This window comes from Vibrio pelagius, assembly GCF_024347575.1.
Classification (GTDB): domain Bacteria; phylum Pseudomonadota; class Gammaproteobacteria; order Enterobacterales; family Vibrionaceae; genus Vibrio; species Vibrio pelagius.
In genome coordinates, this window is sequence record NZ_AP025503.1 from 1,038,088 (window position 1) to 1,153,430 (window position 115,343).

The following is a 115,343-nucleotide window of genomic DNA, read 5'->3' on the forward strand; positions in this document are numbered from 1 at the left end:
TCTTTTGCCGATGAAGGTGCTTCAAAAGTTGTCGCTGCAAACGACATTGAGTGGGGTTATCTGAACCCGCTGCGCGGCGTACTTAGCCCAGGAGCAGCCGACCTTTGGGGTGACCGTACAACCGATACCGCAACAGGTATGTTAGTACGCTTTAAGAAAGGCTTTGAATCACCACCGCACATTCATAACATCACGTATCGCGGTATCGTGATTGAAGGTCAGATGCATAACGACGACCCAACATCAGAAAAAATGTGGATGCCACCCGGTTCATTCTGGACGCAGCCAGCAGGTGAAGACCACACAACGGCAGCGAACGGCGAAACTAACCTAATCTATCTTGAGATTGATGCGGGGCCATATCTAGTTAAACCGTCTGCGGAAAAATTCGATAATGGCGAACGCCCTCTGAACCTGCATAAAGACAACATTGTGTGGCTAAACAGCAGCGATCTTCACGACATCAGTGCAGAAGGTGTTCAATCCACATACGTTTGGGGTAGTACCTCTGATATGGGTGGCTCAATGATTAAACTGCCTGCCGGTTTTGAAGGCAAAATCACTACAGACTCAAGTGAGTTCCGCGCCGTTGTTATTGCAGGCTCGATTGAGTACAACTCAAAAGAACAAAGCAGCAATCTTACTTTAAACCCGGGAAGCTACGTGGAATCTGAGGGCAAGTTCTCTCATAACATCACCAACACGGGGGACTCTGAGGCAACAATCTACATCCGTACTAACAGCAAGTACCAAGTGAAATAAGCCCTAGCTCGCTTTGTCCCTCGCCATCGGCTTAATCCCCCTTAAACCGGTGGCAATTTCCATCGACGCGCAAATCTGTGCAGCACAAGGGTTATGTACAATACAAAGGTTAATATATGAAACACATATTATTCATCGCTTCTTTAATCATGGTGACATTCAGCTCTGCCTCTTTTGCAGCAAACCAAGTGCGCGATGAAAATACGGTAGAAATTGAGTGGCTTGATCTGATCCCAGAAAGCGAACGTGCACGCGTCAGCGATGAAACCCTCGCTGCCCTTGACCATAGTGCGAATGTTGCTCAGCAGGCTCTAGTGGGAAGTGTTCGTCCAGAACTGAATGGCAGCAACGTCAAAATACCGGGTTTCGTGATTCCATTAGAAGGGGACTCAGAGTCAATCTCTGAGTTTCTTTTGGTTCCCTTTTATGGTGCGTGTATTCACGTTCCACCACCACCTCCAAACCAGATTATTTACGTCAAGTTTGAAGAAGGAACTCCAACTAAAGACCTTTGGGATATCGTTTACATCACAGGAACCTTGAAAACAGAAACAGTAATTTCTGATGACATAGGGGTCGAGTCAGGCTATTCCATTGAAGGTGCGAGCTTAGAGATATATAACAAAGCGTGATCTAGTAAAACTAGAGACTCTACAGGGCTGCGGGTGACCCAAACCAATGATCTGGTAGTGAACAATTAAGGAAAGATCCATTTGGTTAGCCCGCACTTCACTAAACACTGCACTGGTTAGAAAATGTAGGCCAAATGGCTAGCCTTGAAGTGTGACAGACATGCATCTCGAATTGGAATGGGGCAGAATTTTCTTAGCTCTTTCGCATCATAGTTGTGATAACCAAGCGATTCTGTCGTATTTTGAATGAGTTCATAGGCATTTTTTCAAAATATGTTGGCCTCTATGGTTGCAATGCATGAAATATCTCCGATACTAAAACTTAGAAATTCTAAGTTTTAGTGGTGGCATGTGAAAACGGACATTCAACTTTACCCTAACGAATCGCTCGAAAGCTTCTTGTTGCGCTTATCGCAAGAGCAAGGTTACGAGCGATTTTCTCATTTCGCCGAAGATATCTGGTTCGACACCATGGATCAGCATGAGGCGATTGCTGGTGCTTTCCCCTTAGATCTCAACCTAGTTAATATCTACCACGCTCAAACCACAAGCCAAATGCGGGTGCGGGTTCTTATCCACCTTGAGAACCAAGTAAAGCTCAATAACTTTGGTGTACTACGCCTAGCGTTATCGCATTCAAAAGCCCAATTTTCTCCGCAATACAAAGCTGTTCATAGATTTGGCGTTGACTACCCTTATGCTTTTCTTCGCAAACGCTTCACGCCTATATGCTCTCTGTGTATTGACGAAGCTCCCTACATTCGCCAGCAGTGGCAATTTATCTCTCACCAAGCTTGTGAACATCATGGCTGTAAGCTGATTCATCACTGTCCTGAGTGTAAGTCGAGGCTTGAATACCAAAGTACCGAGAGTATTAGCCAATGTGAATGTGGTTTCGAACTCCGAAACTCGCCAGTCGAAGATGCTCCAGAGGCTGAGACCTTGGTTGCCCGATGGTTGTCAGGAAATGATTCAAAACCCTTGGGATTGCTGAAGGCAGAAATGACCCTCTCTGAGCGCTATGGTTTTTTACTGTGGTATGTAAATCGCTATGGTGATATCGATGACCTCAGTTTCGAATCATTCATTGAATATTGTGGCGCTTGGCCAACGTCATTGTGGCAAGACCTCGATGCCTTTAGAGATAAGGCAGAACTTGTTCGAGTAAAAGACTGGAAGAAGATGTTTTTCAATGAGGCCTTTGATGCTCTGCTTAAAGATTGTCGTCAGTTACCCAGTCGGCAGTTGAGTCACAATATCGTGCTTGCACTGGTGTTAGCTTACTTTACACAGCTGATGGCAACAGTACCTTCAAGCGCGAAAGGAAATATCGGTGATGTACTGCTCAGCCCTCTAGAAGCTTCTACATTGCTCTCTTGCACAACGGATGAAGTGTATCGACTGTATGAGTTTGGTGAGATCAAAGCCGCTATTAGGCCGCGAATGCATACAAAGATAGCGAGTCATGAATCGGCGTTTACTTTAAGAAGTGTCATCGAAACAAAGCTGACTCGAATGAGCTCTGAAAGTGATGGTTTAAGTGTATATCTGCCTGAGTGGTAATTATGACGAAATTAAGTGACTTATTAGCAATTGAAGACGAAGCAGTAAAGCAGTCTGCTTTAAAGAAGATGTTCATGCCCTATACGGAAGATGTCTGTGTTGAAGGGTATGAAAAAGAAGCATTAACGATCTTGCTTAATCTCAGTTCAAGCCATCAAGCGGATAGATGCTCTGATTGGTTGGATGTTGCTCGTGCTAAAAGGCATTTAAATGCGACTGAGAACCTAGAGGCATCTCTTGATGAAATCAAATGGTTCCATACTCATAATCTCAAATTTCCAGACTGCCGAGTTAAAGATCAGCGAATAATTGCACAGCCTCTTGTGACGACCGAGGCATTTATTTCAAGCGCAGTATTAGAGCAACGCTTGGGGTGGGCGCATAACTCTGCAGTGTATCGCCATACATTGTGGTTATTGAATCCTTTCCGCTGGCAATCACAGTCCGTGAGTCTTCTTTCACTTGTTCAGCAAGAAACCTCTGTTTGGGTTGAGCTGCTCAAAGAATTTGGTTTAGGCATTAAGTCACTTGCTCGCTTAAAGCATACAATTGAAGAACAACTTCCTGAAAATAGTTTTCCTGACAGTGTCAGCACTTACAGCAAGCAACTGCGGTTTCCATGGGGGGATGATTATGTTTCGGTGACCCCAGTGGTCAGTCATGCCATCCAAAGAGAGTTAGAAGTGAGATCGAGAAGTCGAGAAAGTAAGCTTAGCTTTGTGTCTTCGTCACTGCCGAACCCTCCGAGTATCGGGAACTTGTGTGGCAGTTTAGCTGGGCATATGAAAGCTCTTAACTACCCGCTAGACGTTAAATCAGCGCAGGTTGGGACGTTACCTGAAAGCCGCAAAAAGAGTGGTCACTACTTTGATGAATATCAGGTAACTAACACCAAAATCTGTCAGGTGCTAAATCATCTAATTGGTTCAGAGCCGTCAAAAACACGAAAGCAAAGGGAGAGCGCTCGTAAGGTTAGAAGTAAGATATTGCGAAAGCAGATAGCCCTGTGGATGCTTCCATTAATTGAGTTAAGAGATATCGTTGACGCCGACCCCAACCAACAGCAATTGGAACATGATGACACTTTAGCTCAAGCCTTTTTGACCCAACCAGAATCGGATCTGGGCTCTTTAGCTAGTGAGTTTAACCGTTGCTTACATCTCGCGTTTCAGAATAACAAGTATGCCGCCAAGTTTGCCTATCATCCTAAGCTAATGCAGGTCGTCAAAGCCCAAATCGTATGGATACTTGAGCAGCTCAGTAAACCAAATGGCAATGAAGGTAAGGTAACGGGTGAGCAGTATATCTATTTGTCATCAATGAGAGTGCAAGATGCGGTCGCAATGAGTAGCCCATACCTGTGTGGTGCTCCTTCTTTGACGGCTATTTGGGGGTTCATGCACCATTATCAAAGAGAGTTTAATAAGCTAGTTAATTGTGATTCCCCGTTTGAGTTTCCGAGTTTCTCTTTTTATGTTCGAAGCGAGAACATTCAACCGACAGCGAAGCTTACCGAACCCAACTCAGTCGCTAAAGCGCGAACGGTTTCTAACGCGAAGCGACCAACTATTCGTAGTGAACGATTGACGGACCTAGAAATAGACTTAGTTATCAGAGTCCACAGTGACAGCCGAATTTCAGATTTTAAGTCCGCGCTTAAAACGGCACTTCCCGTCGCTTTTGCCGGAGGGGCATTATACCAGCCAAAGCTATCGACCCAGATTGAGTGGCTAAGGACGTTTACCAGTAGGGGCGAGCTTTTCAATGTCATAAGAGGGTTGCCAGCATACGGACGATGGTTATATCCAAGTGAGAACCAGCCGAGTGACTTTGATGATCTAGAGCGTTTTATTACTAAAGACGCTGATAATTTGCCAGTTTCTATTGGCTACCATTTGTTAGAACAACCAACTAAACGGGGCAACTCGATCACCGATTGTCACGCTTATGCAGAGAATGCGATTGGGCTTGCTCAGCGAGTAAACCCGATAGAAGTACGTTTTAGTGGAAGAGATCACTTTTTAAACCATGCCTTTTGGTCGATAGAATGCAGTAGCGAAACTATTCTTATAAAAAACTATAGGGATTAATCGTTTATGGAACTTTGTACTCAGCTGAACTACGTACGCTCTCTTTCCGCTGGCAAAGCATATTTCTACCATTTTTCGAAAAGTGGTGAGATGTGTCCCCTTGAAATTGATAGAACTAGGCTGCGAGCACCAAAAGGTAGTTATGCAGAAGCATATAAAGGGAGCAAGTTTGTAAAAAAGAATGTTGCTCCACAAGATTTAGCTCATTCCAATCCTCAGTTCATCGAAGAGTGTTATGTCAAACCTGGGATTGATGATATCTACTGTGCATTCCCGCTTCGAATTCGAGCCAATTCTCTAACCCCAGATATCTGTAGTGACGATGAAGTACGCAGTAAGCTTTCGTTACTGGCTAATACTTATAAAGAGCTCAATGGGTATCAGGAGCTCGCTCATCGATACGCGAAGAATATACTGCTTGGTACTTGGCTTTGGCGCAACAGAGAGTGTCGAAACCTGTCGATAGAAGTGACCACCAGTGATTCGCAAACCTTGATTATAGAAAACGCAACAAGGCTTTCTTGGTATGGTCATTGGGATGAGGCTTCAGCAGAATGCCTAGAAAAGCTCACAGCCTATTTGATGCGAGCTCTGGCTGACCCAACCGAATATTTCTATATGGATGTCAAAGCAAAAATTGGAGTTGGTTGGGGAGATGAGGTTTACCCAAGGCAAGAGTTTTTAGATAGCCGAGAAGATGGTGCTCCTACTAAGCAGTTAGCTACCGTAGAATTCTTGAACGGAAAGGAAACTGTTGCATTTCATGGTCAAAAAATTGGTGCAGCGTTGCAATCGATTGACGATTGGTGGCATGAAAACGCAGATAAACCATTAAGAGTGAACGAATATGGGGCAGACCGAGAATACGTTATAGCAAGGCGACACACAGCACATGGAAATGATTTCTATCAATTGCTCAGAAATACAGAGAGCTGGATTGAAAGTATGACAGCTTCTCAAGTCATCACAAATGATGTGCACTTCATCATGTCTGTCTTGATCAAAGGCGGCCTCTTCAATTGCTCAAGTTCAAAGTCTAAAACCAAGGCTAAGTAAGGTAGAGCTATGACTAAGCGTTACTATTTCTTAATACGATACACGCCTGCACAAGCTGACTATGAGCTGTTAGCAGGACGTTGTATCTCTCAAATGCACCTGTTTATGGTGAATAACCGACAAGCGATGAATAGGATTGGTGTGAGTTTCCCTGATTGGAATGAATCTACAGTTGGCCAAACCATTGCCTTTGTTGCTGAAGATAAAGATATGATGATTGGGCTCTCTTTTCAGCCCTATTTTTCTTTGATGGTAAATGAAGGTTTATTTGAGATCTCTAGCGTTTGTGAGGTACCAGACACTGCGGCAGAGGTGAGGTTTGTTCGTAACCAAACGATTGGGAAAAGCTTTTTAGGCTCTAAGAAACGCCGAATCAAACGAAGCATGGCGAGAGCCGAACTACTTGGTGCTGGAACATCATTACCAGTCACTAATGAAGAGCGGTTCATCGATAGTTTTCATCGAATACCAATCTCCAGCGCTTCATCTGGGGAAGACTATATTTTGTTTGTACAAAAGGAGTTTGTTAGTGAGCGCGTTGCAGCAAACTTCAATAGCTATGGTTTCGCCACCAACCAAGAAAGAAAAGGCACAGTACCAGAGTTACGTGTTTGACCCTTTTTCTAAAGCTATTTTTTAGAGATTCAAAAATAAAGAGTTACAGATGCAAGAAGAAAAAGGGTATTTTGGTGAATTGTGACGTTAAGCATACAGAATCAGATGGTTAGGGGCTATATTTAACAGTGTCCTGCCGTGTAGGCAGCTAAGAAATTCTCAATTTCGCTATTAGTGATAAACACCATGTGTCCTGCCGTGTAGGCAGCTAAGAGTAGGTCTGGAAGAAAGCAACCTACCTGCTGAACAAGCAGTTAATAATCAAAACCATCATGAGATTTATTTGTGAAACAAGCTGTTTCCTAATTGTCCAACAGGTTGTTGGACAAACTCTAGCAACCAATTTTGCAAGAGGGTCTTGCAAAATTGCGAAACAGGTTATTTCGCAAATCACCTCTGCTCCAACCCGGTTCTGATCTCGTCGCTTCAGCAGTAGAACTAATTAATGTGCAAAATATGCACATTGCTTATCAAGCAACTATCGAGATTCCTCGGTAGTAGTTGAACTGTTGCAATTTTTGCAATAGTTGCCCGAGCAACGAGAAAGCTCAGTGATTGCAGATTTTGCAACAACTCATATCTGCCCCGGAACGTGTTTAGAGCATAAGAAACTATCAATAGACTAATTTTTGTATGAACCTGCTGCACCAATTTTTTAGTCCCAGATACGACAAAGCCACAGGCAATGCCTATGGCTTTGTAAACAGCTACAGAAGGTTTGTCATTCGAATCGAAGTGGGAACACATTCTGTGTGCAGCGTCGGGTGTTTTATCACCAAAGTATATGGGAGGGAAAGCACCTAGACTTATCGTATGTCCTCGGTGGTCTGCTTTGCAATTAAGCCAAGTTCAATTCGATACAATTACTTCTGGCCAGACAGTGAATAGTAACTCCAAGAAAAAGCAGGGATACCCGAGGCTCTCAAGGTTAGTTTAAAGCTAAGAACCGTATGTGGCAAGCTTACTTCTGTCGGGTGGACGGCACTTGTTACCAAGTGCCGTCTCCCTTAGAACCCAGCGTGCAACTTTCACTGCACTAGGCTCAAGCCTCTACAAAGGCATCAAATGATACCCAGCAACTTATAAAGCAGTGAGAGCAGGTTCAATCCAAGAATTACGAGCTAGCCTTTTGTGTTTCCTCTTTCCCAAGTATTCTTGGTATTGAGGGTCGAAAGGTGTCGCTGCGCTTCGGATCTTCACATGTCTTTCTATCGGCACTTTAGCTATTTGGAAAAGATTAAACTGGCAATCCATATCCTTTATCTTCTGCCAACCGTGAAACTGCCATTGGCCTTTTCGGTTGATGAAGTATTTTAGGGCGATCCAAGTTTTAGATTTTGTTGGATGTCGCCTTTTAGCCCAATGCCATAGCGCTTGAAATAGTTTGTGACTAACATAACTGAAAGCCTGCTTAGCAACGCAGTGGCGATAATAGTTCGACCACCCTCTAAGCTTTGGGTTAATCAGTTTGATAAGGTCGTTCACCGGTAAGGTAACGTGCTTTTTGATGAGTCCGCGCAAGTTACTTAGGAACGTCAACGTGTTAGCCTTGCTCGGTTTAATGAGCAGCTTTCCTTTGTACTTCCTATGGTTGAACCCAAGGAAGTCAAAACCGTCGTTGATGTGAGTAATGTGCGTTTTCTCTTCGGATAGCGTTAAGCCTCGAACCGCTAAGAAGTCAGCAATCAATGGTTTGATATCGTTCTCCAACACCTCCTTTGAGGCGCAGGTGACGACGAAATCGTCGGCATATCCAACAAAGTTGGCTCTAGCTCCTTTCTTAAGCGCGGTAGACTTAATGCGCTGTTCGAGACCCGATAACGTCATCAACATCAAGGTGGGGGATATAATCCCGCCTTGAGGCGTGCCTTCGTCGGTGTCGTAAAACAGCCCTTTGTCTACAAAGCCTGACTTTAGCCATTGCTCCAACATCCGTTTATCGATGGCGATGTTATCCATCAGCCACTGATGCCCGATTTTGTCGAAGCAAGCTTTGATATCTCCTTCAAGAACCCATTTAGCTGATCGCTTTAGGGCCAAACACTTGAAACACTGGCTGACAGCGTCAGCTGTGCTGCGATTTGGTCTAAAACCATAGCTGTTAGGATCGGCAAGCGTTTCGGACACAGGTTCTAATGCTAGAAGATGGAGAGCTTGTTGGGCTCTATCAATCATGCATGGAATACCCAGAGGCCTGAGTTTACCGTTCTTTTTGGGGATGTAGATACGCTTGAGTGGTTTTGCTTGATAAGCTTTCCGACTCAGTTGATTTACTGCTTTCATACGACGCGTGTCTGTGTTCCAGACAACGCCGTCTATTCCTGGCGTTTTACTGCCTTTATTTTGAGAGACTCGCTTAACGGCAAGAAGTTTTGCTGAGCGAGAGTGAGTCAGTATCCACTGCAATGCTTTTGCTTTGCCGTGCTTACCGTCTCTAGTTGCCTTTGCGATACGCATTTGAAGCTTTAAGACGTTCGCCTCTACGGCCTTCCAGTTAATGGACTGCCACAGTGCACTGTCAGAAGATGCACTAATCTCATTCGAAATCATCATTTGCTTTTCTTCCTTAATAAAGTTCTTCAAACTCTCTCGCAACGAGAGACCAGTTGGAAGTGGGCTCACTTTCGTGACCAGACACAAGTCTGTATCTGCATCGTTACAATGCAGCCTTTGCTTTTTCCAACCTCCTCTACCTGCATCACTATCGGCCACAGAGGCTTTCCCAGAGGGAGTGATACAGGCTTACCATGTTCCGTATACAACGCAATGGTAGGTTAGATGCCCGCTATAATGCGAAGAGCGTGTCGATCACGAAAGAGCATGGGGTAATCTCTTTCCTACTCTTAGTGCCTTTTGGCGACAGCGTAAAAACCACTTCCGCTGCTTATGATATAACGCATCTTATGCGGATTCACGTTTGTTCACCATACTACCTGCCTAGCACTCACCCGATTTATGTGGTTATCAGGAGGAGCCTTCTCTCACGATTTAGCTCCCGACAAGATAGTTTCTTGTCTTCGTTACATTGTCAGAGCCGCTACTTAATTCAGGCTCCTAGGCTTATCTGGTGATACAGATGGTCCATTCTTAACGCGATGGACAGCGCTGCATACGACCTCATGTCGCACGCCCCAAAATCACTTAGATTAAATACTCTGCACAATTCAGAGGGCGTGCGTTTGCCCTACGAATCCTAATATCAAGTTTTGGATAATTTACTCATCATCTTTACTTTCTTTTCTGTGTATCTATACAGTTTATTTAGTTTTAATCTGGTTTGAGTATGAATAATGGCTTGTTTTGTTGAGTGCTTAGTCTCGTTTTGTCAATGGGATTTTTGATAAGTTATTGTTTGTTAATATGTTTGTGAGAATCATGCCTTAGATAACAGGCACTGTTAAAAAGTGATAACATGCTGGCGCGTTTCTATATGATGACAGAATACATAGCTCGATGTATTTGCTTTAATTTTTAGTGGTTTATGATAAATTTTTGATAAACAGGCAGACAGAAAAACGAGACTGCCTGTTATTAAGAATGTTATGCGTCACTTTAAATCGCTGTCTTTAAAACGGTTTTTACTTCAAGTCTTTCCTTCAAATCAGCTTTTAGGTACAGTGGTGCAATCAAGTTTTAAGTTGGTCTTGGCTTTTCGTTTTTCAATTTAAGCTGTGACCAGAATCATCATTTACCAGTCTATCGCTTCTTTGCAATTTTTAGTTTGGTGAGTGTTTTTAAATTGATAGTTTGGCTTATTGGTGCAGGCGCAAGCGCTTCTAAATTTGAGTGTCAACGCATAACAAGGTCGTCAACGCGGACAAAAAACTGTTGGCTGTTACGCTTCGCTTCACATTTTAGCCAACAATTTTTAGCCGGTTACAACGGCGTTATGTTCTATGCTGAAAGTTGTTGAGTATTGGCAAAGGGCTTACGTATGACATTTTATGATTGGTTAGGTACTACTAAGTTAGCGCCTTCTACAGTTGAAGATTACTTTTACTGTATTAAATCAAAAATCAGTGAATGGGCAAATGAGCATAAAGTTACCGATAAAAACCTATTACAAGTTACTGATTGGAATGAGTGGATTGATATTGAAAAAGGAATAAATTCAATACCCATTTATAAGGCATGGAATGAATCAGCTCACAACAAATATAGTAGCGCTCTCAAATGGTATAAAAGCTATTTGTATGAACTAAAGCAAGCTAATTCTATATCAGGTGATATTAAGAAAGTGTATGAGTCTAGTAGGGATAGTACAGTCAAAGCACGTTTAGTCGATGCTCGGCTTGGACAGGGGGAATTTAGAAATGCGCTAATATCATTGTGGGGCTCGTGTAGTGTTAGTAATTACGGTTTAAGCAATATGCTTGTAGCATCCCACATTAAACCGTGGCGTGTGGCAACAGATCTTGAGAGACTAGACCCTTACAATGGATTGTTATTGATACCTAACTTAGACAAGGCTTTTGATAGTGGCTTAATAAGTTTCGATGACAAAGGAAAAATTCTTATCTCCAATGCTTTAAGTGACCCTGAAAAACTTGGCATCAATACTGAGTTAAAGGTCTCCCTACATTCAGAAAATAAAGAGTATCTCTCTTATCATCGTGAGAACGTGTTTAAACGAACATAACAATAAATTTAATCAGATTCGCAACGCTTGGCACTTTCGGTTTGAATCAGCTTTAGTGTTTACGGCACAATGCTTTAGGTAGGTGGCAGCGTTGCTCACTACTTAATTTGGCGTTATGTTGCAGTGGTCAAATTCGAGCACTGCAACACTTATTATCCTAATAAAGGTATCCCTTTTTCTAATAGGTATGTTGCTGCACCAGTTGCAGCCGCAGCAACTGTTACGACATTAGCAAGATCCGATAGCGTATCTCTAATCTTGTTTCCTGCTGGTGTTTTAACCAAATTGTCTCTAAATTCTGGGTCTAATACAGCGTGCCCTAGAGTTGCTTCTAGTGCGTCTAAAATAGGAATCGCTCCGGAAACAAAATAATCTTCAATAGCATTTCTAATTTTTCTCAGATAATGAGTAATGAATTTTTTGAATTCAGCAGGGAGATCAGTATCCATTACTTCATTTAGTAATGAACTGATTTTTTCTTTTAGTTCGTCTAACTTGTCATCTTCGATGAGTTTTGTATTCAAGGAGTGATCGAGAAGAGCTGATGTCATGCTTAATGTTGACATGGTATGAGAGTCAATTTTGCCTATGAATGTTTGCCACTTATCACTTAGATTTTGATGAGTTAATGCGTGTTGGATTTGAGTAACAGCATGGTTAATGTCATTACTTTGAGCTGGATAATATTGCTCAACTAGCTGCTTTGTTTCATAAGGTAGAACCATGAACTGCCCAAGCTTTGCCATTAAGACTGCTTCGCTTTGCGGCGAGTTTGGATTTGGTACTTTAAGGATTTCTTTCCAAGTTGATTTAGCCGCTGTTTGCGAGTTGATTTTTTTGCCTTCATTTAAGATGGCTAGTAGTCTTGCTGCAGGGTTATCATTAGTCATCGAAATTTATTCCAACATATTGAAAATAAGCTAATTATACTTGGACAAAACAACATAACAAACGTTTAAGGCTTCAAGATACTTTTCTAATCCAAATCTCATACGTTAGAGCCTGTACTCTAACGTGCTGTTGTCCAAAAGTGTGTTTCATATATGCTCACTATGCTTGTGATCACCAAGCGATTCTGTCGTACCTTAATTATTAAGTTCTACTCATAGCGAATTGTAGCTGTTCTTAGTATTGTGTAACTTTCTTACATTTAACTTTAGTGTTTTCGTTGAAACTTATAGAAAAGACATCTTATGGTTTTAAATTTGGACGTGTTATGGTTTTGGTTTTTATGTAAATTATTGAAATTTAATTGATTGGTTGGACGCCTTATGGTTTCAGCGACATTAAAAAAGCCGTTACTGATGTAACGGCTTTTTGCTTTCTGGGACTTTTTAAATTCATTAATTTAACAGATTCACTGCTATTAGGCGCTATTCGTAGATGCTGTACGAGAAATACTTGCTGGCGATCTTGGCATGTTGACCGTTATCGATCAGTTTTTGAATTCCATCGTTAATCAGTAGTTTTAAATCGTCGTCTTGTTTACGAACGGCAACACCGATGCCACGTCCAAACCACTTCTCTTCTGTGAATTTTGGTCCGGTGAAATGGTAGTCTTTACCTTGTTCTGTCTGTAAGAATCCATTGTTTAGGCCCATAGAGCCACCAAATACGGTATCAAGGCGTCCATTTAATAAATCGGTGAATGCCTCGTCAAAGCTACCGTAGCGGCGGATATCCACGTTAGGGTAGATTTCAGAGAGGTACTTATCTCCGATAGTTGCGCGCTGCACTCCAATCGTTAGATCGTTTAAGCTGCCATCTTCCATGTTGATCTCACGGTCGTTCTTCATCACGAAACGAGTTGGCACCTTAGCGTATGGGATAGTGAAATTAACTTTCTTTTCTCGCTCTTCTGTAATGGTCATTGCAGCGATAATTGCGTCGTTCTTGCGACTAAGCAGAGAGGGAATAATGCCATCCCAGTCGGTTTTAGATATTACACACTTTACCTTGAGTTCATCACACAGTGCGTTAGCAAGGTCAACTTCGAAGCCTTCCAATTTACCGTCTTGAGTAGTCCAACTAAAAGGCGGGTAAGCGCCCTCTACAGTAAAGCGTATTTGCTTCCACTCTTTTGCGTAAGTGAACGCAGAAAACAGACTAACCAACGCAACCAATATCCACTTCATTTCATTATGTCCTTATATTAGATATAGATGCTCATCATTAACGATTCGTTAACAACTATCAATGTAAATGCATATCCTTGTGAACTAAGGCATAAATTTTAATCAATGGCTCTTTTCTATCTTTGCGATTTGGTCGAGTGTATCGATGGTTAAAAAGATCAATTTGCAGGCAAAATTACGGCTGAGTCGTCACTTTCGGTCTGTTCGTCACTGTTATCGGCTTGTTGGGCTAGCCAGTTGAGAGCTTGAGTTAGATAGAGCTTGTTAGCTTCGGTGTCACACCAACTCTTAGACAGACCTCTACGGTTGAATTCAGCACCAATCGCGGCCAGCGTTTGGTTACTTGGTCGGCCATAATAGAGGGTGTCGCACAACTGCATGTTCGACATTGATTGCGCATAAACGTTGACTGATGAGGTGTTAGCATTCAGCGCTTTTGATTGGTTATGAGTACAGCCCGTTAAAAGAACAAGAAGAGAAATAGAAATAACGGTTTTCATTCATTTGTCCGATGTTTGTTGGTTTTCATGAATTATGTCTACATTTTCTCGATTAATTGTCAATTTTGTTCAAAGCTATTCAACAATAAGGTATTTGTACACGTTTTATAATTTGGATCCTTGTAGAGATGGTAAATTTGATAGCACTTGAAATGTTATAACGTTATAAATTATTGATTTGTATGGGTTTAATTCTGTTTTCTGTTTGATCTTATGCGCTCTGTCACATAAATAATTTCCGATGAATGATAATTATTATCATGTGTTTTTTTGAAATGGAGAATCATATGAAAGCGGCGGTCGTCAGTGAATTTAAAGGGCCTTTAGAAATTAAAGACATTCCTCTACCAAACATCAAACCAAGAGATGTGCTTGTGAAGGTGCACGCTTGCGGTGTGTGCCATACCGATTTACATGCTTGTCATGGTGACTGGCCTGTAAAACCTAAAATGCCACTGGTACCTGGGCATGAAGGTGTCGGTGAGATTGTTGAAGTTGGCAGTGAAATTAAGCATTTGAACGTCGGCGATCGTGTTGGCGTGCCTTGGTTGTACAGCGCTTGTGGGCATTGTGATTATTGTTTAGATGGGAAAGAGACACTCTGTCTCGATCAGCACAATGCTGGCTACTCTGTCGATGGTGGTTACGCTGAGTATTGTCTCGCACACGGCGAGTATGTGGTGAAGTTGCCAGATGAGCTTAACTATGTGGATGCCGCACCTCTTTTCTGCGCGGGAGTCACCACCTATAAAGCCCTAAAAGTGACAGAGGTTAAACCAGGCCAATGGGTTGCCATTGTTGGCGCAGGTGGTCTAGGGCATTTGGCGATTCAGTACGCAGTGGCCATGGGAATGAATGTAATTGCGGTTGATACAGGCGACGAGAAGCTGGCTCTTGCTAAAGAGTTGGGTGCAGTTCACTGTATCGACTTTATGAAAGACAAGCCTTCGCAAGTGATCGCTGAACTGACTCAAGGCGGGGTGCATGGTGTGGTATGTACTGCGGTATCTAAGCCAGCCTTTGAAGAAGCTTACCGTTCCATACGCCGTGGAGGTGCTTGTGTGCTCGTGGGCTTGCCTCCCGAAGAGATGCCAATCCCAATCTTCGATACAGTACTCAATGGTGTGAAGATTATTGGTTCCATTGTCGGAACAAGAAAAGACCTGCAAGAGTGCCTTCAATTTGCCGCCGAGGGTAAGGTAAAAGCGATCACCGAAACCAAGAAGCTCGAAGATATTAATGACATCTTCGCTGATATGGAGAAAGGTGAAATTACCGGCCGTATTGTGATGGAACTGGCTTAGAAAAGTTCTGTTTATTGTGCATCTTACTTCTAAAGTGAGGTGCACAATCTATTAGTTGTGCTTAGTAGTTTGATTGGCTAGAGCGCTTCGATAATCCCGGTATTTTCTACCTGTTGTACTATCACAGATTGTGCGGTTAATGGAGGCAGAGGTTTGTAGAAGTAGTAACCTTGGATCTCGTGACACCCCAGTTGAGCAATGGTTTTGAACTGAGATAGGGTTTCAACGCCTTCGGCAACAATATTGAGGTTAAGTTGATCTGCAATGAACTTGGTGCCCTTGATGATAGCTTGGTTCTTTTTGTTATCAATGGCATCTGAAACAAAAGAGCGGTCGATCTTCACTGTATCAATAGGGTAAAGATTTATGCAGCTTAAAGATGAATAACCAGTTCCGAAATCATCTAACGCGATACTAACACCATACTCTTTGAAGCCGGTTAGTACTTCCAGTGCAACGTCCTCGTTATCGATAAGTGCGTTTTCGGTGATCTCTAGTTGAATGTTGCGTGGGTTGATTTTATATTTCTCCATAATGTGGATGTATTTAGTTAAGACGGCATTGCTGCGCAATTGAATGGCTGAGAGGTTAATGGAAAGTCGAATATCGTTGATACCCTGACTTTTCCAAATATCATATTGCGCGCAAGCATTCTCGAATACCCACTCGTCAATTTGTCCAATTAAACCAAGCTCTTCCGCGAGTGGGATAAAGTTGTTCGGAGGGACAATACCCAGCTCTCTGTTTTGGATTCTGACTAACACCTCAAAGCCGATGACTTTACCACTTTGGACAGATACTTGGGGTTGGTAGTGAAGCACAAAGCTGTGTGTGGCGATTGCTTCCCGAAGAATCACTTCATGGGTGTTTCTGCGTATACTTTTCTGTTCAATTTGTTTGTTGTAAAAGGCGTAGCCGTTTCTCCCTTGTGACTTGGCTTGATACATCGCGCTGTCACCTCGCTTTAGTAGCGTCTGAGCATCGCGTCCATCATTTGGAAAGATGCTGATCCCCAAACTCAGCGTAACGAAAATAGGCTTATCGCACACGATTACTTCCGTTTTAAAGCTCTCAAATATTCTCTGTGCAATGTCTATGACATCCTGTTCTGTGTGGATATCAGGAAGGATAATGACGAACTCATCACCGCCTAATCTTGCTAATACGTCTCTAGAGCGCAGTGATTGATTGAGACGCTCAGATAGCTTAATGAGAAGTTGGTCGCCTGCCGCATGTCCCATTGAATCATTGATGTACTTGAAATGATCTAAGTCGAGGAACATGATCGCAAACTTCTTCTTGTCCTGAGAAGAGAAGCGAATCGTTTCATCTAGCTTGTCCTGAAATAACGTTCTATTGGGCAGCCCTGTCAATACGTCTGAGTAGGCGAGGTTTTTAATCTTCTCTTCCTGTAGGCGCTTTTCAGTAATGTCTTCAAACACGCCACGATAACCGCTGAAAGCTCCGTTCTTGGTGATGGGTTTTGCGGATACAAGTAAGCAGACGATGCGCCCGTCCTGATGTTTGAACCAACATTCAACGTCGACCAGATTTTGTTGCCCTTGCATTGCGTTCAGGTAGCTATTGCTTTCTTGAATATTGAACTGGTTAATCCGTTTTCCAATAAGATCACTTGGTTGATAGCCGATGATCTCGCTTGAAGAGTGTGAGCAATAGGTGAAGCGATGGTCGACGTTGGTTTCCCAAAGCCAATTTGAAGTGCTGTGGGCGATATCGCTGAATCTTTCTTCCGCTTTCTTTAGATCCTGAATCAGCATTTCATTTTTCAGTGCGGAACTGATGATGGCACGCAAGTTTTCAAATGCTGTGCCTTTTCGACTACTGAGGTTGACGGTCATAAAGCCAATCGGTTTGTTGGCAAACGACAGCGGGAACACCATCAAAGAGTAGCGTTGCTGGTAAGCGTGGACATTATTGGGAATCAGATGGTTGGCGTTAAACACCTTTTTATCTGATGGAACGGGCTGATTGTTACGAACCGAAATGATATTGGTTGCGGTGAGTGTCTCGGCGTGGATATCGTTGAAAATAGATATGTACATTTCCGAGAGCTTTAAGATGTCGATGGCGTACTTTTTGATAGTCCCAAGGTCGAAAGAAGCGTTGAGATTATTGACGATAGCCCGAAAATAGTTGAGATAGTACTCAGTTTCAAAGCTCTGAAACTTAATCGCTGTCTGTTCTATCCTGTTTTTGAGTGTCGTCAGATCCGCTATGAATTTGGTTAACTTTGCGGGTTGGGTACTCAGCTCAAGATACTTTAATGCATTTATTTGAAATTTCGACGCAACTTCTAGCCAAAACAGAACATCATCAGACTCCAATGACTCGTCCAAAGTTTGTTTTAGAAGCTTCAACACATCTGTGTAGTCATTGTTTTCCAAAGCCCGATGAAAAGTATCCAGAACGCACTGAACCCGCTCGCTGCTGATTGCGCCCTTATGTTGTGCGATCACGTGAACAATGTGTTCATGGGTATCATCGAAGATAGCTTGTTTGTCGGTATTTAGAAGTCCGTTATTGTGTGCTTGGTTGTGGTTAAACTCTCTCGTGTTACAGCCGCATGATTCACGAATAACTAACGATGTAGGGATCTTAACTTCATCGACAGGAGGCTGTCCTTCGATCTGTGCAATTACTTCTATGGCTGCGGCTCGGCCTAATTCGAACAGAGGCTCTCTGATGCTGGTTAGCGGTGGCTCAGAAAATGCGCCTTCCAATGTGTCCATTGAACCAACAACGGCTAAATCTTGAGGTACCTTAATTCCTAACTCTTGGCAGGCTTCAACTACTCCTAATGCTTGGTTGTCGTTTATGGTAACTACGGCATCGATAGGTTTATTTTTGTCAGACAAAAAACATTCAAATTCCTGTTTGGCAGAACGCTTTTTTAGGTCAGAATAGAGCACGAGATCAGGATCGAAAGGGATGTCGTATTTTTCTAGTTGGGCTCTGTAGATGTGCATTCTCTGCTCAGAAGAAGCGTGATGCTCAGGGCCGCGGATCAAGAGAATGTTACGGTAATGATGAACGTTGATAAAATGATCAAAAAGATCTGAAAAGCCGGTTTCGTAATCGGTTGAGATACTGGTGTAGGGGCTGATTTTACTGCCGATATTGACGATAGGCACATTAGAGAACTGCCCGATGAAATTAGCACTTTCTCTTTCATTAACAAAGCGCATATGAGAGCTGAATGGACTGATGACGCCGGAAATTAGCCCCATATTGACGAGATCAAATACCTTATCCCGTGCCAGCGTTAGATGGTCTGTCGATTTAATGACTCCGCCACAAAAGCCGATGATGTTGTAATTACGCTGCTCTGCTACGTGGGCGGCACCTCGCATGATGCCTTCGTGGTAGTGAGAGGTCATAGAGCCCACTAAAACCGCTATCGTAGGACGTCCATTTTGTAAGCCCACCATCGATTTTTGTAGAGAGTCACTCATAATACTAACTGCCTTGCTATTTTTATTTGTATTATTTATCTACGTAAGGAAAAGGCAAACTCTCAACTCTGGGAGCGTGATCTCGTTAGCTATCCATACACAGTTCGAATAGATAGTTATGAAGTGAGTCATGTTTTGCTTATGGCAGCTTTTGACGGTGTTTTGATTTCTTTTTAAGTCGCATGAAGAGTAAAACGATGAATATTTGAAACGTAAAAACGCAATTTTGTACAAAAGCTTCGTGAACTTATAGAGTAGAGTGATGAATTGAGAGGATGTCGATACCTAAGGAACGGCGTAATGAAGAAAGCGAAAAAGGAAAAGGCGGATTATAAAATCACAGAAGAGCTTGGTGGCCTTGAGATCCTGAACGCAGAATATGAGAAGCAGAATTTCTCTCGCCATAGCCATGAAGGGTACACGCTAGGAGTGATTGAGCAGGGCGCACAACGCTTTTATCGCACAGGCGGGCATCACATTGCTCCTCAAGATGCCATTATTTTGGTCAATGCCGATGAAGTGCATAGTGGGCATTCTGCTACAGAAGGTGGCTGGGCGTATCGTGCTATGTACCCGTTGCCAGAACAACTTGCGAAAATAACCCAGGAGCTTAACTTACCCAATTATGGTGCGCCTTATTTTCCGCGTGCGGTGGTTGAAGATCCTGAACTCGCCAATCAGCTACGTCTGGTCTTCAATACTATTGATGAATCGGACAATCGTTTACTGCGTGAGACTTTGATGTACGGCATGTTAGTCAAGCTTATCAGTCGCCATGGTAAAAGCCCGCTCAAACCTCAACTCGACAGCAAAACGCAGCGACAACTTGTGTTGGTTAAAGAGTTTCTCGATGACTTTCCACAGGCCGATGTCTCTTTGGAAGAGTTGTCAAAGCTAGCGGCTCTGAGTCCATACCACTTAGTTCGTTCATTCCAAAAAGAGTTTGGTTTACCGCCTCATGCCTATCAAATCCAGTCTCGTTTGCGCCTTGCGAGAACGCTGCTCAAACGTGGTCACTCTATATCGGATACGGCTCAAGAGTGCGGCTTTCACGATCAGAGTCATTTTCATCGACACTTTAAAAAGGCTAATGGTTACACGCCCGGGCAATACATTAAGATGTTATAACGCTTAATATTGAGCAAGTTTGTACAATCGCGAATAACATAGGTTACCTAAATTGTTCCCTAAGATTAAAAATGGAAGTTTCAATATGACGAGAAAATCTCAGCTTTGGAAAGGGGCAGTAGCCGGGATACCGTTGAGTATTGCGGTGATTCCTTGGGGAATATTGGCGGGCTCATATGCCATAGATGCAGGGCTCGACCCTCTTCAAGCACAAGCGATGTCTGCGATTCTCTTTGCCGGTTCAGCGCAGCTGGTTGCGGCGGGTATGTTTAAGGCTGGAATTGGCTTAGGCGCCATGTTACTGACCACGCTGTTCATTACGTCACGCCACTTTTTATACAGCGTCTCTATGCGCGATAAAATCAGTGATTTACCGACACGATGGCGTTTACTGTTGGGTTTCTGGCTGACAGATGAACTGTTTGCGATCTGCAGCGGTCAATCCAAACAAGAGTTCAATCGTTGGTATGCGGCAGGCGTTGGAGGTGTGTTCTATCTCTTCTGGAATCTGGCGAGTTTGGTCGGCATTGTCGCAGGTAGCCAAATTCCATCTCTGAATGAAATTGGTTTGGATTTCGCCGTGGCAGCAACCTTCATTGCGCTAGTCTTCCCGCTGATTAATACCATGCCAGTTATTGTGTGCGTACTTGTTTCATTGCTGGTGTCTGTGGTGCTGACGGTTAACCAAATCGAAGGCGCGTTAATGGTGGCTGCAATTGCGGGTATGCTTTCTGGCTTCCTTTGTGAAAGTTATAAAGATGGCAATATTTCAAGTCATTCGATCACAGAAGGAGAGTCATCATGATCTGGTTAACCATACTGTTAATGACGGCGATTGTGTTTGTGAGTCGTTATCTGTTTCTTGAGCCTGCAGTGCCACTTCGTTTAAACGCTTCTGCACGTAGACTACTGCGCTACTCTGGCCCAGCGGTATTGACGGCGATCTGGGGGCCCATTGTATTTGCTCCAGAGAAAGAGCTATGGGTGAGTGCAGAAAACCCTTACTTAATCGCAGCGCTAGTGACTTTTTTGTTGATCTGGAAAACAGGTAATGTGCTCGTCACCATTCTGCTCAGTATGGGAGTCTTTCTTTTGTATAACTTGGTGTTAGTCGATTATCTTTTTCACTAATAAAAACAGGGCCCATTTGAGCCCTGTTTTTTTGTGTTCTCAGCTTACTTGTAGAAAGCTTCAACTGTGCCTTTCAATGTGATTAGCATTGGACGACCGAAACGATCTAGCGCTTTAGGTGAAGGGATTTTTACCCAACCTTCGCTGATGCAGTACTCTTCAACGTCAGTACGCTCTTTGCCGTTTAGACGAATGCCGATGTGGTGTTCGAAACACTCCGCTACATGGTGTGGGCTGCGTGGGTTACCTGCTAGACGATCTGGTAGAGCTGGCTTTGCTGTGTTATCTGTCATGATGCTTACTTACAGTAAATAAAAAGTGCGTCATTGTAGACAAAATAAGACCTGAGCATCAAGAAAAGTTGTCATTATTCTAGGGTTATTTGTCAGGTTGGAGCGAACCGTGAATAAGCCCGTCGGGTTATTAGGCAATTCCACTCGCTATGCATAGACAGAGCGTTTACCATGTAGCATAAATTTGTATTTGGAAGTAACTACTATGTCTTTTCCTCCTTGTCCGAGCTGCAGCTCTGAATTTGTTTATCAAGATCAAAACCACCTCATTTGCCCTGAATGCGCTTATGAGTGGAACCCTGAAGAAGTCGCGAAAGAGAACGAGCTCAACATCAAAGATGCGAACGGAAGCTTGTTGGCGGAAGGGGATAAGATCACTTTGGCTAAAGACCTAAAAGTCAAAGGCAGTTCTCTGGTGTTAAAGATTGGCACCAAAGGGGTTATCAAACGAATGAACGACGGCAAAGACCACCAGTTAGACTGCAAGCTTGATGGTGCTGGTGAAATGATGGTGACTGCTAAGTATGTGAAAAAGGCGTAGCATGTCGCTTTGGAGAGTTGGGTGAGACTGTGTATTACCCCTCAAAATCAAGATTTGTTTTGTTCGAAACTGCTAAGTATGCAAAAAGTCGACGTGAATACATGATATATACTGAAGTCACTGCTTTGTAACCATGAAGGTGACGAAATGTCGAAAACCACTAAGCTACAAAACGAAGACAAACTGTTTAAAAAGGCGATGGAAGTTGGAACTAAGCTAGCCGAAATGCAAGGCTTTAAGCTCAATGACCCGAGCATGTCACAGTCGGTAAAAGCAAAGGCTATCTATTTATTTTTAGTCGATGCAAAGCAAATTACGCCTCTCCCTGCTGACAAGCAAGAAGGTAAGGATATTAAAAAGCGCCTTGCCGTTTGGATTCACAGTGCCTTGCCAGAGGGTGATCCTCTTAAATAAGCAAATGAATATAAAAATCCCCAATCAGTCTAGCCTCTGATTGGGGATTTTTTGCATGTCAAACGTCTTGGGCTGCGTTTTAGTTCTGATTACGCTTTGCAGTAAACACGCGCGTCACGCGGAGTGTAGATGCCAAATGTTACTGTGCGCAGTAGACCGTTAACGAACGTCTCTTGAACTTCGACTTTTGCTACTTTATCTGCACTGCCACAAACTTTCGCAGCATCGATCTCTTTTTCTTGAGCCAGACCGTTAATAAAGAAGTGTTGTGGCGCTTCTGATGTTACTTCTGCTTCGTCTGGTGCCATAACAAATGTTTGTTGAGCACAGCCTGTTGCTACCATAGATAGTGCCGCGATAAGAATTAGCTTTTTCATAGTGTTCTCCATTGAGTAATCATGTTTCGGTTAACCAACGCTCAGCGGTGCTGGATAACGGTTGATGGAGTCAATTATTCCAAAGTTCTTATTTTGTTACTGTATAGGTTTGTCAGGTTCAGAATTACATTTAGGAAAGTGCAGTGTAAATTGTGCACCGCCCAAGAGTTTACTGCGACGAACAGTGATGTAACCATCGTGCTGCTCACACACTTTCTGAACAATAGATAGCCCTAAACCGTGCCCACTCTTGCCCTTGTTCCGTGCTTCATTGCCGACATAGAAAGGGTCAAACAGGTGCGCTATATGCTTGTCATCGACACCAGGGCCATCATCATGAATGTGAATCGCAAGGTAATTCCGATCGCCGGATGCATTTTCTTCCTCTGATAGCTCAATGAATACTTGCGCATCGGCAAACTTAAAGGCATTACGAATCACGTTGTCTAATGCTCTTTTGAGTAGGTTTTCATCAGCGTTAATCTTCTCTTGAGTCAGTGTTGTGTCGACAGACAGAAGCACAAGATTGAGCGATGTTTCTCGATGCCAGCGCGGTAAGGTGACTTTGAGATAGTCACTTAAAACTAATTCTTCGCACTCTGGCTCTACTCTTTGACTGTCGAGCCTAGAAAAGTAAAGAAGTTCGTCTACCATGCTTTCCATCTCTTCAGTGTCTTCGACAATGCTCTCAATGGTCGTAAGTTGTTCGTCACTCAGCGTCGTGTCTTTAAGCAGTTCGGCCTGCCATTGGATTCTAAAAACGGGTGTGCGCAGTTCATGGGCGATGGCGTTGGTGAGTGAACGATTGGTACTAATCAGGTGTTCTATATGGTCAGCCATAACATTGAACGATTGGTTTAATGTACCGATGGCACTACCACTGGAGGTAGTAACTCGAGTCGAAAAGTCACCAGAAGCAAAGCTCAATGTCGCCTTTTCAAGTTTTTTGACACGACAGAAAATGATAAATAAGTGACCCAGTGTGTAGACAACAAAGCTGGCAATAAAAAATAGCCACAGTAGGTCATCTTCCAACTCAATCTTTTGACGGACTAGCGTCTTTTCATCGGGAGCATAACGATATAGCGCATCTGAACCCGCGAAGTGAAACCAAAGATCGCGCTCATCATCAAACAAGATAGATTTTTCTGGGTGGCGTTTAAAAAAGTCACTGATGGCAACGGGAGCCGGGTCATCGATTGAATAACGGCTAAGCGTATGACGAGTCGTCTTTGCAAACTGCTCAATGGCTTTTTCCGCTTCGGTCACGCCTTGATTTAAAGCGATATTCTCAACTAATTGTTGGTGGGCGCTTGCTTCATAATCTTCTAGAACAAACTCGTAATCTGTGGTCCATTGGTAGACTGAAAACTCGTAAGCAACCAAACCCGCCATAAAGCAGGCGAATAGGCCTAAAATGGATTCCAGATAGATGCGTTTCATGACTCTCTCGCTATTAAAGTGGCTGTGTGAACTAACCCCAAGCGGTGGAAACAAATAGGTAACCTTTGCCTCTTAGCGTCTGTATTTTGTCTGCTGGGGAGCCGTGGTCACCAAGCAGCTTTCTAAGGCGAACTACTTTGTTATCTACGGTGCGGTCAAATCCGTCATACTCAATCCCTCTGAGTTCTTGTGTGAGCAGATCTCTTGAAAGGGCAGTGTCCGGTTTGTTAGCCAGTATCCACAGTAAGTCGAATTCACTATCCGTCAGAGGAATCGCAGTTTGCTCAAGTTCGCAGCGTTTATATTTGTTGTTTAACATCAGCTGACCAAACTGCAGCACATCTTCATCGTGCTCAATTGTTTGGCTCTCGCTTTGGCGACGCAGAAGACTCCGAACTCTCGCCAATAAAACTCGAGGTTTCGTCGGTTTGATAACATAGTCGTCGGCTCCGGTCTCTAGCCCCGCGACATGATCAAAATCATCATCACTTGCGGTCAGCATTAGAATCTTACCTTTGAAGTGTGCATGTGTCTGTCGGCAGATTGTAAGGCCATCCATGACAGGCAGCATCAGGTCGAGTAGAACAATATCGGGTTGGTGCTCTAGCATGTGGTCAATCGCTTCACTGCCATCATCTAATGTCGTCACATCAAAACCTTGGGTAACAAAGTAACTCTTTAATAGCTGTTGAAGCTTCAAGTCGTCTTCTACGATGAGCATGGAATGTTGTGTCATAAGTTTATGGCCGTATTGTATAAAAGGTTAAGATTAAGAACGCTAGTCACAGTGTAAATCATGGGTGCAAAGTCTATCGTTCCATCCCATTAGCGTGCTGTATTATAAAGCATGGAAATGTATTGTAGTGATGTGGTACGACATTTCCATACATCACTCAGACAGCTAATGACAAAAAGATTCCTTAGAATTTTCTTCAAACCAACATTGGAGAAAATTATGAAGCAATATCGAAATCTATTATTAGCCCTGCCTCTGATTGCTTTAGCTGGATGTAATTCGACTTCGAACGGTACTCATAAAGCTAAAGTCGCTAAGCCTGCGGCGGATTACAAGTTTACTGAAAGTGCGTTGGACGAAATCATCGAAGATAGAGAGGATTACTTTGAAGGCATGAGCTTAACTTATGATGGAAAATCATACCATAAAGTTCAGTTTGCAGAGGGTTTCGGTAACGTTTTACTTATAGCAAGATTGGCAGACGATCACGGTCAGACCCTTGACGTTGCTATCTACAACGACAGACCGGGTTGTTATATTTATTCTCCAAAAACACGGTTAAAAACGTTTGATTGTCGCGCCAATAAGCGTTCGGTAGGTGAAGATAAAACGCTGATACAGTCGGAAGTTGAGGGTTCACGCCAATCAGTAATGGTTGAGTACTATAATGAGGCGTTTGAAGCGTTAGGTAGCATGGGATCTACCATCTTAACGGCCTCAGAAGTCGACGGTAAGGTGAATATTGTCACTTCATTTGCGTTTGATGATATCTATCGAGAAATTAAACCGGTAGATGACCCTCGAAATCGATCGACATTAGGTGTGACGACGTTTCTACAACTAAAAGGTCTTGTGGAAAAGTATGTTGGAGAAGATATGACGATGAAGTTTGATAATCATATCGGTGGCAGTGGCGATGATGATATCAACATGTACACGGGCTTGTTGATCAATAAAACTAAGATGCACACGGTAGTCACACCTAACGGTTCGGTTTTTTCTGGCGGCACCGATCTATTCGCAGCAGGTCAAACGCGTACGCTTCAGCGCGCGAAGAAGATTGATAACTTTGAAACGCTTGAGCAAATCGGTGTTCACAGTTGGGGGAGTGAGGGTAAAACTGCGAAGGATTTCCCTTATACGGATGAAAGTCACCGTAAACAAGCCACTTATTTCAATACGGTAATGGGTGATAAAGGTGTCGACTTCTATCTGTTTACCTTAGATTCTGCTCCATTTAATGGAGAGCATTGGATAACCAAAGCGGATTCAGATAAGTATCAATTTATCACTCATATTGAGTAGTGGTACTTGACGGCAGTGACGTCATTTGGCGTCACTGTTAATTTTACAGCTTTTGTTATCACAACGCGCAACGCCTGTTAGCCAATACGATATTTTGTAGCGGTTGTTAGCGAAGCGTAAGTAGCACCAGTCGGCCAAAGGTTTAATGAGTGGCCAGCGTAGTGGTGCATATAACCATCCTTTACCTACCAAGTCCCAAGCCTTATGGGTTACGTCTAACCCGAGTATTAATTCCCCTTTGTCATTCAATGCATGCAAGACCGTGTTGGCCGCGTTAGCGTCAATGTTTGGGTATTGAGCAAATTCATCGCTGTAAATGTCGACTGTCTTTATGCTGTTGTTGATGTCTTGCTTGGTGAGGGCATTCATCTCCTTTGAGCACAGAGGGCAGGTTCCATCATAAAATATCGTCAGTTGAGGCATTGCTTTTCCATTGGTTGCATTGTTTTTTCTGTTATAGACATACGCAAAGTGACTCTCGTTTGATCATAATAATCGGTTGTTTTTCAGTTAGATTAGACGCCGTTCTATGAAAAACTATACTTGTTCAAAGTGAGCCTAACATTGCTGTTTTGCATCTTCTAGGTAAACTCACGTCCCCAGTCATCATCTAGAGTGGATACTCATGATAAAAAGAGTCTCACAATTTTCCCTTCTTGCCGCCGCTTTTTCGATTCTAGCAGGCTGCGCTAGTTACAGTATCTCAGAGAAAGATATGACCCGGTATTTGCAAGATTCCATCAATATCAATCAATCCGTTGGTGTGGAGAGCATGATGTACGCTCAAGTCGCAGTCGAAGACTTACAAGTTAAGATTGGACGTGCAGATGCGGATCGCGTGTCTGTGTTTGCAAACACGAATGCTCAAGTGCAAGTATTCAATATGCCTAATATCGGACTGGATCTCGATATTGAATTTAGCGCGATTCCAGAGTACGACAAAGAGAATGGTGAAGTGTATTTGAAATCGTTGCGCTTAGAGAGCATTGATGAAAAAGGTAAGCAGCTACCTGAGAATATCGCTAATCTACTGCGACCTGCAGTGTCTATGATTGGGTTGGCGCTGTCTCAACAGCCAGTTTATAAGCTAAGTGCGACAAAGGTTCAGGAGGCACTATTAAAATCGGCCGATCCGAACTTGGTTATCAAGAACAATGCACTCGTTATTAAGCTGTTCGATTAACCATAACTTAGAGAAAAGTTGATTTTGCAACTCTCTATTCAAAGGTATAACGGGAGCATTTGACGCCAATAACGCCCTCTGTGCGCTCGGCCTTCCCATTCATACATTCGGTGCTGAATCCCTTTTTGGTTCAGAATCTGACTGAGCTGGTGGTTGTTTTGCAGAAATGGATCTTCCTTACCTATCGCAAACACAATGTCGCTATTTTTGATTTGGGTGAGTTGGTCAGAGGGAGGTAAACCAGGTAGAAAGTGAGTCGGGGTGTGGTAATAAATTTCGTCATTGTACAAGCCATCGAACAGGTCTTTAAATGACTCAGTACTCCAAGTGAGGTCGTAGCGACCAGAAAACGCGACCAATTTCTGAAATAAGTGAGGATGTCTAAAAAATAGAGTCGCGGCATGGTAAGCACCCAGTGAACAGCCGTGCGAAATCGTACAAGGATGGCTGTTCTTACTCGCCATCAATGGCAGCACTTCTCTGAGAATATACTCTTCATACTGACAATGGCGGTGCATTCGGCCAAAAGGGTGCGCCCAGAAACAGTACATACTTTCGGTATCGACACTATCCACGCAGTAGAGTTGTAACTGCCCCGCATCGATCTTGTCGGCAATTGAATCGACTAACCCAAGGTTCTCATATTCGAAGAAACGGCCTGTACGAGTGGGGAAGACCAGAACTTTTGCACCCGCATGACCGAATATCAGTAGTTCCATGTTGCGATTGAGGTTGGGGCTCCACCATTTGTGATACTCACGTCTCATCACAGTCCCCCAAGGTTTTAAAGAACAACTCAACACTTTTACGTAGCTCACGACGCTGTTTGCCTTCGCCTCGGTAAATAAAGTGTCCTGCTTCTAATACAAACAGCTCTTTTTGACCTTTGCAGGCGTTGTAGGCGCTGAATTGCCCAGGAGGTGCGACATAAGGGTCGAACAGTGCTAAACCCCAGTGAGAAGGTTGAGAGATAAACTTGGCGGCGCATGAAGTATCAAAATAGGGGAGGTTACGAGCAAGCAGGGCTTGATTACCAAAATCGATAAGGGCTTGTGTACTGCCAATGGTCGGCATAGCTAAGCGTAGCGATACATTACCAAAAGTAGGCACATGAAAGTGACAGCGCTTGATGCGCCTATCAAAGGCTGTAGCAAAGATCGCAAGACCGCCCCCTAAGCTATTACCAATCATGCCAATTTTGTATTTGAGGTTGGGGTATAGAGTGAGCACCGCGGAAATCCCACACCACAAGTCTTGAACGCACCCACCTAAGATGTAGTGCTCTCTGTCTTGTACGTTATGCAGTACATGCCAGTACGGGTCGTCTGAGATGGGATGATGGTGGCTGCGACTGATACCACGCACACATGGGACTAATATCGCTGTATGTTTTAGCTTCCAAGTTGTATCTGGTTCATCAAGTCCGCCGTAGCCGTGAGCCCAAACGACTGCGCATTGAATTTCTTCTTTCTCAGGCAGTAATAGCCAACCACCGATTCGCACGCCGTCGGTCGAGTTGTAATAGCAATCGAACACGCGCCAGTGATTTACAATACGTCCAGTATCTTGCAAGCTGACATAGGGCGTCACCTGCAGTGCTCGCTCATACTTCTGTTGCCAAAAATAGGCGAAGTCAGCTGGTGTAACGCTCGCTTCAACGTGCAAGAGCTGGTCTAGGTCATATCCGTAGGTCGGATCGAAGTCGTAATTGTGTTTAAAAGTCACTGGCGTCTCGCTACTGGTTTGAGCGTGGAAAGAAAAACCTTATTGATCTCATGTTACATGCTTATTGCGAACACCGTGTTTGAGCTAACCCACAAACTTGTTTAAATATCCGTCAATGAGATCTAGATGAAACGACGATGCTTCTTTATTTATAGACCGACAGACAGCACTGTATCCAGTTGAAATATAAGAAATGATAAACAAAAAGCCGCCACAGGGACGACTTTGTACATTGAGGGGATAAGACTGAATTGCCTATGCAATCTTTTTAAACGGTTTGAGCAACTGTTTTCCAAATACGTTGATAAGCGCGCCTGTCACAATCAAGCCACCACCTAGGTAAGTCCAAACAGATGGTATTTCGTTGAATAGCCAAACGCCAAGCAGCGCCGAAAAAACAATCTGTACGTAGGAATAAGCCGAAGCTTTACCGGCAGCTTGAGTTTGCATCGCTTTGGTTAAGCCATATTGTCCGATCTGGGTGAACACTCCGACCAATACCAACATGATGGTGATGAACAAGCTTGGCCAAACAAAGTCATTCCAAATCAGGGCTATCGAGACTGGTAGCGCAACCATTGGGAAGTAAAGGATAATCACTGAGCTGTCCTCGGTTTGGCTGAGCTTTCGTACAATCACATAAGCAATCGAGCTACCAAATGCACCGATCAATGCCACCAAGATGCTGAATAGAGGCAGTTCATTGGTGATATCGCTGTTCATATTTGGTTGAACCATCACAAATAGACCAGCTAGGCAGAAGGCAATGCAGATCATGGTTGAGGTTTGAACTCGCTCTTTGAGAAAGAGAACACCAAGTAGAGCCGTAAACACAGGATGTACGTATTGAAGGATGGTCGCTTCAGCCAGAGGTAGTGTCGTTACTGCATAGTAAACACACATCAACGCTGCAGTACCGACGGCACCCCGTACAAATAATAACGGTTTGTTGTTCCCCCAAACCGAGATTCCCTTACGCTTCACATCAACATAGCTGATGATAAGAGACACCAAGGCCCTAGCAGCGACAATTTCAAAGACAGGAATGCCATAGTTGCTCACGTACTTTACGGATGCTGACATCAGCGCAAACCCTAATGCGGATAGCAACATAAAGCGAACCCCAACGGGGATGAACGAGAAAGAGAGTGAAGACATAGGGTTTCTTTGTGAGTTGAGTTAGAACTGAATGTGAATCATACATCAATTGCGAACATCGAACGTAAGCGAATTGAAAATTATTCCACTTTACGTTTACATAGTCTTAGCGTTACTTGAGCGTCGTTTTTCTCTCAATGAACTTAACCGGAACCATCAGTTTAACTAGGCTTGTGTCTTGCTCTTGGATTTGGTTTACCACGATTTTCACGGACTCACGAGCTAGGCGTTTGAAATCCTGCTTGAATGTCGAGAGTTGATAGTTAAGCCACTGTGTTTGCGGGATATCATCAAAGCCAATCACCTGTAGGTCTTCAGGGATTCTGAGATTGAACTCCAAACGAGCCACATCCATCACCGCCATTGCGAGGTTATCCGTCGCACAAAAGATTGCTTCTGGTTTAGAAGATTCTGAAAACAGAGATCTGATCGTTTCTAGCGCATCAAGATAGTCATAATCCGCTTCAATCACGCGCGCTGGCTTACCGGTTAAGTCTTCGAACTCAGAACAAAAACCGGCCTCGCGTTCGTCATTGGTATACGTTGGGACGTTACCAGTTAGGTAAACTGCAGACGTGACGCCGCTGCTGTGAAACTGCTGTGCTGCAAGCTGCCCGGCAGCATAGTTATCGCTGACTACATGGCTGCTCTTCGTGCCTTCAACTACGCGAGCATACTGAACAATAGGGATATCGAACTCTTCACACTCTTCATAGAGCGATTTATTAAAGGTTGCAGATGCAGCAATGACACCATCAACTCGATATTGGAAGATATTAGGGATCGAGTGGTTGTCGTTTGCATCAACCTGCCACGGAATAAGTACGGCTGAGTATCCCTGTTTTTGCAGCTCTGTGGAAATGAGTTGTAGGGTTTTCATGTGGATAGGGTAATCGGCATCTGGGAAAACCAATCCAATCAATTTAGACTCGTTGGTAGTCAGGCTCCGCGCAAAAGCGTTTGGGCGATAGTTAAGAGCTTTCGCCGCTTCAAATACTTTTTGCTTGGTCTTTTCTGATACCGAACTGCCCGGTACAAATACACGAGAAACAGTAGATTGAGAAACGCCAGCAAGCTTAGCAACATCTTTTGAGGTTACGGTTGCTTTCGGTAAAGATGAGTGTTTTGGAGAGTTCATAGACCATGCATTATAAGCAGAATTGATGTCATATAGAGTACCATAAGTAGGTACGTATTCAAAAAATCAATTCGGTAAAGTCCTATGAAAATAAGGCTTAGATGGTGAGGTTGGGTTGTAGGCTGGGTATAACCCAAAAAGCTCTGCTTAGTTAGTGATTAACGTGGCAGAGCTTTTTTAGATCATCGTTATATCGTTTGATTGAGAATCCAAAGATTAGAAGTAGTATCGAATACCTGCAGCGAATTGGTCATCGCTATTTTCGTATTTCGCACCGTTGTATGAATCGTTACCATTATCGAATTGGTACTCGGTCCATACTAAGAATTTGTTTTTCTTAAAGTGGTATTCAAGACCAGGGATAATCAACTGACGCTCGTAACCATTGGCATTGTTATCTGTATCCGTTAAGTAGTTAACGTTAAGGGTTGGGCGAAGGCCATTCTCAAAGTGGTAGTAAGTAAAGAATTCAGCACCACGGTGATCGTAGAACTCTGACTGGCTGGTGGTTTCCCAGTTTGAGCCTTGGCTGTAAGTGAAGCCAATAAACAATCCGTTGTTGGTGTAGTTCACACCTAATAAACCGATGCGTTGAGTATCGCCATTTTTGATGTTCTGAACACCCGCATCAACATCGTCAAACTCATTCTGATGGTAGGCTAAACCGATAGTTAGGCCATCCATAATTGTGTATAGCGTTGACGCGCCGATACCATTTTTCAACGTCACAGTATCTGAGTCAGTTTGGTTGTATCTTTTAGAAACAGACACATCTTCGCGAGTGGTTTGGTAAGTGAAGCCGTACTTCCAGTTGTCATTGATGTTGTTGCGGTAGGTGATTGAGTTTTCCGCTCGGCCTGTACCCGAAGCGATGCCCCAGTCAGACATGTTGTAGTAGCCAGAACCACGTGAACCAAATACACGCCCCATATCGGTAAACCAAGCCACATCGTAGAAGGTAGACCACTGCTTAGTACCTGCTGCAATCTTGCCGTACTTATCGTGCTCTACGCCAGCGTATAGAAGTCGGTCATAAATATTGTCGCCGTTAGCACCAGAGTTGTAACCCCATTCGGCATGGCCAAAGCCAGTCCAACCGTTGTCTAAGCCCATTTGACCTTTTAGGCCAAAGCGAGAGCTACCGCTGTTCCATTCGCCATTATGATCGCCGCCCTTATCATGGTAACGAACGTCAAAACGACCATCTAGTGTTAGGCTATCGCCCGCGTCATTGGTAAAAGTGTGTGCAGCAAAAGCTGAACCTGAAGTCAGTGCTGTCAGGATCACTGCAGAAAGAATCGACTTTTTCATTGTAATTCTCTTTATTCAGGCCGCAGAAAGCCACCGTGCTTTCAAGCCCGTTAAATGTAGTGGTTCAGAGGGTGCACTCATCCGTGAGGCACAGGTTGGTTATTTTGAGTGGAGCAAGTTGCCGAGGGCGAGAAGGAGCCCTCGGCAGTCATGTCGACCTAGTGTAGGTATGGACTAAGTAGACAATAGGGCAGAGTTACAGCGTTGGGTTCATGATAGTAGAAGTGCGTTCGAACACGTCTAGACCTTGCTGTTTCAACCAGTAAGGAAGGTCGATCAGTACCCAGTTCTCAGATAGCTTGTCGCCGTCACGGTAGTAAACATCAACCACTTGCATGTCTGCGCGAACTTCGCCACCAGTCATACCTAGGAAGCCACCGATTGGTGTGTTAGATAGGTTTGGCCAACCGAAGAAGCAAGAGAAGCTGCCTTCAGCGAAGCGACAAACGTGACCATTAAACTTCTTGTCTTTCAGGTTATTACGGAAAGGAAGTTGGTGTTGCTTCTGGTAACGTGGAATGGTGTAAGATGCACCGATACCACAAGGGCCGTACCAGATCATATCTTTAGACCAGCTCTTCTCAAGAACCTCTGGTGGACAACCCATTGCGCCGCTGTCGTTAAGGGCAGATAGGTCATCAACCATCTTGTTCACTAGAGCAAGCGTAGCAACACCTTCTTCTGGCGCTGCATCTTCAAACAGTAGACCGTCGTGGTTGCGTGGGCCAGGGTATACGAAGTGTTTGCCTGTTGATGGTGGTAGTGGGTAGCAACCCGCTTGGTCCATCATACCTAGTAGGTCTAGGAATAGACCTGTCTTAGTGATTTTTCCGTCAACAACACAGTTAAATTCCGCGTAGCGAACGTTCATGATTTTTCCGGTAGGGCGCATGCCTAGGTATTCAGCGTCGAATAGACCCATGAAGTGACCCATGCTCATTACCCAAATTTCATCTGGGTTGATTTCGTTGTTACCGCCGATGAAGATGTCTTGACGGCGTTGCATGCGAGTCATTGATTTCATCATTGGAGCCCAGAATACGTCAGCTGCTGCTTGAGCGCCTTCTTGCTCACGGAATGGGTAAACACCGCGCCACAAGTAATCTTCAGAAGTGTGTGCTTTTAGTACTTCAGCAACGTTCTCGTGAGTTGCATTTTCCATCGCATCAAAATATTCGCGAACAATGCGTTTAGCTTCTTGATATTTAGACATAATTCATTCTCTTTATGTTGTCGAGTCAACATTCGGAACAGGACTCGATTTGGATTTTGTTACCGGCTGACTGCTCAGCCGGATCAATGTTTATTTCTTGTCTTGAGAGACTTTCAGCTGAAGGGGATCAAGCTTTTGCCGCTTCCGCTTTTTTGCTCTTGTCGAAGATGCCGCCTTTCAATGTTTCTGGTAGAGATAGCCACAGTAGACCTGCCACAATCCATACAATCGGTGAGCCCCACATTGCTGTTGCAAGGTCGCTGCGCTCTTGGATGAATACCAACACCATTGGTGCCCACATACCGATGATACGACCACCGTGGAATAGAGCTGCGCCGAAGCTACGTAGGTGAGCTGGGAAAAGTTCTGAGAAGTAACCACCCCATACTGCTGAAGCTGATAGGCCGAAGTTGTAGATAAGACCTAGGATAGCCAGCATGTTTAGGCTGCCGATCATCACGTCGCTTGGAGCTACGAAGAATACTGAAGCCATAACACCTGCAAGGATGAAACCGAATGCGTTAACCTTACGACCGTATTTATCCGCGATTGCACCCCATACCCAAGCACCGAATAGAGAACCGAATGCCGAGATAGAGAAGATGATGCCGATGGTCGCGCCGTCGAATTGACGAACTTCTTTTAGGTACGTTGTCACGAAGCCAGAGAAGAACTGATAGCCGTAGAAGTTAAGACCCGCTAGCAATAGACAAGTGATGGTTAGCTTACGGTATGGTGCGCTAAGCATTTCGCCCCAAGAACCTTTCTTCGCAGGTGCATTTGATGCTTCAGCTTCTGCTTGATCTTCTTCACCGTAAGCGATCACTTTTTTGTCGCTCGGAAGGATAAAGATCATCACTACCGCAGCGGCTAGAGGAGGAATACCACCTACCCACATTAGGCTCTGCCACGGCGCGTCAATGCTAGAGATAAACGCTGCGTAAGCACCCATCGCCATTAGAGCTACCGAGAACATAGAAGAAGCGAATGCCGTTAATTTACCGCGAACCGTTGGCGTGAATAGGCCGATCATTAGGCTTACTGCTACTGTGAAGTAACCACCTAAAGAAATACCGATGATAAAACGCATGGCTGCCCACATTGCGTAGTCAGTAAACATCATGTTGATGATGGTTGCGCCGCCGTTCAGTGCTGTGATGACAATAAGAGTCGATTTCTTACCAAAGTTTGATGCCACCCATGCACAGCTTAGGGCACCAATAAGCGCACCAACTGACTGCCATGTATAGAATTGAGCGGTATCCGCTAAGTTAATGCCATCATACGCATCAACGATGTATGGGCGTACGTAGTCAATAATTACAAAGTTATAACAATAGAAAAAGTAGCCCACTAGAATTGCAAGATAAGCAGCTACCCTTTGAATCATAGGAACTTCGCTCATGTGTTTTTTCGTAGTCATGACCGATAAACCTTTATTTTATATAGGGTGTTATGAGTTTTGATTCCAGTGTAGTAGTTATTGGTGTTTACTACGCTGTCTTCGTTTCGGGAGAGATAATAGAGTTTTTGTGGTTACTCGATCCGTGATCAAAGTCAATTTTAAAATGAGTGCGTACCCATTTTATCTGTTTTGGTGATCTTGATCCCATTAGATCGCGTTTTTGGCACTTTATGCATATTTTGAGTGATTATTCATCTATCTTAGTGACAACACTCACACTTACAGGGGGTTTTTGAGGGAAGTTAGCCAATTTTAAGTAATATTGGCTGCGAATGATTTGCGAAATACAATAAACGGAATCTCAAAATGGTTACGTACTCAAGTTTTATGGTGATTGCTCTCTATGTGCTAACCACACTATTTATCAGCTACTTAGTGAATAAGCGCTATAGCGTTGGTGGCGATTTTTCAACTGGTGGGAAACAATTTGGTTGGTTTACGGCAGGTGTGTCGATCCTAGCAACCTACATCAGTGCAATGACGTTCGTGGGTATGCCGGGCTGGGTTTATAGCTCAGGTATGGAAGCGATGAGTGTTCACTTAAACTATCCGGTCGTCATCTTTTTCGCTGTCGTTTTCTTTGTTCCCGTGTTTTACAAGCTAGGTCTGACTTCGATCTATGAATACCTAGAGCACCGCTTTGGCGTTGTTGCCCGTACTATCAACTCGATTGTGTTTATTGTCGTGCAGTGTATTTCGGCGGGTGTGATCTTGTATGCCGTTGCTTTGATTGTGGTGCAAGTACTACCGATTGGTATTTCCGAAGCGATTATTTACATCAGTTTGTTCACCGCGCTCTATACCTATGCAGGTGGTATCTCAACCGTAATATGGACCGACATGCTGCAGTCTGCGGTACTGATTATCGGTAGCGTTGCGATTTTTGGTTTGCTTCTAATGAAAATTGAAGCTGGCGAGATGCCGTCACCAGAACAACTTAACATCATTAACCTAGATTTCGACTTGGGCGTTGATACCACTTTATGGGCGGGTTTGGTCGCAGTGAGTTTTTTGCATCTTAGCGTTTACGGCACTAACCAACTGATTATTCAAAGAACGCTGGCGACAAAAGATGTGAAAACAGCACAGAAATCCATGCTGCTATGTGGTTACGGTGCGTTTTTCATCTACCTATTCTTTGCGGTGATGGGCGTACTGCTAAGCGTCTTCTATCAAGATAATAGTTTTGAAAACAGCAATGAAGTGATTCTCGACTTTGTGTTTAATCATACCAACCCAATCATTGTCGGTTTGGTGATTGCTGCGTTATCGGCAGCGGCTATGTCGACTCTGGACTCGACTTATAACTCGATGGCAACCGTCGCAACGTTCGACTTTTATAAGCGATTTTTCCGTAAATCAGCTTCCGACGCACACTATGAATCGGTGGCCAGAAAGATGAGTCTTGTTGCCGCTGCGTCGGTGGTGGTGCCTGCTTTGCTCGCTGTTTCAAATGAATCTGTACTAAAAACCATTGCTAGCCTGACTTCAATTTTTGTTGGTATTCGTCTTGGGTCTTTCATTCTTGGGTTGTTTTTCAACAAAGCGAATGAGCAAGGTGTAATTGCCGGCAGCATAGGCAGTGTAGTTGTCGTTTTTGTGGCTAAGTACAGCGGTGTTTCTTGGCCTTGGTTTGCACTGATTGGCACCGTCGTTTTTCTCATTCTTGGCGTTGCCGTGAGTCGTTTCTTTGGTGAAGTCACTCAACAACAAAATGAATTTATTGCTAAGCAAAAACACTTGTTTGCTAAGCCGACGACAAGTCATTACGGCTTGTTGGTATTTGCCGTAGTCACCGTCGCTGCTTGTACCGTTATTCCTGACTGGCTTTATGCCGTTCTTTCTTAATTGACCGAATTTTTACTGGTAGTTCTATGTTATCGATCTTTGATATCTACAAAATTGGTGTAGGACCTTCGAGTTCACACACCAACGGCCCAATGATTGCGGGCTTTCATTTCACTCAGTTAGTTGCCGATAAAATCACAGAGGTGGTTCGTGTTCAGGTCGATCTTTATGGTTCGCTGTCACTTACTGGAATCGGGCATCACACCGACAGAGCAACTATTTTGGGATTGCTCGGCAACAAACCAGACACCATCAAAATCACCAGTGCTAATGAAGCGATGCGTCGAGCAATGGATAGTGGTGAGATGCAGCTAAGTGGAAGCCACACTATCGGTTTCAACTACAAAACTGACATGCTATTCCATGAAGACAACTTACCACTTCATGAGAACGGTATGATGATCACCGCCTTTGACCAAGATGGAAATACCATTGTTGAGGAGACCTATTACTCGATTGGCGGTGGCTTCATTGCAACCGCTGATGAACTACAGAACGGCACTCAAACTAAGTCTGTTGAAGTGACGTACCCGTTTAGTAATGCTGAAGAGATGCTGGAGCAGGCAGAAAAAAATGGTATGAGTCTAGGTGGCATGATTCTGAAAAATGAGTCCGCTTTCCAAGATGCTGATGCGATTGCAGAAAAGGCAGACCAGATTTGGCGCGTGATGTCGCGTTGTATGGAGCGCGGTTTTGAAACCGAAGGTATTCTTGATGGCGGTTTGAACGTCACTCGCCGAGCGCCAAACTTACTGAAGAAGTTGGAAGTGAATGCTGCGGTTGAGAGCGACCCAATGGAAATCATGGACTGGATTAACTTGTTTGCCTTTGCCGTGAGTGAAGAAAACGCAGCTGGTGGTCAGGTAGTCACATCTCCAACCAATGGTGCTGCTGGCGTGATTCCGGCTGTGTTGATGTATTACCATCGCTTCATTAAAGAGTTGGATACCAAGCAATTAAAAGATTTCTTAGCGGTATCGGGCGCGATTGGCATTTTGTACAAAACCAATGCTTCCATTTCAGGTGCCGAAGTTGGGTGCCAAGGTGAAGTCGGTGTATCGTCTTCTATGGCTGCAGCGGGTTTAACGGCGTTGCGCGGTGGCAGTAACGAGCAGATTTGCATTGCTGCAGAAATCGCAATGGAGCATTCGCTGGGCATGACCTGTGACCCAATTGGTGGCTTGGTACAAGTGCCGTGTATTGAGCGAAATGCGATGGGTGCAATGAAGGCGATTAACGCATCTCGCATGGCACTGAAGCGAAATAGTAAATCTCTGATCTCGCTTGATAAGGTTATCGCGACCATGTACCAAACGGGTAAAGACATGAATAAGAAGTACCGTGAAACCTCATTGGGCGGTTTAGCGCTAATTCATCTCGCACACCCTTGTGAATAGAGGCCAACCCAGTCTCAAGCCTTTGTGAGACCGATACTCTTATAAGAACGACAACAAAAAGCCCAGTCGCATTATCGCTGATTGGGCTTTCTTATTTTTAAATCCACTAATCTTGCAGTGGCAGTTGGTAGCTGTTTTTAAGCTCTTTGACTGAAATGTTAGATTGGATTGCGCTGACGCCTTTCACTCGTCGAATTGAGCTGATTCGCTCAAAATACTCTTCCAGATCTCTTGCCAACACTTGAATCATGTAATCGGCACCGCCTGCAATACAGTGACACATGGTTATCCAGTCTGTTACTGCAACAAACTCTTCAAAAGGCTCGGTGTTTTCGACCTCATGGTTGCCAAGTGTCACTAAGGTGAAACCTGCCACATGCAGCCCCAGCTTTTTGCGGTTCAGTTGCGCAGTATAGCCATCGATATAGCCTGTCTCTTCCATGCGCTTCCAACGACGCCAACAAGGTGTCTCACTTAGGTTGACCTTTTCGGCAAGCTTGCTGTTACTCATGCGCCCATCTTTTTGGATATGTCCAAGAATGGCAATATCTGTATCATCTAGTACTTCATTGGTGGATTCTTTCACTTTCATGGTTTTTTTAGAAAAATTCTGCTCAAATTTGATTTTATACTAGCGCATATAGCAATTTAATTCCTAATCAAATCGGTAAACTCTTCTCCCAATAACGTTTTATTTACTAGGAGAGAAAGAATGAGCGCTCAACTAATGCTGGCGTTCTTGTTGTTTTCAATATCGATTGGAATTACACCGGGAGCAGGAAACATCGCATTGCTTGGGATATCAAGCCGATATGGATTTGCGGCAACATTGCCTTTTGTCTCTGGTAACGCTTTTGGCATCATCATCATACTTGCGGGTTCCAGTGCTGGCTTGGTGAGCTTGTTTACCCTTTACCCAGAGATCTACACGGTAATGAAATACCTTGGGGCGGCTTATTTACTGTTTATGGCGTGGTCGATTGCCAACATGGAGATTGAGCAAGAGGATTCTGTGAATCGCTCAGGATTTATGTCTGGTGTTTTGATTCAAGTTCTAAACCCGAAAGGGTGGATTGCTTCGCTGACCGTATTTTCTCAGTTCATCACTACTCAGGCAGATTACCTGATTCAAGTAGTGACGATTACCACCATCATGGTGGTGACCGGTGTGTTGTGTATGTTGGTTTGGGCGTATTGTGGCACCATGCTGCAGCGTCTATTGCAATCACCAAAACAGATGGTGATGGTTAACCGTTGTTTAGGGGGAAGCTTAGCGATGGTAGTGGCATTTATGTTGTATCAGCCTGCTTAAGTTAGCCTAAGTAATAGCGAGTTTTGGAGGATTGGTTGAGATACCAATCCTTTTTTTGTGCTTGTAGATTGTCAGTTTTTAATACCTTGTTAAATTTATCCTTCCACAGATAAATTCTTTCGAAATGATGACGGAATTCGCTGTCGTTTGTGAAAATATGTCAAACTCTAACAAGTGGTGGCTTGGGCTGGGAAGTCACTATAATTAACAATCAAATTAACAACACCGAAACAGTACCCAAAGTATGAAAAATTTACGTGCTCTCTTGACCGCTCTTACTCTCATTATCCTTGTCGGATGCACCTCTACGTCAGCGGCTGGCAGCTCGAAAACAAAGGAATATGCCCAATCACATACGTTGGTTGGCCAAGCTTCTTGGTACGGCAATAAATTCCATGGAAAGCTCACTGCCAGTGGTGAAATTTATGATAAGAATGCTTACACTGCAGCTCATAAAACTCTGCCATTTGGAACAATCGTTAGGGTGACAAATACCAGCACTAACAAATCGGTCGACGTTAAAATTAACGACAGAGGCCCTTCCGTTAAAGGCCGAGTTATCGACCTCTCTTACAAGTCATTTGCACAAATTGGCAACGTAAAGAAGGGCACTGTTCCTGTCAAAATTGAAATTGTCGATGACAGTAAGATCTTTAGATATAAGCACTAATTTGTAGTTACTTCTTGATTTATGATTGGAGAGGAAAGCTCATCACGCTATGGTTTGGCATGCTACTCGAGTTGAATAAGCTACTTACTTGTGGATTTGGTGGTGCTTGTCATCTTGATTTCAGAAATTGTGGTTTCAAAGATTTACTTCGTACTGGATGACAGCAACCAGAAACAAGCCGAACCATCACAAGCTTCATAACAGATGACTTAGAGTAGAAAGAGCCAGCGTCGATGCTGGCTCTTTTGGTATGTGTGATTCCAAAAACTTATTCAGATTCGTAATACCAATCACAGTAAATAAGTGGTCAAAAATAGCGCAGGGAAAAGGCTTAAGAACAAGGCAGAATTTTTTGGTAAGTAGTTATTCTACAATCAAAAATTCTAACGCAGTTATCAAGCGTTTTAACAAGCTAGGATGATCAGTTATTTACTACGATTGGTATAAACCACATCTCCACGAAGAACCGTCATCAGGACTTTGGTTTTGGCTATCTGTCTTGCTGTCAGCGTCGTGATATCTTTATCGAGAATGGCAAAGTCTGCTGATTTACCCACTTCAATTGTGCCAGTGATGTCATCAATACCGAGGCTTTTGGCTGGATAAAGCGTATAGGCATCGATGGCTGTATAGATATCAGTGAGCCCTGTTTTACCCATGATCAAACTGTTTGAAATCCCGACGAGAGGATTAATGTCGTGCACATTCCAATCGCTGCTTAGAGTAATGTTAGCTTCGGTTCTGAGAATGGCATTGAGGTTCATCATAGCCTTCGCTCTTTTTGCTCCTAAGAATGCAATCGCCCACTCATGGTTATGTTGTGCAATGTAATCTGAGCCGACCTGAAAATCGGCGGAGACGCCCAATTGGCGAAAACGCGGAATGTCTTGTTGGTCGATCAGCTCAACATGAGTCAGGGTGTATGGTTTGTCTGAGCCCAGTTTTCGCACATGTTCTACGGCATCGAGGGACTCGCGCACCGCACCATCACCAATGGCATGGATATGAGCACTAAAACCGATCTTATTTAGCGCCACAAGCCAATCTTTCATCTGCTCTGGTGGAATGTAGTTAATGCCATAAGGAGAATCGGTTAGATAGGTGTTCAGATAAGGGGCGAGTGTTTTCGCTGTACCATTAATTACGATGCCATCACTGTACATTTTGACTTGGTCGACCAAAAGCAATCGAGACTTATCGCTGGAATACATCTTCTCGAATACCTCAAGCTGAGAAGGCATCGCCATTTCAGGATAAACCCAAGGGCGAAGGGAAACTCGTGCCGTTAAATCCTTGTTCTCTTCAGCTTCTTGCCAAACCTCATACCAACCGCGTTTCCAATACATGCGCCCATCACCAATCGTGGTAATACCGTGCGCTGCGGCTTCTTCCAATCCTGCCATCAAGCCTTCATAGCTTTGTTCAAACAGTGCGTTCTGGCTGTTCCAAGCGATTTCCATGACTTGGTCTCCGGTATTGTCGAGCAAGATGCCATTGAGCTTTCCTGTCTGTTCATTTTTGAGGTAATAACCACCTTGAGGATTGGGTGACTGCTCGCTGATACCAGCGATTTTTAACGCTTTAGAGTTGACCCACATAGAGTGCGAAGTTTGCTCCATGATCACGACCGGGCGATCGGGAAAGATAGAGTCGATTATCTCGAGTGGAGTGTAATCAGATGGGTGGTTCATGATCGCATTGAGTGAGAAGCCGTAGCCCATAAGCCAACCTTTAGAGTCGTCATCGGCGCATACTTCAAGATAAGGTATCTGCTCTTCTAGCGTTGCTTCTGAGTCGAGTTCACACACGCCACCCATCTCAGATGCAGCTTCAAATACATGATTATGGTTATCAATGAAGCCCGGCATAACAAAAGCTTGTTCCAGGTCGATTTCAGGAGCGTTAGGGCCTGCAAAAGACAGAGCCTTGTCTCGATTACCTATAAAGGTGATGACGCCACCTTCAGTAACTAAGGTGTCTGATTCGTAATGTCCATAAATGATGGCATTGGAGAACACTTGTAGATCACTGGCTTTGCTCGGGATGGAAACCAACAGAACGGAAAGCAGTAGGCCGAAACGAGTAATAACCGATGAAGATAGGCTCATAATGATTCGCTTATTTAATCCATTTTTCTAATTATAGAAACACCCTGAATGGGATGAGCGAGATTCTACGTTTTATAAAATAAAATGTGTGACTTCAATGAGATAATTGTTAGTTAACTCACTGATTAAATGGGTGAACGCTGAACCTTTTTCTATTATTAACGTATTAGGGTGTGTTGATCTTTCGAGCTGGTTTTTGCAGCGAGTTGCTGGGTATTTATACAAGGCAGAGGCTTTGATGTGTAGCTAGCCTACATGAGAAGCCGATAACGCAGTAGAAATGACCAGCAAACGCTGCCCGAAGGGTTCGAGCTGGGCGCCCCCGCAAAAAGCGTTTTACTCTTTGTTGAGGGAGATTTGCTTAGAATGACTAGGCTACTTCTCCCTCGCCGCGATTAAAACGCTTTTGACTAGGCGTCCCCATCCGAACAAAATTCAACCACGAAAGGTCAACACACCCTAGTTGCTTGTCGTTGATGCATTTAAAAAGGATTAAGAATGAAAAGATTTTTGTTGCTGATGTCGGTGGTGTTTTTGGGAGGCTGTCTGGGTATGCCTCAGTCGGTGAAACCGGTGAATGAATTCCAATTAGATAGTTATCTAGGTACATGGTACGAGGTTGCCCGTTTGGATCATTCGTTTGAAAGAGGACTGAGCAATATCAGCGCTCAATACTCATTGCGTGACGATGGTGGCGTGAAAGTGATTAATCGTGGCTACTCAATAGAGAAGGGCGAGTGGAAAGAAGCGGAAGGCAAAGCGTATTTCGTGGAAGGGAGTGACCAAGGTTATCTGAAAGTATCGTTTTTTGGTCCGTTTTACGGCTCTTATGTGGTGTTTGAGTTAGATAAACAGGGTTACCAATATGCGTTTGTCTCTGGTCCTGACACGGATTACTTATGGTTGCTGTCTAGAACGCCACAAGTCGCTCCCGAGGTATTAGAGAAGTTTAAGCAGATGTCGAAAGAGCGTGGTTTTAATACCGATGAACTGATTTACGTCACCCATGACGCGATTAACTAAAGAGCGCAGGGGCACTCCATCTAAAGGTTACAAAGGTGTCCCTGAAAGCAGTATGCAGGGGGCTGATTAGCATTACCTTAGCGGTTCTGATTACCATTCAAGAACAGGGCAACACATTCGCGAGTGTAGTTCAGCCTTTCTTCCTTAGATTCGCCGCTGTCGTGCCCGAAGAATGACCAGTACGCGGACTTGCCATGAAACATCAGCAGTAACTGACGAGCAGCAATGATGGCTGAGCTAGAGGTCGACAACGTTAGATCTGCAGAGTCGATTTTCGCCTGTAGATAATCAGCCAGTAGCTTGGTGGTCTTTTGAGGCCCCGTTTCCAGATAGATTGAGGCGATCTCTGGGTGGGTGCTGGATTGACTGACAGCGTTCTGAAAGGTTTGTCGTGACTGCTCATCTAACAGCAAATCTTGAAACTTCACCCCAAACTTTACTAATTCATCTTCCAACGTGGCATTCATATCAAAAGCATCGGGGCTGAGTTCTCGCTCGGCGCATTTGGTCTGCATACATGTTTCAAAAAGTACGTCTTTGTTCTTGAAATGAGAGTAAACAGTCTGCTTCGATACATTAGCGGCTTTGGCTATCTGATCCATATTGATCTTGTAGCCGTACTCAGAGAAAAGCTCACTTGCTGCAGTTAAAATTTGCGATCTCTTCTGTTCACTTTTAATGATTTTAGTCACGTCTGTCTTCTCGTTGGTTCGATATTAGCCAGTCTTTGGCGTGCAAAATGCGGCGTCATTTGTCACAGGGTAAGCATTATGCTTTTTGTGACACTTTTATCAATCAATAACGATGAAACCTATTTTTAACACAATCAAACTAGACAGTCTAGTTTGGTTTGGTTAGTCTAAAAATAGGACAACGACATACTGCACAGGAACAGTATTATGTATAAATTGATGAAGAGCAGCGCAGTCGCTGTCGCGCTTTCTACTCTTCTTGTAGGATGCGGTGAAACAACGCAAGCACAGCCAGCCGCTGAGCCAACTATTCTTACGGTTGAAACACTCGTCTTGGCGCAGTCGGACGCTTACGCGGTGCAACGTGAATATGTCGGTGTGGTAAGAGCGGGTCAGCAAGCCAATCTTGGCTTCGAATTGGCGGGCAAGGTAGAAGAGATCATGGTTGATGTTGGTGACAGAGTCACAAAAGGCCAGCCTCTGATTCGTTTAGATACCCAGTTGCTAGAAACAGAACTTAGCCAACTCAAAGCACAAGCTGAAGAAGTCAAAGCTCAGTTGAATTTAGTGGCCGCGAACCTAAAGCGTCAGCGTTCATTGAAAGCAAAGGGCTTTAGTGCGGAGGCCGAAATAGACTCGCTAACCAGTGAGCAGCGCGTTCTTCAAGCCAACCTGTTACGCATTGATGCTTCATTGAAAGCCAACGATCTGCGACTGATTAAGTCGACAATTCTCGCCCCGTACTCTGGAACTATAGCCACCCGTTTTGTTTCTCTGGGTGATGTGGTCAATGTAGGTAACCCGACACTGACGTTACTCGCTTCTGAGGGCAAAGAGGCTTTTATTGGCATTCCTGCGCATCAAGTGCAGAAAGTGACGTCATTGTCACAACCTCATATACGTGTCGGTGGTGAGTCTTACGATGTGCGCCTCCTTAATCCGGGTGCGATGGTTGATACTCAATCTCGAAGCGTTGGGCTGCGTTATCTTTTTCCTGAACAAGCCTCTGTGCTAGAAGGTCAATTGGCTTACCTTCAATTTGAAGAGAGTATTGATGACCAAGGTTTTTGGATTCCATTAACGGGTTTGATTGATGGCTTGCGCGGAGTGTGGAATGTATTCGTGATTGGTGAGGATAACCAAGTCGAGCGACGCAGCGTACAAGTGTTGTTTGCCAATAACCAACAAGCTTACGTAACGGGTGCCATTAGTGAAGGTGAACAGGTTATCGCAAGTGGTCTTCATCGTTTGGTTCCGGGACAGACCGTGAGTCCTCTCCAACTGGCGTCTAAGTAGGTTGCCCATGAAGATCATTGAGACGATTTCCAATACGCGACTGCTTATCTTAATGACGGCGTTGTTGATGGTGAGTGGTATCTCCGCTTTCATGACTCTGCCGCGCGCAGAAGATCCAGTCATCATCAACCGCTACGCTAACATCACCACTAGCTTCCCAGGAGCGAGCGCAGAGAGAGTCGAAACCTTAGTGACTGAGGTTATCGAGAACAAACTGCGTGAGTTAAGTGAGGTGAAGCTAGTCAGCTCAACCTCTCGCCCTAGTGTGTCGATTGTGACACTTGAGCTGGACGATACCATCACAGAGCCTGAACCAGTTTGGTCACAAGCGCGAGACAAGTTGTCCGACGTTGAACCGCTTCTTCCTGCTGGTGCACAGTCACCGGATTTAGATAGTGACCACACTTACGCGTTTACCACTATTACCGCGTTAACCTGGGCAGGAGCAGGAGAGCCTGATCGCTTAACTCTAGGGCGTTATGCCAAAGAGCTTGCCAAACGTTTGAGAACCTTGTCGGGTACTGAGTTCGTTGATGAATACGGTATGCCACAAGAAGAGATTCAAATTAACTTGCGTACTGCCGATGCTGCTGCGCTCGGTCGTTCAAGTGTCAATATTGCTGAATCTCTAGAAGGGGCTGATGCTAAGAACTCGGCTGGCGAGTTAGTGAGTTCGTACTCTCGTTTTGGGTTGGAGATTGAGTCGGAGTTAGATTCTATTGAGCGCATCAAGCAAGTGCCAATTGCAACCGATGCCAATGGCCACATCGTTCGCCTTGAAGATATCGCATCGGTATCGCGAGGTGAAAAAACGCCACAAGACCAGATCGCGATTATCGATGGCGAGCCGGGTGTAATTGTTGCTGCGCGCATGCACCCAGACCTACGTGTCGATAATTGGACATCACGCGCCAATGCGGTGATTGAGAAGTTTGAGCAAGAGCTACCGAGCAATGTTCACGTTAACGTGCTCTTTAATCAGCAAGGTTATACAGAGACACGTCTAAACGATCTCGGCGAAAGCTTGTTGATCGGTTTTGTTCTTATCTTGATTGTTCTGTTTGTCACCCTTGGTGTTCGTGCCGCAATCTTGGTCGCTATCTCGCTGCCTTTAACGTCTTTGCTCACGCTTTCCATCATGAAAATGACTGGTGTACCTATCAACCAGATGTCGGTGACGGGCTTGATTGTGGCACTCGGGATTATGGTAGATAACGCGGTAGTGATGGTGGATACCATTCAAGCGTATCGACTTAAAGGTCAACATCGAGCTGAAGCGACCATGAATGCATTGAAGCATTTATGGGTGCCGCTATTGGGTTCAACACTAACCACAGTATTGGCATTCGCGCCGATCATTCTGATGCCGGGTGCTTCTGGTGAATTTGTGGGCGGCATTGCGATTACGGTGTCGTTCTCACTGATCGGCTCATATGTGATTTCTCATACTCTGATCGCTGGTCTCGCAACTCGATTACTGCCGAAGCAGTTAAGCGATGTTGATAAGCGAGGAGAACATCATTGGTACATGACGGGGCTTCGTATTCCTGCATTAACTCGTTGGTTCTCGTCATCGGTGCGTTTTGGTGCTACCCATCCCATCATCACTATTGCCCTAGTTCTTTTGGTGCCGTTTACCGGCTACTGGAGTATGTCTCAGCTTACTGAGCAGTTCTTCCCACCATCAGACCGAGATATGTTTGAGATTCAGGTTTACATGCCGCCTCAAGCAAGTGTTTACGCGACTAAGCAAACCTCGGAACGAATTGATGAAATCATCCATCGCTACTCTGAGGTTGAACGTATCGATTGGTTGGTGGGTGCGAACTTCCCATCGTTCTACTACAACCTTCAAGCAAGGCAAAATAATGCGCCTTACTTCTCTCAAGCAATGGTGAAAACGGGAGATTTTGTCCAAGCCAATGCCCTGATCCCTGAGTTGCAGAAGGTGTTAGATAAAGAGGTGCCTGAAGCTCAAATTCTGGTGCGTAAATTGAATCAAGGTCCTCCGTTCACGGCTCCCGTAGAACTGCGTGTATACGGTGAGAACCTAGATACATTGAAAGCGATTGGTGAAGATGTTCGTCTTATCTTAGCGGGTGTTCCGCATGTGACGCACACTCGTGAAACACTGCAGCCGGGCACGCCAAAAGTGTGGCTCAAAGTGGATGAAGATACTGCCAAGCTAAATGGCATTTCATTGAATCAGTTTGCTGGGCTACTGCAAACCACGCTAACTGGACGCGAGAGTGGTTCGGTTATTGAGGGAAGCGAATCGGTACCAATTCGTGTTCGCGTGGCTGATGATGCACGTGAAGATTTGACGCACCTAAGCAATATCCGTTTGCCGATTAACTCAGAGGTTTATTCGACGGGGATTAATGTCTCGACTTTGGCTGAGCTGGAGTTAACAACCAGTCGCGGCGCAATTACTCGCCGTAACGGTCAGCGAGTGAATACGATTGAAGGCTACATTGAAGCGGGTGTTTTGCCACAAACTGTGCTCAACGAGTTCCAAAAGCGTTTAGAGAGCTACGAGATTCCATCAGGCTACACCATTGATTTTGGTGGTGAATCTGCCGAGCGTGACCACTCAGTGAATAGCTTGATCTCTAATGTAGCAGTCGTTGTTGTCTTGATGGTGTTGGTGGTCGTGATGTCCTTCAACTCATTCAGGCTAAGTACCATTATCTTCATGGTAGCAGCCTTGGCTGGTGGACTCGGTTTACTGTCGGTTTGGATATTTGGCTATCCGTTTGGTTTTACAGTGATCATAGCAATGCTGGGTATCGCAGGCCTTGCTATCAATGCTGCAATCGTGATTCTGACGGAATTGAAGCTAGACAAAGAGGCATCGTCGGGCAGTGTGGATGCAGTGGTGAACGCAGTCATGTCTTGTACTCGTCATATTAGCTCAACCACAATCACCACAGTCGGAGGCTTTATGCCGTTGATCATCGCTGGTGGCGGCTTCTGGCCTCCGTTTGCGGTCGCGATTGTTGGCGGTACTGTACTGACTACTTTAATCTCTTTCTACTTCGTGCCAGTGGTGTTCCACCTAATGACGCGTAAGAAGGGGTTACATACCGCAGCCGTATTAGCGCATTAGTTTCCCAAATAATTCAGAAAACCGAGTAAAGAAAAGGTGAGGCCAAAAGAGCCTCACCTTTTTTGTCTCTAATTGTTCACTCATTTACGATAACAAAAAATTATTAGGTTGATAGCTAATGATAATTTCACGTCTTTAGGTTCATTTCGTAACATTCACCTTAAGAAATGGCGAGTGCCAATGATTTTTTCTGCGATTACGCAGAGCCCAATAAGGTGAAATTATGAAGTTCCTACATACTATGATTCGCGTCGCTGACCTAGATAAGTCGATTGAGTTCTACACAAAAGTGTTGGGCATGAAAGAGTTAGAGCGTCACGAAAATCAGGAATATCGCTACACACTTGTGTTTGTTGGTTATGAGCAGGGCGGTACAACCATCGAGCTGACTTGTAACTGGGATACCAACGAGTACGAGATGGGCAATGCCTTTGGTCACCTAGCACTAGGCGTTGAAGATATCTATTCGGCATGCGCTGACATTAAAGCTCTGGGTGGCAATGTTTCCCGTGAGCCAGGTCCAGTTCTTGGTGGCACAACGCATATCGCGTTTGTTAAAGATCCTGATGGCTACGCTATCGAACTTATCCAACTAGAAAAATAATAAGGGCAGAAAAATGAAAGACGCACTATTTCAACCAATTCAATTAGGTTCATTGACTCTAGCAAACCGTATTGTGATGCCTCCGATGACTCGCTCTCGTGCAACACAGCCGGGTAACATTGCGAACGATATGATGGCTGAATATTACGCGCAGCGTGCTTCTGCGGGTCTTATTATTGCTGAAGGTACTCAGATTTCTGCAATGGGCCAAGGCTACGCTTGGACTCCGGGTATTTATACTCAAGAGCAAATCGCTGGCTGGAAAAAGGTGACTGATGCAGTACACCAGAAAGGCGGTAAGATTTTCGCACAGTTATGGCACGTAGGCCGTGTAACGCACCCAGACAACATTGGCGGTGAACAACCAATTTCATCATCGGCACTGAAAGCGGAAAACGTGAAAGTATTTATTGATAATGGTACCGACGAGCCGGGTTTTGTTGACGTGGTTGAACCGCGCGAAATGACCAAAGATGACATTAAAATAGTGATCGAACAGTACCGCCAAGCAGCGCTGAATGCGATTGAAGCCGGTTTTGATGGTATTGAACTTCATGCGGCGAACGGTTACCTAGTAAACCAGTTCATTGATTCTGAAGCGAATAACCGTACAGATGAATACGGTGGTTCTATTGAAAACCGTCTGCGTTTCTTAGGTGAAGTGGTTGAAGCTATGGTTGATGCCATTGGCGCTGAGCGTGTTGGTGTTCGCCTTGCGCCATTCACATCATTGAATGGTACGGTTGATGCGACTCCTGTAGAGACTTACACAGCGGCTGCTGCTCTACTTAACCTATACAACATCGTTTACCTACATATCGCAGAGGTCGATTGGGATGATGCACCAGAAACGCCAAAAGCATTCAAAACAGCGGTGCGTGAAGCGTATCAAGGTGTATTGATTTGGGCTGGTCGTTACAACAGTGAACGTGGTGAAGAAGCGTTGGCAGAAGGTACTGCGGATATGATCGGTTTTGGTCGTCCATTTGTTGCGAACCCAGATTTACCAGCACGTATTCAACATGGTTACCCGCTAGCAGCGCACGATCCTAACACTCTGTTTGGTGGTGCTGAAAAAGGTCTAACGGATTATCCAGAATATACTGCCTAATCAATAAAGTAGCTTTATACTGTTTTACTTTGTAAATTAGCAACCTTGCTTATGTGAGGTTGCTTTTTTTGTTCTGGCTCAGGTATTTGTTAATCTGAGCAAGCTCTAGGGTTCGGATTTATGAAACTAAAAACACTCGGTGGTGAAGCTTATCTATTAGGTGCAACGCTATTAGCAGCAGTCGGATGGATTGCATCAAAGCTGGTAGTACTGGAGATGCCTGGCCCATTGTTCATCGGTGTTCGCTTTTTTATAGCTAGTTTGATTCTTCTACCATTCTGTTTTCGTTTGATTCGTCAATTGAGTTGGCCTCAATTGTTGGGGATAGCGGGTGTCGGTCTGATTCTATCGGGCTCACTGCAGTTGTGGGTATACGCCGTCTCAATTACTGATAGCCTGTCTGAAGGGGCATTCATTACCAGCCTCGCGATGATCATTGCGCCGTTCGTTTCTTGGCTTATTTTCCGTGTGAAGCCAAATCGTGCATTCTGGTTATCGTTTCCTATCTCAATCATCGGCATGTTACTGCTCACGCTCACTAATGGCTGGGCGTTTGAAGAGAGCCAAATCTACTTTCTACTCGCTTCAATCATGCTGTCACTGCATTTTGTCATGAACAAACGAGTGACGAACAATGTTAAGCCTATCGCTTCGATATGTATTCAGCTGTTTATGGTGGGTATCAGCGGAATGGCATTTGCTGCAATGACGGGGCAGCCTGAATTCGAAATTACCAGTTCGTTGGTTTTCTGGTTTACGGTGTCTGCGGTGGTAGCGACAGCGATTCGTTACTTGCTACAAACGGTAGGGCAACACTCAGTGAACATGGAAGTTGCCGCGCTTATTATGATCCTTGAACCTGTATGGACATTGATCTTAAGCGTGACCATGCTGGGTGAAACGGTTGAACTACAAAAGCTTGCTGGCGGTGCGGTGATTATTGGCGCACTGTTTTGCTATATTCGCTTGTCGAGAAAGGGGTAATCCACCCCCGCTTGGTAACATCCAAAGCAGGGGCATCAGGGCTACCGGAAAGCGTCAGCCTTATTGCTTAACGGTTACTTTTGAAATGACGATATCTTCACAGGGTACATCTTCATGTCCCCAGCGTGTCGTTGTTGGCGCAACACCAATTTTCTCTACAACATCCATACCAGCGATGACTTTACCAAACACGGCGTAGCCCCAACCTGCATTGGTGGTTGCTGTGTGATCAAGAAAATCATTATTGTCGAGGTTGATAAAGAACTGAGCCGTCGCTGAGTGTGGAGCATCAGTGCGCGCCATTGCAATTGAACCTACGACGTTTTTTAAACCACGGTTTGCTTCGTTGACGATAGGTGCTCGTGTTGGTTTTTCGGTCATATCAATGGTGTGACCGCCGCCTTGGATCATAAAACCTTCAATCACTCGGTGAAAAGTTGTTCCTTTATAAAAGCCGTCTTCGCAGTACTTCAGAAAGTTCTTAGAAGTCACTGGCGCTTTATCAAAGTTCAGTTCTATTTCGATATCACCAAAGTTGGTCGTTAAAATGATCATAGAGTTACTCGTTATATTGGTAGTGCTAGATAAATGATGAGAGGAAGTATACGTGAACCATGCAGAACAGCCAGCAGTGTAATGATGTGTTCGAGGTTTCACGTTTCTGTTTGTTCGGTATTTTTGAACAGTTATGAAAAACACAACTTAATCTTAAATTAGCACTCCGTTCTATTGTTTTTCTCTAACTGGTTTGTTTTTTTGTATCAAGGATGGTGTTGTAACGCTTTGCATGACTGCTTGGGTAGTATAGAGTCGAAACAGGTTTCTTATTTTTTTAGTTGTTAGAGAGAAGAGAATTAGACATCAATGAGTAGTATTTTAGAGTGTATTCGTACTGTTGGACGAGGAGAAAGAGGTCGTAAGCCTCTTACGTTTGAACAGGCCTATCGCATCATGGATGAGTATTTGAGTGGTCAAGTTGGAGACGACCAGATGGCGATGCTACTGATGCTAATTCGCGTACAAAACGAGACGAATGAAGAGATTGCTGGCTTTGTTAAAGCATTCCAATCTCGAGTTCCAGATTTGGGCGCAGACATTGATTGGCCTTGTTATGCCGGTAAACGCAACGATTCAAGTAGCGGTAAGCCATGGAATTTACTGGCGGCGAGAATTTTAGCGGACAGCGGCTATAAGATTTTAATGCACGGTTATATGGACAAACCGAGTGGCCGAACGCATGTAGAAACGCACCTCCATGATGTGAATGTGCAGTGTGCTGACAACCCTGAGCACGCGAGAGAGATTCTAGAGAAAGAGGGGATTGCCTATCTTCCTTTGGCAAACTTTGCCCCTGAAGCTCAAACCATGATTGGTTGGAAACATCGTTACGGTTTACGCACGCCAATTAATACGGTGGTTCGTGCTCTTAACCCGGGAGGTGGTCGATTGGGCGTTCGTGGTAGTTTCCACCCAGGTTTCCCTCAATTACACGCGGAAGTTGAGCATGTAATCGGCAATAAATCGCACTCAGTGATCTCTTTTAAGGGTCAGAACGGTGAGTCGGAATATAACCCTAAGGTGAGTCAAACTGTTTGGTTGAGCTCTCCTGAGAAGGTCGAGTCTTTTTATTGGAAAGGCAGTATGCATGAAGGACTATCGTTGCCTGATAGCTGCGTACTCGGTACACCAGAAGACGAAATGGAGATGATGGCAAACAGTGTCGTCGACACTATGACCGCGGTATTGTTTGCAGAGACTCATGACAAACCTGAGGCATACAAGCGAGCTTCAGAGCTTTGGGAAGCGTATTGTCGAACGTAGGGTACGAATAAACTAGGTCAGCAGTGCTGGCCTTTTTAATCTCTGCCGTTTTCTTAGAGAGTCGATGTTGACTGGTGTTTAAGCACTGCTGAAGGCTACTTTACTCGCATCAAGCGATGCGAAATGTCGCCCAGTTGCAATTCGATGATTTGAGAAATGCCCATTTTGTCGACACGTTCAAGCATATTCTCGCTATATCCGCGCTTTTTCATCCACTCTAAAGGCTCTTTAAAGCCGTCTTCATTGATGACGAAAGATTGATCTGTGATTGCTTCTTCCACGATATGGATAACCCATATACGAGATTGAAAGTCTAAGACTTCGTTGAAGAATGATTTGATCGAAGTGAGCAGTTTGGAAGCCATAATGTGCCGAGGTTATGTGTTCAAAGTAGGTTAGACATGCGTCTTGTCGGCTAAGATACGAGAACTTGCCTGCTTTTTCAAATTCTACTCGGGCATCCGCCGTCAATAAGCTCTATCACTTTTGTACGCCACATTCATCGGCGCACCTTTCGATGCCGATCGATTCTCGAACATGACTCCACAAAGCAACGTAAGTCGATATCCTGTTTTTTTGAATCTTATCGAACGGTTTGTTACATCTCGTTTTATATGCTTCAGCCCTTATACCGCCTCACATTTCTGAGAAATGAGGTTTTGCCTATAAATAAAATTGTTAAAACCCATTTAGTAAAATCAAGATTTTAGACAACAATTAACGTATAGGTTCGATATAAGACCTAGCTGAGAAATTTTAGGGAGAAAGCGATGAATTCGATTAAAGTGAAAGATTACATGACGCTGCAGGTTGTGACGTTCACTCCTGATATGCCGCTAAGTCTCGCGTTAGACAAGGTAATGCGCAGTCACCATATGGGCGGTCCCGTGATTGATGAAAATGAGAGAGTGATAGGCTTCTTGTCGGAACAGGACTTGTTGGAAAAACTGGTCAAAGTGAGTTACTTCTGCCAAGACACGCACACTGTTGGCGATTGCATGTACAAAGAGGTGCTTTCAGTATCGCCTGATCTTTCAATTATTGAACTGGCAGATTTGATGAAAGTTGGCAAGCCTAAAGCGTACCCAGTTATAGACAATGACAGACTGGTTGGCATCATCACTCGTACTGATGTTTTGAGAGCCATTGGTAAAAACTTAGATGATTGCTTCCAGCATCCAGTATAACTTTTTTGTTCTAAACAGTTATTTCTACTCACTTCTCCTTGACCTTGGAGGCGACTCCAAGGTTTATACTTCAGGTGTACTGGAGGGGACTTTAGCTTACCTCAACTAGAAACCCCTTCAGCAGTCGAGTATTAAGGAGAATTTATTATGTGTGCAAAACATGCCGCGTGCCGCTCAACCAAAGCGGAGATTCAAAACAAACCTGTAGCTTCAAGCTGCGGTAGCCCTAAAATCACTAGCATTACAGCTGCTTCTACCAGCCCATCTTCGTGCTGTGCAACCTCTGAGCCCTCTGCTGGCGGCGAGAGTTGTTGCGGTTCAGACAGTGGAGAAGAAGACCGGCTGTCCTCAGTTGTCGAACTAAAAAGCAAGCTCACTAAAAGCTGGCTCGTTTCAGGTATGGACTGCCCAGCCTGTGCACGAAAGGTAGAAAAAGCCGTTTCTTCTATTCCTGGTGTGATTGAAGCCAAGGTTCTGTTTGCGACGGAAAAACTGGTCGTGAAATACGATCAAGTTGAACTCACAGAAACCATTAAAACCGCCGTTCAAAAAACGGGCTTCAGTTTGAGTGAAGTTGGCGTTAAGGAAAAGCAACAGCCAGCGACCTTCTGGCAATCATACATTCAGCCAAATCTCCAGATCATTGCGATTGCCGCTGCGATGTTATTCGCGGCCTTAATTAAAGACGTCAGCCCTGTTTTAAGTGAGCGATTGTTCATTGTCACCTGTTTGCTTGGACTTTACCCTGTCGCAAAACAAGCGGTGAAGCTTGCCCGCTCAGGCACTCCTTTTGCCATTGAAACCTTGATGAGTGTTGCTGCTCTGGGTGCCCTGTATTTGGGGGAAACAGTAGAAGCAGCCATGGTTCTATTGTTGTTCTTAATCGGTGAGCGTTTAGAGGCCTTTGCTTCATCCCGTGCACGCAGTGGTGTACAAGCATTGATGGCATTGGTGCCTGAAAATGCGACTCAAATTGTCGATGGTGAACGTGTCGAAGTTGCAGTGACGGAACTTAAGCCTGGTGATGTTATTGAAGTCTCTCCTGGTGCTCGACTGCCAGCAGATGGTCAATTGATTACTTACGCCGCCAGCTTCGATGAGAGCGCACTCACTGGTGAATCTGTCCCTGTCGAACACATCAAAGGCAACACCATCATGGCGGGTGCGGTTGTGGTCGACAAGGTTGTTCGTATCACGATCACTTCTAAACAAGGTGAGAATGCGATAGACCGAATTCTTCATTTGATTGAAGAAGCAGAATCACGCAAAGCACCTTTAGAACGATTCCTAGATAAATTTAGCCGTTGGTATACGCCGCTAATGATGTTTGTGGCCTTGATGGTCATTGTGATTCCGCCGAGTTTGTTCGCTCAACCTTGGGAAACTTGGGTTTATCGTGGTCTTGCGTTGCTGTTGATCGCATGCCCTTGTGCGTTGGTTGTCTCAACGCCGGCAGCGATTACTTCTGGCTTGGCTGCAGCAGCAAAACGTGGTGCCTTGATTAAAGGCGGTGCTGCGCTAGAGCAGTTAGGTAAGGTTGAAACCATTGCGTTTGATAAAACTGGCACACTGACCGAGGGCAAGCCACAAGTTACTGACGTGTTACCGTTGCAAGGTTGGAATGAGCAACAGTTATTGCGTGTGGTCGGTGCGATTGAAGTGGGGTCAAGCCATCCACTAGCGCTATCTCTCGTCAATAAAGTTAAAGAGAAGGGGATTGATATCCCGGAATCTGACAACAAACGTGCCCTTATCGGTAGTGGTGTTGAAGGTGATGTCGATGGGCGTACATATCAAGTGCTTTCACCATCGAAAGTGACGTTTGATCTTGATTCGTCAGTACAAGAGCAGGTTACTTCGCTTGAGATGCAAGGCAAGACGGTGGTCGTGGCAGTAGAGCGTCCTCAAACCGTCATTGGTTTAATCGCGTGGCAAGACACACTGCGCAGTGACGCCAAAGCTGCAGTAGAACGTTTAAGCAAGTTGGGCGTTGAGTCGATTATGTTGACGGGCGATAACCCGCGCAGTGCTGAGGCAATCAGCTCGGTGGTTGGCATGCAATACAAAGCAAGTCTGTTGCCAGCGGATAAAGTGAGTTACGTTGAAGAGCTTACTCGCCATTCACATGTTGCTATGGTGGGCGATGGTATTAATGATGCTCCAGCAATGAAAACGGCAAATGTTGGTATTGCGATGGGTGGTGGCACCGACGTCGCTTTAGAAACCGCTGATTCGGCACTGACTCACAATCGTCTAACTGAACTGCCGGCTATGATTGAGCTGTCACAGGCCACCATGAGAAATATTCGCCAGAACGTCGCTTTGGCGTTGGGGTTAAAAGGTGTCTTCTTAGTGACCAGCCTATTTGGTATTACTGGTTTATGGGTAGCTGTACTTGCTGATAGTGGTGCAACTGCGCTTGTGACACTCAATGCTTTAAGACTACTAAGATTCAAGTCAAAAGCTGACTAAGAGATCGTCGCATTAGTTACAGAACGCCTCTAGTTTATTAAGCGCATGTTGTTTGATTTGCGTTTTATGAACTAGAGGCGTTTTTTTGGTCATTATTATGCAACGAAGCTATACGATTGCGGTATAAGTGTGATTGAGATCTGTTTTTTGTGAAAATTGATTGTATGTTGCGTGGAGAGGTGTGATGTCTGTCACTTCATTTTGTGAATAGCTTGGTTAGAGTAAACACGTACCCCACAAACTTATAATGCGCTTAGATAAGGGTGATGAACACTCAATAAGCCACAAGGAGCAAACTATGTCTCAAGCTGTTTTCCACTTAGGTATTACTGAAGCTGATCTTCAAGGTGCGACACTCGCGATCATCCCAGGTGATCCAGCACGTGTACAAAAAATTGCTGACGAAATGGAAAACCCAGTATTTCTAGCAAGCCACCGTGAGTACACGCTGTACCGCACTGAGCTAGATGGAAAGCCTGTGGTTGTTTGTTCTACTGGTATTGGTGGTCCATCTACATCTATCGCTGTAGAAGAGCTAGCGCAACTAGGTGTACGTACTTTCCTACGTGTTGGTACAACTGGTGCAATCCAACCTCACGTCAAAGTGGGTGACATGATTGTAACAACGGGTTCTGTTCGTCTGGACGGTGCAAGCCTACACTTCGCTCCAATGGAGTTCCCAGCAGTAGCTGACTTCGAAATTGCAACAGCGATGAAAGCGGCAGTAGAAGAGTCTGGCGCAACGGTTCACACTGGTGTTACAGCATCAAGCGACACGTTCTACCCAGGTCAAGAGCGTTACGACACTTTCTCTGGTCGCGTTGTTAAGCGTTTCCAAGGTTCTATGCAAGAGTGGCAAGACATGGGCGTTCTTAACTTCGAAATGGAATCTGCAACACTGCTAACTATGTGTGCAAGTTCTGGTCTGAAAGCAGGTTGTGTAGCGGGCGTTATTATCAACCGTACACAGAAAGAGATCCCAGATCACGATACGCTAAAAGAGACAGAAGCTCGCTCAATCAAAGTGGTTGTAGAAGCTGCGCGTAAGATGCTTTAATCGCGTCGATACTGCTTAATTCAGTTATCATCCTAGATAGCCTGATTTAAAACCTCAAAAGCTGCACTTAATGGTGCAGCTTTTTTGTATTTGTCGATTAGGTTTGGGGAAAATAAAGACAAATAAAAAGGCGCATGATGCGCCTTTAGTGTGTGAGTCGTGAGCCTTTGACAGCTTATTTGCTTATTTGCTTATTTTCTTAGTACTCTAGGTCTTCGTGACCGCCTGCAGCAGCAAACCAAGATGTTAGATGCGTTTTAAGATCTTTCAACTCATCAGGACCAATCAAAGCAAGTCCTAAATCCTCTGCACGAGTGATGTCGTTATGGCGCAGTGGGCGGAAGCTGACCAGCATAGCACGAGCCTGAAGGCCGCCTAATAGGTCGCGCAGCGATTCCAGCTTATACAAAGTGTCATCACCATCGTCACGCATACCCTTGGTCTTACACTCTATGATGTGCAGTTTATTATTGACGACTGAAGCAACATCCAGCTCATTACGTACTTCGCGCTCACCAAGCTGGCGATATACCTGAACGTTCAACGAACGGTCTTGAATGGTTGGCATGTCATCTTGAATCTGTTTCACCGTGCTGTGCACCAGTGTTTCTAGCCACTCACCGTTCGAGAAACGACGCGCATCTTCGTTAGCAAAGGTCAAAATACCGTCTTGGTAGGTCGCAATCTTTGCTTCGACGAGATCGGTAAGCAGCATGTTCAGCTCACGATAGCCTTGTTGCTTCTCTGAAAGCTCAACGTCCAGTTTCTGCTCTTTGCGGCAGGTTGTTGCTAGGTAGTTTAGCGTTGCTAGACCTGGCCCCAGTTCGAGGGCATTGCTCGCCCAGCGTTCACCCAGTTCGTAGAGTTTTTGATCCAGCTGCGGCGGCAGTTCGAAGTCATTAAATTCACCGCGAGCACCAAATACGGTCAGGTAATCATCGATAGTAATACGATCTTGTACTTGTGTGTCTTCTTTGCCATTTGGGTATAACCAACACAGTTTGTCACTGTTTGGTTCAACCACGAAAATCGGCCAGTGATAAGTGCGAAATACTTCGTAAACTGAAAGCAGGCGATGTCTTAAACCGCAGCTTGCGTTAAGTTTTACTTCTTGTCCGCGTGCCTTGAGGTCTTCAGCCAAGACTTGAATAGATTCTTTGATAACAGAAGTATTAACGATGGTAGGAATTTCAAAAAACTCACTGGTGATATCGCGCTTTTGGAGTACGGAGTGAAGGCGCAGATACATGCCTTCTTGAGTCTTGTCACCGATAAAAACGATGTGTGAGCTGGTGGTTCGATTATCCAATAATGGGGTAATCAGCCTAATGGGGTCTTGATCAATAATGCCAACGTGAACAGCCATATAAATTCCTTAATATTGGCTCGCTCAAAATGGGAACGTAACGGAAAGCAGCAAGCCATAATACTCATATGATGACAATGGCTTAAAAAAACAAGGGTAACCTTTGACAAAAGTTACCCTGGTTCAGGTGGTTAACAAATTGATGCGAGTAAAGTCATACCTTTAGTCGCTTTAGTAAAGGTTTAAAGCTTGAACTGATGCACCAAATCACCTTGCTGATTAGCAAGAATGGTCAGGTTCTCACTTGCTTTAGCAATGGACGACATCGCTTGATAACTTGCGTCCGCAATGTGGTTGATGTCTTCAATGTTACGCGCAATGTCGCTTGATGTTTCGCTTTGTTCTGCCGCAGCCTCAGAAATATGTGTACTCATGTGGCTGATCTCTAGGATAAGTGCTTGAATCTCTTCCATCGCACTATTGGCATTGGAAGCCTGCTCAACGGACATCTCCATATCATTCATACAGCTCTCAATCACGTTACCTGCTGTCTTAGAGCTCGATTGTAGATTGCTGATCATAGTTTCAATCTCAGACGTAGATTGCGTGGTTTTCTGAGCGAGAACACGCACCTCATCTGCCACCACAGCGAAGCCGCGGCCTTGTTCACCCGCACGTGCTGCCTCGATAGCAGCATTGAGTGCAAGTAGGTTGGTTTGTTCTGCGATCCCACGAATGACATCTAGGATTGAGCCAATCTGACTGCTCATCTGCTGCAGTTCACCCACAGCGACAACTGACTCATTGAGGCGAGTCTCCAGTTGATTGATGGTGCTGATATTGGTGTTCATGATTTGACGGCCAGATTCCGATGCTGACTCGACTTGCTGAACCATAGTTAATGAGCTCTGCGCACTGTTCGCCACTTCTTGTACCGAATGCGACATCTCTGTCATGGCGGTTGCTACATTTGCCGTTTGTTCGCGCTGATTGCTCAGTTGTCCTTGCGTTGTTGAAGAGGTCTTCTGGTTAATGCTGGCTGTTTCAGTTAGCTCATCAGATGCTTCATTAAGCTTAACTAGAATGTTATGCAGGTTATCGGCAAGCGTGTTGATGTGGCGACTCACGCGGCTAAATTCGTTGTCGTAACGAATGTCGATACGTTTAGTCATATCCCCCTGTGTGAGCCCTTCAAGTGCATGCAAAATGCGAGTCAAAGGTTCGCGCACACTGTGGGCAATGTGATAGCCAATCGCTGCTGCGAATACCGTCACTACAACACCAATCGCGATAGCTTTCATTAGGCCTTGATCGTAGACTTCACCTGCATCTGCCAGTGAGCTATTAAGCTGTTCACCCGCCGTGACGTTGAATGAGTCAAGAACTGCCATTGCTTGGTCAACGTCTACCGCTAGGTTAGCGATGTTGATGTAGAGTGCCTTCTTCGCTTGTAGGTAGTTATTGTGTTTATCAAGTACACCGCCTTTTTGACCAACGTCTTTCGTGAACTTTTGTACCGACTCATCGAACGCGCCTTTTAGCTCAGGCAGTTGAGTGGTTAAACCTCGGTATGCGTAGTTAAGGTGTGTTACCGCTTTTTTGTTTTTGTTTACTGCACTTTGCACTAACTCAACATCGGAACTTGCTAGAGCATCAGAGGTGATCACCTCTGCGTCTTTCAACTTAATAAAGTAGCTTTTTGCCATGACCTTCACAGAGATGCTTTTCTGATCGGCAACATACTCTTTCATTCCAACCGTCAATTCCGAATGCAGACGTTGGAATTCGCGCGATGCTTTTTGTACTTGCTCTTGAGCTTCAAACATCGCGACGTAGTTGTTCATCGCTTCTTCTGCTTCAGAGAAGTAGCGCTCTTCGAGTTGTTTTAGTTGCTCAACACGCTCTACAAGTACAGGATTTGTCGCGCTAGCGATTTCAAGCTCTTTAAGTACAGAAGAGAATGCTTGTTGTGATTGGGTAAATTCACTGCGCATTGCCGTCATGCGCTCTTGATTCTGTGTAGTGAGATAATCTTTGAAGGATTTGTCTGCAGAGAGTAGCTGCACACTGGTTTGATTAGAGAGAGTAACAAGGGGCAGCGAAGATTTTGACACGCTTTCGAAGTTACTGTGTATCTGATTCATGCTGCTCATCATGATTGTAATCGTAATTGCAAACATGATGATGATCAGTGCGAAGCCCGCATACATGCGTTTTATCACTGAGCCTTTCATGGCCGTTCTCCCTAAAAATAAATACAGACCGAAAATCCGGTCCAAAACAAAGTAACAAAAGTGTCAGCATTCTATTGAGTTCCAGTAACACATTTTATGACGCACCCGTCAAAAATAACTGTCAGCAATAGGCGACTTGGCATTCTTTTGCACTCGGTTGGGTTTTCTTTGATTTGAACACTGTTTTTTATTATGCTTTAGCTTAGGTTGATTGAGGTTTCTAGTGGCTTGACGCATACTCAAAGCTCTTAGAAGTAAATGTTTTATTGGAGAAAAACATGGCTGAAGAAACCATTTTTAGCAAAATAATCAATAAAGAGATTCCAGCAGACCTTCTTTATCAAGACGATCTCGTTACTGCGTTTCGTGACATTAATCCGCGTGCGCCAAGTCATATCCTGATTATCCCAAATAAGCTGATCCCAACAGCGAATGACGTTGAAGCAGAAGATGAAGCGATGATGGGGCGTCTGTTTACCGTTGCTCGCAAACTGGCGAAAGAAGAGGGTATTGCAGAAGATGGTTACCGACTGATTGTTAATTGTAACTCTCATGGTGGCCAAGAGGTCTATCATATCCATATGCACCTTGTAGGCGGTCGCCCTCTAGGTCCACTATTAATGAGCTAATAAAAATGACTTCTATACCAACTTTTTGCGTGAACTGTAGTCCAAAGCAATGGTTGGTATAGATGGGCAGGAGTTAATCTTTGAAACAGTACGTCAAGTTCGTTTCAGTCGCGATGATATCGGCATTAACCGTTGGGTGTGCAAGCATGTCTGCGGGGAATTTATTTAGTCACTACAGCGCTCAAAATCAGAGTGTGTATCAAGCCTTGAGAGCGGGTGATTACTCAGAAGCGCAGCAAGAGCTACCTGATTATGCCGCAGGCGATATTTTGGATAACCTTGAAAAAGGCCGCGTATATTTACTAGACCAACAGTACGCAGAGAGTAAGTCTTGGTTTGAACAAGCAGACCAAGCAGTGAGAGTTCAGCAAGATAAAGCCGTAGTCTCGGTGACAGACAGCGCAGCGAGCGTAGGCGCGTTAGCGGTTAATGACAACATTACCGAATATACTCCAGCCGATTATGAATTAGGCTTTCTGCATCTTTATCTTGGGCTGAACTATCTCAAACAGAATGATTTAGAGGGCGCATTGGTTGAGATGCGTCGTGCTAACCAAGTTCAAGAGCAAGCGAAGAAACAGCGTGAAGCCGAATTGCAGCAAGCAGCAAACGATGCTCGGTCACAAGGTCTTTCGGCGAACGTTGGCAGTATTCTCTCGAACTACCCAGATGCGGGCAAAAAGCTGCAATCGGTACAAAATGCGTACCTAATGTTTTTATCTGGTCTTCTTTATGAAGCGTCCAATGACCTTAACAATGCGTATGTTGATTATCGACGTGCCTTGGCGGTGATGCCTGACAACCAGCAAGTTGTTGAACGCACCATGCTGGTGGCTCAGCGTCTGGGTATGCGTGAAGATCTGGCAAAGTTGAAGAAACGCTACTCAATGCCTGCGCCTCTTAAATCTGGTGAAGGGCGAGTGATAGTCTTAGATGAGCAGAGCGTTGTACAAGCAATGGACAGTTGGCGTTTAGATTTACCAGTTTATGACAGTCGTGATCAAGGCGCCATATATTCTCTAGCTCTGCCATACTATTCAAAGCAGCCAAACGAAAGATTTGCGTCAATTCGTATCAATGGTACTTCGCTCAATGGCAGTTTGTTGACCGATGTAGACGCAATGGCACAAAACGATTTATCTGAACGCCTGCCGGGTATTGTGATTCGCCAAGCCCTGCGAGTGGTCGCGAAAGACCGGATTCGTAAAGAAGCGACCAAAGGTGATGATGTGGGTAACTTGCTGTTCAACGTCTGGAACACGCTAACTGAACAACCAGATACCCGCAGTTGGCAGTCGCTGCCTGCTCAAGTGAAGAGCAGCACCTATGTGGCGACTTCTGGTAACTACACGCTAGAAGCCGGCGGTAAGTCATATCAGTTTGATGTGCGAGATGGGCAAACCACATTAGTTTGGGTTTCTCGCCAAGGGAACAACGCCACCATGTGGCATAAGCAGCTAGGGAGGCTGTAATGAAAAAGTGGTTAGTGAGCTTAGCGGCTGTTGCAGCCTTAGCCGGGTGTGCTGAGAACACAGCAGGTGTACGTGTTGATGGCCTAACGCAAAACGTATTTTTTGGTGACAAGGTTCTAGGTAGTCGGCTGTTAGTTGATGATGTCAGAACTGATCAAGTTGATGGTCATACCCGTGGGCTTGTACGTCTCACGAGTGATTACAAGGGCGATCAGAATATCCTATATCGATTCTATTGGTATGACGATGCAGGTCTTGAGGTGAACTTGAAGCAAGGACCTTGGAAACAGGCCATCGTTCGTGGCTATGAGACCATCACCTTGTCAGAGATTTCTGTGAACCCGCAGGCAACGCAGTTTCGCGTGCAGTTTCGGGAACAGTAATATTTAACGGTTTAAGCTGAGCGTGACTATTTATCGGCAAGCTAAGCCAACCAAATTTATGAGTAGGGCGTGGTTCTGCTCGGATATGTGAGGAAATAAAATGAAAAAGAGTGTCATTGCGCTATTAGGATTGGCTGTAATTCTAGGCGGTTGTTCAAACAAAGTAAGTTATGGTGATGCGCAAGCTGTAGAGACCACAACCATCGATTTCGGTTCAACGGACCTTCAAACGATTGCTGGCGAAATGGTTGATAGCATGATGGCTTCTGGTTCGGTTTCTTACATCACCCGCGATCAGCGTCCGATCGTGTTTGTAGAGCGTATTAAGAATAAAACCAGCGAGCACATCGATACGGAATCCATCACAGATACGATCAGCACTAAGATGTTGAACTCAGGTAAGTTCCGTTTCGTGGACATGGACCGCGTTGAGTCAGTTCGTGAGCAGCTAAACTTCCAAAACAACGATGAGCTTGTAAACCAAAGCTCAGCGATTCAATTCGGTAAGATGGTTGGCGCTCAATACATGCTTTACGGCAACCTATCAAGCATCGTGAAGAAAGACGGCAGTGATCAAGACGTATACTACAAGATGACCATGCGTTTAATGGATCTTGAGTCTGGTCTTATCGAATGGGCGGACGAGACAGAAATCCGCAAGCAAAAATCTAAGAGCTTACTGGGGCTATAATTGAGCCTAAGGCGCGATATAGAGTGACAAGCGTGATGTGTTGCTCTTTACGCTATAGTAAGACTGAGTGAGAATAAAAGACACCTGCGGTGACGTTGGTGTCTTTTTTATGGGGAGAATAGAGAGTATGGCGATTTTTTGCTGGAGTGAGGCTAAAAAACTGGATGCGAGTTTAGGCTCACTTGATGACTATTTCGATCTCCCTCCTGTTAAAGCACAGACATTAACTGGTGGTCTTACCAACCGTTGCTGGAAGATTGAAACCGCTGATGGGCAAGCTTTTGTGTGGCGACCAGCCACCTCAATTACTGAAGCCTTCGGAATTTCGCGCCACGAAGAGTATCAAATACTCTCAGCGATAGGCCAGCTCCACATTGCGCCTCAAGCGATGACCATCAATAAGCAAGGTTTGTTAGTCGAGTGGCTTGAAGGAGATACTATTCATGATGACCTTTCACTGCAGCAGTTAATGCGAACTCTGGTGTCTGTGCATTTAGTTAACACATCGCGACTCCCTCTGCACCCTTTCTGTTTTACCGCTCGAGTGGATCACTATTGGTTACGACTTGATAAAGAGCATAGAGGTGAAGAGTTTGAAGCGATTTACCGACAATGGCGTTCAGCACCCAATCTACCTCCAATCGAAAACAGGCTCTGTCATTTTGATCTTGGTGGTTACAACCTTGTGCGCCAGCACGATGCGATTAAGATAATTGACTGGGAGTATGCTGTGTTAGCGGACCCTAGACTCGATTTAACATTGACGATTTCGGTGGCTAATGTATCGGTCGAAGAGGCCGTTCAACAATACTGCCAGTTTCGAGGTATCCATGATACTCAAGCATGGATAGCTGGCGTCGAAGCTTGGCAACCCCGCAGCAAAATGATGGCGATGCTTTGGTATTTGCTGGCTCATCAATTGTGGGGAGATGAGCAATATATGGATGAAGCGCAAGCATTCAGTCGCACTTTCTGTAGTTAGGATCACGTTTAGGACGGGAAAAATGCAAATTCAGTTATCTGTACTTTAAAACCTTATTTTTCGTGTTAGATTTATCAAAACGTACCAGCATTTTACCAGGGAGGTACAATGATTATTTACCTACACGGCTTTGATTCTACAAGCCCGGGCAACCACGAAAAAATACTGCAGTTGCAATTCATTGATGATGACGTTCGTTTCATTAACTACAGTACACTCCATCCAAAACACGACATGCAACACCTACTTAAAGAAGTCCATAAAGTGATTGAACAGTCAGATGACCCACACCCACTAATTTGTGGTGTCGGATTAGGTGGATATTGGTCTGAGCGCATTGGCTTCTTGTGTGGTATCAAACAGGTGATCTTCAATCCGAACTTGAGACCTGAAAAGAACATGGTTGGCAGAATTGATCGTCCAGAAGAGTACGAGGACATTGCAACAAAGTGTGTCAGTCAGTATCGCGTGAAGAACAAAGATCGCTGTTTAGTTATTCTGTCTCGAGAAGACGAAATTCACGACAACAACAAAACCGCAGCTGAACTCGAAGACTACTATCAGATCATCTGGGATGAAAAAGAGAGTCACAAGTTCAAGAAGATCTCTCAACATTTACAAGCGATGAAAGCCTTCAAGAACGCTTAACTTTTTGTAAAATCTTATCGGCAAGAAGCAGTACTTTTCTAGTGCTGCTTTTTTATATTCAGCACCATACTAATACCAATCGTAGTAAATAATTGCTCACCCTAGCTTGTTAAAATGCTCGATAACTGCGTTAGAGTTTTTGATTGTAGAATAACTACTTATCGAAAAGTTCTGCCTTGTTCTCAAGCCTTTTTCCTGCGCTATTTTTGAACACTTACTTACTGTGATTGGTATAAATGGTATGAAGGTTAGCGATTTTTCTTCGAAACCTCATTCAAGGTAAGGATTTTAGTTGCGGTCACGTTTTTGCTATATATAATGTTCGGTAATAAAATATTTTGATAAATATCAAAAAAAATTGAGAGCGAGTCATAAACTTGCCCATTATTTGCGCTTTACCTCTCAGGTGAGCCATTTTTTCCGCGTGAACTTACTAAAGCAGATGACTTTAGTCTTCGCCCCTCTAAACACTCGGTGATCGGAAGTGAATCAAATTCCACACTGCGATAACGCAGGTTGCTGAGTAGAAAACAGAATTTATCGGTTGGAGTAATCGAGCCGAGCCCCATTTATTTATTTTGTAGAGGATTGTCATCGTGACAAAAATTATCGTAGTAGGCGGTGGTGCTGGTGGTTTAGAACTAGCAACCAAGCTAGGGCGCACCCTAGGACGCAAAAAACGTGCGACGATTACACTGGTTGACCGCAAAGCGAGCCACCTATGGAAACCGTTACTGCATGAAGTAGCAACCGGCTCTTTGGATGAAGGTGTCGACGCATTGAGCTACCGTGCACATGCAAAGAATCACTACTTTGATTTTCAGATGGGTAGCCTAAACGACATCGATCGTGAGCGTAAGGTTATCGCCCTAAGCGAACTTCGTGATGAACATGGCGAATTGTTAATGCCAAGCCGTGAGCTGGAATATGACATTCTAGTTATGGCGATTGGCTCAACGTCGAATGATTTCAACACGCCTGGTGTTCGTGATAACTGTATTTTCTTAGACAGCCCTGAGCAAGCACACCGTTTCCGTACCGAAATGAACAATGAGTTTCTTAAGCTACATGCTAAGAACGGTCAAGGTACAGTAGATATCGCTATTGTTGGCGCAGGTGCTACCGGTGTTGAGCTATCTGCTGAGCTGCACAATGCCGTAAAAGAGCTGCGTACTTACGGCTTTGGCGACCTAGATTCAAGCAAGCTGAACGTAAACCTAATCGAAGCGGGCGAGCGTATTCTTCCTGCACTTCCACCTCGCATTTCAAGTGCTGCGCACTCAGAGCTAACTAAGCTTGGTGTGAATGTTCGTACTATGACTATGGTAACGCAAGCTGACGCGGATGGCTTAACAACCAAAGATGGTGAGAAGATCCCTGCTCAGATCATGGTTTGGGCTGCAGGTATCAAAGCGCCAGATTTCATTAAAGATATCGGCGGTCTAGAGACAAACCGTATCAACCAGTTGGTCGTGAAAGATACTCTGCAAACGACACGTGATGACGATATTTACGTCATTGGTGACCTAGCACAATGCACGCAAGCGGACGGCTCTTTTGTACCACCACGTGCTCAAGCTGCACACCAAATGGCAAGCTGCGCTTTCAACAACATCATTGCCAAGTTAAATGGTCGTGAGCAGAAAGCTTACATTTACAAAGATAAAGGCTCTTTGGTTTCTCTTAGCCGTTTCTCAACCGTTGGTAGCTTGATGGGTAACTTAACTAAAGGCTCAATGATGGTTGAAGGTCGCATTGCTCGCGTGGTTTACATCTCGCTATATCGTATGCACCAAATGGCGCTGCATGGCATTATCAAGACGTCACTGATGATGTTGGTAGGCCGTATTAACCGCGTACTGCGTCCAAACCTGAAGCTTCATTAATCTACTTAAAAACGGTTATTGACTAAAAAAGAGCTCCGAGGAGCTCTTTTTTTATGTTTCGTTTACATTATTGCGCGGTTATCGCTTAGGTTGCGCATCGATGCATTGGCCGTGAACATCAGTCACACTTGGATTCATCAAGTGTAGGTAAAGTGGCATTATGTCGAGTGGTGTCTTCAGCTGGTTTGCATCTTCACCTGGATAAGCTTTTGCACGCATGCGCGTTTGAGTCGCACCTGGGTTAATCGCATTGACACGTAATGCTGTGCCTTCTACTTCATCGGCTAAGATCTGCATCATGCCTTCAGTCGCAAATTTAGAGATAGCGTAAGAGCCCCAGAACGCGCGACCAGAGTGGCCGACTGTTGAAGAGGTGAATACGATTCTACCCGCTTCCGCTTTCTTCAGTACCGGTAGAAGAGCTTGAGTCATTAGGAACTCGGCTTTTACGTTGATCTGCATAACATCATCAAACGTCTCTTCTTCGATTTGATCGAATGGGCTCAGAGTACCAAGCACACCCGCGTTATGCAGTAGACCGTCTAAGCGACCGAATTGAGATTCGATGGTTTCAGCCATGTCGATGTAGTTCTGCTTGGTTGCACCCTTAAGATCTAGCGGGATGATCGCAGGTTGTGGGTAGCCCGCTTTCTCGATTTCATCGTAAATAAACTCAAGGTTTTTTACGTTACGGCCGAGTAGAATTACGGTCGCACCGTGTTGAGCGAAACTTAATGCAGCTTGGCGGCCAATACCGGCTCCAGCGCCTGTAACCAAAATTACTTTATCTTTGAGGGCATCTGTAGAGATTGGGTAATCCACTGTGCTTATCCTTCTATTTTTATGTTCGTCATTCCATTGATGTTTAATCACACAGATAACCGCAGGAATGATTAGAAATTCTTGGTAATCGTGACAAGATGGTTACAATACACTAATTCGTACATTAGGGGATATGACATTGGAATTTTTGTTGGACTACGGCTTGTTTTTAGCCAAAATTGCGACTGTTGTGATCGCCATTATTGCTATTTTAGTGATTGCTAAATCGGTGGGCGGCAAATCGAGCGCGATAAAAGGTGAGCTGGAAATCACTAACCTATCTGATCACCATAAACAGACGATTGAGCAGCTAGAGCACCACTTACATGATGATGCGTTCATCAAGGCTCGTGATAAGGCTGAAAAGAAAGCGGAAAAAGAGAAAACCAAGTCACGCGGCAAAGAAGTGAAGAAAGCAGCGAAAGAGGGCGAGTTGGACAGCAAGCGCGAACCGCACCTGTTTGTTTTGGAATTCAATGGCAGTATTGATGCAAAAGAGGTGGCTTCTCTTCGCGAAGAGGTAACCGCGGTATTAGCGGTCGCTCGTGAGGGCGATGAAGTGTTGCTTAAGCTTGAGTCTGGCGGCGGCATGGTACATGGCTATGGTTTAGCGTCTTCTCAGCTTGACCGCATTAAAGCAGCGGGTCTTCCTTTGACTATCTCTGTCGACAAAGTCGCGGCAAGTGGCGGTTACATGATGGCGTGTATTGCCGATAAGATTGTGTCAGCGCCTTTCGCTATTGTTGGCTCTATCGGTGTCATCGCTCAGCTGCCTAACTTCAATAAGTTACTGAAAAAGTACGACATTGAGTTTGAACAGCTGACGGCCGGAGAGTACAAACGCACCTTGACTATGTTTGGTGAGAATAACGATAAAGCGCGCGAGAAGTTCAAGCAAGAGCTTGAAGAGACTCACGGCTTGTTTAAAGATTTTATTCGCGATCATCGTCCAGAGTTAGATTTAGAGAAAGTAGCCACTGGTGAGCACTGGTTTGGTACTCAAGCTCACGCTTTAGGTCTTGTGGATGAGATTCGTACTTCTGATGACATCGTTGTAGATGCATGCAAAGAGAAAACGGTACTTGCGATCCACTATGTTCAGAAGAAGAAGTTATCAGACAAGCTTGCTGGTGTAGCGGGTCAATCGGCAGATAACATTTTACTTAAGCTGATTGAGCGTGGCCAAAAGCCGATCGTATAACGCTCTGTTGCTGCGAAGAAAAGCAAAAGCGCATTGGTTTCGGCCAGTGCGCTTTTTTGTTTAGGTTAGTTGTTTTCTACATGATGTACTTTGGAATCAAGTTAGATCTTCGAGCCATAATCATTGCGCTTTGGACACGTCGCAAGGATTTCTCTATGTCCTGTGTCTTTGAGCTCTTCCAAGACCACGTCAAAGCCCCATAATCGGTAGAGGTGTTTCATTACTTCATCGTAGCCTTTATCAAGCGGTATACGGTCGTGAGGCACGTATTGCAGGGTCATCGAGCGGTCACCGCGTACATCTACATTAAATACTTGAATGTTCGGTTCTAGGTTACTTAGGTTGTATTGCGCAGCGAGCTTTTCACGAATCATGCGGTAGCCCATTTCGTCATGAATCGCACTCACCTCAATCACGCTCTTACGATCATCATCGAGAATTGAAAACAACTTAAAGTCTCGGATAATTTTCGGAGATAAATACTGGCTGATAAAGCTCTCATCTTTGAAGTTATGCATGGCAAAGTGAACCGCTTCAAGCCAATCGCTTCCCGCGAGCTCAGGGAACCACTCCCTGTCTTCATCCGTCGGGTTTTCACAGATGCGGCGGATATCTTGGAACATTGCAAAGCCAAGTGCGTAAGGGTTAATCCCACTGAAGTAAGGGCTGTTGTAGGCAGGTTGCGCGACCACACTGGTGTGGCTATGCAGGAACTCCAGAATGAACTTATCACTGACCAAACCTTCGTCGTAAAGGTGGTTCAGAATTGTATAGTGCCAGAAAGTCGCCCAACCTTCGTTCATCACTTGAGTCTGTTTTTGTGGATAGAAATATTGACTGATTTTGCGAACGATACGAACACACTCACGTTGCCAAGGCTCTAGAAGCGGGGCATTTTTCTCAATGAAGTAGAGAATGTTCTCTTGCGGTTCACTAGGGAAACGTACCTGCTGCTCTTCCTCTTTATCGCGGTTCTTCGGTACAGTGCGCCATAGTTCATTTACTTGAGATTGTAGATACGCCTCTCGTTCTTGTTGACGTGCTGTCTCTTCAGCGATGGAGATCTTTTCTGGTCGTTTATAGCGGTCTACACCATAGTTCATCAACGCGTGGCACGAGTCGAGTAACTGTTCGACCTCAGATACGCCATATTTTTCTTCACAGTCTGCGATGTACTTCTTCGCGAACAGCAGATAATCAATGATGGAGCTTGCATCGGTCCATGTTTGGAACAGGTAGTTACCTTTAAAGAAAGAGTTATGGCCGTAACAAGCGTGCGCCATCACCAGCGCTTGCATAGTCACTGTGTTCTCTTCCATAAGATAAGCGATACATGGGTCAGAGTTAATCACGATCTCATAAGCAAGTCCCATCTGACCATGCTTATAGTTTTGCTCGGTTTGAATGAATTTCTTACCGAACGACCAGTGGTTATAATTAATCGGCATACCTATGCTGGAGTAGGCATCCATCATCTGCTCAGAAGTAATCACCTCGATCTGATTGGGGTAAGTGTCAAGTCGGTAGTGCTCAGCCACACGTTTGATCTCGACATGGTATTGTTCTAAGAGGTTAAACGTCCAATCAGGGCCGTCTGGCAGCATCTTGCCTCTGTTTTTTCCCACAGGGCTATCTTTCTCTGCAACGCTTGATTTTGCTGTCATGAAAAGCCTCCTTACGCTGTCTCTTTCTGGAACAGTTCTCTAAATACCGGGAAAATATCGTCCACGGTTTTTATGTTTTTCATGGCGAAGTTATCGAAGCTTGCCTCCAACTTCTCATACTCATGCCACAACGTTTGGTGTGAACGACGAGTGATTTCTATATAGGAGTAGTACTGGCAGGTTGGCAGTAGTTTGTTAATAAGCAGCTCTTTGCAGCGAGGGGAATCATCCGCCCAGTTATCGCCATCGGATGCTTGTGCTGCGTATATGTTCCACTCATTTGACGGATAACGCTCAGCAACGATCTCGTCCATTAACTTGAGAGCGCTGGATACGATCGTTCCGCCTGTCTCTTGTGAGTAGAAAAATTCATGTTCATCGACTTCTTTCGCTTGTGTGTGGTGGCGAATAAAAACAACGTCAACGTTCTCATAGGTACGGTTCAAGAATAGGTACAGCAACACATAGAAGCGTTTTGCGATGTCTTTTGTTGCTTGATCCATTGAGCCTGACACATCCATTAAACAGAACATAACCGCTTGGCTAGATGGGATAGGGCGCTTCTCGTAGTTTTTGTAGCGCAGGTCAAACGTATCAATGAATGGCACGCTTTCAATTTTCTTTCTTAGTTCGGCGATCTCTTCTTTAAGTCGCGTCTCTTCGAAAGGCTGAGCCGGCTCTGTCATTTGAACTTTGTCGAGTTGCTCCATCAATGAGTTCAATTCACGGCGTTTACCTGCTGTCATTGCTGTTCTTCGTGCCAGCGATTGTTGCAGCGAGCGAACCACCGCAATGTTCGATGGAATACCTGCAGTTTGATAACCAGAGCGGTGTGTCTTCCACTCGGTGATTTTGTTTATCTGGTTTTTCTCTAGATTCGGCAGTTCGAGATCTTCAAACAGAATATCTAAATACTCGTCTTTCGAGATTTGAAAGATAAATTCGTCTTGCCCTTCACCATCTGGACTCGCTTCACCCTGTCCTGAACCTCCGCCTTGTCCGCCACCTTTCGGGCGCTCAATTTTATCGCCAGTGATGAATTGGTCGTTACCCGGATGAACGCGCTCGCGTACGCCTCCTTGTCCTTGATGGAAGCTTGGCTCTTTGATGTCTTTATGCGGGATCGAGACATCCTCACCCGTTTCGGTATTGGTGATTGAGCGACGGTTAACAGCATCTGCTACCGACTCTTTGATTTGCTCTTTATGGCGTCGAATGAAGCGCTGCCTGTTCACTGCGCTCTTATTCTTACCATTGAGCCTCCGATCAATAAATTGTGCCATAAGAACTCCCTCTCAAATTTACGTCGTGAACCTACTTCTTGTGAGTAGTGAAGCTGCCTGTATTAGGCAGCTCTACACGTTTTGGCTTATGAGGACTTACGAACTCTTAGATACCATTCAGAGAGCAGTCTTACTTGTTTCTCGGTGTAGCCTTTTTCCATCATACGAGCGACGAAGTCATCGTGCTTCTTCTGGTCTTCAGAAGATGTTTTCGCGTTGAAAGATATAACCGGTAGTAACTCTTCGGTGTTCGAGAACATTTTCTTCTCAATCACAGTACGCAGTTTCTCGTAACTGGTCCAAACTGGGTTCTTACCATTGTTGTTCGCTTTCGCACGAAGTACGAAGTTCACAATTTCATTACGGAAGTCTTTCGGGTTACTAATACCAGCTGTTTTCTCAATTTTCTCAAGTTCAGCGTTGAGTGAAGCTCGGTCGAATAGCTGACCTGTTTCAGGATCTCGGTACTCTTGGTCTTGAATCCAGAAATCAGCGTAAGTGACGTAGCGGTCAAAGATGTTCTGGCCGTACTCAGAGTAAGATTCCAAGTATGCGGTTTGAATCTCTTTGCCAATGAACTCCACGTAGCGAGGTACTAGGTAGCCTTTCAAGAATTCTAGGTACTTTTCTGCGGTCTCTTGCGGGAATTGTTCACGCTCGATTTGTTGTTCAATGACGTAGAAAAGATGTACTGGGTTTGCCGCGACTTCGGTTTGGTCGAAGTTAAACACTCTTGAAAGAATCTTAAAGGCGAAACGAGTTGATAGACCTGACATACCTTCATCGACGCCGGCATAATCACGATACTCTTGATAGCTTTTCGCTTTTGGATCGGTATCTTTGAGCGTTTCGCCATCGTAAACACGCATTTTCGAGAATAGCGACGAGTTTTCAGGCTCTTTAAGGCGAGACAAAATACTGAATTGAGAGAGCAGCTCTAGCGTGCTCGGTGAACATGGCGCTTTTGACAGTTCACTATGCTCAAGCAGTTTCTGATAGATTTTCACCTCTTCAGATACGCGTAGGCAATAAGGGACTTTTACGATGTACACACGATCTAAGAAGGCTTCGTTATTTTTATTGTTGCGGAATGTCTGCCACTCAGATTCGTTTGAGTGTGCGAGAATCATACCGTCGAATGGCAGTGCTGATAGGCCTTCTGTACCGTTAAAGTTGCCCTCTTGGGTTGCGGTTAGTAGAGGGTGTAGCACTTTTATTGGTGCTTTAAACATCTCTACAAACTCCATCAGACCTTGGTTTGCTTTACACAGTGCACCCGAGTAGCTGTAGGCATCAGGGTCATCTTGAGAGAAGTGTTCGAGTTTGCGAATATCGACTTTACCCACCAGTGACGAGATGTCTTGGTTGTTCTCATCGCCCGGTTCGGTTTTAGCAATCGCAACTTGGTCAAGGATTGAAGGGCGCACTTTTACCACTTTAAAGCGGGAAATATCGCCGCCAAACTCATGCAGACGTTTTGCTGCCCATGGAGACATGATCGAGCGTAGGTAACGTTTCTCAATACCATACTCTTGCTTCAGCACGTCACCGTCTTCATTAACATCAAATAGGCAGAATGGGTGGTCGTTGACTGGACTTCTCTCCCCGTCAGCACAAAGTACGTAAATTGGTACTTTTTGCATCAATGCTTTGAGCTTCTCAGCCAGAGAGGATTTACCACCACCTACTGGGCCAAGGAGGTATAGGATCTGTTTACGCTCTTCGAGTCCTTGTGCAGCATGTTTTAGATAAGAAACAATCTGTTCGATAGCGTCTTCCATGCCGTAGAAGTCTTCAAACTCTCGATAGCGAGAGATCACTCGGTTAGAGAAAATTCGGCTGAGCTGAGGGTCTTGTGCGGTATCGATGACTTCTGGTTCACCGATCGCAAGTAACAGGCGCTCAGCAGCGTTGGCGTAAGCACTTTTATCGTCTTTACATAGCCCAAGGAACTCTTGCAGAGTCAGCTCTTCTTCCTTGGCTGCTTCATAGCGTGATTGATAGTGGTCGAAAATACTCATAGTCACATTCCCCTTGTTAACCTGTCAAAACTGACGAGCGATTGAAATTACGAACTCCCCACAACTTAAGACTAGACCCGCTTACACAATTTTGCTTAACAATTATGCATTTATTTACATTTTTGTCCGAATTGTGATGTCCGCTAATGTTGGGAACTCTAGGTTTATGCTTAAACCAATTAGGTTTTATACGAAGCCTTTTTAAATAGAGTTTTTTAATTATGAGTTTTTGCTATTTGATCGATAAAAACGTGTGATATCTAGTATTGAAAAGGGGATATGTATAGAGATGGGGTATGTATAGAGTCAAAGGGAACCCCGGCACATGTTGTTATTGCTGACGCCTTCTGGTCGAAGTACGCTTCTTGTTTGCGGGAACAGAACGAAAAAGGGTTGCTCACGAGCAACCCTTTGTTATTTTTGCTTATCTATTATGCGTTGAAGATTTGAGATAGCTCTGTCGCACATAGGTGGTATTGGCGAGGACAGTTGCGCCATGTCGTCAGCATGCGGCGGTACTTATCAAGCATCGGCATCTGGCTGTTGAAGTGGTGATCCGCTTTATCAAACTGCGGGTAAAGACCTTCTGAGTCAACCAGGAAGCGCACGTAATGTACGATTTGTGCTTCAGATGCAATATCAAAACCTAGGAACTGTAGACGACGTTGATCCACTTCTTTGCGCTCTTCATCTGCCAGCATTTTGTTTGATTCTTGCATCGCGTGGTACATCTCCATGATGTCGATAATTTCACGACACTCTGCTTCTGTTAGGCAACCAAACTCTTTGTTCAGTTCACGCATCTGTAGTTCGTAACCACGCTCTACAATCGTTTGTAGACGTTGGTATTTAGCTGAGTTCTCAGGATCCATTTGAGACATTAGGTAGTATTGATTTGATAGAATTAGACGCTGAGCATTGGTCATTTCCATGGGAGGAACCTCACTAAAAAACTAAATGTTGTAATTTGTTTGTTGAAGTAAGAGTAACAGCAATTCTACTTACCGAAACATGATCTCAACACGGATTTAATACGCTTTTTTGAAAAGATCAACAGAAGTTGTAACGAAAAATGAGAGGAGATGAATAGAAGCAATCAACCGGTGCGGGAGTAAAGCGTCGATAAAAAAGCGCCCCATTAAATGAAGCGCTGATAAAGAAATGTGCGGATTAGTATTTTACGTTTGAGTGGTACTCACTCAGTATTGATACGATCTCATCCATCGTCTCTTTGCTTGGTGGGTTCACGCCTTCTAGAGGGTATTCAATGCCTAGAGCTTCCCACTTGTGCGCGCCAAGTTTGTGGTACGGCAGTAGCTCAACCTTTTCGATGTTGTCCATGTCTTTAATGAATTCACCTAACAGGCGAGCATCTTCAGGGTTGTCTGTGTAACCAGGCACCACAACGTAACGAATCCAAGTCGTCTTGCCGATTTTATGCAGGTAGCGTGCGAAATCCAGAGTGCGCTTGTTAGAGACACCAATGAAATCTTGGTGAATTTCATCGCGCATATGTTTGAGATCGAGCATCACTAAATCTGCTGCATCGAGAACTTCATCAATCACTTCGGTGTGCTTACGGATATAGCCATTAGTGTCGAGACAAGTGTGGATACCTTCCGCTTTCGCCGCTAGGAAGAAGTCGCGTACAAACTCAGGTTGAAGCATGGCTTCGCCGCCTGAACATGTCACACCACCACCGGAGGCTTTCATAAAATGACGATACGATTTTGCTTCGTTGATGATCTCCTCAACGGTAACTTCTTTGCCATCATGCGTGTCCCAAGTATCACGGTTATGGCAATACATACAGCGCATTAAACAGCCCTGTAGAAACACAATAAAGCGGATTCCCGGGCCGTCGACCGTACCACAAGATTCGAATGAGTGAATGCGACCAGTTGTAGACATGAGCTATTCTCGTATTAGTATTTATGTTGGTTATTTTATTACAAAAACGGTACATAAAATAGGGTCAATGCCTTGCGGACGCCTAAAAATAAAGGCAATCAACGGTGAAGTTGGTTGCCTTTATCTCTATGTTTCGCAAATGAATAATTTCGTTACTTTTTATCTAAAAGAACGCAAAGAAAGTTACACCGCCGGTTGTATAAATGGACTCTTGAGCCTCTTTGTAATCAGGCGTTTTCACGGTTAATGACAGTGCTGCACCCACATGTTGATTGTACCAAGCAACACCCGCTACCGCAGTCGCTTGAATATTTTCTAGGGTCACATCATAGATGGCTGGGTTCTCGCCATTTTCAAGCGCATATTTTTCAACACCGGAGCGGTCTCCTTCAATCGTAATGTCATTGAAGCGGTAGCGACCTTCAATACCTGCATAGGTAAACCAACCTCTGTTAGAAGCCCCAATCATCCCGGGGCGGAATGGGTTTTCTGAAGTGATGGTGGCGGCACCAAAGTTTCCACCCAGGTCAGTACCCCAGCGCAGCATAAAACCTGTTGAAACATCGCTTCTAAAGTTACCTACGTTGATTTCCGATACGTTAGATACTTCGAAATCGGTGTTTGCAATAGAGCGAGCACGCATCATATTGAAGTGGCTGAGGTAACCAACACTGCCGACGAATTTATCATCAACTTGAAATTCCCAACCGTTTGGTTCGTCAGACTTGGTAATGGAGTGCACGAGTTTTTGCGCTTGTTCCGAAAGTGCACTTTCACCTGTTGTACCCAGAGTGAGGTTGAATCGTTGAGCCTGTTGTGGATGAAGACTGATGTAATTAAATTCCGAGTGGAGAAAACCAGCATACGGGCGATCATTAGCCAGCGGCTCTGTTACCTCAATATCCGATGGAGTGTACATCTTGTGACCGATGGTGATTTCCCATTTATCAAGCGAGCTAGCGCCCCAAGCCGAAAGGCTTAATGGTTTGGCCCAGCTGTAGGGGGTGATTCCCGATGAGGTGTAGCTTAAAAACAAGCCGTTTGTATAGTCTTGGTCAACGCCAAAAATGCCGTCGTTATCGAGAGCGAAAGTAACGGTAGAACGTTCTGAGGCAATCGATGAAAAAGACAATAGAAGTAGAGGTAAACAACGGACAAGCTTCATTAAAAAGTACTCTTTGGTAACGAACCGAAATAGTACCGCAAATTGGCAATAGGTGTGGAAAAAAAGTGAAAGTAACAAAACAGTTTTTGCGCAACTTAACATTTCATTTTGTCGAGCAAGTACACGAAATATCTTGCAAATATAAAAAAGCCTCGCACATTGGCGAGGCTAATATTTTTACTGTTTTAGTCAGCTATAAGATTATAGAGACTCAGTAAATGTACGTGCGATTACGTCAGCTTGTTGCTCTGCAGTTAGAGAGTTGAAGCGAACAGCGTAACCCGATACACGGATTGTTAGCTGAGGGTATTTCTCAGGGTGCTTAACTGCGTCTTCTAGCGTATCGCGGTTAAGAACGTTCACGTTAAGGTGTTGACCACCTTCAATGCCAGCTTCGTGGTGGAAGTAACCATCCATTAGGCCTGCAAGGTTCGCTTTCTGACCTTCAACGTCTTTACCAAGAGCGTTAGGTACGATAGAGAACGTGTAAGAGATACCATCTTGTGCATCAGCAAACGGTAGTTTACCTACAGACGTTAGTGACGCTACAGCACCTTTCTCATCACGACCGTGCATTGGGTTAGCACCAGGAGCGAAAGGAGCACCAGCACGACGACCGTCTGGAGTGTTACCAGTCTTCTTACCGTATACAACGTTAGACGTGATAGTAAGCACTGACTGTGTAGGGATAGAGTTACGGTAAGTCTTAAGCTTACGGATCTTGTTCATGAACGTAGAAACGAGTTCACAAGCGATATCATCTACACGAGCGTCGTTGTTACCGTATTTAGGGTAATCGCCTTCGATTTCGAAATCGATAGCAATGCCGTCTTCGTCGCGGATTGGCTTAACTTTAGCAAACTTAATTGCAGATAGAGAGTCAGCCGCAACAGATAGACCTGCGATACCACAAGCCATAGTACGACGAACGTCACGGTCGTGAAGAGCCATTAGAGACGCTTCGTAGCTGTACTTGTCGTGCATGTAGTGGATGCTGTTTAGTGCAGTCACGTACTGCTTAGCTAGCCAGTCCATGAATGTGTCTAGGCGACCCATTACGTCATCGTAGTTAAGAACTTCGTCAGTGATCTTGTCAGAAACAGGACCTACTTGAAGTTTAAGCTTCTCATCTACACCGCCGTTGATTGCGTAAAGCATTGTTTTCGCAAGGTTAGCACGAGCACCGAAGAACTGCATTTGCTTACCAACGATCATTGGAGATACACAACAAGCGATAGCGTAATCATCAGACTCTAGGTCAGGACGCATTAGGTCATCATTTTCGTACTGGATAGAAGAAGTATCGATAGATACCTTCGCACAGAAACGCTTGAAGCCGTCAGGTAGTTGCTCAGACCAAAGAACAGTGATGTTTGGCTCTGGAGAAGGACCCATTGTGTATAGCGAGTTTAGGAAACGGAAGTTAGTACGTGTTACTAGCGTACGGCCGTCCATACCCATACCACCCATAGACTCAGTAGCCCAGATTGGGTCACCAGAGAATAGCTCATCGTACTCAGGAGTACGTAGGAAACGAACCATACGTAGTTTCATTACGAAGTGGTCGATCATCTCTTGAGCTTCAACTTCAGTGATCTTGCCTGCAGCGATATCACGCTCGATGAAGATGTCTAGGAAAGTCGAAGTACGACCTAGAGACATTGCAGCACCGTTTTGAGACTTAACAGCCGCTAGGTAGCCGAAGTATGTCCACTGGATAGCTTCTTGAGCTGTTTGAGCTGGCTCAGAGATATCGAAGCCGTATTTAGCAGCCATCTCTTTGATTTGACCTAGAGCGCGGTGTTGCTCAGAGATCTCTTCGCGAAGTTGCATTGTTTCAGCTAGGTTTTCGCCGCTTTCGAATTGCTCTTGAAGAGAAGCAAACTGAGCTTGCTTGTCTTTCATTAGGAAGTCGATACCGTATAGAGCTACACGACGGTAGTCACCGATGATACGACCACGACCGTATGCATCTGGAAGACCAGTTAGAACACCAGACTTACGACATTTTAGGATGTCAGGCGTGTAGATATCGAAAACACCTGCGTTGTGTGTTTTACGGTATTCAGAGTAGATTTTTGAAATAGCTGGATCAAGAGTCTCACCGTATGCTTTACAAGAACCCTCAACCATGCGGATACCGCCGTTAGGGATGATAGCACGCTTAAGTGGCTTCTCAGTTTGAAGACCAACGATGGTTTCTAGGTCTTTCTCAATGTAACCAGCATCGTGAGAAGTGATGGTAGAGATAACAGAAGTATCGAATTCTACAGGTGCCTTAGTTGCGTTTTCCTGTTTGATACCTTCCATTACCGAAGCCCAAAGCTTGTTAGTTGCCTCAGTACCTTCAGAAACTAGGAAAGATTCGTCGCCTTCATACGGCGCGTAGTTCTTTTGAATGAAATCACGAACGTTTACTTCATTTTGCCACTCACCTGCAGCAAAACCTTCCCAAGCTTTAGCAAATTGCTCTGCCATGACATACCTACCTTTTTAGTAGAAAAAACACGTACTTTAACGCTGTTGAGCCAGCGCCCCTGTATAGGGTAGTACACTCTTATTAATAACAATATGTATTATCACATCAGGTTCATATGATTATATATATTGTCACTACCTTTCAAATCTTGTCTCGTCTCTATGTATTCAAGACTACGCTAAAAAAAATCTGCAAACCTTAAACTAAATCAATAAATGCTAAAAAAAGTTGAGAAAAAAGGGGTGATGACTTTCATCACCCAAACTTTTTTTGAGTTTACTCTGTTTATTTGAATCTAGTTGTGATGACTAGATACGTTTGGTCAGAGTATCCAGACCAATTTATAGCCAAGCTTTAATGCCATATTGACCTTCAAGCATACCTACTGCAAGCATTGCAACAAGACAGATAACAAGAACGCTTACTGGAATAACAATCTTGTCTACAAAAGATAGACGCTTAGGACGCTCTTTGTCACCAATCAGACCGTTATTATCTAGCAGCATAGTTAGAGCCCAAGCTAGTACTGGGTTAACTACCGCCGAACCGAAGATACAGATACCCGCTGCTTGTGAGTCTTTGCTGTCTTTAACCATCTGCATACCAGCTTCAAGTAGAGGAAGAGATACACCAACTAGAAGCGCAACACGCATCACTGGAGGCCATACTGCAACGTCCATTGGGAAGCCAAGAATCGCAACGATGATACATAGAGAACCAAGTAGGATTGCACCGCCCGGAATAGGACGTTTAGCGATCGCAGCTGGGATCATGTAAGTACCCCAAGATGAAGTGATGTTACCACCACCTACTGCTGTACCAACCATTTGACGAACTGAACACATTGTCATTGTGTCATCCACATCCATGAGTACTTTTTCAGATTTTTTAGGGTAGTTCAGCTCTTGGAAGATACGGTGACCTAGGAAATCTGGTGACCACATTGCTACTGCAAGGATTGCGAATGGTAGAGATGCAATGAAGTGTTCCAAGTTTGGAAGACCCAGCATCCAACCTTCTTCAGTAGAACCCCACCAGTAAACTGGGTTTAGGTTTGGAAGACCGGTTTCCGTCACGAATTTAATGTCGAATCCCGCACCAAGTACTAGCGCAATCGCTAGACCAGTGAAAGCACAGACAGGAATCGCTAACCAACGCTTGTTCACTTTAGCAAGGAAAGCATATAAGCCGATGGTAACCGCAAGTACAACAAGTCCGATATAACCCATGCTACCAGCAGCAACCGTGTCAGACTCAAGGCCCACAGCCCACGCTTGGATCGAGTTGATCTGACTCATCGTTCCCGTTAGACCAAGGAAAATAAGTAAGCCGCCAGCAGTACCTTCGGAAGTGAGGTTAACCAGTTTAGAGCCACCTTTGAGCAGACTCAGGATTAAACCAAACACACCAATAAGGATAGCCAATGCAAGAGGGTGAGCACCTGCAAGAGCGATGGTACCGATAAGTGGGATCATTGGGCCGTGGTTACCGGCAAGGTTTGCTTTCGGGTTGAAGAAACCAGAGGCAAGAATACAGAAGAGCAGTGCTGGAATAAGCATCTCTACACGAGCAACTTCGATAGCGAAGTCTTTACCTAGGTTCACGTGATCCCAAGCTTGCGTCAGACCTTCAGCCCAAGACATCATAACCGCAGAGTACATCGCGATGATGCCGATAGTACCAGCAAGTGCCGGCACAAGGTCTTCAAGCTCAAAACGGAAGTCTCGACCAGGAAGGTTAAGGCCGAAGCGGCGAGGCTTCATGATTTGCAGCTCGTGATCTAGATAGTCGGAGCGGCTTTCGAATTCAGAAGCAGGGCGGTGTAGCTCTTGATAGCTCTTTTCTTCTACTTCAGAGTTCGCATTGTTGACAACGTCTGACATAGATTCCTCATATTTTTATTTGGTAGTAATTCTAAAAATGAATTCTATAAATGCGCAAAACTGCGTCATCTCTTTTGTTTATAACTCATTAACACAATGTTGCACGGTTTTCGCGTGCCTTATGCAGCTAAGTTAAAAGAAACATTTGGCATTTTTATATGCCTTATTGTGTGTCGAGGAGTCTAACAAGCTTACCCTTTAGGGTGATTGATCTTGATCACTTTATGAGTTTATGTGAAAGAAAGCTACAAAATGACTATGCTCAATAAGTAATCTTTAAAAAAACGTGTAATTTGTTTTCATATCTTGACGTTTATCTCACCCCATCACATTTCTCTTAGAAAAACAGTTAAGCCCTATAATGCTTGGCGTGCTTTTTGCTATATCATCCGCAGAGACTAAATTTTGGCGCGCTGTTGCCACAAACAGGATGTAAATAGATGAAAAAGACCCAAATCTTGCCGCTAGCGGCAATTATCTCAGGACTACTTGTTGGCTGTGGCGGCGGAGGCGGCGGCGGCGGTGGTGGCGGCCCTGTACAAACTAAGTATCAATTTACTTTTGTAACACCGGTTGTGGTTGATGCTACCAATGTAGGCAGCTGTACTATTTATAGGGAGTTTGATGACAATGGAACGCCGAAGGTTCTTACATATCATAGTATAGGTAGTGCTTTGGACGATCGTATCGTTGGCTCGTACTCTGATACAAACGGCAACATAGATGGTAGCTTGATTGAAGCATCAAATGGTGTTGTGGAAATGGTTTTAGAAAATGTTCCCGACGGAGGCGCGTTTACCTTACAAGAAGCTAATGGAACCATTATCAATGCTATTACCTTTAGCCGTGATGCGCTAGAAGCTGACCAAGAGCTTAAGTCTGCTTACCTTTCAGTTGAACAGTCTGTGGCAAACACCCAATGTATTTCTAATTCAGGATCAAATGACCAAGAAGTTACTTTATCTGAGTTACGATACTTAAACGCTAGTGATAGCGTGGGTAACCCTAACGTTACTTACTATTTTGATTCACAGATAGAGACGCAAACCAGCACAAACCCTCAGTTAACCGGAGCTAATGTACTTAAGTCTGTTTCTCCTGAGAAAACTATGGTTTCACAGTATCGTACCGCAGATAGAAGCGAGTTGTTCCAGTATGGCTTTGATTCTTGGCCTGATAATCAAATGATATTTGCAGGCACATCGAGCACGCCTGATGTTTCAAGCAGCCTTATTAATTTCACTGACATTTCCATTGACGTTGTGTTTGGTGGGTTTAATTATGATTTAGTTGACATTAATCGTAGCGCGTCATTCTATCACCCAACTAATTTAAGTAATGGCGATGTATGGACCTTTGGCGTAGAAGGTACAATCAATACAGCAAACTGGTCTGCAGAGTATGGTGCATCGGTATCAGAAAATTGGGATCTTGTTGTAGATGACACCTCTTTGTTCACGCTTTCAAATACTAATGACTCAAAACCTACAATGGGCGCTCAGCAAATTGACTTAAGTACAAGTTTAGGCTTGGGGTCGGAGACTGGTTTTCAGCGAGTTAGTTTTCAACAAGGAGCGACGAATGGCTCTACTCCATATGTAATGAGGCACACGATTTACTCAAATATAGACTCTGCGGTACAAGTACCTACGATTGACATGTCGAGTGTACCATCTGCAATAGCCGACGATTTATTGGTATCGCAAAATTCTAGTGTTTCTCAATCTTATTTATTCACCAAAGAAGAGTCTTCAATTCTGCTACACGAATTTGTAATGGACTTCCGTAACGGCTCTGGCGTTGACACCTCTCAAGATGTCATGGGTATGCTCTTTACTTCAAAAGAAGTAAGAGATAACCAAATAAAACGCTCTCAGCAAGAAACGTTGAAGTTAAGTCGTGATGATACCTAGTTAACAAAAATAAAACATAAAAGCCCCGTTAATCGGGGCTTTTTTATAACTACTATTCATCGAATTGAGAGGAAAACGCTACCTAGTGCATAATAAATCAGAGTGAAGTGCTATTTATTCCAAAATGATAGGTTAATAATTTGTTGCATGTTGCTGCGTTGGGTGCTAGTTTGTATCGCATGAAAAGGTCGGAGTACCTTGCATTTACACAAACTTGGGAGAGAAAGCGCATGAAAGATGTACCAGCGCTGGATATAAAGGACTTACACAAAACGTTTGGTCAAAATGAAGTTTTAAAAGGAATTTCGCTTTCTGCACACAAAGGGGACGTGGTTTCAATCATCGGTTCCTCTGGCTCTGGCAAGAGTACCTTTCTTCGCTGTATCAACCTTCTAGAAACACCAACCGCCGGTGAAATTTGGGTAAACGGTGAACTTATCCAAATGAAGAACAACCGCCTTGGTGAATCCGTTCCTGCCAATGAAAAACAAGTTCAGCGAATCCGTTCTCGCTTGGCGATGGTTTTTCAAGGCTTCAATCTGTGGTCTCACTTAACAGTTCTTGAGAATGTTATTGAAGCACCTGTACACGTACTGGGTGTACCTAAAGCACAAGCGATTGAAAACGCGGAGATGCTGCTTAAGAAAGTGGGACTGTACGAGCGTAAAGATTACTACCCTGGTCACCTTTCTGGTGGTCAACAACAGCGTGCCGCTATCGCGAGAGCACTGGCTGTTGATCCTGAAGTAATGCTTTTTGATGAACCAACATCGGCACTTGACCCTGAGCTTGTGGGTGAAGTACTGGGTGTTATGCGTGATTTGGCTGAAGAAGGTCGAACCATGCTGGTGGTGACGCACGAAATGGCGTTTGCGCGTGATGTTTCTAATCATGTGATGTTTCTGCACCAAGGTCTAGTGGAAGAGCAGGGCGATCCAGCTAAACTCTTTACTAATCCTGAGTCTGAACGCTTACAACAGTTTATCTCATCAATTTATTAACGTATTACCAGTATCGCTATCAAGGTATGAGGCGGTGCTAAGTAATGAACACAACAACCAAACTATAAACACAACATTGAAAATATCTAAATCACAGGAGTAGGGATATGAAAAAGTGGTTACTGGTAGCAGCACTTGCTGCAACTGCAGCAACTGGCGTAGCTCAAGCAAAAGAGTGGAAAACAGTTCGTTTTGGTATTGAAGGTGCTTACCCTCCATTTAGCTGGACTGAAGCTGACGGCTCTTTAAAAGGCTTTGACGTGGACATGGCAAACGCGCTTTGTACTGAGATGCAAGTGAAATGTAAGATCGTCGCTCAAGACTGGGATGGTATTATTCCTTCTCTACTTGCTCGTAAATATGATGCGATCATTGCGGCAATGTCTATCACTGAAGAGCGTAAGAAGAAAGTAGATTTCACAGGTAAATACGCTCTGATTCCAAACAAATTCATCGCGAAAAAAGGCGCTGGTCTTAACTTTGACGATCTAAGCGGTCAAAAAATTGCGGTACAACGTGCAACGACGCATGACAAGTACTTAACTGATAACTACGGTGACACGGTAGAAATTGTTCGTTACGGCTCTTTCGACGAAGCTTACCTTGACCTAGCAAACGGCCGTGTTGCAGCGGTACTAGGTGATGCGTCAGCACTTGAAGAAGGTGTTCTAAACAAAGCGGGCGGTGAAGCGTACGAGTTTGTTGGTCCATCACTTACTGATCCAAAATGGTTCGGTGACGGCTTCGGTATTGCGGTACGTAAGCAAGACAAAGACCTAACTAAGAAAATTGACGAAGCGATCATCTCGCTACGTGAAAAGGGTATCTACCAAGATATCGCAGCTAAATACTTCAACTACGACGTATACGGTCAGTAATATCCTGAGAAGACTCTAGGGAGAGCGCACCTCTCCCTATCTCTCCCAACTTTTTCGCTGTTCTGTTGGAATTCATTATGTTTGATTTACAAGGGTATGAAGCTTCGATACTTAATGGAGCTGTACTCACAATTCAAGTTGCGTTGCTTTCGCTATTTCTAGCTATGGTGCTGGGGATGTTAGGCGCATTAGCAAAATTAGCACCTTATCGATGGGCAAGAGCCATTGCCACACTTTACACCACCATTATTCGCGGCATTCCAGACCTGGTATTGATGATGTTGATCTTCTTTGGTGGACAGATCCTTTTAAACAACAGTTTGTATTCCATCAATGAGTGGCTCAATGAGTGGTTCACTTCTAGCGACCCGAACCATGAATGGACGTCATACCTACCTGATTATATTGATGTTAGCCCGTTTATTGCCGGTGTGCTGACCATTGGATTCATTTTTGGCGCTTATATGGCCGAAACGTTCCGCGGCGCGATCATGGCGGTTGATTCTGGAGAGATGGAAGCAGCAAAAGCTTACGGTATGAGCCCTGTTAAGGCATTTTACCGCATACTGCTTCCTCAGATGATTCGACACGCATTGCCGGGCTTTGGCAACAACTGGCTTGTATTGCTCAAAACAACCGCTCTAGTGTCGATTATTGGTCTAGAAGATATGGTACGAGTCAGCGCACTAGCGGCAGGTTCAACGAAGATGCCATTTACTTTTTACATGGCAGTCGCACTGATTTTCTTATTCTTTACCAGTGTTTCAACCGGCTTATTAAAGCTCGTTGAACGTAAATTTAGTATTCACGCGAGGTAACTATGGACTTTTCATTGATTGTCGAAAGTTTTCCAATTTACCTGAGCGGTCTTTGGACAACGGCGTGGATGGTATTAGTCGCGCTAATTATCGGTCTTTTTGTGGCTATCCCACTGGCGATAGCGCGCAACAGCCATAACATGCTGATTAATGGGCCAGCGTGGTCATTTATCTACTTTTTCCGTGGCACGCCACTCTTGGTTCAACTGTATCTTATCTATTACGGTATGGACCAATTCTTCCCTGTAAAAGACACATTATGGGAGAACGCCTGGTTCTGTGCTTTGGTTGCATTCATTCTAAACACCTCGGCTTACACCGCAGAGATTATCCGAGGTGCGATTAATGGTTTGCCGAAAGGTGAAGTTGAAGCTGCGAAAGCGTATGGCATGAGCACATCGAAAACTTACCGCCGCATTATTTTACCAAGCGCTCTACGTCGAGCACTACCAGCATACAGTAACGAAGTCATCTTCATGCTTCACGGTTCAGCGGTTGCAGGTATTGTAACGATTATGGATCTAACCGGTGCAGCGCGTCTGGTTAACTCACGTTACTATGCACCATTTGAATCTTTCCTCACCGCAGGTCTTTTCTATATGGCGCTAACGTTTATCATCATCGCTCTATTTAAACATGCTGAGAAACGATTCTTGGCTTACCTAAGACCACTTAGTTAACGAAACGGCGCTTTTTAGCGCCGTTTCTATTTTGTTGTTCACTCGTTTTTAGGCTTTATCGCGATTTATCTAAAATCGTTAACTTGGTTCAGATCTCACCTTGGTATTGAGTTTATAAATTGATTTGACCAGATCGATAGATACACTCGGTTCAACTTTACTAGAGTGTTGTACAGCAATGAAAAAAAGCACACTATTTTTATACATGGCAGTGCCTTCTCTGCTACTTACTGCTTGTGGTGGAGGCAGTGATTCTAATGATTCTACTCAGCCCAAAACAGCAGTACAGAGAGCTCTTGAGAGTGGTGACGCCTCGTTAGTCTCTGATGCTAATGAGTTTATTGCTGCGAGCGAATCGTTCGTGTCGGAGCTAAATCGTCAACACAATCAGATCAAAAACCATCTGATGCAAGGTGAGGGTGGAGAAACCCTTAATCAGCTGTTCTGGGACCCTACCCATGACGCCGCTATCATCTCTTCTACTTATGGTTTTAACGATCCCATCCTTAAAACCAACAAAGCGATGAATGAAGATTACACCGACCAAGAGTTAGTTATCGGTGTGGCTGGATACACCGCTTCGCAAACTCGCTATGCAGCATTGGCGAGTAACCCTTTCCGCACTTTACAACGGTATCCTAGCTCGGTTAACGAGCAAATGGAGACATGGTTAAAGAATCTGGTTAACTGGGCGGCGGGATCGGATAAGCCCGCGAAGATCGTGTTAGCTCAAATGGATCAGTCCTACTACTTTCCTGATGATGGTGCGACCCGAAACTGGATTAAAAATAATATTAATTCACATGCACTGATCAACGATGATGATGCATGTGATGCCGGTAAGCTAAAGGCGTGCCTTGAAGAGAAACCCGACCTCCTAATCATTTCCCAGCAGCTAAATGACGGCGACCGCGTAAACGATGTAGTTGAAGGCTTAAACTACTCATTTGAACATCAGATCCCTGTGCTGTATTTGCATTTAGACGGGGGGATGACGGAACTCGGGCGTGCTCTGTTTACTGAAATGCACATTCAATATGAGGGTGACAACTATTGGCGTAAATTGGGGCTATCTGATTGGGACCCCAAGCAACTTCTTGATCAAATCCCAGATTTTATTTTGGCGGAGCAAGCCTTGTTACACCGCCTCAAAAACGACAGTTTTAATGTTGATCTGAAGTTGTGTGATGATAAGTCTTGCGCTGATGAATCGTTGATGGATGCCGAGTTTTACCGGGCAGCTAATACCCTTCGTATGCACTTGAATGGCTTAGATAAGCAGAAAGTCGACTTGTTCGCTAATAGTGATTATGAGTATGAAAAGTTGATACTGCTGTTAGCTGACAGTTATCGACAAGATGTCTCGTACCCAATGGATAAGAACAACACTGAAAGAATCGATTTTCTAAGGTCCTATTTCAGTGATTACGTACAATACCAAAGCCGATCGGTAAATGCCGCGCAGCCAAACCTAGGTAACTTTAGCACCAAAACGTTTGAAGACGTTCCGCTGATTTATAAAACGGTGACGTTGGAATCAAAACGCAATTTCCGCTCAGCGGGGGTGTATGCACTTCCCGGGCAGACCATCAAAGTCACACGTGTTGATCGTAATGATGTGAGTACATCCATCGCATTCAACTCACTACGCAGTGGTGCCACTCACGAGTTCTCAAAAGACGGCGGTTATGCGAGGCCTAAGTTCTTAACATCGGTGGCTTATCCGATTGAACCTGGAGAAACCATCATTTTGACCTCTGCGTATGGCGGAACACTGCAGGTTCATTTTGATAAGAATGATATCAACGTTGAGTTGAAGTTCGAGAATGTTGCTCAGCATCCGGTGTGGCGAAGTGAAAAAGACAACGAACGCTTTGTTGCCGAGCTCGAAGAAGCGAAATTTGATTGGGCAGAGCTGATTACACCTGGCTTTGAGGTGCACTCAAAGTTGGACAAAATGCAAACATCAATCGGTTCAAGCGATTGGAACCAGCCGCATGACATGGCTTTGGCGACCGAACGATACATGCATAATTTTCCACATGCGCTGGCTGGGTTTAGAGGGCCGGGAATCGATGAAATCGCCGAAGTGCATGGGTATGGAGACAGTAAAGGTTGGCAAGTTGAGACGATTGACATCGTCAAACATATGAACGCTGACCAAGCGACTTGTGGCTATGGCTGCTCTGGCAACCCTTATGATGCTTATTGGGCTTTTCATCCACTGGGTCACGGTGACTTACATGAGTTAGGGCATGGCTTAGAAAAAGGCCGATTCCGTTTTAGTGGTTGGGAAGGGCACTCTACAACCAACTATTACTCCTACTACAGTAAGTCACGATACTACCAAGATACAGGCAACGTATCATCGTGCCAAAGTCTAGACTTTAAAGGTCAATATGAACTTCTTCAACAGAGTCGGACACAACCTGATCCTAATGCGTTCATGGCGCAGCAAAGCCAAACTCACTGGAGTTGGGGAGCCCGTGTTTTCATTCAAATGATGATGTTAGCGCAAGAGCAGGGTGTTTTGGATTACGGCTGGCATATGCTTGGTCGACTTCACTTGATTGAACGAGAGTTTAATAGACTTAAATCAAGCGACGATCTTTGGAACACCAATAAACAGACGATTGGCTTCAATAGCTACTCAAGGGAAGAGGCAAATCAAATCACCAATGATGATTGGTTGTTGATTGCACTGAGCTACGTCAATGAGCGTGATATGAGAAATTACCTAGACATGTGGGGCTTTAATTTTACGGATAAAGCCAAGTCTCAAGTGGCTGCGCTCAGTTTAACACCAATGCCTCTGACTTATTTTGCCAGCTCCAGCAGAGGGTATTGTGTCGATGAGTTTGCGAAAGCGCCAATTAGTGTCGATGGAGTAACGGCTTGGCCGCTTAACTAAGATAAAGGGGGAGCCTCAGAGGTTCCCCCTTTTTACATATCAACTCATTACTTAAAAGTTGACCAAATCGGTGCGTGATCTGATGGCTTTTCAATGCCACGCAGTTCGTAATCGATGCCTGATTCGGTGCACTTTTCAGCAAGTTTTGGTGTGGCTAGAACCACATCAATGCGCAGGCCACGATTGTCTACAAAGCCTTTTGAGCGGTAATCAAACCATGAAAATTGATCGGTCACGTCTGGGTGAAGTTGACGGAAAGTATCAACAAAGCCCCAATCCAATAGTGTTTTTAGCCATTGGCGTTCTTCAGGTTGGAATGAACATTTGCCTGTTTTTAGCCAACGTTTTGCGTTCGGTTCACCGATACCGATATCAGCGTCAATTGGACTGATGTTGATGTCACCCATCACAACGATCTGTTCGTCATTGCTGTGGTGATCATTGAGGTAAGTCATTAGGTCTTGGTAGAACTGGCGCTTATAAGGAAACTTAGTCTCGTGATTGATATTGTCGCCTTGAGGGAAGTAGCCATTAAGCACAGTAGTCTTTTCGCCAGCCTCATCTTCGAACGTGGCCATGATCATGCGCTTCTGATGCTCTTCGGTGTCTGTTGGGAATCCCTTCTGTACAGAAACAGGCTCTTGCTTACACAGCATTGCAACACCGTAGTGCGCTTTTTGGCCGTGGAAGTAGACCTTGTAGCCCATAGCTTCAACATCAGCGAGAGGGAATGCTTCGTCATGAACTTTGATTTCTTGTAGGCCAATCACATCCGGTTGATGTTTATCGATGACTGCTTGAAGTTGATGTAGACGAGCTCTAAGGCCGTTAATATTAAAACTGATGACTTTCATAAATTTCCTCAGGGGAGGTCAGTGGGGATAATAGCTAAATCTTAACACCCCAAGCTAAGGTGACAACACCGAAAGCGGTTGAAAATAAGCGTTAAAAAAATAGAAGACACGATTTATTAACATTTATATAAACTTTCGTTTTATATGTGACCGATTTGTGCTGTAATTGCAAGCTAAGCTATTCGTCTAACAGACATAAGTAGAATTGCATTTTCGCTATCGGTATGTTGTTAGGTCTACGGAAGTCTTTTGGCTTAAATAAGGATATTCAATGCGCTCACTTTCAGTACAGTGGAAGATCACCCTTTTGTCTGGGTGTTGTCTACTTATCACTTCACTCTCTCTTATTGGTTTTTCGATCTACAACGCTTCAAGTAACCAACAGGTGATTAAGTCTCAAAGCTCAGATTCTGTTATTCACAAAACGGAACAGTTGTTGTCATCGGTTTCACAGTTAAATGCGCAGGAAACCCAGCGCTATGTCGATGAAGCCATCTATCGAGCTGAAATGCTAGCCGCGAGTGCTAAGTTCCTAAAGACGAATGCGGAAGAGAACTTCACGCCAAGTGAAGAGCTACGTACTGCATTAGACGAGATGATTCGTCGCTCAGTTTTAGATTTTGATTCAATTCTTGGTGCTTACTTGGTATTTCGTCCTGAAATGCTCGATGGTGAAGATGGAAATTATGTGGATGCCGATTACGTAGGTTCAAACGAAGTGGGTCGCTTTGCGCCGTATTGGAAAGTGGCAGATAACGGAGAGAACGTACTGTCAAATGTTCTCTCTGAGCAAACTCTTAATGACAACTCAAACAGTGAACGTTTTTATTGTCCGCTATCGAGCGGTCAAACATGTATCAGTACACCTAAGGTTGTAACGAGTGGCGGCCAGTCACTGTTAACTTCGTCGATATCTGTGCCAATCATGATTGATGATACACCAATTGGTTTCTTAGGTATCGACCTTCGACTTGATTCCCTGACCCAGATTGTAGCTAAATCAGACGCGGATCTGTTTGACGGCAATGGTGCGATTTACGTAGTGAGTCTAGATGGCTCGGTGATTGCGGCAGATGACACATCAATTTCAATTGGTTCTCAATTCGTGAGTACAAATACAAGTAATGACCAACTTACCGACTTTATGTTCGGCGGTGAGGCAATGACTCAATGGAGCGAAAACGGAGAATGGTTGCTTGCTTTTGCTCCGGTTGTTGCAGCGAATCAGACTTGGGGCGTGTTGTTAGAGATTCCACACGACAGTGTCGTTGCGGATGCAGATCTGCTGGATGCAATTATCAGTGATAAATTGAGTGAAGGTGTTAAAACGGAACTGATTGCTGGTGGCCTGTTCATTGTGATTGGTCTAGGGGTCATTGCGTTTGCTTCACTTTCTATTGTAAAACCGATTCGTCAAGTGGTTGAAAGGCTGGACGATATTGCGTCAGGTGAAGGCGATTTAACTCAAAGACTTGAGGTCAAATCTCAAGATGAAGTAGGGCAGTTAGCACAAGGCTTTAATCGATTCCTTGATAAGCTACAGCCAACGATCAAAGAAGTGATCGCAACCTCAGAGCAAGTGGCGAATACGACCAGTGCAGCAAAGTCGTCAGCTTCGAGTACGCGTCAAAGCAGTGAATCGCAGTTTAAAGAGGTCGACTTAGTCGCGACAGCGGCAGAAGAGATGACGCAGACTGCAAGTCTAGTTGTCCAGAACGCTGAAATCGCAGTAGGTGCGGCAAGTGAAGCTAACTCTTCTGCAAAGCAAGGGCAGCAGGTGATTGAGTTGTCCGCTGGCGAAATGAGGAAGTTGGTGGAGCGTATGTCGAGCGCAGTACCGATTGTTGAAGAGCTTGCCAAGAACAACGCCAACATCACAGATATCTTGGGTGTGATTGAAGGTATCTCAGAACAAACAAACTTGTTGGCTTTGAATGCGGCGATTGAAGCGGCGCGTGCGGGTGAGCAGGGGAGAGGCTTTGCCGTTGTTGCGGATGAAGTTCGTAATCTTGCAAGCCGTACACAAGCATCTGTAGGCGAAATTCGTCAAGTGATTGATAAAGTTCAAGCTGGAACGCAGGATGTCGTTGAAGCGATTCAAGAGGGTAACATCTTAGCGAATGATACGGCTCTACACGTTCAGAATGCGGTTGAGGATTTAGGCTCTATCTTTACCTCGATTGAGGCCATTAGCGATATGAATAACCAGATTGTAAGAGCAGCAGAAGAGCAACAATCGGTCTCTGGTGAAGTAAATCAAAGCGTAGTGAACATTCGTGATCTAAGCGCACAGATTCTTGAGCAGGCTTCAAAATCTGAAGAGCAAGGGAATCAGATTGATACCTTATCTCAGCAACAGCAAGTGCTAGTTAATCAATTCAAGGTGTAATCTTTTCTTCGTTTTAGAACAACAAAGGGACACGTATTTGCGTGTCCCTTTTCGTATGCTTTGAGGTTTAGCTACTCTTCGATAAACCAATAGCCTTTGTTTACTAGGTCCGTAATAAGAGCAATAGCAGATGGGCTGAATGCTTGTTCTAGTGTGATGATGGATTCATTGCACAGTGACGTTAAAAGGGCGCGGTCACCATCTTCGACCTTAATGACTTCACCATTGATATAGGCCACGTTAGGCTCTGCCTCATGGTAAAGGGCTTTGAGGCCAGAAACTTTGTATATCTCACCTTGTGCCGCTAAATGATTTGACACCTCTTCTGCTTTCCATAGTGGCTCTGGCGCTACGATATCAAGCTGATGGCGCGACTGGCTCAGTAGGCATCCCATAAAGTCACTTACTGTATTAGGTTGCTCTAGCGCGGAATGTAGCATTTTTGTCAGGTTTGCAAGGTCTGACTGACGGATTTGACCAAAGTTGTTTTGCGCCTTGAACTCCGGATCATGAAGATGTGTGTCACCCATGTCATGCGCAAGCACGAAGTCAGCAAAGTTACTGATCAACTCTTGCTCTTTAGGTGAACGATAACCAATTGAGTAGCTCATTGAAGACTCTAAAGTTGTCCCTTCATGGGGGAAGCCCGGTGGAATGTAGAGAATGTCACCCGGTTCTAATACTTGATCGATGATAGGATCAAAACCTTCAATTTGACGAAGCGCAGATGCTTGAATGCTCTCTTTATATTGTCCCTGATCTTTAGCGCCCACTTTCCACTGACGTTTGCCGTGACCTTGAACGATAAATACGTCGTATTGATCAATATGAGGACCCACACCACCATGCTCAGCTGAGTAGCAGATCATCAGATCGTCAAATAACCAGTTTGGCAGTTGTTGAAACGATTCTGCTAATTGAGCCGCACCTTGGTGCCAGTGGTTTGCTGCTTGAACGATCAGCTGCCAGTGGCTTGGTGGGAGTTGTGCAAACTTATCTTCGCTAAATGGACCGTGTTCCGCTGACCACTTATTATCTTGGTTAGACACAAAGCGCGAGTCGACTTCTTCTTCCATTGATAATCCCGCCAGCTCTTCTGGGCTAATTGGGTCAACGAAATCCTTGAATCCGCCTTTGATGATGGTCGGTTGTTTGTGCCAGTATTGTTCAACAAACTCGGCCATAGAGAAGTTAAGTTGGTACATGTGTATCCTGTAATATTCGTTCTAGGTGCTAGGTGCTAGGTGCTAGGTGCTAGGTGCTAGTTTAGCTTGAAGGTCGTTCTCAACGATCTTTATCGCCTTTAAAGCGACTTTTGGGTCAATCTCGTTGCTTTCAAAAAGGTAGATAAGGTCAACCGCAAGTTTGATCTCATCTGGTGCGCTATCAAGTGGTGATGGGGCTTGTTCAGTGCTCATCTCTATTCCGGACCTCTAAATCTATTTGCCTATGTATCTTCTTCATTGAATCTTCGCAACGCTCTAGCCGTTCAATCGCCAGTTGCCAAGCTTGTTCAGCCTGATCTTTTTGATAAGCAGGGCAGGCATCAAACTGAGCTTTTTTTTGCTGCACGAGAGCGGTCAAACGCCGTTGCCAATCTTGATGCTGAGCTAGGGCATTATAAAGTTGATTGGTAGAGTGTGGTTGGTGCAGATTACGATCTTCACGCAAGTCGTAATTTGCGAGCTCTCTCTGGAGTGCCGCTATCTGGTTAGTTAACTTTTCCGTTAAGTGAACCGCTCTTGTTGCTGTTAGTTGGTTTTTTGCTTGCTCGGAGAGAATCCTATGATAGTTAGATTGTGCTTCTAGCGCATACGGCATCAGTACCTTGGCTCGAGATTTAAAGAGAGTACTATCGAAAAGCGGTTGATGGTATGCACCACGAGCACTGTCTAGTTGTTTACAGTGCCCGATTAATGTGTCGAGAATTTTACCGAGTTGCTTAAAGTGAGACATGCTTAATCTAAACTTTTTACAGGTTTACAAACCAAGCTTCATAAGCCAGTTTGATTGCGAGTACACTCACCACGGTAACAAATACCGGGCGAATAAACTTGGCGCCAAAGCGTATAGCTGAGTGAGCACCAACAAACGCGCCAACCATCAAACAGACGCCCATCGTCAATCCGAGAACCCAATCGATATGCCCTAGAATGGCAAAAGTCACTAGGGAGGTGAAGTTACTGGTGAAATTCATCGCTTTCGATAAACCAGACGCGAGCAAAATGTTCAAGCGATAAAGCGCCATAGAGCTTACAGTCCAAAATGCACCGGTTCCAGGCCCGGCAACACCATCATAGAAACCCAAAGTAAAGCCTTGAGCAATCTGCTTCTTCTTAAGAACGGGACAAGGGGTTGGGGACACGTTTTGGTTAGCATTCGGTGTTTTATGGAAAATCGTATAGATTGCGGCGGCCAAAATCACTAGCGGTAAAACTTTTTCTAACCATTGAGTACTGATGGCATCGACGACCAATGTACCTACAGTTGCGCCAATTAAAGTCGCAATAAATGCGTTGACCCAGCACTGAGGCTTGAATAGTTTCTTTTTGTAGTAGGTAAAAGCCGCGGTTGATGATGCAAAGGTGGCTGCGAGTTTGTTAGTGCCTAGCGCGATATGCGGTGGTAAACCTAAAGACAACAGGGCTGGCACGGTGAGCATACCGCCACCGCCTGCAACGGCATCGATAAAACCGGCAGCGAAGGCAACCAGTGCAAGTATGACCAACATGGTTGGTTCAATCATTTCCATAGATAGCTATTATTCTCGTTATATGCTGTATCAGCAGCGTTGTTTTTCAAATTTGCCGGAGTAAATCTAAAACAAAATTTAGCAGGAGCGCTTTACAACCCTACTCATTAATATTTAATTGTACGTTTAAAAGGCGGTAGGGAGTCTAACAAGGACTTGCCATAGCGCTTTGTGACTATGCGTCGGTCAAGGATCGTGACTTTACCAGAATCTCGCTCTTTACGCAGCAGTCGGCCAACAGATTGAATCAGTTTTTTACTCGCTTCAGGAACGGTAATTTGCATAAATGGGTTTCCGCCCTTGGACTCGATATACTCTGAATGTGCTTGTTCTACCGGTGAGGTTGGAACACCAAATGGGATCTTGGTGATGATTAGGTTTTCCAATAACTCTCCAGGCAAATCAAGGCCCTCTGAAAAACTACCTGTACCAAAAAGCACGCTGGTTTTTCCTTTATCTACAAGGTTTTTATGTTTTTTTAGAATTTCTGAGCGGGAAGTATCCCCTTGTACTTGCAATGCCCATCCCTTTTTAACGAAATCTGTAGATAAACCTTCTGCAACCTGATTCATTTGCCAGTATGAAGAGAATAGAACGAGGTTAGCTTTGTTGTCCTCAATGACTTTAGGCAGAATCTCTATAAGATATTCTGTAAACTGCGGAGCCTGAGGTTCGTATTTCATTGCTGGCACGATCAACTCTGCCTGATTTTGATAATCAAACGGAGAGGCTAACGCCAGAAACTGCACGCCATCTTCAGGTTTTTGACTGATACCAGCTTGATGGCAGAAGAAACTGAATGAATTTAGTGCTCGCATGGTGGCAGAGACTAATACTGCGCCGACACAACGGCTCCAGATCTGCTGGTCTAATTGCCAGCCGACTTCCAAAGGTGAAACATTAACAATGAAATCGCCCTCATTCTCTTTATTAAGCTCCAACCAGCGTGCCAGTGGCGCTCCTTTGTCACGTTTAGGCTCAGCCATTAAACGCCAAACTTGGGCCAAATTTTCAGTTCTCTGTATGTAGAAACCAATTTCAGCAAGCGCGGGTTCTGCGAGTTTAGCTGAGAGCTCACCATCTTTTACTCTTTCAGCAATCAGGTCGGCTATCTTTGCCACGGCTTGACTGGCTTTCTGACTCAACTGCTTGAGGTCTTTTGATTCACTTTCAAGCCATTCTGGAAGGTCACCGTGTTCAAAGCGATATAAGCCGTCTTCAAATTGGGTAGCATCGAAGCGCTTACTCAGTTGAGAAAGGGTTGGAATGAGCTGTTGAACAGAATCTTGCAGTTCATTTCTAAATCGATAGACCCGTTTCTCTTCCGCAAGGCCCGAAAGTTTACTGATTGACTGGTTCAAGCGCTCCAACCATGAGGCTGCGCCTTTTAAGCTTGCGGCTGCGGAAGAGTGATCACGTGCGACATGCGGTAGATGATGCGCTTCGTCGAACACATAAATGCTGTTTTCTGGCTCAGGTAGAATGACGCCACCGCCTAGATCTGCGTCTGCCATCACTAAGCTGTGGTTAGCGATAATGACGTCTGCTTTGTCGAGTTCAGAGCGTGCTTTTTGGAAAGGACAATCTCGGTGTGCGGGCATACTGTTGTTACAACTGTGTTTGTCACTCACGATCATCTGCCAAATCATATCGTCAATTGGCTTAGGCCATGAATCTCTGTCACCATCCCACTTACCTTGAGCTAGGCTTCGATACATGGTTTCCAGCTGTTCTATGTCTTTCTTCTTTGGCTTTGATTCAAACATCGCCATCTGACCACCATCAGCGCCACACGCCACGGCCAGTTTTTCCGCACAGCAGTACCTTTGTCGTCCTTTAGCCAATATAAAGGAGAACTCTCTATCGGTAAGTCGTCTATATAGAGGGAGGTCTTTATTGACCAGTTGTTCTTGTAAAGCAACGGTAGCGGTAGAAATGACGATTTTTCGGTTATTCAATACAGCCACAGGGATAGTGGCCATTAAATAGGAGAGGGACTTTCCGATCCCAGTACCGGCTTCTGCCACAATTATGCGATTGCTTTTATGGTACTGACCACAAAGTGTCTTTGCTATTTCAGCAACAAGGTAATTTTGAGCACGCCTAGGTACAAAGTTTTCCAACTGAGATTGAAGGTTTTGATAACTGGTGCGAATAGAATTCTGTATTTTAGTGGTTAGCATACTGTGACCCAAGTAACGGAGTCGCGATAGTAGCACATTTCACTAGTCTGTTCATTTTCGACGAAATAGGTTGCTTTTGAATCAAAGCTAGATCTTGTTCACAAAAAAAAACTGAACCTTCATGAAGTTAGCGATTTTATTTATTGCGTAAAATATAAATATTATAAAAAACACTGCGAAAAGATTTTAATTCTGCAGCAAGCGCAGTATTAGCGCTAAATCCAGTTTATTTAACTGTATTTGTTGTTTTAAAGTGTATTATATTTTCACCGTAACAGCCCGAGATACGTCTCGTAAAACCATGAAAAAAAATGTAAGTGATTGAATTTGTTTAATTTGTCTTTTTTTTAGATTTGTTTTTAGAAGATTTGACACGCAGGGGAATCTTTTGCAATCTAGACCTCGAAATTTGGTGACGGTGATTAACCAACAAAGAGTGGTAATGACCATCACAATAAATAAAAAGGGAACCGGGCAAGGATCTCCCATTCTTAGAAAAGGCAGTGGATTTATTATGAAAAAGACTCTATTAGCTCTAACAATCGCAGCAGTATCAACTTCTGCGTTTGCTGTAGAAACAAGCTCTCAAAACTCTAAGCCAATGTTTGAGTTTGACGATATGCATAAAGACCAATTTTCTGTGTCTGGTGCGTGGGGTGTTGGTGGTTACTACGATACATATTCTGGTACTTTCTACGACGATTGGGCAACAGCACTAACTCTATCTATCAGCTACAAAAATAACCGTTGGGTTGGTTACTTTGAAACAGACCTAGAAATGAACTACATTGCAGACACAAACGAGTCAGCTAAAGTTTCTGAAGTATACGATGATATTGAATCTGGTCCGACTACTGACGTTGATAAAGCGTGGTTAGGCTTCGACACTGGTTTTGGTGTTGCGTCTTTCGGTTGGGAAAACGATACAGCGCTTGATAAAGTAGATGGCGCTGGTGATATGACTTACGAGTTCGGTGCATCTGCAGGCGATGCTTCTGACGGTTTCAACGTAGTTAAGTTCCAAGGTGCTACTTCAGGGTTTGCTTACGGTATTTCTTACTTCGAAACTAAGGACAGCCATAAAGCAGCTGATAAAGGTATCAACGGTTACGTTGGTTTCGAACATGAGATCTTTAACATCTACGCTGGTTACGAAGATCGTGACGAAGCTGAGTACACAGTAACTTCTCTATCTGGTAACTTCAAAGTTGGTGACAATGTTAAGCTAGGCTTTAACTCTTGGATTGATGAAGGTAACAAGAGTGGCGCTGATACAACAGATAAGAAGAACACAGGTTTCTACCTATCTGGTGCATTCGATGCATCTGAGCAGGTAACTGTTGCAGCTGGTTACGGCTCGAACACTACAGAAACAAATAATGCTGCTGACAAAGATTACAGCTACATGAACGTTGCAGTAATGTATACGCATAGCGAGAAAGTTGATATGGGTATCGATATCAAACAAGAGTTAGACGTATTCGACGGTGTTCGTAACGACAGCTCTGATGAAGAGACATTTGTATTTGCTTCTGCATACTACTACTTCTAATCATTACTTAATAAGTAATAGCTAGAAATTTATAAAAGCCAGTCTCATGACTGGCTTTTTTACGTCTATACGCAGTGAATAGTTGTAAATTTATATAAAAACAGCCGCAGTGTGCGGCTGTTTTTTTTGGGTTTGGGTGTAAGGGAGGCGATGATTATCGCGCTATACCTCTTTCCACTCTCCAGGCTGTAAATCACCTAGACTCATCTCACCCATTGAGTAACGAATAAGGCGAAGAGTAGGGAAGCCAATATTAGCTGTCATACGACGCACTTGACGATTACGTCCTTCAATGATCGTAATCGCAAGCCAGGTCGTCGGAATTGCCGCACGAAATCGTACTGGTGGATTGCGTTCCCAAACACTAGGCGCTGGCACAACTTCGACTTTAGCGGGCAGTGTCATACCATCTTTGAGTTCAACACCTTTTCTCAATTTATCTAAATCGCTTTCATTCGGCACACCTTCAACTTGAACCCAGTAGGTCTTTGGTGACTTTGAATTGGGTTGAGTTAATTTAGCTTGATAGATGCCGTCGTTGGTAAGCACCATTAGTCCTTCACTGTCGCGATCTAAGCGACCTGCCGCGTAGATATCTTTTACTGGAATAAAATCGGCTAGGGTTTTGCGACCTTCACCATCGGTAAACTGACTGAGTGTGTCGAATGGTTTATTGAATAGAATCACTTTTCTGTCTTCAATGGCGACTCTAGGTTTTTCTGTGCGTGGTTTACGTTTATAGCGCTGCTTACTCGACGAATTGCTTTTGGTAGCAGAAGAGGAACGGCGTTCATTTCCCTTATGCTTGGTACGCGATGTGGTTGTGCTGCCTTGTTTAAATTGACCACCTTGTCGAGAGGAGCCATTAGGGCGCGAAGTGCTACGAGAGCGAGTAGACATGTTAACTACCTTGCAAAAATGTAAACGAAGTGTGCTGAAAAGTTTTCACTGAAACGGAATTGAGCTATCATTTGCGCGCCTAAAAGACACAAAATAGAACAAGTTAATGGACTATAAAGTCCAATTTGTTTAATTATACCAACGTGTTTTATTATAACAACGCACTCACGGATTTGGTTCATGCCGTCATAAAACGGTATGAAAAATAAGATAGAGTACGACTATCGAGTAGACCATCGTCGCTCTCAAGCACTGTCTACTGGTCAATTTAAACATTCTCACAACGTGTGAGCTTGTCAGAACTATAGGGAAATTTCATGCCTACTGAAAAACCAACCATCATCTATACCATTACAGACGAAGCACCAGCACTAGCGACATACTCTCTACTGCCTATCATTCAATCATTCACTGCTTCTTCTGGTATCAACGTTGATACTCGTGATATCTCACTTGCAGGGCGTATTATTGCTAACTTCCCAGAGTATTTAACTGAAGAGCAACGTATTGGTGATGCACTTGCTGAACTTGGCGAGTTGGCAAAAACACCGGAAGCAAACATCATCAAGCTTCCAAATATTTCAGCATCTATCCCGCAACTTCAAGCAACCATTAAAGAGCTTCAAGCAAAAGGCTACGCACTTCCTAACTACCCAGAAGAAGCGAGCACTGATGAAGAGAAAGCGATTAAAGCAACCTACGACAAGATTAAAGGCAGTGCTGTAAACCCTGTACTGCGTGAAGGTAACTCTGACCGTCGTGCGCCGCTTTCTGTTAAAAACTACGCGAAGAAAAACCCACACTCAATGGGTGCATGGGCTTCAGATTCTAAGTCTCATGTCGCGAGCATGGACGGCAAAGACTTCTTCGGTAGCGAAAAATCAACCACTGTTGATGGTGAAACAGAAGTAAGCATCGAGTTTGTTGGTCAAGATGGTGTGAAGAAAACACTGAAACCAGCTTTTGCTCTGCAAGACAAAGAGATCATTGACACTTCAGTGATGAACAAAGCTGCACTCGTTGCTTTCTTTGAAAAAGAGATTGCATTAGCTAAAGAGCAAGACGTACTGCTTTCTCTGCACATGAAAGCGACAATGATGAAGGTGTCTGACCCTGTGATCTTTGGTCATGCGGTTAAGGTTTACTACAAAGATGTATTCGCAAAGCACGGTCAGCTGTTCGAAGAGTTGGGCGTTGATGTGAACAACGGCATTGGTGATGTGTACGCTAAGATCGCAGCACTACCACAAGAGCAGAAAGAAGCTATCGAAGCGGATCTACAAGCGGTATACGAAACTCAACCACCACTCGCTATGGTTGACTCAGATCGTGGCATCACAAACCTACACGTACCAAGTGACATCATCGTTGATGCGTCAATGCCAGCGATGCTACGTTCTTCTGGTCAAATGTGGGGTCCAGATGGCAAGCAGAAAGATACTAAAGCGATGATTCCTGATCGTAGCTACGCAAGCATCTATCAAGCGGTTATCGATTTCTGTAAAGAGAATGGTGCATTTGATCCAACAACAATGGGCAGTGTGCCAAACGTTGGCCTTATGGCTCAAAAAGCAGAAGAGTACGGTTCTCACGATAAGACCTTCATTCTAGATGCTGCTGGTACAGTTCAAGTTGTTGACGCAAATGGTGCGGTACTTCTTGAGCAAGACGTTGAGGAAGGCGATATTTTCCGTATGTGTCAGGTTAAAGACGCACCAATTCAAGATTGGGTTAAGCTTGCAGTAACGCGCGCTCGTGCTTCAAACACTCCTGCGGTATTCTGGCTAGACGAATCTCGTGCACATGATGCAGAGCTGATTAAGAAAGTGAACGCTTACCTACCTGAACACGATACCGACGGTCTAGAAATCAAGATTCTTTCTCCGCTAGAAGCGACTAAGTTCTCTCTAGTTCGTATCAAAGAAGGTCTTGATACAATCTCAGTTACTGGTAACGTTCTACGTGATTACCTGACGGATCTATTCCCAATTCTAGAGCTTGGCACATCGGCGAAAATGCTGTCTATCGTTCCACTAATGAACGGCGGTGGTCTGTTTGAAACAGGTGCTGGCGGTTCTGCTCCTAAGCACGTGCAGCAAGTAGAAAAAGAAAATCACCTACGTTGGGATTCTTTGGGCGAATTCCTAGCACTGGCGGCTTCACTTGAGCACCTAAGCACAGTAACGGGTAATGCAAAAGCTCAAGTACTGGCGGATGCGCTAGATAAAGCGACAGGTGAATTCCTAGACATGAATAAGTCACCATCGCGTAAAGTGGGTGAATTAGATAACCGTGGTAGCCACTACTACTTAGCAACATACTGGGCTAAGGCTCTTGCAGAGCAAACGGCTGATGCTGAGCTAGCACAAGAGTTCGCAAGTGTCGCAGCTAAACTCTCTGAGAGTGAAGAAGCGATCATTAGTGAGTTAAACGGTGCTCAAGGTGTTAAAGGCGAACTGGGTGGTTACTACCTATTTGATGATGCTCTGACTTCAGCTCTGATGCGCCCAAGTGCGACTTTGAATGCAGTGATTGATGCATAGTCTTTCTTTTTTAGATTAGTTTAAATCTCGCCAAAAACGCTCCTTCAGGAGCGTTTTTTATTGCACCAACTAAAAACGCCCTGTTTGAAACAGGGCGTTTGTAATAAGAGCAGTAGATGAATAGCGACTACTTTGTTTGGCTAGTTTCTAACGGTACTACGGAGCTTGCGTGAGACCCCTTCGGGCCGCTTTCAACTTCATAATCAACTTGTTGCCCCGCCTTAAGTGTACGGTAACCCTCCATTTGTATCGTTGAATAGTGTGCAAAAATGTCACCTTCTTCACCCTCTGGACAAATGAAACCAAACCCTTTGGCATTGTTAAACCATTTTACTGTACCTGTAGCCATGCTATACATCCCTCATGCATTTTGTTACTGATGTTGTTATCAACCTTAAATGTGTCATTGATACGATTCTGGAACCACGACACTTATCGTCATTGATCCGAACTTATACATTGCTGACATGAAATATCGCTGCCTTGCGTAATTATTCCGTGTTGTTAAATTTTAATGTAAAAAAACCTTTTAGCTCCAATGTAGCTAATGATTGCGCACAGTCAATAGCAAATTGGTATAAAATTGAACATTTTTAATAACAAATCACACCTGAGAATTTCAACCATCCATTAACTAATCTATAACTTAAGGGCGCAAATATTTGTTTTATGTACGTTTGTGCTGCCTTTTTAATCAATCACATATGTTAATCGAAGCAATAAGCATCTTTTATTTGCAGCAAGGTAAATGGTGGATTAGGCTCAATATATGGGTTGGATTTTTGGTCTCGTTTTCTAACACCGTTTCTTAGTACACCCCAAACGGTGAATGTGGTAGATTTAAATATCGCACATGTCCGATTTCCCAAAACAACCTTAGCAAAGCTAACATGAGTAGAAACTTTGAATGGGCGGCTCCAGGCTCTGATTTACTGGAGAAAGAAAAAACGAAAGTTAAGCCACCGGCAATGTATAACGTCGTACTTAATAACGATGATTACACGCCAATGGACTTTGTAATCGAGATCTTAGAGCGATTCTTCTCATTAGATATCGAGAAAGCAACGGAAATTATGCTCAAGGTTCATTATGACGGTAAAGCTATCTGTGGGACTTACAGCGCAGAGATAGCGGAAACAAAAGTAGCGCAAGTGACGATGTATTCAAAGGAAAATGAGCATCCGCTACTATGTACAATGGAGCAAGCTTAAAGACTTGTTCGGACAACACTGTTGTTCCCTTAGGAGGTACTTATGCTGAATAAAGAATTAGAATCAAGCTTGAATGGCGCTTTTGCTCGAGCGCGAGAAAAGCGACATGAGTTTATGACTGTCGAGCACCTCCTACTTGCATTATTGGAAAATGATGCGGCTAAGGAAGCGTTATTGGCATGCCAAGCCGATCTGGATGCCTTGCGTAACGAGCTCGATATTTTTATCGACCAGACCACTCCTCTTATCCCAGAAAGCGACGAAACGCGTGAAACTCAACCAACACTTAGTTTCCAACGCGTACTACAGCGTGCTGTTTTCCATGTTCAATCATCAGGTCGCAGTGAAGTCACTGGGGCCAACGTTCTTGTTGCTATCTTTAGTGAACAAGAGTCTCACGCGGCGTACTTGTTGAAAAAGAACGATATCAGTCGCTTAGATATTGTTAACTTTATTTCTCACGGTATCACCAAAGCAAGTAACGAAGGCGATAGCGCTTCATCGCCTGACTCATTCGGCGCAGAAAACGCTGAAGAGGCGAGTTCAGAGGATAGGCTTGAAAACTTTGCGACCAACCTAAATGAAGTCGCGAAGAACGGGAATATTGATCCACTGATAGGTCGTGACAAAGAGCTTGAACGCACAATTCAAGTGCTATGTCGTCGCCGTAAGAATAACCCTCTGCTTGTAGGTGAAGCTGGTGTAGGTAAAACCGCGATTGCTGAGGGGCTTGCGTGGAGAATTGTCGAAGGCCAAGTGCCGGAAGTGATTCAAAGCAGTGTTATCTACTCACTAGATATCGGCTCTCTACTTGCGGGTACTAAATACCGAGGCGATTTTGAGAAACGTTTTAAAGCGATTCTTAAACAGTTAGAGAAAGAAGAAGATGCGATCTTATTCATCGATGAAATCCACACCATTATTGGTGCGGGTGCAGCATCGGGTGGTCAAGTTGATGCGGCAAATCTAATTAAACCACTACTGAGTAGCGGTAAGTTGCGCTGCATTGGTTCAACGACTTATCAAGAGTTCAGCACTATCTTTGAGAAAGAGCGTGCATTGGCTCGCCGCTTCCAAAAAATTGATATTGTTGAGCCTTCACTTGATGACACAACTAAGATTCTAATTGGTCTCAAGCCTAAGTACGAAGCGCACCACGAAGTTCGTTACACCAATAAAGCTCTTCGCGCTGCAGTAGAACTGTCGGCTAAGTACATTAATGAGCGTCACCTTCCTGATAAGGCGATTGACGTTATTGATGAAGCGGGTGCACGTAGTCGATTAGCGCCTGCAAGCCGTCGTAAGAAAACGGTGAGTGTTGCTGATATCGAGTCGATGGTTGCTAAGATGGCTCGTATTCCTGAGAAGTCAGTTTCTTCTTCAGACAAAGACATTCTGCAAAACCTAGATGACCGTATGAAAATGTTGGTATTTGGCCAAGATACGGCTATCGACGCATTGAGTGAGGCAATTAAGCTTACACGTGCTGGTTTAGGTGCTGATAACAAACCGGTTGGTTCATTCTTGTTTGCTGGTCCAACGGGTGTGGGTAAAACGGAAGTGACAGTACAACTATCGAAACTGATGGGTATTGAACTACTGCGTTTTGATATGTCTGAGTACGGAGAACGTCATTCGGTGAGCCGTTTGATTGGTGCGCCTCCAGGTTATGTGGGCTACGATCAAGGCGGCCTTTTAACTGATGCGGTTATTAAAAACCCGCACTCTGTCGTCCTCCTTGATGAGATCGAGAAAGCGCATCCAGATATCTTTAATCTACTCTTGCAAGTAATGGATAACGGTACGCTCACGGACAATAATGGCCGTAAAGCGGATTTCCGCAACGTGATCTTGGTGATGACAACCAACGCGGGTGTGACTGAAACAGAGAAGAAATCAATCGGTCTTATCCAGCAAGATCATGCGCCAGATGCAATGGGTGCAATCAAGAAAGTGTTCACTCCAGAGTTCCGTAACCGTCTTGATAATATCATCTGGTTCAACAGCTTAGATCCAACAGTAATTAGCCAAGTGGTTGACAAGTTCATTGTTGAGCTTCAAGTTCAGCTAGATGCTCGTGGCGTCTCCCTAGAGGTATCAGAAGATGCGCGCCATTGGTTAGCAGAAAAAGGCTATGATAAAGCGATGGGTGCGCGTCCAATGGGGCGTGTGATTCAAGAGCAACTTAAGAAGCCTCTGGCAAACGAGCTGTTGTTTGGTAGTTTAGTTGATGGCGGTACTGTGAAGGTAACGCTGGAGAAAGATGAGCTGCAATTTAGCTATGTTGGTGCGAAAGAAGAAGTGATGCACTAACAGGGTGAGTAGTTACCTAAACACTTAACTTTAAAAACGCATGACTCTGGTTGTGCGTTTTTTTATGTTTTGAAGATACGAGATACGAGATACGAGATACGAGATACGAGATACGAGGAGATGGGAAAGTGGATAGAATAAAATCCCAAGCGTTGGGCAATAAAAAACGGAGCACTAGGCTCCGTTTCTTATCGTATTCACTAATGAGACATTAACGAGCACGGAAGACGATGCGGCCTTTAGAAAGGTCGTATGGAGTCATCTCAACAGTAACTTTGTCACCAGTAAGAATACGGATGTAGTTCTTACGCATTTTACCAGAGATGTGTGCTGTCACTACGTGACCGTTTTCAAGCTCAACACGGAACATTGTGTTTGGTAGAGTATCAAGGACAGTGCCTTGCATCTCGATTACGTCTTCTTTAGCCATCTAATCCTCTTTCGACATTTGGCGGTTTTCAACGGCGCTGAATGTGCCGTCAAAATCAAATTATATAAAGTTGTGGCGTATTCTACCCTTGCCACACTTGATTTACTAGCCTTTGATGACGTTGAAATCGCACTTTATAGTTCATAGCGGGGCATTCGTCGATTTGATAACCCAAATAGAGCCACTGTTTTTGGGTTTGTTGAGCATGTTGAATTTGAAACAAAACACCAAGCGTACCTAATGATAGATCAATATCTGGGTCGAAAAAGGTGTAAAACGCGCTAGTGCTGTGATTCATCACATCAGTGACGGCGATCGCCACCAATTTTTCACCTTGATAGATGTGTAAATATTGGGTGTTTAGCCAATCGTTTTTTGAAAACTGCAAAAATTCTTCTTTTTTCGGCGGATACATGGTGCCAGAACGGTGACGAGCCGTAATGTAACGGCTATATAGATCAAACCACGATTCATCCATTTTCGGCTTCACTGTCCAATTAAAGGATTTGGCTTTGTTAAGAAGACGCTTTTGGCTTTTCGAAAGCTGTATGTCGGGAATGGCTAATCTTAAAGCGTGACAGGAAGAACAATTATCACAATGAGGTTTGTATATGGTTGCGCCACTGCGACGAAATCCATTGGCTAACAAAATTTCGTAGTTATCTGGTGTGTGCATGTGTTCGTCAAGTGTGACAGCCACACGTTCCTGTCGCTCTGGTAAGTAGCTACAACTATGATTATCGGTTAATCCGATTCTGATCTGATGTAAGCCTGAACTCATTCCGAACAATCCTCGAGCCATTGTGGTTGAAAGCATGCAGCAGCAATAGAACGCTCTTTTAATAATGACAGAGATTCGAGAAAAGTCTCTCTTTCGATTTCCATCGCACCGAGCGACTCCAAATGAGGATTCATGACTTGGCAATCAATCAGTTGCCCGCCATGTTGTGAAAAATGGCGGCAAAAGTACCATAAGGCTATCTTCGAGGCGTTGGTCTTAGTACTAAACATCGACTCACCACAAAAAAGCTCGCCACGAAGAATGCCATACAAACCACCGATCAACTCGTCTTCATTCCACACTTCAACGGAATGACAATGGCCCATTTTCGCCAATTCGATGTAAGAGCGTTGCATGTCTTGGTTTAACCATGTCTCTTCAGCGGGGCGTAGTGATGAACAAAGACTAATCACTCTGTCTGTCGCTTGGTTGATGCTTACACGATACTTGTGTTTACGCTGAAATTTTTTGAGACTTTTAGCCGGTTGAAATGTCTTAGGATTAAATACGGCTCGCGGGGCTGGGCTCCACCAAAGGATAGGTTCGCCAGGTCCGTACCAAGGAAAAATGCCATGACTATATGCATTGAGAATTCGTGCAGGAGAAAGATCGCCACCAAATGCTAGCAATCCGTTTGGATCATCCAGCGCTTCAAATGGTGAAGGGAATTCTATACTAGTAGTATCCAACTCTGTTAAGTATATAGTCATCGCTATCGCTTATAGATTTACTTAGACCAAAGGTCGTTAGGAGTGTTGTTATGAAGAAACTGCTTTGGATTTTACTGTTTTTGCCTCTTATAGCAAATGCAGCCTACAACAGGAATCAAGCTAGACCGGTCAATGAAGTGGTATATGGAGAGGTTGATACTGTACGTTATATCACCCAACAAGAGATTGTAGAGTCAAAAGCCAATGGTTGGGAAACCCTGCTTGGTGCGGCTATTGGTGGTTTGATTGGTAATCAGTTTGGTGGAGGCACGGGTAAGGAAGTGGCAACTGCAGTTGGTGCAGTTGCTGGGGCAGGTATCGCAAGAAATAGAGCCAATACCCAGTATCGAGTAGAGTACAAGCTTGTCGAGTTATTGGTTAAAACAGAGGACAATAAGCTGGTCAATATCATTCAAGACGTGGACAGTTCGATGCTGTTCTCGCGTGGTGACGACGTTAGAATTTTATACTTTTCTGACGGTGTTCGCGTTGATCTTGTGTACTAGTTTGCTATTGCGCTTTGTTTGGTGATTGATTGTGGTTTTTCTGGTCGATTTGCTCTGGAGTTCATCGAAAAAGTTCGTTAGTCTGCAAGTACGAAGAATTATTCATCGCCTGAAAATAAATCGAAGACGGTCAGTCAGGTGATACAAGGATTAAATAGATTAAATGGAAAGCCTTACGTTACAACCAATACAAAAAGTGAGTGGGGAAGTTAACCTACCTGGCTCTAAAAGTGTTTCTAACCGAGCGTTGCTACTTGCAGCGCTTTCAAGTGGTAAAACTCGCCTAACTAACCTTCTAGATAGTGACGATATTCGTCATATGCTGAATGCTTTAACTAAGCTAGGTGTTAGTTACCAACTGTCGGATGACAAAACGGTTTGTGAAGTTGAAGGTCTTGGCGGTGCGTTTGCGAGCCAAGAAGCGTTAGAACTGTTTCTTGGTAACGCTGGTACGGCGATGCGTCCACTTGCCGCAGCACTGTGTTTAGGTTCTGGTGAGTACGTACTAACGGGTGAACCGCGCATGAAAGAGCGTCCGATTGGCCACCTGGTCACGGCACTCAGAGAAGCGGGCGCAAGCGTTGAATATCTTGAAAATGAAAACTACCCTCCGTTGAAAATTAAAGGTACGGGTTTGAAGAGCGGTACCGTATCAATTGACGGCTCGATCTCTAGCCAGTTCCTAACCGCTTTTTTGATGGCCGCTCCGTTAGCTGAAGGTGAAATCACCATCAAGATAGAAGGTGAATTGGTATCTAAACCTTACATTGACATTACTCTGCATATCATGAAGCAGTTCGGTGTTGATGTAATTAACAACGACTATCAAGAATTTGTTATCCCAACAGGCCAGCAATACATTGCGCCTGGCGATTTCCTTGTCGAAGGTGATGCCTCATCTGCATCTTACTTCCTAGCGGCCGCTGCAATTAAAGGCGGTGAGATCAAGGTAACGGGTATTGGTAAAAACAGTATTCAAGGTGATATTCAATTTGCAGACGCACTCGAGAAAATGGGTGCTGAGATTGAGTGGGGCGACGATTACGTTATCTCTCGTGTTGGCCAGCTAAAAGGGATTGATATGGATTACAACCATATCCCTGATGCTGCGATGACAATTGCAACGACCGCGCTGTTTGCTGAAGGCACGACAGCAATCCGCAACGTATACAACTGGCGCGTAAAAGAGACAGATCGTCTTGCGGCGATGGCAACAGAATTACGTAAAGTCGGTGCGGAAGTGGAAGAGGGCGAAGACTACATTATTGTCCAACCTGTTTCGGAGCTCAAACATGCGGCAATTGATACGTACGACGATCACCGCATGGCAATGTGTTTCTCTTTGGTTGCGCTGAGCGATACGCCAGTGACGATTAACGATCCTGGTTGTACGTCGAAGACTTTCCCAGACTACTTTGACAAGCTGAAAATGCTTAGTCAGTAGTACATCGACAAATAAAAAGCTTGCTTAAGGGCAAGCTTTTTATTTGGTAGTTTGGCGCCACTGAAGTCGATTTAACGCAAGTCAGTATTGCTGACAATCTCGCAGACTTCGCGTTTTTAAGTTGTCTCGACCTGAGCGTTATTGTTGCAGCGTAAACTCTTTGGAGAGGTGATGCGCTAGGTACTTGAACATATTGAACACCGCGGTGGTGTTTTCAGTAGGCAACCCATTGCTGTCCAAGAAATATTCGCCTTTGAAAACCAATACGTCATCTTTCTCTGTGACGCTATCTGCACGCATCCCCTCTATATAGTCAGCGTGAGATTGGATGACTTGGTTTGCGATAAGCAGAAGATCGAACTCTGTGATTACTTGTTTACTCATTGAGATTCTCTAATAACGATGGATAGATGGAGTTTAGAGCGACAGAGTAGAAATTCAATGACCTGACCCCAAGTCGAATAGGAGTTTTCGATTTTATGTTCGATATTTTGTGATTTATGACAAAAATAATTGAACAGGGCTCGCCATTGAAACATAGACGAGATTAGTATGACCTCGTTTATATAAGAAGCTTGAAAAACAGGCGTATTGAAGTACGGTTTGATTGTACTTTATTCTCAAATCCTATTGTGCCCCTTTTCTCAACTGAGTCGCTGAATTGTCGAGCGATCAGATCCAATTTTGAAAAAAGCGGTTGATCTTCTTTTAATCTCGCACAATAGTAAAAAAAGAAGCAATGAATTTAGAATATCATGCGTAAAAGCCCACAGTTGATTTGTTGGTGCTGAAGCATCGTGATTAAGGACGTTAGTGTCAATATGGGTAAATCGCTCGTTATAGTGGAGTCGCCAGCCAAGGCAAAAACTATCAATAAATATCTTGGCAAAGACTTTGTCGTTAAGTCGAGTGTAGGTCACGTACGTGACTTACCAACGGCGGGACAAAGCACAGGCAAGAAGGCGGCTGCTGTTTCAACAAAGGGTATGAGCCCAGAAGAGAAAGCTCGTATCAAGAAAGAAAAAGACCGCAAGGCACTCATCAAGAAGATGGGTATAAACCCATATAAAGATTGGGAAGCGAACTACCAGATTTTGCCAGGCAAAGAGAAAGTCGTGGCAGAACTGCAGAAGCTTGCTGAGAATGCAGACCATGTATATCTCGCAACCGATTTGGACCGCGAGGGAGAAGCTATCGCATGGCACCTTCGTGAGATCATCGGCGGCGATGAAGCGAGATATAAACGAGTAGTATTTAACGAGATCACCAAGAACGCGATTCAGCAAGCGTTCGAAACTCCGGGTGAGCTCAACATTGATGGCGTGAACGCTCAACAAGCGCGTCGATTCATGGACCGAGTGGTAGGTTTCATGGTTTCGCCACTACTTTGGAAAAAAGTTGCACGTGGTCTTTCTGCAGGCCGTGTACAGTCGGTAGCCGTTAAGCTGCTGGTAGAGCGTGAGCGTGAGATCAATGCGTTCATTCCAGAAGAGTTCTGGGATATCCATGCTGATACGCAAACAGGAGACAAAACCGATTTCCGTCTTCAGGTCGCTCAAAAAGCAGGTGTTGCTTTTAAACCTGAAAATGAAGAACAGACAAAAGCAGCACTGAGTATTCTTGAAAAAGCAGAATACGAAGTGTGCAAGCGTGAAGACCGCCCAACTAAGAGCAAACCGTCAGCACCTTACATTACTTCAACGCTACAACAAGCGGCGAGCACGCGCTTGGGCTATGGCGTTAAGAAGACGATGATGTTGGCTCAGCGACTCTATGAAGCGGGTTACATCACGTATATGCGTACTGACTCGACGAACTTGAGCTCAGAAGCTGTAGATATGGCGCGTGAGTACATTAACTCTGAGTTTGGCGATAAGTATTTACCAGCTACACCACTGGTTTACGGCAGCAAAGAGGGCGCACAAGAGGCGCACGAAGCAATCCGTCCATCAAGTGTTGACGTTAAGTCTGAAGACCTAAAAGGTGTTGATGCGGACGCTCACAAACTGTACTCATTGATCTGGAATCAATTTGTCGCGTGTCAAATGACGCCGGCACAATACGATTCCACAACAATCAGTGTCAAAGCAGACGAGTACACTCTGAAAGCTAAGGGTCGTATCCTTAAGTTTGATGGCTGGACTCGTGTACAACGCCCTATGGGTAAGAACGATGACACTATCCTGCCATCAGTTGAGCTAGGGGATAAGCTTAAACTTGTGACGCTTGATCCTAAGCAGCACTTTACTAAGCCACCTGCACGCTACACTGAAGCCGCTTTGGTTAAAGAGCTTGAAAAACGTGGTATTGGTCGTCCGTCGACTTACGCATCCATCATCTCAACGATCCAAGATCGTGGTTACGTGAAGGTTGAGCAGCGTCGTTTCTACGCTGAAAAGATGGGGGAGATCGTTACAGACCGCCTCGACCAGAGCTTTAACGACCTGATGAACTATGACTTTACTGCTCGAATGGAGCAAAAGTTAGACCAAATCGCGGAAGGTGAAGCGAATTGGAAAGGTGTTCTGGATAACTTCTTTACTGATTTCACAGGTGACCTTGAAAAAGCGGATCTCGATGAGTCAGAGGGCGGCATGAAGCCGAACCATATCGTAGAGACTGATATTGAGTGTCCGACGTGTGGCCGTAATATGGGTATCCGTACTGCTTCTACCGGTGTATTCCTTGGCTGTTCAGGTTATGCATTGCCACCAAAAGAGCGTTGTAAGACAACGATTAACCTTGGTGACGAAGAAGGCATTATCAATGTGCTTGAAGAAGACGTTGAAACCGCTGCACTGCGAGCTAAGAAGCGCTGTCCTATTTGTGAAACAGCGATGGACGCTTACCTGATTGATGACAAGCGTAAGATGCACGTTTGTGGTAACAACCCGAACTGTGATGGTTATGTTGTAGAGCACGGTGAGTTCAAAGTTAAAGGCTACGATGGTCCTGTTGTTGAATGTGACAAGTGTGGTTCAGATATGGTTCTGAAAAACGGTCGCTTCGGTAAATACATGGACTGTACAAGCGACGATTGTAAGAACACGCGTAAGATTCTGAAAAACGGTGAGGTTGCGCCACCGAAAGAAGACCCTGTTCACTTCCCTGAGCTTCCATGTGAAAACTCAGATGCGTACTTTGTGCTGCGTGACGGTGCTTCTGGTCTATTTATGGCGGCAAGCAACTTCCCTAAATCTCGTGAAACACGTGCACCATTAGTGGAAGAGCTGGTTCGCTTTAAAGACCGTATCTCGCCGAAGTTCCAATATCTGACGACAGCACCGGTTGCTGACCCAGATGGCAATCCAACCGTAGTTCGCTTTAGTCGTAAGACCAAAGAGAACTACGTACGTACAGAAGTCGATGGTAAGCCTTCGGGTTGGACCGCGCTGTTTATTGACGGAAAATGGGAAGTCACCGATAAGCGCAAAAAGCCAAAAGAGAAATAATTATCAAGAAAGCAGCCTAGTTTGGCTGCTTTTTTTTGTATTGAATATGCGAATTTGGTGCAACCCGATACAAAAATTGCCTCGAAGCTGAAAAATTATTTATTTTGGAATGTGAAATATACTGGAAAAGAAAGTATGATTTCTTTGCGAGCATTAACATTAGTGTAACTGAATTAAAATATTGTAATTGGCAGATCACTATTTGGATGTAGAAGCCATGTGCTTTCATTGTTAATGTGATGTTTCTGAAAGTCTGTGTAATGTGAGCTGCTCTGAGACTTAGAAAAGCAATCGTTTCACACACCACAGAATGGCATCTTAAAAATTGAAATCGACGGAAAAGTCGATAACGTATATAAAACCAAGTGCAAAGCATAGTGCACATATAACAACGTTTGGCTTAGTATTTTGTCACTGAATATGAATGGATATGTACTAAGT

At 44.5% G+C, this 115,343-nt stretch carries 96 protein-coding genes (1 of these 96 running past the window's edge); 51 read left to right on the forward strand and 45 right to left on the reverse strand.

Annotation, left to right across the window (positions count from 1 at the left end; translation table 11 throughout):
* The 6 genes from vsple_RS04730 to cas6f form a co-directional block, all read left to right on the forward strand.
* A protein-coding gene (locus tag vsple_RS04730) for a DUF4437 domain-containing protein (RefSeq protein ID WP_261881585.1) crosses the window boundary here: on the forward strand, window positions 1–762 show its 3' portion. Its footprint begins 60 nt before the window's first position; only the last 762 of its 822 coding nucleotides appear in the window; the start codon falls outside the window, past its left edge; its stop codon occupies window positions 760–762.
* A 116-nt stretch (window positions 763–878) separates the two neighbouring features.
* Entirely contained in the window at window positions 879–1,394 is a 516-nt protein-coding gene (locus vsple_RS04735; RefSeq protein WP_261881586.1) for a DUF3299 domain-containing protein, read from the forward strand.
* 351 nt (window positions 1,395–1,745) lie between these two features.
* On the forward strand, window positions 1,746–2,957 hold the full coding sequence (locus vsple_RS04740) for a TniQ family protein (protein ID WP_261882806.1): 1,212 nt from the start codon (window positions 1,746–1,748) through the stop codon (window positions 2,955–2,957).
* Window positions 2,958–2,959: 2 nt separating this feature from the next.
* Window positions 2,960–5,047: a type I-F CRISPR-associated protein Csy2 gene (locus vsple_RS04745; RefSeq protein WP_261882807.1), complete on the forward strand. Its 2,088-nt coding sequence runs from the start codon at window positions 2,960–2,962 to the stop codon at window positions 5,045–5,047.
* Between the two features lie 6 nt (window positions 5,048–5,053).
* The gene (gene csy3 / locus vsple_RS04750) at window positions 5,054–6,103 is read left to right on the forward strand and encodes a type I-F CRISPR-associated protein Csy3 (protein ID WP_261882808.1); all 1,050 of its coding nucleotides are present in this window, start codon (window positions 5,054–5,056) and stop codon (window positions 6,101–6,103) included.
* Window positions 6,104–6,112: 9 nt separating this feature from the next.
* Window positions 6,113–6,718 carry a type I-F CRISPR-associated endoribonuclease Cas6/Csy4 gene (gene cas6f, locus vsple_RS04755; RefSeq protein ID WP_261882809.1) on the forward strand — a complete coding sequence of 202 codons (606 nt, stop codon included), beginning with the start codon at window positions 6,113–6,115 and terminating at the stop codon, window positions 6,716–6,718.
* 1,080 nt (window positions 6,719–7,798) lie between these two features.
* Here the strand turns inward: cas6f and ltrA are convergent.
* Entirely contained in the window at window positions 7,799–9,271 is a 1,473-nt protein-coding gene (gene ltrA, locus vsple_RS04760; protein ID WP_256957239.1) for a group II intron reverse transcriptase/maturase, read from the reverse strand.
* A 1,381-nt stretch (window positions 9,272–10,652) separates the two neighbouring features.
* Between ltrA and vsple_RS04765 the strand changes: the two genes are divergently transcribed.
* On the forward strand, window positions 10,653–11,357 hold the full coding sequence (locus vsple_RS04765; protein ID WP_261882810.1) for an HNH endonuclease: 705 nt from the start codon (window positions 10,653–10,655) through the stop codon (window positions 11,355–11,357).
* Window positions 11,358–11,509: 152 nt separating this feature from the next.
* Here vsple_RS04765 and vsple_RS04770 read toward each other — a convergent pair whose 3' ends face one another.
* The 3 genes from vsple_RS04770 to vsple_RS04780 all read right to left on the reverse strand — a co-directional run bounded on the left by vsple_RS04770 (window position 11,510) and on the right by vsple_RS04780 (window position 13,992).
* A complete protein-coding gene (locus vsple_RS04770; RefSeq protein WP_261882811.1) occupies window positions 11,510–12,247 on the reverse strand; it encodes a hypothetical protein in 738 nt (245 codons plus the stop codon).
* 483 nt (window positions 12,248–12,730) lie between these two features.
* Complete coding sequence (locus vsple_RS04775) at window positions 12,731–13,492, reverse strand: transporter substrate-binding domain-containing protein (RefSeq protein ID WP_261882812.1); 762 nt, start codon at window positions 13,490–13,492, stop codon at window positions 12,731–12,733.
* Between the two features lie 158 nt (window positions 13,493–13,650).
* Window positions 13,651–13,992 carry a hypothetical protein gene (locus tag vsple_RS04780; RefSeq protein ID WP_261882813.1) on the reverse strand — a complete coding sequence of 114 codons (342 nt, stop codon included), beginning with the start codon at window positions 13,990–13,992 and terminating at the stop codon, window positions 13,651–13,653.
* Between the two features lie 287 nt (window positions 13,993–14,279).
* Here vsple_RS04780 and adhP point away from each other — a divergent pair, with 287 nt between their 5' ends.
* Window positions 14,280–15,296, forward strand: a complete 1,017-nt coding sequence (gene adhP, locus vsple_RS04785; protein ID WP_255231085.1) for an alcohol dehydrogenase AdhP — start codon at window positions 14,280–14,282, stop codon at window positions 15,294–15,296.
* A 77-nt stretch (window positions 15,297–15,373) separates the two neighbouring features.
* On the opposite strand, the gene vsple_RS04790 is transcribed toward adhP, so the two are convergent.
* Entirely contained in the window at window positions 15,374–18,769 is a 3,396-nt protein-coding gene (locus vsple_RS04790) for an EAL domain-containing protein (protein WP_261882814.1), read from the reverse strand.
* Window positions 18,770–19,069: 300 nt separating this feature from the next.
* Here vsple_RS04790 and vsple_RS04795 point away from each other — a divergent pair, with 300 nt between their 5' ends.
* The 3 genes from vsple_RS04795 (at window position 19,070) to vsple_RS04805 (ending at window position 21,028) form a co-directional block, all read left to right on the forward strand.
* The gene (locus vsple_RS04795) at window positions 19,070–19,897 is read left to right on the forward strand and encodes an AraC family transcriptional regulator (RefSeq protein ID WP_255231084.1); all 828 of its coding nucleotides are present in this window, start codon (window positions 19,070–19,072) and stop codon (window positions 19,895–19,897) included.
* 85 nt (window positions 19,898–19,982) lie between these two features.
* Window positions 19,983–20,702, forward strand: a complete 720-nt coding sequence (locus vsple_RS04800; RefSeq protein WP_261882815.1) for an AzlC family ABC transporter permease — start codon at window positions 19,983–19,985, stop codon at window positions 20,700–20,702.
* Window positions 20,699–21,028: an AzlD domain-containing protein gene (locus tag vsple_RS04805; protein ID WP_032549561.1), complete on the forward strand. Its 330-nt coding sequence runs from the start codon at window positions 20,699–20,701 to the stop codon at window positions 21,026–21,028. The genes vsple_RS04800 and vsple_RS04805 overlap by 4 nt, the downstream gene beginning before the upstream one ends.
* Window positions 21,029–21,072: 44 nt before the next feature.
* Here vsple_RS04805 and vsple_RS04810 read toward each other — a convergent pair whose 3' ends face one another.
* Entirely contained in the window at window positions 21,073–21,321 is a 249-nt protein-coding gene (locus tag vsple_RS04810; RefSeq protein WP_032549560.1) for a DUF3297 family protein, read from the reverse strand.
* 205 nt (window positions 21,322–21,526) lie between these two features.
* Here vsple_RS04810 and vsple_RS04815 point away from each other — a divergent pair, with 205 nt between their 5' ends.
* The gene (locus vsple_RS04815; RefSeq protein ID WP_255231081.1) at window positions 21,527–21,862 is read left to right on the forward strand and encodes a zinc ribbon domain-containing protein YjdM; all 336 of its coding nucleotides are present in this window, start codon (window positions 21,527–21,529) and stop codon (window positions 21,860–21,862) included.
* Window positions 21,863–22,009: 147 nt separating this feature from the next.
* The gene (locus tag vsple_RS04820; protein WP_032549558.1) at window positions 22,010–22,276 is read left to right on the forward strand and encodes a DUF5062 family protein; all 267 of its coding nucleotides are present in this window, start codon (window positions 22,010–22,012) and stop codon (window positions 22,274–22,276) included.
* Window positions 22,277–22,365: 89 nt separating this feature from the next.
* Here vsple_RS04820 and vsple_RS04825 read toward each other — a convergent pair whose 3' ends face one another.
* From vsple_RS04825 to vsple_RS04835, 3 genes are all read right to left on the reverse strand, one after another.
* A complete protein-coding gene (locus vsple_RS04825; RefSeq protein ID WP_255231080.1) occupies window positions 22,366–22,653 on the reverse strand; it encodes a Bor family protein in 288 nt (95 codons plus the stop codon).
* A gap of 96 nt (window positions 22,654–22,749) precedes the next feature.
* Window positions 22,750–24,096 (reverse strand): sensor histidine kinase, encoded by a 1,347-nt coding sequence (locus vsple_RS04830; RefSeq protein ID WP_261882816.1) that lies wholly within the window; start codon window positions 24,094–24,096, stop codon window positions 22,750–22,752.
* 31 nt (window positions 24,097–24,127) lie between these two features.
* Complete coding sequence (locus vsple_RS04835) at window positions 24,128–24,832, reverse strand: response regulator (protein ID WP_261882817.1); 705 nt, start codon at window positions 24,830–24,832, stop codon at window positions 24,128–24,130.
* A gap of 219 nt (window positions 24,833–25,051) precedes the next feature.
* On the opposite strand from vsple_RS04835, the gene vsple_RS04840 reads away from it, so the two are divergent.
* Window positions 25,052–26,137 carry an alpha/beta hydrolase gene (locus vsple_RS04840; protein ID WP_261882818.1) on the forward strand — a complete coding sequence of 362 codons (1,086 nt, stop codon included), beginning with the start codon at window positions 25,052–25,054 and terminating at the stop codon, window positions 26,135–26,137.
* Window positions 26,138–26,158: 21 nt separating this feature from the next.
* On the opposite strand, the gene vsple_RS04845 is transcribed toward vsple_RS04840, so the two are convergent.
* Window positions 26,159–26,560, reverse strand: coding sequence for a thiol-disulfide oxidoreductase DCC family protein (locus vsple_RS04845; RefSeq protein ID WP_255231076.1), 402 nt, complete (start codon window positions 26,558–26,560; stop codon window positions 26,159–26,161).
* Between the two features lie 202 nt (window positions 26,561–26,762).
* Here vsple_RS04845 and vsple_RS04850 point away from each other — a divergent pair, with 202 nt between their 5' ends.
* Window positions 26,763–27,320, forward strand: a complete 558-nt coding sequence (locus tag vsple_RS04850) for a YceB family lipoprotein (protein WP_261882819.1) — start codon at window positions 26,763–26,765, stop codon at window positions 27,318–27,320.
* Between the two features lie 38 nt (window positions 27,321–27,358).
* On the opposite strand, the gene vsple_RS04855 is transcribed toward vsple_RS04850, so the two are convergent.
* The 7 genes from vsple_RS04855 to vsple_RS04885 all read right to left on the reverse strand — a co-directional run bounded on the left by vsple_RS04855 (window position 27,359) and on the right by vsple_RS04885 (window position 35,288).
* Complete coding sequence (locus vsple_RS04855; RefSeq protein ID WP_261882820.1) at window positions 27,359–28,087, reverse strand: esterase family protein; 729 nt, start codon at window positions 28,085–28,087, stop codon at window positions 27,359–27,361.
* Entirely contained in the window at window positions 28,077–29,045 is a 969-nt protein-coding gene (locus vsple_RS04860) for an acetylxylan esterase (RefSeq protein WP_261882821.1), read from the reverse strand. The genes vsple_RS04855 and vsple_RS04860 overlap by 11 nt, the downstream gene beginning before the upstream one ends.
* A gap of 255 nt (window positions 29,046–29,300) precedes the next feature.
* A complete protein-coding gene (locus vsple_RS04865) occupies window positions 29,301–30,203 on the reverse strand; it encodes a DMT family transporter (protein ID WP_261882822.1) in 903 nt (300 codons plus the stop codon).
* Window positions 30,204–30,315: 112 nt separating this feature from the next.
* The gene (locus tag vsple_RS04870) at window positions 30,316–31,341 is read right to left on the reverse strand and encodes a LacI family DNA-binding transcriptional regulator (RefSeq protein WP_261882823.1); all 1,026 of its coding nucleotides are present in this window, start codon (window positions 31,339–31,341) and stop codon (window positions 30,316–30,318) included.
* 216 nt (window positions 31,342–31,557) lie between these two features.
* Window positions 31,558–32,652 (reverse strand): porin, encoded by a 1,095-nt coding sequence (locus vsple_RS04875; protein ID WP_261882824.1) that lies wholly within the window; start codon window positions 32,650–32,652, stop codon window positions 31,558–31,560.
* 196 nt (window positions 32,653–32,848) lie between these two features.
* On the reverse strand, window positions 32,849–33,865 hold the full coding sequence (locus vsple_RS04880) for a nuclear transport factor 2 family protein (RefSeq protein ID WP_261882825.1): 1,017 nt from the start codon (window positions 33,863–33,865) through the stop codon (window positions 32,849–32,851).
* A gap of 127 nt (window positions 33,866–33,992) precedes the next feature.
* Window positions 33,993–35,288, reverse strand: coding sequence for an MFS transporter (locus tag vsple_RS04885; RefSeq protein WP_261882826.1), 1,296 nt, complete (start codon window positions 35,286–35,288; stop codon window positions 33,993–33,995).
* Between the two features lie 348 nt (window positions 35,289–35,636).
* Between vsple_RS04885 and vsple_RS04890 the strand changes: the two genes are divergently transcribed.
* Window positions 35,637–37,178 (forward strand): sodium:solute symporter family transporter, encoded by a 1,542-nt coding sequence (locus tag vsple_RS04890; protein ID WP_261882827.1) that lies wholly within the window; start codon window positions 35,637–35,639, stop codon window positions 37,176–37,178.
* 26 nt (window positions 37,179–37,204) lie between these two features.
* Entirely contained in the window at window positions 37,205–38,575 is a 1,371-nt protein-coding gene (locus vsple_RS04895; RefSeq protein ID WP_261882828.1) for an L-serine ammonia-lyase, read from the forward strand.
* A gap of 106 nt (window positions 38,576–38,681) precedes the next feature.
* Here the strand turns inward: vsple_RS04895 and vsple_RS04900 are convergent, their stop codons facing one another.
* Window positions 38,682–39,167 carry an Lrp/AsnC family transcriptional regulator gene (locus vsple_RS04900; RefSeq protein ID WP_004739989.1) on the reverse strand — a complete coding sequence of 162 codons (486 nt, stop codon included), beginning with the start codon at window positions 39,165–39,167 and terminating at the stop codon, window positions 38,682–38,684.
* Between the two features lie 120 nt (window positions 39,168–39,287).
* On the opposite strand from vsple_RS04900, the gene vsple_RS04905 reads away from it, so the two are divergent.
* Window positions 39,288–39,887 carry a LysE family translocator gene (locus vsple_RS04905; protein ID WP_255231062.1) on the forward strand — a complete coding sequence of 200 codons (600 nt, stop codon included), beginning with the start codon at window positions 39,288–39,290 and terminating at the stop codon, window positions 39,885–39,887.
* Window positions 39,888–40,131: 244 nt separating this feature from the next.
* Window positions 40,132–40,557 (forward strand): septal ring lytic transglycosylase RlpA family protein, encoded by a 426-nt coding sequence (locus vsple_RS04910; protein WP_261882829.1) that lies wholly within the window; start codon window positions 40,132–40,134, stop codon window positions 40,555–40,557.
* Window positions 40,558–40,982: 425 nt separating this feature from the next.
* Here the strand turns inward: vsple_RS04910 and vsple_RS04915 are convergent, their stop codons facing one another.
* Entirely contained in the window at window positions 40,983–42,665 is a 1,683-nt protein-coding gene (locus tag vsple_RS04915) for an amidohydrolase (RefSeq protein ID WP_261882830.1), read from the reverse strand.
* A gap of 498 nt (window positions 42,666–43,163) precedes the next feature.
* On the opposite strand from vsple_RS04915, the gene vsple_RS04920 reads away from it, so the two are divergent.
* Window positions 43,164–43,688 carry a lipocalin family protein gene (locus vsple_RS04920; protein WP_032549531.1) on the forward strand — a complete coding sequence of 175 codons (525 nt, stop codon included), beginning with the start codon at window positions 43,164–43,166 and terminating at the stop codon, window positions 43,686–43,688.
* Window positions 43,689–43,765: 77 nt separating this feature from the next.
* Here vsple_RS04920 and vsple_RS04925 read toward each other — a convergent pair whose 3' ends face one another.
* Window positions 43,766–44,380, reverse strand: a complete 615-nt coding sequence (locus tag vsple_RS04925; RefSeq protein WP_261882831.1) for a TetR/AcrR family transcriptional regulator — start codon at window positions 44,378–44,380, stop codon at window positions 43,766–43,768.
* 207 nt (window positions 44,381–44,587) lie between these two features.
* On the opposite strand from vsple_RS04925, the gene vsple_RS04930 reads away from it, so the two are divergent.
* The 5 genes from vsple_RS04930 (at window position 44,588) to vsple_RS04950 (ending at window position 51,484) form a co-directional block, all read left to right on the forward strand.
* Window positions 44,588–45,676 (forward strand): efflux RND transporter periplasmic adaptor subunit, encoded by a 1,089-nt coding sequence (locus vsple_RS04930; protein WP_261882832.1) that lies wholly within the window; start codon window positions 44,588–44,590, stop codon window positions 45,674–45,676.
* A 7-nt stretch (window positions 45,677–45,683) separates the two neighbouring features.
* Complete coding sequence (locus tag vsple_RS04935; protein WP_261882833.1) at window positions 45,684–48,785, forward strand: efflux RND transporter permease subunit; 3,102 nt, start codon at window positions 45,684–45,686, stop codon at window positions 48,783–48,785.
* A 223-nt stretch (window positions 48,786–49,008) separates the two neighbouring features.
* Window positions 49,009–49,389: a lactoylglutathione lyase gene (gloA, locus tag vsple_RS04940; RefSeq protein ID WP_261882834.1), complete on the forward strand. Its 381-nt coding sequence runs from the start codon at window positions 49,009–49,011 to the stop codon at window positions 49,387–49,389.
* A 13-nt stretch (window positions 49,390–49,402) separates the two neighbouring features.
* Window positions 49,403–50,500 carry an alkene reductase gene (locus tag vsple_RS04945; RefSeq protein WP_261882835.1) on the forward strand — a complete coding sequence of 366 codons (1,098 nt, stop codon included), beginning with the start codon at window positions 49,403–49,405 and terminating at the stop codon, window positions 50,498–50,500.
* A 120-nt stretch (window positions 50,501–50,620) separates the two neighbouring features.
* Window positions 50,621–51,484, forward strand: coding sequence for a DMT family transporter (locus vsple_RS04950; protein WP_261882836.1), 864 nt, complete (start codon window positions 50,621–50,623; stop codon window positions 51,482–51,484).
* A 60-nt stretch (window positions 51,485–51,544) separates the two neighbouring features.
* Here vsple_RS04950 and vsple_RS04955 read toward each other — a convergent pair whose 3' ends face one another.
* Window positions 51,545–52,039: a peptidylprolyl isomerase gene (locus vsple_RS04955; protein WP_261882837.1), complete on the reverse strand. Its 495-nt coding sequence runs from the start codon at window positions 52,037–52,039 to the stop codon at window positions 51,545–51,547.
* 309 nt (window positions 52,040–52,348) lie between these two features.
* Between vsple_RS04955 and vsple_RS04960 the strand changes: the two genes are divergently transcribed.
* Window positions 52,349–53,305: a glycosyl transferase family protein gene (locus vsple_RS04960; protein WP_255231052.1), complete on the forward strand. Its 957-nt coding sequence runs from the start codon at window positions 52,349–52,351 to the stop codon at window positions 53,303–53,305.
* Window positions 53,306–53,400: 95 nt separating this feature from the next.
* Here vsple_RS04960 and vsple_RS04965 read toward each other — a convergent pair whose 3' ends face one another.
* A complete protein-coding gene (locus tag vsple_RS04965) occupies window positions 53,401–53,670 on the reverse strand; it encodes a hypothetical protein (protein WP_152468425.1) in 270 nt (89 codons plus the stop codon).
* A gap of 405 nt (window positions 53,671–54,075) precedes the next feature.
* Here vsple_RS04965 and vsple_RS04970 point away from each other — a divergent pair, with 405 nt between their 5' ends.
* From vsple_RS04970 to udp, 3 genes are all read left to right on the forward strand, one after another.
* Window positions 54,076–54,492, forward strand: a complete 417-nt coding sequence (locus vsple_RS04970) for a CBS domain-containing protein (RefSeq protein WP_255231051.1) — start codon at window positions 54,076–54,078, stop codon at window positions 54,490–54,492.
* Window positions 54,493–54,639: 147 nt separating this feature from the next.
* Window positions 54,640–56,964, forward strand: coding sequence for a zinc/cadmium/mercury/lead-transporting ATPase (locus tag vsple_RS04975; protein ID WP_261882838.1), 2,325 nt, complete (start codon window positions 54,640–54,642; stop codon window positions 56,962–56,964).
* A gap of 298 nt (window positions 56,965–57,262) precedes the next feature.
* Window positions 57,263–58,021 (forward strand): uridine phosphorylase, encoded by a 759-nt coding sequence (gene udp / locus vsple_RS04980; RefSeq protein WP_261882839.1) that lies wholly within the window; start codon window positions 57,263–57,265, stop codon window positions 58,019–58,021.
* A gap of 199 nt (window positions 58,022–58,220) precedes the next feature.
* On the opposite strand, the gene vsple_RS04985 is transcribed toward udp, so the two are convergent.
* Together vsple_RS04985 and vsple_RS04990 are read right to left on the reverse strand one after the other, a co-directional pair.
* Window positions 58,221–59,387 (reverse strand): DUF1887 family protein, encoded by a 1,167-nt coding sequence (locus vsple_RS04985; RefSeq protein ID WP_261882840.1) that lies wholly within the window; start codon window positions 59,385–59,387, stop codon window positions 58,221–58,223.
* Window positions 59,388–59,569: 182 nt separating this feature from the next.
* A complete protein-coding gene (locus vsple_RS04990) occupies window positions 59,570–61,561 on the reverse strand; it encodes a methyl-accepting chemotaxis protein (protein ID WP_261882841.1) in 1,992 nt (663 codons plus the stop codon).
* Between the two features lie 278 nt (window positions 61,562–61,839).
* On the opposite strand from vsple_RS04990, the gene hinT reads away from it, so the two are divergent.
* The 7 genes from hinT (at window position 61,840) to vsple_RS05025 (ending at window position 68,252) form a co-directional block, all read left to right on the forward strand.
* The gene (gene hinT, locus vsple_RS04995; RefSeq protein ID WP_150871736.1) at window positions 61,840–62,190 is read left to right on the forward strand and encodes a purine nucleoside phosphoramidase; all 351 of its coding nucleotides are present in this window, start codon (window positions 61,840–61,842) and stop codon (window positions 62,188–62,190) included.
* 146 nt (window positions 62,191–62,336) lie between these two features.
* A complete protein-coding gene (locus tag vsple_RS05000; protein WP_420833796.1) occupies window positions 62,337–63,662 on the forward strand; it encodes a COG3014 family protein in 1,326 nt (441 codons plus the stop codon).
* A complete protein-coding gene (locus vsple_RS05005) occupies window positions 63,662–64,045 on the forward strand; it encodes a YcfL family putative periplasmic lipoprotein (RefSeq protein WP_255231046.1) in 384 nt (127 codons plus the stop codon). Before vsple_RS05000 ends, vsple_RS05005 begins: the two co-directional genes overlap by 1 nt.
* 100 nt (window positions 64,046–64,145) lie before the next feature.
* On the forward strand, window positions 64,146–64,736 hold the full coding sequence (lpoB, locus tag vsple_RS05010) for a penicillin-binding protein activator LpoB (protein ID WP_255231045.1): 591 nt from the start codon (window positions 64,146–64,148) through the stop codon (window positions 64,734–64,736).
* A gap of 127 nt (window positions 64,737–64,863) precedes the next feature.
* Window positions 64,864–65,718: a phosphotransferase gene (locus vsple_RS05015; RefSeq protein WP_261882843.1), complete on the forward strand. Its 855-nt coding sequence runs from the start codon at window positions 64,864–64,866 to the stop codon at window positions 65,716–65,718.
* Between the two features lie 108 nt (window positions 65,719–65,826).
* The gene (gene ycfP, locus vsple_RS05020; protein WP_261882844.1) at window positions 65,827–66,366 is read left to right on the forward strand and encodes an alpha/beta hydrolase YcfP; all 540 of its coding nucleotides are present in this window, start codon (window positions 65,827–65,829) and stop codon (window positions 66,364–66,366) included.
* Between the two features lie 596 nt (window positions 66,367–66,962).
* Window positions 66,963–68,252 (forward strand): NAD(P)/FAD-dependent oxidoreductase, encoded by a 1,290-nt coding sequence (locus tag vsple_RS05025; RefSeq protein ID WP_261882845.1) that lies wholly within the window; start codon window positions 66,963–66,965, stop codon window positions 68,250–68,252.
* Between the two features lie 78 nt (window positions 68,253–68,330).
* Here the strand turns inward: vsple_RS05025 and vsple_RS05030 are convergent, their stop codons facing one another.
* Window positions 68,331–69,074, reverse strand: coding sequence for a YciK family oxidoreductase (locus tag vsple_RS05030; RefSeq protein ID WP_261882846.1), 744 nt, complete (start codon window positions 69,072–69,074; stop codon window positions 68,331–68,333).
* A 133-nt stretch (window positions 69,075–69,207) separates the two neighbouring features.
* Between vsple_RS05030 and sohB the strand changes: the two genes are divergently transcribed.
* On the forward strand, window positions 69,208–70,275 hold the full coding sequence (sohB, locus tag vsple_RS05035) for a protease SohB (RefSeq protein ID WP_261882847.1): 1,068 nt from the start codon (window positions 69,208–69,210) through the stop codon (window positions 70,273–70,275).
* Between the two features lie 101 nt (window positions 70,276–70,376).
* On the opposite strand, the gene vsple_RS05040 is transcribed toward sohB, so the two are convergent.
* The 8 genes from vsple_RS05040 to vsple_RS05075 all read right to left on the reverse strand — a co-directional run bounded on the left by vsple_RS05040 (window position 70,377) and on the right by vsple_RS05075 (window position 82,681).
* A complete protein-coding gene (locus vsple_RS05040; protein WP_261882848.1) occupies window positions 70,377–71,939 on the reverse strand; it encodes a SpoVR family protein in 1,563 nt (520 codons plus the stop codon).
* 11 nt (window positions 71,940–71,950) lie between these two features.
* Window positions 71,951–73,222: a YeaH/YhbH family protein gene (locus tag vsple_RS05045; RefSeq protein WP_255231037.1), complete on the reverse strand. Its 1,272-nt coding sequence runs from the start codon at window positions 73,220–73,222 to the stop codon at window positions 71,951–71,953.
* An 86-nt stretch (window positions 73,223–73,308) separates the two neighbouring features.
* Window positions 73,309–75,243, reverse strand: coding sequence for a PrkA family serine protein kinase (locus tag vsple_RS05050; protein WP_255231036.1), 1,935 nt, complete (start codon window positions 75,241–75,243; stop codon window positions 73,309–73,311).
* A gap of 431 nt (window positions 75,244–75,674) precedes the next feature.
* Window positions 75,675–76,175 (reverse strand): YfbU family protein, encoded by a 501-nt coding sequence (locus vsple_RS05055; protein WP_261882849.1) that lies wholly within the window; start codon window positions 76,173–76,175, stop codon window positions 75,675–75,677.
* 238 nt (window positions 76,176–76,413) lie between these two features.
* Window positions 76,414–77,154: a pyruvate formate lyase 1-activating protein gene (gene pflA / locus vsple_RS05060; protein ID WP_255231034.1), complete on the reverse strand. Its 741-nt coding sequence runs from the start codon at window positions 77,152–77,154 to the stop codon at window positions 76,414–76,416.
* A gap of 163 nt (window positions 77,155–77,317) precedes the next feature.
* On the reverse strand, window positions 77,318–78,319 hold the full coding sequence (locus vsple_RS05065; RefSeq protein ID WP_261882850.1) for a lipid A deacylase LpxR family protein: 1,002 nt from the start codon (window positions 78,317–78,319) through the stop codon (window positions 77,318–77,320).
* 201 nt (window positions 78,320–78,520) lie between these two features.
* Entirely contained in the window at window positions 78,521–80,797 is a 2,277-nt protein-coding gene (pflB, locus tag vsple_RS05070; protein WP_261882851.1) for a formate C-acetyltransferase, read from the reverse strand.
* A 342-nt stretch (window positions 80,798–81,139) separates the two neighbouring features.
* Window positions 81,140–82,681 (reverse strand): DUF3360 family protein, encoded by a 1,542-nt coding sequence (locus vsple_RS05075; protein ID WP_255231031.1) that lies wholly within the window; start codon window positions 82,679–82,681, stop codon window positions 81,140–81,142.
* Between the two features lie 440 nt (window positions 82,682–83,121).
* Here vsple_RS05075 and vsple_RS05080 point away from each other — a divergent pair, with 440 nt between their 5' ends.
* The 6 genes from vsple_RS05080 to vsple_RS05105 all read left to right on the forward strand — a co-directional run bounded on the left by vsple_RS05080 (window position 83,122) and on the right by vsple_RS05105 (window position 90,882).
* Entirely contained in the window at window positions 83,122–84,594 is a 1,473-nt protein-coding gene (locus tag vsple_RS05080) for a flagellar sheath protein A (protein ID WP_261882852.1), read from the forward strand.
* A 230-nt stretch (window positions 84,595–84,824) separates the two neighbouring features.
* Window positions 84,825–85,595, forward strand: coding sequence for an ABC transporter ATP-binding protein (locus tag vsple_RS05085; RefSeq protein WP_032549478.1), 771 nt, complete (start codon window positions 84,825–84,827; stop codon window positions 85,593–85,595).
* A gap of 107 nt (window positions 85,596–85,702) precedes the next feature.
* The gene (locus vsple_RS05090; protein WP_261882853.1) at window positions 85,703–86,473 is read left to right on the forward strand and encodes an ABC transporter substrate-binding protein; all 771 of its coding nucleotides are present in this window, start codon (window positions 85,703–85,705) and stop codon (window positions 86,471–86,473) included.
* Between the two features lie 77 nt (window positions 86,474–86,550).
* Window positions 86,551–87,291, forward strand: a complete 741-nt coding sequence (locus vsple_RS05095) for an ABC transporter permease (protein ID WP_255231028.1) — start codon at window positions 86,551–86,553, stop codon at window positions 87,289–87,291.
* 2 nt (window positions 87,292–87,293) lie between these two features.
* Window positions 87,294–87,971 (forward strand): ABC transporter permease, encoded by a 678-nt coding sequence (locus tag vsple_RS05100; RefSeq protein WP_255231027.1) that lies wholly within the window; start codon window positions 87,294–87,296, stop codon window positions 87,969–87,971.
* A gap of 178 nt (window positions 87,972–88,149) precedes the next feature.
* Window positions 88,150–90,882: an ImpA family metalloprotease gene (locus vsple_RS05105; protein ID WP_261882854.1), complete on the forward strand. Its 2,733-nt coding sequence runs from the start codon at window positions 88,150–88,152 to the stop codon at window positions 90,880–90,882.
* Window positions 90,883–90,929: 47 nt separating this feature from the next.
* Here vsple_RS05105 and xthA read toward each other — a convergent pair whose 3' ends face one another.
* Window positions 90,930–91,736 (reverse strand): exodeoxyribonuclease III, encoded by an 807-nt coding sequence (gene xthA, locus vsple_RS05110; protein WP_255231025.1) that lies wholly within the window; start codon window positions 91,734–91,736, stop codon window positions 90,930–90,932.
* 271 nt (window positions 91,737–92,007) lie between these two features.
* On the opposite strand from xthA, the gene vsple_RS05115 reads away from it, so the two are divergent.
* A complete protein-coding gene (locus vsple_RS05115; protein WP_261882855.1) occupies window positions 92,008–94,125 on the forward strand; it encodes a methyl-accepting chemotaxis protein in 2,118 nt (705 codons plus the stop codon).
* Between the two features lie 71 nt (window positions 94,126–94,196).
* Here the strand turns inward: vsple_RS05115 and vsple_RS05120 are convergent, their stop codons facing one another.
* From vsple_RS05120 to dinG, 5 genes are all read right to left on the reverse strand, one after another.
* Window positions 94,197–95,330: a ribosomal protein uL16 3-hydroxylase gene (locus vsple_RS05120; RefSeq protein ID WP_261882856.1), complete on the reverse strand. Its 1,134-nt coding sequence runs from the start codon at window positions 95,328–95,330 to the stop codon at window positions 94,197–94,199.
* A gap of 42 nt (window positions 95,331–95,372) precedes the next feature.
* Window positions 95,373–95,543, reverse strand: a complete 171-nt coding sequence (gene rsmS / locus vsple_RS05125; protein WP_261882857.1) for a pleiotropic regulatory protein RsmS — start codon at window positions 95,541–95,543, stop codon at window positions 95,373–95,375.
* Window positions 95,533–96,081 carry a primosomal replication protein gene (locus tag vsple_RS05130; protein WP_261882858.1) on the reverse strand — a complete coding sequence of 183 codons (549 nt, stop codon included), beginning with the start codon at window positions 96,079–96,081 and terminating at the stop codon, window positions 95,533–95,535. The genes rsmS and vsple_RS05130 overlap by 11 nt, the downstream gene beginning before the upstream one ends.
* 16 nt (window positions 96,082–96,097) lie before the next feature.
* Window positions 96,098–96,877 carry a sulfite exporter TauE/SafE family protein gene (locus tag vsple_RS05135; protein ID WP_261882859.1) on the reverse strand — a complete coding sequence of 260 codons (780 nt, stop codon included), beginning with the start codon at window positions 96,875–96,877 and terminating at the stop codon, window positions 96,098–96,100.
* Window positions 96,878–96,984: 107 nt separating this feature from the next.
* Window positions 96,985–99,060: an ATP-dependent DNA helicase DinG gene (gene dinG / locus vsple_RS05140; protein ID WP_255231019.1), complete on the reverse strand. Its 2,076-nt coding sequence runs from the start codon at window positions 99,058–99,060 to the stop codon at window positions 96,985–96,987.
* A 514-nt stretch (window positions 99,061–99,574) separates the two neighbouring features.
* Here dinG and vsple_RS05145 point away from each other — a divergent pair.
* Complete coding sequence (locus vsple_RS05145; RefSeq protein ID WP_261882860.1) at window positions 99,575–100,612, forward strand: porin; 1,038 nt, start codon at window positions 99,575–99,577, stop codon at window positions 100,610–100,612.
* A 162-nt stretch (window positions 100,613–100,774) separates the two neighbouring features.
* Here vsple_RS05145 and vsple_RS05150 read toward each other — a convergent pair whose 3' ends face one another.
* Window positions 100,775–101,512, reverse strand: a complete 738-nt coding sequence (locus vsple_RS05150; protein WP_261882861.1) for a pseudouridine synthase — start codon at window positions 101,510–101,512, stop codon at window positions 100,775–100,777.
* A 317-nt stretch (window positions 101,513–101,829) separates the two neighbouring features.
* On the opposite strand from vsple_RS05150, the gene vsple_RS05155 reads away from it, so the two are divergent.
* The gene (locus vsple_RS05155; protein WP_261882862.1) at window positions 101,830–104,055 is read left to right on the forward strand and encodes an NADP-dependent isocitrate dehydrogenase; all 2,226 of its coding nucleotides are present in this window, start codon (window positions 101,830–101,832) and stop codon (window positions 104,053–104,055) included.
* 127 nt (window positions 104,056–104,182) lie between these two features.
* On the opposite strand, the gene cspD is transcribed toward vsple_RS05155, so the two are convergent.
* Window positions 104,183–104,404 carry a cold shock domain-containing protein CspD gene (gene cspD, locus vsple_RS05160; protein ID WP_255231015.1) on the reverse strand — a complete coding sequence of 74 codons (222 nt, stop codon included), beginning with the start codon at window positions 104,402–104,404 and terminating at the stop codon, window positions 104,183–104,185.
* A gap of 541 nt (window positions 104,405–104,945) precedes the next feature.
* Here cspD and clpS point away from each other — a divergent pair.
* Both clpS and clpA read left to right on the forward strand, forming a co-directional pair.
* On the forward strand, window positions 104,946–105,266 hold the full coding sequence (gene clpS, locus vsple_RS05165) for an ATP-dependent Clp protease adapter ClpS (RefSeq protein WP_255231014.1): 321 nt from the start codon (window positions 104,946–104,948) through the stop codon (window positions 105,264–105,266).
* Window positions 105,267–105,308: 42 nt separating this feature from the next.
* Window positions 105,309–107,579, forward strand: a complete 2,271-nt coding sequence (clpA, locus tag vsple_RS05170) for an ATP-dependent Clp protease ATP-binding subunit ClpA (RefSeq protein ID WP_261882863.1) — start codon at window positions 105,309–105,311, stop codon at window positions 107,577–107,579.
* A gap of 211 nt (window positions 107,580–107,790) precedes the next feature.
* Here clpA and infA read toward each other — a convergent pair whose 3' ends face one another.
* From infA to aat, 3 genes are all read right to left on the reverse strand, one after another.
* A complete protein-coding gene (gene infA / locus vsple_RS05175) occupies window positions 107,791–108,009 on the reverse strand; it encodes a translation initiation factor IF-1 (protein ID WP_001040192.1) in 219 nt (72 codons plus the stop codon).
* Window positions 108,010–108,091: 82 nt separating this feature from the next.
* On the reverse strand, window positions 108,092–108,790 hold the full coding sequence (locus tag vsple_RS05180; RefSeq protein WP_255231011.1) for an arginyltransferase: 699 nt from the start codon (window positions 108,788–108,790) through the stop codon (window positions 108,092–108,094).
* Window positions 108,787–109,500: a leucyl/phenylalanyl-tRNA--protein transferase gene (gene aat, locus vsple_RS05185; RefSeq protein WP_261882864.1), complete on the reverse strand. Its 714-nt coding sequence runs from the start codon at window positions 109,498–109,500 to the stop codon at window positions 108,787–108,789. Before aat ends, vsple_RS05180 begins: the two co-directional genes overlap by 4 nt.
* 50 nt (window positions 109,501–109,550) lie before the next feature.
* Between aat and vsple_RS05190 the strand changes: the two genes are divergently transcribed.
* Both vsple_RS05190 and aroA read left to right on the forward strand, forming a co-directional pair.
* Complete coding sequence (locus vsple_RS05190; RefSeq protein WP_261882865.1) at window positions 109,551–110,006, forward strand: outer membrane lipoprotein; 456 nt, start codon at window positions 109,551–109,553, stop codon at window positions 110,004–110,006.
* A gap of 163 nt (window positions 110,007–110,169) precedes the next feature.
* Window positions 110,170–111,450, forward strand: a complete 1,281-nt coding sequence (gene aroA, locus vsple_RS05195; protein WP_261882866.1) for a 3-phosphoshikimate 1-carboxyvinyltransferase — start codon at window positions 110,170–110,172, stop codon at window positions 111,448–111,450.
* Between the two features lie 138 nt (window positions 111,451–111,588).
* On the opposite strand, the gene vsple_RS05200 is transcribed toward aroA, so the two are convergent.
* Window positions 111,589–111,834 carry a YciN family protein gene (locus vsple_RS05200; protein ID WP_150871813.1) on the reverse strand — a complete coding sequence of 82 codons (246 nt, stop codon included), beginning with the start codon at window positions 111,832–111,834 and terminating at the stop codon, window positions 111,589–111,591.
* Between the two features lie 437 nt (window positions 111,835–112,271).
* On the opposite strand from vsple_RS05200, the gene topA reads away from it, so the two are divergent.
* A complete protein-coding gene (gene topA / locus vsple_RS05205; RefSeq protein WP_261883120.1) occupies window positions 112,272–114,902 on the forward strand; it encodes a type I DNA topoisomerase in 2,631 nt (876 codons plus the stop codon).
* Window positions 114,903–115,343: the final 441 nt, after the last annotated feature.

Excerpts from the sequence above, each read along its gene's own strand:
- vsple_RS04735 (WP_261881586.1), top strand. The coding sequence starts at position 879 with ATGAAACACATATTATTCATCGCTTCTTTAATCATGGTGACATTCAGC.
- vsple_RS04745 (WP_261882807.1), top strand. The coding sequence starts at position 2,960 with ATGACGAAATTAAGTGACTTATTAGCAATTGAAGACGAAGCAGTAAAG.
- csy3 (WP_261882808.1), top strand. The coding sequence starts at position 5,054 with ATGGAACTTTGTACTCAGCTGAACTACGTACGCTCTCTTTCCGCTGGC.
- cas6f (WP_261882809.1), top strand. The coding sequence starts at position 6,113 with ATGACTAAGCGTTACTATTTCTTAATACGATACACGCCTGCACAAGCT.
- ltrA (WP_256957239.1), bottom strand. The coding sequence starts at position 9,271 with ATGATGATTTCGAATGAGATTAGTGCATCTTCTGACAGTGCACTGTGG.
- vsple_RS04765 (WP_261882810.1), top strand. The coding sequence starts at position 10,653 with ATGACATTTTATGATTGGTTAGGTACTACTAAGTTAGCGCCTTCTACA.
- vsple_RS04770 (WP_261882811.1), bottom strand. The coding sequence starts at position 12,247 with ATGACTAATGATAACCCTGCAGCAAGACTACTAGCCATCTTAAATGAA.
- vsple_RS04775 (WP_261882812.1), bottom strand. The coding sequence starts at position 13,492 with ATGAAGTGGATATTGGTTGCGTTGGTTAGTCTGTTTTCTGCGTTCACT.
- vsple_RS04780 (WP_261882813.1), bottom strand. The coding sequence starts at position 13,992 with ATGAAAACCGTTATTTCTATTTCTCTTCTTGTTCTTTTAACGGGCTGT.
- adhP (WP_255231085.1), top strand. The coding sequence starts at position 14,280 with ATGAAAGCGGCGGTCGTCAGTGAATTTAAAGGGCCTTTAGAAATTAAA.
- vsple_RS04790 (WP_261882814.1), bottom strand. The coding sequence starts at position 18,769 with ATGAGTGACTCTCTACAAAAATCGATGGTGGGCTTACAAAATGGACGT.
- vsple_RS04795 (WP_255231084.1), top strand. The coding sequence starts at position 19,070 with ATGAAGAAAGCGAAAAAGGAAAAGGCGGATTATAAAATCACAGAAGAG.
- vsple_RS04800 (WP_261882815.1), top strand. The coding sequence starts at position 19,983 with ATGACGAGAAAATCTCAGCTTTGGAAAGGGGCAGTAGCCGGGATACCG.
- vsple_RS04805 (WP_032549561.1), top strand. The coding sequence starts at position 20,699 with ATGATCTGGTTAACCATACTGTTAATGACGGCGATTGTGTTTGTGAGT.
- vsple_RS04810 (WP_032549560.1), bottom strand. The coding sequence starts at position 21,321 with ATGACAGATAACACAGCAAAGCCAGCTCTACCAGATCGTCTAGCAGGT.
- vsple_RS04815 (WP_255231081.1), top strand. The coding sequence starts at position 21,527 with ATGTCTTTTCCTCCTTGTCCGAGCTGCAGCTCTGAATTTGTTTATCAA.
- vsple_RS04820 (WP_032549558.1), top strand. The coding sequence starts at position 22,010 with ATGTCGAAAACCACTAAGCTACAAAACGAAGACAAACTGTTTAAAAAG.
- vsple_RS04825 (WP_255231080.1), bottom strand. The coding sequence starts at position 22,653 with ATGAAAAAGCTAATTCTTATCGCGGCACTATCTATGGTAGCAACAGGC.
- vsple_RS04830 (WP_261882816.1), bottom strand. The coding sequence starts at position 24,096 with ATGAAACGCATCTATCTGGAATCCATTTTAGGCCTATTCGCCTGCTTT.
- vsple_RS04835 (WP_261882817.1), bottom strand. The coding sequence starts at position 24,832 with ATGACACAACATTCCATGCTCATCGTAGAAGACGACTTGAAGCTTCAA.
- vsple_RS04840 (WP_261882818.1), top strand. The coding sequence starts at position 25,052 with ATGAAGCAATATCGAAATCTATTATTAGCCCTGCCTCTGATTGCTTTA.
- vsple_RS04845 (WP_255231076.1), bottom strand. The coding sequence starts at position 26,560 with ATGCCTCAACTGACGATATTTTATGATGGAACCTGCCCTCTGTGCTCA.
- vsple_RS04850 (WP_261882819.1), top strand. The coding sequence starts at position 26,763 with ATGATAAAAAGAGTCTCACAATTTTCCCTTCTTGCCGCCGCTTTTTCG.
- vsple_RS04855 (WP_261882820.1), bottom strand. The coding sequence starts at position 28,087 with ATGAGACGTGAGTATCACAAATGGTGGAGCCCCAACCTCAATCGCAAC.
- vsple_RS04865 (WP_261882822.1), bottom strand. The coding sequence starts at position 30,203 with ATGTCTTCACTCTCTTTCTCGTTCATCCCCGTTGGGGTTCGCTTTATG.
- vsple_RS04870 (WP_261882823.1), bottom strand. The coding sequence starts at position 31,341 with ATGAACTCTCCAAAACACTCATCTTTACCGAAAGCAACCGTAACCTCA.
- vsple_RS04875 (WP_261882824.1), bottom strand. The coding sequence starts at position 32,652 with ATGAAAAAGTCGATTCTTTCTGCAGTGATCCTGACAGCACTGACTTCA.
- vsple_RS04880 (WP_261882825.1), bottom strand. The coding sequence starts at position 33,865 with ATGTCTAAATATCAAGAAGCTAAACGCATTGTTCGCGAATATTTTGAT.
- vsple_RS04885 (WP_261882826.1), bottom strand. The coding sequence starts at position 35,288 with ATGACTACGAAAAAACACATGAGCGAAGTTCCTATGATTCAAAGGGTA.
- vsple_RS04890 (WP_261882827.1), top strand. The coding sequence starts at position 35,637 with ATGGTTACGTACTCAAGTTTTATGGTGATTGCTCTCTATGTGCTAACC.
- vsple_RS04895 (WP_261882828.1), top strand. The coding sequence starts at position 37,205 with ATGTTATCGATCTTTGATATCTACAAAATTGGTGTAGGACCTTCGAGT.
- vsple_RS04900 (WP_004739989.1), bottom strand. The coding sequence starts at position 39,167 with ATGAAAGTGAAAGAATCCACCAATGAAGTACTAGATGATACAGATATT.
- vsple_RS04905 (WP_255231062.1), top strand. The coding sequence starts at position 39,288 with ATGAGCGCTCAACTAATGCTGGCGTTCTTGTTGTTTTCAATATCGATT.
- vsple_RS04910 (WP_261882829.1), top strand. The coding sequence starts at position 40,132 with ATGAAAAATTTACGTGCTCTCTTGACCGCTCTTACTCTCATTATCCTT.
- vsple_RS04915 (WP_261882830.1), bottom strand. The coding sequence starts at position 42,665 with ATGAGCCTATCTTCATCGGTTATTACTCGTTTCGGCCTACTGCTTTCC.
- vsple_RS04920 (WP_032549531.1), top strand. The coding sequence starts at position 43,164 with ATGAAAAGATTTTTGTTGCTGATGTCGGTGGTGTTTTTGGGAGGCTGT.
- vsple_RS04930 (WP_261882832.1), top strand. The coding sequence starts at position 44,588 with ATGTATAAATTGATGAAGAGCAGCGCAGTCGCTGTCGCGCTTTCTACT.
- vsple_RS04935 (WP_261882833.1), top strand. The coding sequence starts at position 45,684 with ATGAAGATCATTGAGACGATTTCCAATACGCGACTGCTTATCTTAATG.
- gloA (WP_261882834.1), top strand. The coding sequence starts at position 49,009 with ATGAAGTTCCTACATACTATGATTCGCGTCGCTGACCTAGATAAGTCG.
- vsple_RS04945 (WP_261882835.1), top strand. The coding sequence starts at position 49,403 with ATGAAAGACGCACTATTTCAACCAATTCAATTAGGTTCATTGACTCTA.
- vsple_RS04950 (WP_261882836.1), top strand. The coding sequence starts at position 50,621 with ATGAAACTAAAAACACTCGGTGGTGAAGCTTATCTATTAGGTGCAACG.
- vsple_RS04955 (WP_261882837.1), bottom strand. The coding sequence starts at position 52,039 with ATGATCATTTTAACGACCAACTTTGGTGATATCGAAATAGAACTGAAC.
- vsple_RS04960 (WP_255231052.1), top strand. The coding sequence starts at position 52,349 with ATGAGTAGTATTTTAGAGTGTATTCGTACTGTTGGACGAGGAGAAAGA.
- vsple_RS04965 (WP_152468425.1), bottom strand. The coding sequence starts at position 53,670 with ATGGCTTCCAAACTGCTCACTTCGATCAAATCATTCTTCAACGAAGTC.
- vsple_RS04970 (WP_255231051.1), top strand. The coding sequence starts at position 54,076 with ATGAATTCGATTAAAGTGAAAGATTACATGACGCTGCAGGTTGTGACG.
- vsple_RS04975 (WP_261882838.1), top strand. The coding sequence starts at position 54,640 with ATGTGTGCAAAACATGCCGCGTGCCGCTCAACCAAAGCGGAGATTCAA.
- udp (WP_261882839.1), top strand. The coding sequence starts at position 57,263 with ATGTCTCAAGCTGTTTTCCACTTAGGTATTACTGAAGCTGATCTTCAA.
- vsple_RS04985 (WP_261882840.1), bottom strand. The coding sequence starts at position 59,387 with ATGGCTGTTCACGTTGGCATTATTGATCAAGACCCCATTAGGCTGATT.
- vsple_RS04990 (WP_261882841.1), bottom strand. The coding sequence starts at position 61,561 with ATGAAAGGCTCAGTGATAAAACGCATGTATGCGGGCTTCGCACTGATC.
- hinT (WP_150871736.1), top strand. The coding sequence starts at position 61,840 with ATGGCTGAAGAAACCATTTTTAGCAAAATAATCAATAAAGAGATTCCA.
- vsple_RS05000 (WP_420833796.1), top strand. The coding sequence starts at position 62,337 with ATGTCTGCGGGGAATTTATTTAGTCACTACAGCGCTCAAAATCAGAGT.
- vsple_RS05005 (WP_255231046.1), top strand. The coding sequence starts at position 63,662 with ATGAAAAAGTGGTTAGTGAGCTTAGCGGCTGTTGCAGCCTTAGCCGGG.
- lpoB (WP_255231045.1), top strand. The coding sequence starts at position 64,146 with ATGAAAAAGAGTGTCATTGCGCTATTAGGATTGGCTGTAATTCTAGGC.
- vsple_RS05015 (WP_261882843.1), top strand. The coding sequence starts at position 64,864 with ATGGCGATTTTTTGCTGGAGTGAGGCTAAAAAACTGGATGCGAGTTTA.
- ycfP (WP_261882844.1), top strand. The coding sequence starts at position 65,827 with ATGATTATTTACCTACACGGCTTTGATTCTACAAGCCCGGGCAACCAC.
- sohB (WP_261882847.1), top strand. The coding sequence starts at position 69,208 with ATGACATTGGAATTTTTGTTGGACTACGGCTTGTTTTTAGCCAAAATT.
- vsple_RS05040 (WP_261882848.1), bottom strand. The coding sequence starts at position 71,939 with ATGACAGCAAAATCAAGCGTTGCAGAGAAAGATAGCCCTGTGGGAAAA.
- vsple_RS05045 (WP_255231037.1), bottom strand. The coding sequence starts at position 73,222 with ATGGCACAATTTATTGATCGGAGGCTCAATGGTAAGAATAAGAGCGCA.
- vsple_RS05050 (WP_255231036.1), bottom strand. The coding sequence starts at position 75,243 with ATGAGTATTTTCGACCACTATCAATCACGCTATGAAGCAGCCAAGGAA.
- vsple_RS05055 (WP_261882849.1), bottom strand. The coding sequence starts at position 76,175 with ATGGAAATGACCAATGCTCAGCGTCTAATTCTATCAAATCAATACTAC.
- pflA (WP_255231034.1), bottom strand. The coding sequence starts at position 77,154 with ATGTCTACAACTGGTCGCATTCACTCATTCGAATCTTGTGGTACGGTC.
- vsple_RS05065 (WP_261882850.1), bottom strand. The coding sequence starts at position 78,319 with ATGAAGCTTGTCCGTTGTTTACCTCTACTTCTATTGTCTTTTTCATCG.
- pflB (WP_261882851.1), bottom strand. The coding sequence starts at position 80,797 with ATGGCAGAGCAATTTGCTAAAGCTTGGGAAGGTTTTGCTGCAGGTGAG.
- vsple_RS05075 (WP_255231031.1), bottom strand. The coding sequence starts at position 82,681 with ATGTCAGACGTTGTCAACAATGCGAACTCTGAAGTAGAAGAAAAGAGC.
- vsple_RS05080 (WP_261882852.1), top strand. The coding sequence starts at position 83,122 with ATGAAAAAGACCCAAATCTTGCCGCTAGCGGCAATTATCTCAGGACTA.
- vsple_RS05085 (WP_032549478.1), top strand. The coding sequence starts at position 84,825 with ATGAAAGATGTACCAGCGCTGGATATAAAGGACTTACACAAAACGTTT.
- vsple_RS05090 (WP_261882853.1), top strand. The coding sequence starts at position 85,703 with ATGAAAAAGTGGTTACTGGTAGCAGCACTTGCTGCAACTGCAGCAACT.
- vsple_RS05095 (WP_255231028.1), top strand. The coding sequence starts at position 86,551 with ATGTTTGATTTACAAGGGTATGAAGCTTCGATACTTAATGGAGCTGTA.
- vsple_RS05100 (WP_255231027.1), top strand. The coding sequence starts at position 87,294 with ATGGACTTTTCATTGATTGTCGAAAGTTTTCCAATTTACCTGAGCGGT.
- vsple_RS05105 (WP_261882854.1), top strand. The coding sequence starts at position 88,150 with ATGAAAAAAAGCACACTATTTTTATACATGGCAGTGCCTTCTCTGCTA.
- xthA (WP_255231025.1), bottom strand. The coding sequence starts at position 91,736 with ATGAAAGTCATCAGTTTTAATATTAACGGCCTTAGAGCTCGTCTACAT.
- vsple_RS05115 (WP_261882855.1), top strand. The coding sequence starts at position 92,008 with ATGCGCTCACTTTCAGTACAGTGGAAGATCACCCTTTTGTCTGGGTGT.
- vsple_RS05120 (WP_261882856.1), bottom strand. The coding sequence starts at position 95,330 with ATGTACCAACTTAACTTCTCTATGGCCGAGTTTGTTGAACAATACTGG.
- rsmS (WP_261882857.1), bottom strand. The coding sequence starts at position 95,543 with ATGAGCACTGAACAAGCCCCATCACCACTTGATAGCGCACCAGATGAG.
- vsple_RS05130 (WP_261882858.1), bottom strand. The coding sequence starts at position 96,081 with ATGTCTCACTTTAAGCAACTCGGTAAAATTCTCGACACATTAATCGGG.
- vsple_RS05135 (WP_261882859.1), bottom strand. The coding sequence starts at position 96,877 with ATGGAAATGATTGAACCAACCATGTTGGTCATACTTGCACTGGTTGCC.
- dinG (WP_255231019.1), bottom strand. The coding sequence starts at position 99,060 with ATGCTAACCACTAAAATACAGAATTCTATTCGCACCAGTTATCAAAAC.
- vsple_RS05145 (WP_261882860.1), top strand. The coding sequence starts at position 99,575 with ATGAAAAAGACTCTATTAGCTCTAACAATCGCAGCAGTATCAACTTCT.
- vsple_RS05150 (WP_261882861.1), bottom strand. The coding sequence starts at position 101,512 with ATGTCTACTCGCTCTCGTAGCACTTCGCGCCCTAATGGCTCCTCTCGA.
- vsple_RS05155 (WP_261882862.1), top strand. The coding sequence starts at position 101,830 with ATGCCTACTGAAAAACCAACCATCATCTATACCATTACAGACGAAGCA.
- cspD (WP_255231015.1), bottom strand. The coding sequence starts at position 104,404 with ATGGCTACAGGTACAGTAAAATGGTTTAACAATGCCAAAGGGTTTGGT.
- clpS (WP_255231014.1), top strand. The coding sequence starts at position 104,946 with ATGAGTAGAAACTTTGAATGGGCGGCTCCAGGCTCTGATTTACTGGAG.
- clpA (WP_261882863.1), top strand. The coding sequence starts at position 105,309 with ATGCTGAATAAAGAATTAGAATCAAGCTTGAATGGCGCTTTTGCTCGA.
- infA (WP_001040192.1), bottom strand. The coding sequence starts at position 108,009 with ATGGCTAAAGAAGACGTAATCGAGATGCAAGGCACTGTCCTTGATACT.
- vsple_RS05180 (WP_255231011.1), bottom strand. The coding sequence starts at position 108,790 with ATGAGTTCAGGCTTACATCAGATCAGAATCGGATTAACCGATAATCAT.
- aat (WP_261882864.1), bottom strand. The coding sequence starts at position 109,500 with ATGACTATATACTTAACAGAGTTGGATACTACTAGTATAGAATTCCCT.
- vsple_RS05190 (WP_261882865.1), top strand. The coding sequence starts at position 109,551 with ATGAAGAAACTGCTTTGGATTTTACTGTTTTTGCCTCTTATAGCAAAT.
- aroA (WP_261882866.1), top strand. The coding sequence starts at position 110,170 with ATGGAAAGCCTTACGTTACAACCAATACAAAAAGTGAGTGGGGAAGTT.
- vsple_RS05200 (WP_150871813.1), bottom strand. The coding sequence starts at position 111,834 with ATGAGTAAACAAGTAATCACAGAGTTCGATCTTCTGCTTATCGCAAAC.
- topA (WP_261883120.1), top strand. The coding sequence starts at position 112,272 with ATGGGTAAATCGCTCGTTATAGTGGAGTCGCCAGCCAAGGCAAAAACT.